Raw genomic sequence first — 115,343 nt, 5'->3', positions numbered from 1 at the left:
GGTGTGGGTCGATGTTGCCGCGCGCACCCTGATCGCCCCCGAAGACCTGCCCATTGGCGTAGCCACGGCGGCGATTGGCGGGTTGTTTTTTATTGGCCTGATGCGCCGGCGCTAAAGGGCCTACAGCTCATCCCGGTCACGGATACTCAGCGGCTCGTCCACCGCTGAGGCGTCGATCCGCAAACCGTTGGCCTGCCCCAGATGCTGTTCGGTCAACAGCCCTTCGTTCATCCAGAAGGCGTCCCGGTCCAGGATAAACAGCTTGCCGGCGGTGACCACGCTCTTTAGAAACACCGAGGGGTAAACCGTTGGGCCGGCGACCAGAACCTGGGCTTCCAGCCCAGAAAAACTGGGCTGGTATTTCAACAGCGCACCGCCCTGGCACGACAGGTACAGGGCGGCGGCCGGGCGAGATAACCCGCGCAACACCGTAATGAAATAGCTCATCAAGTCCGGTGCCACGAAATTGCGCACCAGGGCCTGGTCCTTTGGCTCACGGCTGCCCGTTACAGGCATGCTGCTGTAGAGCAGGTGAACACCCGCAACCCCATAATCGGCCGGAAAGTCCGGCATAGGGGCAGGAGGGACCGCTGGCTGGACCACTCCCCGGGGGCCGCTATAGAACAGGCGCAAAATCATCGCCAGCCCCATGCCCGGCGCCACTGGCCGGGTGGCCAGGAACGAAGCGCCCTCAGTGTCGGCCAGCACCGCAGAGAGGTATTGCTGATCCCGATAGGGCGAGAATCGGCGCTTGAGATAACGCACGGCGTCATCCTCATGGGAAAACACCGGGCCACATACCGCCGCCCACGGCTCGACAAACGCCTCGGCAACGCCAGGTTGCCAGAACTGATCGATCCGGTTGCGAGTGGTCCAGACACGCCCCTGGACCAGGGTATCCAGATGGCCGATTGCAACAAAATCACGCACATAACTGAGCACCGTCCTTTCGCCTTCCCACAACTGTTGCCGGATCTCGACCAATCGCCCCCAGCTGTCCAATTGGGCCTCACTGCCCTGGTACTGATACTGAAGCAGGGCACCGTCCTGGCACGATAGGTAAAGCGCCAGTTGCTTGTCCTTGACCCCATGCAGGGAAAACCGGATGGCGGTGTCGATATCCGTGGGGGAAAAGAAGGCCTGGCGCAGTGGGTCACTGTCAGGCGCCAGGGCTTCATTGCTCGCGCAGAGGTAGAACCCCTCCAGCCTGTAGTCCTGGGGGAACAGGCCGTGGGGAAACACTTGCCCGAAGTCGCGATAACTCTGGCGCACCAACGGCAGACTGACCATATAGCGCCCGTTTTTCTTCGACTTGAAGACGTAGCCAAACTGCAGGTTCTCCCCAGGCCGGCACTGCTCATGGGCATAACGCACCGCATCTTTTTCCTGGGCAAAAACCGGGCTGAACGCCGGGTCCGCCAGGGCATTCCTGATCATCAACGGCTCAGGCTGCGCGGCAATCAGCTCCCCGCTGATGCGCCGCGCAATGCCCCAGGTTTTGCTGCCCTCCACCACGTGTAAAGCCCCGGCAGCGCCAAGGCGGGCGACAAACGCAGCGGGGGTCGTTTCTCCCTGACGGATCTGGCGTTCGATACGGTTGTTCAACAAGTCCGCCCGTACCGGGTTCAGCGGCTGCAAGTCCATCTTCAGCTGGCCTTCCAGCGCGGTCTGGCTGCGGGTGTAACTGACCACACAGCCATCGGAGCCCAACAGGTACTCGCGGGTCAGGCTGGCATCCTGGCCCGCAAGGGCCGCTGAAATCACCCGGGTGGACAACATATTGCGATAGAGGCTCGCTTGCTCGGCCTCCAGGGCGAAAGGCAACTCGCGCACCGGGCTTGAGCGGTAACGCGCCACAAGGGTGTGGGCCGCAGGAAAACCGCCGGTGCTGACCACCTCATCAGGAAAAATCCATTTGGGGTCAAAATCTTCACGGGGCACTTTCAACGGTTCGGTCGCCACAAACAACCCATCTGGACGCTTGAGAACCAACCCGCCCATCAACCCGTTGCCCTGGAGCAGCGAGCGTACATGACGTACCGCATCATCCTGGTCGTGGAAGGCCGGGCCCAGGCGACGGCGCACAAAATTGGCATAAGGCCGCCATTGCCCGGCACCTTGAACCGCCACGCCACGACGGTCCCAGCACTGGCTGCTGTATAGCACCCGCAGGTCACCGGCGCGTGCGATCAATGAAATAAACCTGTGGGTGTCAAACGTGCCGTTACGCAGGTTCATGCCCTGGATCGTCGCGCCCTCACCGGGGCTGCCTGCCTGGAGCAACGACGAGGCTTGTGGCTGATAACGCAACAGGGCGCCATCGAGCGTAGACAAGTAGACCGGCAACACCCCAGTAGCCGAGGCACGCGGCAGATACCGGGCATCTTCTTCGGCACGCAGCAGAACATCCGGGGTGACAAAGAACTGGGTCAGCCAGGCCTCCACCGTGGACAACCCCGAAGGCAGCCATTGCTGGGAATAGAGCAGCCCCACCACCACAAAATGGCTGGCAAAGCTACCACCGTGCAGATAGCCAACCGCCCTGGAGGAGTCGCTTAACCAACGCCCACTGGAGCTGACCGGCAGCAGCTCGCTGACCACGTACTCATCGGCCTGCGGGTTCTTGAGCACATACGCCGTACACCCCTGGGCGTCCAGGTTGCGCCCATACCAACGGACATGGGCATTCAGGGCGGCCTCGTCCTGGCTACTGAAAATCGCCCCCAAGGCCGGGCTTTGCAGGTCGATATCGGCGTAATCGAAATTGGCCACCCAGTCGTCGTAGACCCTGCCTCGCGGCCCCCAGAGTGGGCTCTGGACCAGCACCTGCAGGCTGCCCGCGTCGGCCAGCCTCGTCACGATATCCACCGGCTTGAGCACACCCGCTTCCAGCCGCTCGAAATAGCCGTTTTTGCCAGGCTCACGGGTGGTATTGCTCTGGACCAGCAGCTCCCTGGCCGAACCACTGGGGGTATAGCTGATCAGGTTATTCGGCGAGCCACTCAGATAGGCAGGCAACCCGGACTCAATCACCGAACCGATCTCCTGGTCCGAGAACATCGTGGTGTGCACTTCAAGGTCAGTCAGCGTCCAGCCCAACCGCCGTTGACGCTCCCGATCAGCCGAGGACAGCGCGGCGTGGGAGGCGTAGCGCGCATACAGCTCATAACCCGCTGGCGGCACCAGCAACCCATTGCCCACGAACGGCGTCAGCAGGTCGCCGGCAAAACCATCGCCGTAGATGCTAAGGGGCTCGGTGAATACAAACCGCCCTGTTCCAGCCTTGAGGATGTAACCGCCATACGCCGTGGCCCGACGAAAGCCGATCTTTTCGTGGGCATGGCGCGCGGCATCGTCGGCGGTGAGGAACGCCGCGCTCAAGACCTGGGTGCCCGACCCCAGTGGCAACCGCTCGCTGCCGTGCACCAGCCCGAGGGTGTTCCACAAAGCGCCCTGCTGGAGCACCGACAGCTCGCCGGCACGGATCACCCGGCGTACGAACTCCCGGGGGGACAGCGTGCCGTCGAGCAAGGCGGCCTGGTTACCGTTATCGGTCACCATCTGGCCGCTGATCGTAAACAGTTCGTTTGCCGACGCGGCACTCGGCACCTGCCACTGCAGCAAGGCGTTGTCGGCAGTGCGCAGGTACAGCCTGAGCCCCAGCCCGGCGACCTGCTGGGCAAAGGTGGCCAGCGCCTGGGCCATGGCCTCCACCAGCAGCGCAGGGCTGGCGAACCGTTTGTACAGCCAGGCCTCCTGCGCCGGCAGTTGCTTCGGCTCCACGGCGGGCGCATTGCGGTAGAGCCCCACCACACGGTAGTTGGAGAGCAGTCTTGGCTGGCCATCGGCCCGCTTCGGGAACTGGCTCGCCAGGCTCGTGCCGACCGCCACAGGCAGGGTCGCGACATAGCTCGCGGTGCTCTGGTGCTTGAGCACAAACCCCTGGTACGCACCGGCCGGCAAGGCGCTGAGGTTGCTCAGCGCGATCAGCGCGGCCACTTGCCCCATGTTCGTCACGGGGGTGAAGAAGGGCTGCTCCTGCACGGTGCCGGCAGGGCTGAGCGGGCTGCCGAGTGTCCAGCCCCTGGCGACACGGCCACGAACGCCGCCCCAGACACGATTGGGCACGACCACCCGCAGGTCGCCGGCAGTGGCCAGGTTCCAGATAGCCCCTTCAAACTCATTGAACGGCTCGATCTTGCGTTCACCGAGCAGTTGCTGGAGCAGCGTTTTTTCTTCTGCCGACCCGCTGCTCACGTACTTGAGCAACGAGCCTTCGGGCCCGGACAAGTAGTGGGCCGGGGCGAAGTCGCGATTGCCGATGACAAACGCCTGGTCATCGGCCGAAAAAAAGCTGATAAACAGGCTGGCCTGCTCGGCCGAGAACTGCGCCTGCAACTGTGCCTCGCCGACGGAACCCGCCGGGTGCGAGTGATAAAACGCCTCGCAGGTGAAGGGCGATGGCGCGACAAAGTAGTCATGCTCATCGCTGGGCATGACCGTGCGAAAATCAACGTGTATGGACTCGCCAGCCATCGGTTCAGTGGCGAAATAGCGCACGCCTTGTTTCAACACCGCGCCGCCGTATTCCTTGTCACGGCGGTTGCCGATCCGGGTATGGGCCCAGCGGGCCGCATCGTCAGCCGTGACAAAGGCCGGGCTCAAGACCGGCTTGGGGATCTGGGAAAAGGCACGCCATTGCGCATCGACCGGGCCGGTCTTGTCCCAGATTTTGCCCGGGCGGATCACCGACAAATGCCCCGCCGCCGCCACACGCAGGACAAACTCGTGGGGACTCAAAGCGCCTGCAAGCAGCGCCGAATCGATCTGGTTATCCAGCACCCGGCCATCTGGCTCGACGCGAAACAGCGCGGCCTCGTCCGCCGAGAACGAACAGGTGTATTGCAGCAACGCACCATCATTGAGGCTGCGGTACAACGAAAGACGGTGCCTTGGCCCCAGCAACTGGACAGACTGGTGCCCCTGGTAAAGCTGGGTGGCCAGTTCAAGGGGGGTGAAGAAATTGCGGTACAACCACGGCTCCTGAGCGGCGAGCTGGAGGGGCACCGCCGTTCGCCCCAGGTAGACGCCAAACCAATGAAAATACTCGTGCGTGACGCGCGTGCCATCCGGCTTCAATGGAAAGAGCTGCTGGATAGATACACCGGCCAACGGTTCGACCAGCACATAGTCCTCTTTGTCGATGTGCTTGAGGATAAACACCGGCCGGGCCGGCTGGGGGCTGCGGTGCTCCAGCAAGGCCTGTACCGCCGCCACACCGGCCTGGACAGGCCCGCAGGCCGGCAACTCGTAGCTACTTGAGATAAATGCCGAAAACGGTTGCCACTGCCCAGGCACGGTGCCTATCGAACCGCCCCACAAGGAACTGGGCACCACAATCGACAGCTGGCTGACACTGAGGGTCTTCTTGATCAGACTCTCCGGCTGATTGTCGCCAGGACCGTCGACGTGATTGAAGGGCAGCCGCTGATCGAGCCAGACCCCGAAACGCCGCTCCGCCTCCGAGCCGCGAGTGACATGCTTGAGCAGCGCACCGTCAGGCCCGGACAGATACGACGCGGAAAAAAACCCACGTTCCTGAATGTTGATGGCCAGGTCAATGTCCGAAAAGAAGCTGTTCAGTGCCCTGACCTGGCGCTCGGAAAACTCAGGATTATTGGCTTTGAACTCATCGAAGAGATCGGGGTGGGAATGATAGTCGGCCACGCACCGATAGCCTTCCGGGTGCAGGTACTGCCCATTGCTGTCGACCTTCAACACCTTCCAGTGATCGAAACTATTACGCTCCCCGGCCATGGGGGCTGTGGCATAAAAATAGCCATCGGCCAGGCTCTCCAGAATCACCCCACCGTACTCGACATCCCGTCGCTCGCCGATCTGCTGGTGCGCGTAGCGGGCCGCATCATCCATGCTGACAAAGGCCGGCCCCACTGGAGGCAGCGCAACATCTGACTTCAAGCCGCCGCCAAACCAGCCGCGCTTAGGTCGTTCCATGACTTTCCCTCAAATATGCCGTGACCAGACGCTGGCCAGGGTCACGGCGATGTTCACCGTTGGCGCGAACGCGAGGGCGCTAAATAGTTATCCACCCGGCCACCCACCCTGCCCCGTTCGGGCGCACGTCACGCACCAGCCCGCCCGGCAAGCCCCCACTTGGTGCAGCCTGACCGACCGATCCAGCCCATGGCCCACAGAACAGGGCAACGCAGCCAATAGGCACAGCCTTTGCAAACGCTCCTGCAACGCCCCTATCTGCCCTCATAAAAATATTGAGTTCTGGAGACCGCACCATGAAGCGTCGCAGCTTGATCAAGGCTTTCACCCTGTCGGCATCCATTGTTGCCATGGGCCTGACCTGGACCGTCCAGGCCGCCGAGACCATCAAGGTCGGCATCCTGCACTCGCTGTCCGGGACCATGGCCATTTCCGAAACGTCCCTCAAGGACATGGCGCTGATGACCATCGACCAGATCAACGCCAAGGGCGGAGTGAACGGCAAGATGCTCGAAGCGGTGGTGGTCGACCCGGCCTCCAACTGGCCGCTGTTTGCCGAGAAGGGCCGGCAGTTGCTGACCCAGGACAAGGTCGCGGTGGTGTTCGGCTGCTGGACCTCGGTGTCGCGCAAATCGGTGCTGCCGGTGTTTGAAGAACTCAACGGCCTGCTGTTCTACCCGGTGCAATACGAAGGCGAGGAAATGTCGCCCAACGTGTTCTACACCGGCGCCGCGCCGAACCAGCAGGCGATCCCGGCGGTGGAATACCTGATGAGCGAAGAAGGCGGCAGTGCCAAGCGTTTCTTCCTGCTGGGCACCGACTACGTGTACCCGCGCACCACCAACAAGATCCTGCGCGCGTTCCTGCATTCCAAAGGCGTGGCCGACAAGGACATCGAAGAGGTCTACACCCCGTTCGGCCATAGCGATTACCAGACCATCGTGGCCAACATCAAAAAATTCTCGGCGGGCGGCAAGACCGCCGTGGTGTCCACGGTCAATGGCGACTCCAACGTGCCGTTCTACAAGGAACTGGCCAACCAGGGCCTGAAGGCGACCGAGGTGCCGGTGGTGGCGTTCTCGGTGGGCGAAGAAGAACTGCGCGGCATCGACACCCAGCCGCTGGTGGGCAACCTGGCGGCGTGGAACTACTTCCAGTCGGTACAGAACCCGGTCAACGCCAAGTTCGTCGCCGACTGGAAAGCCTATGCCAAGGCAAAAAACCTGCCGGGCGCCGACAAAGCGGTGACCAACGACCCGATGGAAGCCACCTACGTCGGCATCCATATGTGGGCGCAGGCCGTGGAGAAAGCCAAATCCACCGACGTCGACAAAGTGCGTGAAGCCCTGGCCGGCCAGACCTTCGCCGCGCCGTCGGGCTACACCCTGACCATGGACAAGACCAACCACCACCTGCACAAGCCGGTGATGATTGGCGAGATCCAGTCCGACGGCCAGTTCTCGGTGGTGTGGCAGACCGAAGGGCCGATCCGTGCCCAGCCGTGGAGCCCGTACATCCCGGGCAATGACAAGAAGCCGGATCACGCGGTGAAGAGCAACTAAACCGCACCACAGATCAAATGTGGGAGCAGGTCGAATCGCCGCTCCCACATAAACCTAGTCCGCGCATGACCAGGACATTTGTTTATGCCCACTGCCCTCCACCGCTTCCTCCTGGCCTGCCTGCTGTTGCTGCCCCTGGCCGCACACGCCGGTGATGCCGAAGACTTCCTCGCCGCCAACCCGAGCCAACAAGCCAAGCTGTTGCAGGGCTGGGCCGCCCAGCCTGACCCGGCGCGCATCGAGTTGGTCAACGCCCTGCAACAAGGCCAACTCATGGTCAACGGTGAACCCAAGACCGTGCGCCTGAACAACCGCCTGCGCGGCTTGATCAACAACGTACAAGCCAGCCAGCAGTTGCTCGCCAGCGAGCCCAAGGTGCGCCTGGCGGCTGCGCAACAACTGCAAAAAAGCGCAACCCCGGCCCAACTGAAATTCCTCGACCAGCAACTCGCCAGCGAAACCGACGACGACGTGCACAGCGCCCTGAGCCTGGCCCTGGCCAACCTGCAACTGGTCGACCCCGACCCGGCCGTGCGCCTGGCCGCCGTGCGTCTGCTGGGCAGCACTGGCGACCCACTGGCCCGCACCCGCCTGGAAGCCTTGCTGGCGCCCGGCGTCGAAACCGATGCCGGGGTGCACACCGCCGCCGAAACCAGCCTGGCCCAGGTCAAGCGCAAGTTGCTGGTGGGGGAGATCCTTGGGCAAGCCTTCAGCGGCATGTCCCTGGGCTCGATCCTGCTGCTGGCGGCCCTGGGCCTGGCGATCACCTTCGGCTTGCTCGGGGTGATCAACATGGCCCACGGCGAGATGTTGATGCTCGGTGCCTACGCCACCTACGTGGTGCAGTTGCTGATGCAGCGCTACGTGCCCCAGGCCATCGATTTTTACCCGCTGATCGCGCTGCCGGTGGCGTTTTTTGTCACCGCCGGCATTGGTATGGCGCTGGAGCGCACGGTGATCCGTCATCTCTACGGCCGGCCGCTGGAAACCCTGCTGGCCACCTGGGGCATCAGCCTGATGCTGATCCAACTGGTGCGCCTGCTGTTCGGCGCGCAGAACGTCGAAGTGGCCAACCCGACCTGGCTGTCGGGCGGGATCCAGGTGCTGCCCAACCTGGTGCTGCCGTACAACCGCATCGTCATCATCGGCTTTGCCCTGTGCGTGGTGGTGCTGACCTGGCTGCTGCTGAACAAGACCCGCCTGGGTCTCAACGTGCGCGCCGTGACGCAGAACCGCAACATGGCCGCCTGCTGCGGCGTGCCCACCGGGCGCGTAGACATGCTCGCCTTTGGCCTCGGCTCGGGCATCGCCGGCTTAGGTGGCGTGGCCCTGAGCCAGATCGGCAACGTCGGCCCGGACCTGGGCCAGAGCTACATCATCGATTCGTTCCTGGTGGTGGTGCTCGGCGGCGTCGGCCAGTTGGCCGGCAGCGTCATGGCCGCCTTTGGCCTGGGGATCGCCAACAAGATTCTTGAACCGCAGATCGGTGCCGTACTCGGCAAGATCCTGATCCTCGCGCTGATCATTCTGTTTATCCAGAAACGCCCGCAAGGACTCTTCGCACTGAAAGGACGGGTGATCGACTGATGAACCAGCCATTGATGCTTACAGCCGCGCAAAAGGCCGGCCCCAAGGTAACGATCGCGCTGGGTGTGGTGATCCTCGCCGTGCTGCTGGCGTTGCCGCTGCTGTCGCTGCTGCCTGCCGATAACGCATTGCATGTCTCGGCCTACACCCTGACGCTGGTGGGCAAGATCCTCTGCTACGCCATCGTCGCCCTGGCCCTGGACCTGGTGTGGGGCTACGCCGGCATGTTGTCCTTGGGCCACGGCCTGTTCTTTGCCCTTGGCGGCTACGCTATGGGCATGTACCTGATGCGCCAGGCCGCCGGCAGCGAGTTGCCGGCGTTCATGACCTTCCTGTCGTGGAGCGAATTGCCGTGGTATTGGCTCGGCACCCAGCACTTCCTCTGGGCCCTGTGCCTGGTGGTGTTGGCGCCGGGTTTGCTGGCGCTGGTGTTCGGCTTTTTTGCCTTCCGCTCGCGGATCAAGGGCGTGTATTTCTCGATCATGACCCAGGCCCTGACCTTTGCCGGGATGCTGTTGTTTTTCCGCAACGAGACCGGCTTTGGCGGCAATAACGGCTTTACCAACTTCCGCAGCATCCTGGGCTTTGGCATCACCGAGCCCGGCACGCGGGCGGTGCTGTTTTTGGCCACGGTGCTGCTGTTGGTGGGCAGCCTGTTTATCGGCTGGCGCCTGGCCCGGAGCAAGTTCGGCCGGGTGCTGACGGCCCTGCGCGACGCGGAGAACCGCCTGATGTTCTGCGGCTATGACCCGCGGGGCTTCAAGCTGTTTGTGTGGGTGTTGAGTGCGGTGCTGTGCGGCCTCGCCGGGGCGCTGTACGTGCCGCAGGTGGGCATCATCAACCCCAGCGAAATGTCGCCGACCAACTCCATCGAAGCCGCCGTGTGGGTGGCCCTGGGCGGGCGCGGCACCCTGATCGGCCCGCTGCTGGGTGCCGGTGTGGTCAACGGCATGAAGAGCTGGTTCACCGTGGCCTTCCCGGAGTACTGGCTGTTCTTCCTGGGGGCGCTGTTCATCATCGTCACCCTGTACCTGCCCAAGGGCATCATCGGCCTGCTGAAGAAAAGGGGCGAACAATGAGAGTCACGGCAACCGCTGAGTTCATGCTTGAACCCGTGCTTGACGCCGGCAGCAGCCGCGACGCCATCGGCCTCGGCCAGGTCGCCGGCAAGGGCCTCGATACCCGCCACGGCACGATCCTGACCCTGGAAGACATCAGCGTCAGCTTCGACGGCTTCAAGGCGCTGAACGACCTCAACCTGTACATCGGCGTCGGCGAGCTGCGCTGCATCATCGGCCCCAACGGCGCGGGCAAGACCACGCTGATGGACGTGATCACCGGCAAGACCCGCCCCAGCCACGGCAAGGCCTGGTTTGGCGAAACCCTGGACCTGACGCGCATGAGCGAGGTGCAGATCGCCCAGGCCGGCATCGGCCGCAAGTTCCAGAAGCCCACGGTGTTCGAGGCCCTGAGCGTGTTCGAGAACCTGGAGCTGGCGCACAAGACCGACAAATCGGTGTGGGCCAGCCTGCGCGCGCGCCTTGGCGGTGAGCAGAAAGACCGTATCGACGAGGTACTGGACACCATTCGCCTGACGACTTCGGTACAGCGCCCGGCCGGCCTGCTGTCCCACGGCCAGAAGCAGTTCCTGGAAATCGGCATGCTGCTGATGCAAGACCCGCAACTGTTGCTGCTCGATGAGCCGGTGGCCGGCATGACCGACGCCGAGACCGAGTTCACCGCCGAGTTGTTCAAGCGCCTGGCGGGCAAGCATTCGCTGATGGTGGTGGAGCACGACATGGGCTTTGTCGGCTCGATTGCCGACCATGTGACGGTGCTGCACCAGGGCAGCGTGCTGGCCGAAGGGTCGCTGGAGCAGGTGCAGGAAAACGAGCGGGTGATCGAGGTGTACCTCGGTCGTTGAGCCTGATGCAATCCGCTTTATGTAGGCGCTGGCTTGCCAGCGATAGCGAGGGTGACTGACACAGCGCCATCGCAGGCAAGCCAGCTCCCACAGTTGATCCGGTTCCCACAGGGGATTTGAGGAGAGTTTGAACATGCTGCAAGTCGACAAGCTGCACCAGTACTACGGCGGCAGCCACATCCTGCGCGGCCTTTCGTTCGACGTGAAAGTCGGCGAAGTCACCTGCCTGCTCGGCCGTAACGGCGTGGGCAAGACCACCCTGCTCAAATGCCTGATGGGCCTGCTGCCCGCCAAGGACGGCGCGGTGAACTGGGAAGGCAAGGCCATCACCGGGTTCAAGCCGCACCAGCGCGTGCACGCCGGTATCGCCTATGTGCCCCAGGGCCGGGAGATTTTCGGGCGGCTGACCGTGGAAGAAAATCTGTTGATGGGCCTGTCGCGCTTTCCGGGCTCTGAAGCCAAGGAAGTCCCCGCGTTTATCTACGAACTGTTCCCGGTGTTGCTGCAAATGAAGCATCGGCGCGGCGGCGACTTGTCCGGTGGTCAACAACAGCAGTTGGCGATTGGCCGTGCGCTGGCCAGCCGTCCGCGCCTGTTGATCCTCGATGAGCCCACCGAAGGCATCCAGCCCTCGGTGATCAAGGAGATCGGCGCGGTGATCAAGAAGCTCGCAGAACGCGGCGACATGGCGATTTTGCTGGTGGAGCAGTTCTACGACTTCGCCGCCGAACTGGCCGATCAATACCTGGTGATGTCGCGGGGGGAAATTGTCCAGCAGGGCCGTGGTGAAAATATGCAGGCCGACGGTGTGCGCGGCCTGGTTACCATCTAATCTGTAGCGTCCTGTTGATTAAGCCCTGGCCATGACCCTTCCTGCCCCCACCGCCCTGTTCACCCCCAGCTGGCATGCCGCGCTGGAGTTGGGCTATGCACGTTTCGGCGCCAGCACGCGCCCGGTGCTGCGCCGCCATGTGGGCCCGCTGCGGGTGCAAAAGCACCTGTACGCCGAAGGCCCGGAGGTGTGCCAGCACATCATTGTGCACCCGCCGGGCGGGATTGCTGGGGGCGATCGCCTGGAGATCAGCGCCCACCTGGCCGAAGGCGCGTGGGCGCAATTGACCAGCCCCGGCGCTGCCAAGTGGTACCGTGCCAGCGGGCCGGCCTACCAGCAGGTGGCCTTGACGGTCGAGGCCGGCGCCACCCTGGAGTGGCTGCCCCAGGAAACCATCGTGTTCAGTGCGGCCCAGGCCGAACTCAGCACCCGCATCGACCTGCACGGCGACGCCCGGCTGCTGTACTGGGACGTGGTGGCGCTGGGGCGCCCGGCCAGCGGCGAACGTTTCGACCGTGGGCACTTCCAGTCGCACCTGGATATCCGTCGCGACGGCCAGTTGCTCTGGCATGAACGCCAACGCATCGTCGGCGACGACGGCCTGCTCGACTCGCCGATTGGCCTGGATGGGCAGCCGGTGTTCGCCACGTTGCTGGTGAGCGGGGAAATCGATACCGAACTGCTTGAACAATGCCGAGCGCTGCCGCATGCAGTGCGTGGCGACCTGACCCAACTGCCGGGTTTGCTGGTGGCGCGCTGCCTGGCCGGCGAAACCCTGCTGGCGCGGGCCTGGTTGATTGATTTATGGCGGCTGTTGCGCCCGGCGTTGCTGGGGCGTGAGGCTGTGCCCCCAAGAATCTGGAACACATGAAGACTCAAGCCAGCTCCTACATTGATGAGTCTTCGGTGTTTTTTAGAATGTTTTTTATGACGGACTGCTGACCATGGACCTAACCCCAAGGGAAAAAGACAAACTGCTGATCTTCACCGCCGGCCTGGTGGCTGAACGCCGCCTGGCGCGCGGGGTGAAGCTCAATTACCCGGAAACCATCGCCTACATCTCCGCCGCCCTGCTCGAAGGCGCGCGCGACGGGCGCACCGTGGCCGACCTGATGCACTTTGGCACCACCCTGCTCAGCCGTGAACAAGTGATGGAGGGCATCCCGGAAATGATCCCGGATATCCAGGTCGAAGCCACCTTCCCCGACGGCACCAAACTGGTGACCGTCCATCAACCCATCGCCTGAGGCCCGGCCATGTCCTTGCTGATTCGTGACGCGGTGCACGGCGACCTGCCGGCGATCCGCGATATCTACAACGATGCCGTGCTCAACACCACGGCGATCTGGAACGAGCAACCGGTGGACCTGGGCAATCGCCAGGCCTGGTTCAGCGCGCGCCAGGCGCAGTTCTACCCGATCCTGGTGGCGGTGGAGGCCGAGCAGGTGGTCGGCTATGCCTCGTTTGGCGACTGGCGGCCCTTCGACGGCTTTCGCCACACCGTCGAGCATTCGCTGTACGTGCGCAACGACCAACGCGGCAAAGGCCTGGGCCCACGGCTGATGCAGACCCTGATCGAACGCGCCAGGGCCTGCGACAAACACGTGATGGTCGCCGCCATCGAAAGCGGCAACCAGGCCTCGATCCGCCTGCATGAACGCCTGGGCTTTGGCATCACCGGGCAGATGGCCCAGGTGGGCACCAAGTTTGGCCGCTGGCTGGACCTGACCTTTATGCAACTGCTGCTCAACCCCGGCGCCCAGCCGCCGGCGGTCCACAAGGAGTAACCCCGATGAATGCTGCCCAACTGCGTCGAGTCAATGCTGAAAGTTTTGCCCATTACCGCCTGGGTTTGATTGAGCTGTTGCTGGACGCGGTGAAGCATGGCGCTTCGGTAGGTTTCATGGCCGACTTCGATGATGCCCAAGCCCGTACCTATTTAAGCGGTGTGCAGGCGAGTATCGAAGAGGGCAGCCTGCTGCTTTGGGTGGTGGTGCGCGACGAGCAAGTGATCGCCAGTGTGCAATTGGCGTTGTGCCTCAAAGCCAACGGCCTCAACCGCGCCGAAGTGCAAAAACTGCTGGTGCACAGCAGCGCCCGCCGCCATGGCCTGGGCCAGCAACTGATGAGCGCTCTGGAACTCGCCGCCCGCCAGCACAAGCGCGGCCTGCTGTACCTGGACACCGAAGCCGGCTCCCCCGCCGAAGCGTTCTACCAGGCGCTGCGCTACACAAAAATCGGCGAGTTGCCGGACTACTGCCAAAGCCCGGACGGGCGCTACAGCCCGACCGCCATCTACTACAAGACCCTGGGGCAACCTGCATGATTCCTGGCCAATTCCAGATCCAGCCTGGCGAGATCGAACTCAACGTCGGTCGCCGTACCCTCAGCCTGAATGTGGCCAACCGTGGCGACCGGCCGATCCAGGTGGGTTCCCATTACCATTTTTTCGAGACCAATGACGCGCTGACCTTTGACCGCGCCCAAAGCCGCGGCATGCGCCTGAACATCCCGGCGGGCACGGCGGTGCGGTTTGAGCCGGGGCAGAGTCGCGAGGTGGAGTTGGTGGAGCTGGCAGGGTTGCGCCGGGTGTTCGGGTTTGCCGGGAAGATCATGGGTGATCTTTAGGGCCTCACTGATCGTTCCCACGCTGCGCGTGGGAACGCCGCCTGGGACGCTCTGCGTCCCGCTCTTAACGTCGTGACGCAGAGCGTCACCGGATGCATTCCCACGCAGAGCGTGGGAACGATCAAAGCGATCAATTTCTCAGGACACCCCTATGAAAATCAGCCGCCAAGCCTACGCCGACATGTACGGCCCCACCGTCGGTGACAAGGTCCGCCTGGCCGATACCGAGTTGTGGATCGAAGTGGAGCAGGACTTCACCACCTACGGCGAAGAAGTGAAGTTCGGCGGCGGCAAAGTCATTCGCGACGGCCAGGGCCAGAGCCAACTGCTGGCCGCCGAGGTGGTCGACACGGTCATCACCAACGCGCTGATCATCGACCACTGGGGCATCGTCAAGGCCGACGTCGGCCTGAAAAATGGCCGCATCTCCGGGATCGGCAAGGCCGGCAACCCGGATATCCAGCCCGGCGTGACCCTGGCCATCGGCGCCAGCACCGAAGTGATTGCCGGTGAAGGCATGATCCTCACGGCCGGCGGTATCGACACCCATGTGCACTTCATCTGCCCGCAGCAGATCGAAGAAGCGCTGACCAGTGGCGTCACCACCATGATCGGCGGCGGCACGGGGCCTGCCACCGGCACCAATGCCACCACCTGCACCTCCGGACCGTGGCACCTGGCGCGCATGCTGCAAGCGGCAGACGCGTTTCCGATGAACCTGGGCTTTACCGGCAAGGGCAACGCCAGCCTGCCCGAGCCGTTGATCGAGCAGGTCAAGGCCGGGGCGATTGGCCTGAAGCTGCATGAAGACTGGGGCACCACCCCGGCCAGTATCGACAACTGCCTGAGCGTGGCCGACGCATACGATGTACAGGTGGCGATCCACAGCGACACCCTCAACGAGTCAGGGTTTGTCGAAACCACCCTCGCCGCGCTCAAGGGCCGCACCATCCACACCTATCACACCGAAGGGGCCGGCGGCGGGCATGCGCCGGATATCATCAAGGCCTGCGGCTTGCCTAACGTGCTGCCCAGCTCCACCAACCCGACCCGGCCGTTCACCCGCAATACCATCGACGAACACCTGGACATGCTGATGGTCTGCCATCACCTCGACCCGAGTATTGCCGAGGATGTGGCCTTCGCCGAAAGCCGCATCCGCCGCGAGACCATCGCCGCCGAAGATATCCTGCACGACCTCGGCGCGTTCTCGATGATCAGCTCCGACAGCCAGGCCATGGGCCGCGTGGGCGAAGTGATCATGCGCACCTGGCAAACCGCCGACAAAATGAAGAAACAGCGCGGGCCGCTGCCCGGCGACGGCGCAGGCAACGACAACTTCCGCGCCAAGCGCTATATCGCCAAGTACACCATCAACCCGGCGATCACCCACGGTATCAGCCATGAGGTGGGCTCCATCGAAGTCGGCAAATGGGCCGACCTGGTGCTGTGGCGCCCGGCGTTCTTCGGCATCAAGCCCACGCTGATCCTCAAGGGCGGGGCGATTGCGTCCAGCCTGATGGGGGATATCAACGGCTCGATCCCCACCCCGCAACCGGTGCACTACCGCCCGATGTTCGCCAGTTTCGGCAGCGCGCTGCACGCCACCAGCCTGACGTTTATCAGCCAGGCGGCGCTGGCCGAGGGCCTGCCGCAGGCCTTGGGCCTGAAGAAGCAGATCGGGGTGGTCAAGGGGTGTCGCCAGGTGCAAAAGAGCGACCTGATCCACAACGATTACCTGCCAAGCATCGAGGTCGACCCGCAGACCTACCAGGTCAAAGCCGATGGCGAGCTGTTGTGGTGCGAGCCGGCGGACGTGCTGCCGATGGCCCAGCGTTACTTCCTGTTCTGACCGTTCATCGGCAGATACCCGCCGTGCCAGTGAAGCGAAGAGGCGTAAGGCGCTACGATGCGCCACGCTTCTTCACCGTCTTGCACTTGGGAACCTGGCTATGCGCCTATCCGAATTCATCGTGTTGCATGCCGAGCGGATCGTCGATGAATGGGAGCAGTTTGCCGAAACCCTGACCCCGGCCGCCGACACCTTGAACCGCACGCAACTGCGCGACCATGCGCACTCGATCCTGCTGGCCGCCGCACGGGACATGAACACCCGCCAGAGCGCCAGCGAACAGGCCGCCAAGGCCAAGGGCGAAGGCCCGGAAAAAACCCCGAGCCTGGACGCCGCCGCCGCCAGCCATGGCGAACTGCGCCATACCGTAGGCTTTGACCTGGTGCAGATGACCTCCGAGTTCCGCCACCTGCGCGCCTGCGTGATCCGGCTGTGGGTCGATAGCCTGGCGTCGCCGGATATGACGTATTTCCAGGACATGATCCGCTTCAACGAAGCCATCGACGAAGCCCTGGCCGAATCCACGGCGGCCTACGCCGAACAGGTCAATCGCTCGCGGGATATCTTCCTCGCCATCCTCGGCCACGATCTGCGCACACCGTTGCAGGCGGTGAAGATGTCCACCGAGATGTTGTTGCGCAAGGCCCCGTTGGACAGCCATGGCCTGGGCCTGGTGGGCAATATCCAGAAGGGTGCCCGACACATGGAGGCGATGGTCAGCGATCTATTGGGGTTTGTGCGCAGCCGGCTGGGCAGCAGCCTGCCGATCGAGCCCAAGCCGATGAACCTGGCCGACGCCGCCAGGGAGGCCATCGCCGAAGCGTGCGCGAGCCGCCCGGATTGCCAGGTTCACTTGCATCTCCAGGGCGATACCCAGGGGTTGTGGGATCGCGGGCGCATTGATCAGCTGTTGCAGAACCTGATTGGCAATGCCTTGCAGCACGGCCTCAACAGCCAGGCGGTGACCCTGAGCCTCGACGGCTCCCCTGGCAGCGTAGAACTGCGCATGCACAACTACGGCCCGCCGATTCCCCAGGAGGCGCTGGGCACCGTGTTCGACCCGCTGGTGCGCAGCACTACCGAAGAGCCGGGCAGCAACTCAACCAGCCTCGGGCTGGGATTGTTTATCGTCAGGGAAGTGGTGGAAGCCCACAGGGGTACGATTGAAGTGGCGTCCAGCGAGACGGCGGGCACCACATTTACCGTGATACTGCCGCGCCGGTATCTGGGAGCTGTCGAGCTTTAGCGAGGCTGCGATAGCGGTAGTTCAGCCAACATCAATGCCAGCAATACCGCCGCCATCGCAGCCTCGCCGGGGCTCGACAGCTCCCACAGGGTTCGCCTGCCCACCACAGGGATCGGCTAGCGGTTCCAGGTTTCCCGTGGATCAAAATTGGCCTTTTTCGCCAACTCCTGCCACAACGCCTTGACCTCCTCGTCGCTGCTTTTGGGCATCACCGCCTTGAGCTGCACAAACAGATACCCACGCTGCCCGGCCTTGTTCAGCAAACCATGGCCCTTGGCCCGCATGCGCTGGCCATTCTGGCTGCCGGCTGGCACCTTGAGGTTGATCTTGCCGGTCAGGGTCGGCACCGCGACTTCCGCGCCCAGGGCCAATTCCCACGGGGCCAGCGGTAAAGTGATCACCAGGTTTTCGCCTTCCACCTCGAACTTCGGATGCGGCGCAAAGCGGATGATCAGGTACAGGTCGCCATTGGCGCCGCCGCCAATCCCCGGCGCACCCTGGCCCTTGAGGCGGATCCGCTCGCCATCGGCCACACCGGCCGGGATCTTCACATTCAGGCTCTTGGTGGTGTTACTGACGTGCTGGCCCGCCGCATTGTATTGCGGCACCTGGAAGCTGACCGCCTTGGACTCGGTGGACAGGGTCTCTTCCAGGAACACCGGCAGTTCCATCTCCACATCCTGGCCGCGCCGACCGGGGCTGCGCCCTTGCCCGCCGCCAAAGCCGTTGCCACGGGAACCAAAGATCGAGCTGAAAAAGTCGGAAAACTCGCCGCTGTCCTGGCCACCGCCAAACCCGCCACGGCTTTGCCAGCCTGGTGGCCCCTGGAAGGGCTGGCCATGCTGGCCATAGCGGCGCAATTCGTCGTATTCGGCGCGCTTGTCGGCACTTTTCAGCGCTTCATAGGCTTCCGAGGCGTCCTTGAACTTCTCCTCCGCGTCCTTTTCCTTGCTGACGTCGGGATGATACTTACGGGCCAGCTTGCGATAAGCGGCCTTGATCTGCTTGTCATCGGCCGTCGGCTCGACACCAAGAATCTTGTAATAGTCTTTGAAATCCATGGGGGCATCACCATCCGTTATCGAGATCGCACAGTCGGGCCCTGCCTGCCGGGGCATTGCGGGGCGGTTCGAGGTGCGTCAGAAAATTATCGGCGGCTTGCAGGACACACTTGATCCTTTCGACAGCCACCAACCGTATGCACAGGAGTTGGGGGCAGCGAGCCGACCTTTCAAGGTAACAAGTCTGCTGTATTTAGCGGATAGTCGGCCTACGCATCTGCACGCGAGTGACATACACTGCGCGGCCGTTTTTTAACCGGAACCTGTTAGACATGAACAACACTTCCCCAGCCCGTGCCTGCGGCATCGACTTCGGCACGTCCAACTCCACTGTCGGCTGGATCCGCCCCGGCATGGAAACGCTTATCGCGCTGGAGGACGACAAGATCACCCTACCGTCGGTGGTGTTCTTCAACTTTGAAGAGCGCCGCCCGGTGTATGGCCGCCTGGCGCTGCACGAGTACCTGGAAGGCTACGAAGGCCGCCTGATGCGCTCGCTCAAGAGCCTGCTGGGCTCCAAGCTGATCAAGCACGACACCAGCGTGCTGGGCACGGCCATGCCGTTCAAGGACCTGCTGGGCCTGTTTATCGGCCAGCTCAAGAACCGCGCCGAAGCCACCGCCGGCCGTGAGTTCGAGGAAGTGGTACTGGGCCGCCCGGTCTTTTTCGTCGACGACGACCCAATGGCCGACAAAGAGGCCGAAGACACCCTGGTGGACGTGGCCCGCAAACTCGGTTTCAAGGAAGTCTCGTTCCAGTACGAGCCGATTGCCGCGGCCTTCGACTACGAATCCACCATTGAACAAGAAGAGTTGGTCCTGATTGTCGACATCGGCGGCGGTACGTCCGACTTCTCCCTGGTGCGCCTGTCGCCCGAGCGGCGCAAGCACGACAACCGCCACGACGACATCCTCGCCACCGGCGGCGTGCATATCGGCGGGACCGACTTCGACAAACAGCTCTCGCTGGCCGGCATGATGCCGCTGTTCGGCTACGGCAGCCGCATGAAAAGCGGCGCCTACATGCCCACCAGCCACCATATGAACCTGGCCACCTGGCACACCATCAACTCGGTGTACTCGCAAAAATCCCAGCTGGCCCTGGGCAGCATGCGCTACGACATCGAAGACACCGGCGGCATCGACCGCCTGTTCAAGTTGATCGAACAACGCGCCGGGCACTGGCTGGCCATGGAAGTGGAAGAGACCAAGATCCACCTCACCCACGACGACAGCCGCCATGTGCCGCTGGACCGGGTCGAACCGGGCCTAAGCGTGGAACTGAGCCGCGCCCTGTTCGAGTCGTCCATCGACAACCTGCTGGAGCGGGTGCGCAATAGCGTGACCCAACTGCTCGACGACGCCTCGGTGGACGTGGCCCAGGTCGATACGGTGTTCTTCACCGGCGGCTCCAGCGGCATCCCGGCCCTGCGCCAGAGTGTTTCGGCGATGCTGCCCAATGCCCGGCATGTAGAAGGCAACATCTTCGGCAGCATTGGTAGCGGGTTGGCGATCGAGGCAAGCAAGCGTTACGGCTACTGAGTATTAGCTGAAACCGCGGCGCGCTCTTTCGCGAGCAAGCCCGCTCCCACATTTGGACCGCATTCCCAAGGCGGAACTCGGTCGAAATGTGGGAGCGGGCTTGCCCGCGATAGGGCCAGCCTAGACGCCCTCAATCTTCAGACCATCCCACCCAGCTTCAACTCACTCTTCAAATACGCATAGTAAATCGGCCCTGCCACCACCCCAGGCAGGCCGAATGCCGCTTCAAACACCAGCATCGCCAACAACAACTCCCACGACTTGGCGCTGATCTGCCCACCGACAATGCGTGCATTGAGGAAGTACTCGACCTTGTGGATCACGATCAGGTAGCCCAGCGCCGCCACGGCCACCCAGATCGACAGCGACAGGGCGACGATGGTGATCAGGGTGTTGGACATCAGGTTGCCGATCACCGGCAGCAGGCCCAGCAGGAAGGTCAGGACAATCAGGGTCTTGGTCAGCGGCAGGTGGATCCCCATCAGCGGCAGCACCACCGCGAGGAAGATCCCGGTGAAGACGGTGTTGAGGGCGGCGATTTTGATTTGCGCAAAGACAATGTTGCGAAAGGCCTGGACCAGCAGGTGCAGGCGGTCGAACAGCGCGGCGGCCAGGGGTTTGCGCTTGGTCAGGTCGGGCACCCGTTGCAGGGCGATGATCGCCCCCAGGACCATGCCGATCAGCAGGGTCACGAACATATGGGCCGCGTCCTTGCCCACCAGTTGCAATTCGCTCAGGTGCTTGCTCAGCCATTCGCCGATGGCCACGCGAAACTCGGCGGCGCTGGCTGGCAGGTAGGCGTCGAGGAACGGCGGCAACTGGCCGCGTGCGCGGTCGACCACGCCCATGAATTTATCGAGGGAGGCCCCGGGGTTTTCCGCTTCGTGCAGCAAAAAGCTGATGGCGCCGGCGAAGATCAGGGCCAGTGCGCTGACGATCACAGTGCCGAGCAACGCCACTGCCAGCCAGCGCGCGCGCCGGCCTTCGATCAAGCGCTGCAGTTGTGGGGTGAGCATGTTGACCAGTTCAAAGACCAACAGGCCGGCCAACAGGCTGGGCAACAGCTTCAACGGCAGAACCAGCAACAACCCGCCGAAAATGATGATGTAGCTGGCCAGCAACAACACATGACGCTGAGAAAACGTTGGCATACAGCCTCTAAACGAACGGCGTTAAAGGATGGGCAGTCTGCCAGCCTTGGGGCAATCAAGCGAGAAGTCTGATGGCTGTGAACACCGCAAAATGTGGGGGCGGGCTTGCCCGCGATAGCGCAGGTTCAGTCAATATCTCGCGGGCTGACACACCGCAATCGCGGGCAAGCCCGCTCCCACAGGGGTATTTAAGCGGCTCAGCCTTTGAGGCAGGTGCTCATAAAGGTTTTGCGCGCATCGCCGGTCAGCGCCTTGGTTTTTGCCGACGCGTTGCAGTCCTTCATTTTTTGCTGCTGCGGGGTCAGGGTCTTGGCGTCGTTGGCGGCCGGGGCCGAGAGGCAGGTTTTCATGAAGGCCTTGCGCTCGTCGCCCTTCAAGGTCTTGGTGGAAGCTTCGGCATTGCAGCTGGTCATTTTGTTTTGCTGGGCAGTGGCCGCAAACCCTTGGGAACAGAGCAGCAGACCGATCATCAACAACGGAATACGCAACATCTTCATGGAGTTTTCTCCCTGTTACCACGCCGATGGGCGCGGCCTCCCCTGCAGTGTAGACAAAGCTTGTTACACCTTCACCTGTTACGTAGGTTCGTCCGTCGGTACTGCTCCGGTGTACAGCCGGCCTGGCGCTGGAACATCGCAATAAACGCCGAGGCAGTGCTGTAGCCCAGGTCAAACGCCACTTCCTGCACGCTGCGCGTGCTTTCCAGGGCCTCGATGGCCGCCAAAAAGCGCAGGCGCTGGCGCCACTCGCCAAAGCTCATGCCCAGTTCGCGGGCAAATTGCCGGGCCAGGGTGCGCTCGCTGACATGCACCTGCTGCGCCCACTGCGCCAACGCGCGGTTGTCCCCAGGCTCGGCCTGCATGCCTTCAAGCACGCTGAGCAGGCCGGGGCTGCTGGCATACGGCAGGAAACACTCATGCTCCGGCGCCTGGCGCAGTTGGTCCACCAGCACCTGGGCCAGGCGCACGTCGGCCTCGTTGGCCGGGATATTCACGTCGCGCTCGGCAAAATCACTGAGGATGGCCTTGAGGATGTCGCTGATGGTCAAGGTGCAGGGCTGTGCGGGCAATTGCTCGCACAAAGACGGCGCCAGGTACACCGAACGGTAGACAATCGCCTGGGCGTTGTAGGAGCTGTGCTGGGTATTGGGTGGGATCCACACCGCGTATTGCGGCGGCGACATAAACCGCTTGCCGCCCACTTCAAAGCGCATCACGCCACGGGCCGAGTAATCCAGGGAACCCCAGGCATGCTGATGGCGGGAGGCACGGCTGTCGGCGGCAAATTCCGAGTAGCGAAAATACACCGGGGCCGGCAGTACATCGAAATCGGGCAGGTTGATATAGGCTTGGGACATAGTTGTCTGGATGTAACGGCGGTTTGTCTGGATCGAAGTATAGGCTTCGATCCAGACAAAGGATAATCAAGCCTCACTAACGTTCTCGGTTCCTTGCGATGCAATACGCTTATCCCCTGCTGGCCATTTTTATCTGGGCTGGCAATACCGTGGTCAACAAACTCGCCGTGGGCTCGATATTCCCGGCCGAAATCGGCTTTTATCGCTGGTTGCTGGCGGCCATCCTGTTTACCCCGTTCATGCTCAAGCCGGTGATTGCCAACTGGGCGCTGATCCGCCCCAACCTGGGCAAGATCGCTGTACTCGGCGTGCTTGGCATGGCGGTCTACCAGAGCCTGGCGTACTACGCCGCGAGCCTGACCAGCGCCACCAACATGGGGATCATCCTGTCGCTGATGCCCTTGATGGCCCTGACCGCGGCCATTATCAGCCTGGGCCAGCGCCTGACCTTCGGCGCCCTGACCGGTGCGCTGCTGTCGTTTGCCGGGGTGGCGGTGGTGGTGTCGGCCGGCAGCCTCGGCGCGCTGCTACAACATGGGGTGAACCTGGGTGACGCGATGATGCTGGTGGCCACCCTGGCCTATGCGATCTACAGCACCCTGCTGAAAAAATGGCAACTGCGCCTGCCGCCCCTGGTGTTGCTGTATTTGCAGGTGCTGGTGGCGGTGGTGGTGCTGTTCCCGCTGTTCCTGGCCTCGGACAAGGTCGGCCTGGGCCCGTCGAATATTGGCCTGGTGGTGTACGCCTGCCTGCTGGCCTCGATGATCGCGCCGCTGGCGTGGATGCATTCGGTCAAACAGTTGGGGCCAAGCCGCACCACGCTGTTTTTCAACCTGCTGCCGTTGATCACCGCACTGATTGCCGCGGTGGTGCTCAAGGAACAGTTGGCGCTGTATCACCTGGTCGGCGGCGTGCTGACATTGGGTGGGGTGATTTTGTCGGAGCGCTGGACGACGCCGGTAAGACGTTAAAGCCCGGCCGCCTTCAACCGCTGCGCATGCTCGACAAACAGGCGAATCGGCTCGGCGCCCTTGCCCACCAGGCCCAGTGACTGGTTGACGATATCGAAATGGTCCAGCGCATAGTCATCGCCGATCACCGTGCCCAGGTGTGAGCTGTAGCGCCCGACCATGCCGTCGCACTGCCCCTTCTCCTTGACGAAGGTGCGCGCAAACAACCGGCAACTGCGGTTGGTACCGTCCAGCAGGTTGCGCCCGCGATCGGTCTTGCCCGGCTGCAGGGTGCCGGACCAGGAGTAATAGCGCACACCATTCACTTCCTCGGCGCCCTGCCCGCCCCAGGTGTCTGGCAAGCCTTGGGGGTATTGGCGATTGAACAGCGCCACGCCCTCGCAGGTCAGCGACTGATGGGACGCGTGGATATCCACCGCAAAGCGCGGGCCGCGATAGCCGGTTTCCAGAAGGCCCATCAGCATGCCCACCAGACGCAGCAGCGCGCTCATGATCCGGCCCTTGGCGCTGTCGGCCGGGTAGTGGGTGTGCAGGTAGTCTGCCAATTCCGAACCGTGGTTGGGCCCCGCCACCGAGGTCACCGAAGCCACCCATTCCGGGCGTTTGGCCGCTGCGTAACGAGCGGTGAGCGAGCCCTGGCTATGGCCGATCAGGTTGACCTTATCGGCGCCGGTCTGGCGGCGTATCTGCTCGATCTGCGCCAGCAACTGCTCGCCGCGCACCTCACTGGAGTTGAGCGGCGCCACCTGCACCGCAAACACCTGCGCCCCACCGGCACGCAAGGCCGGGACGATGCCGTACCAGTATGGGTACAGCACCAGCCGTACAAACCCGAGCATGCCCGGCACCAGGACCAGGGGATAACGTGTAGCCAATGTCTGGGCCATGGTGGCGAACATCCTTGAAGGGGCGATTGGGCTGATCCTAGACCAGCCCTATGGCAATCGATATGACACCCGGCAATATCCAATAAAACTTTCTCAACGGCCTGTAGGCCTTTTAGCAGCGCGAACTAATGTGGGAGCGGGCTTGCCCGCGAAGACGTCGGCCCAGCAAACATTGATGTTGACTGACCCACTGCTATCGCGGGCAAGCCCGCTCCCACACAAGCCCGCGCCCACATTAGGTTGTGGGTTTCTTCAGTCAGCCTTTCACCGTTTTCGGTGCCTTGCCTTCCTTCATCTGCTGCAACAGCGGCACACACTGGTTCGGTACATCACCACTCGGCGCCACCAGTGCCAGCAGGCCTGCCGCAGGTGCAACGATCACACCCAGCGCCACCATCCCCGCGCCACGCAATAACAGCGGCACGGTCTTGACCCCGGCATTGGGTTTGATAAACGGCCCGTTGACGTACAACGGCGAGCGCAGCGAGAACAGGCGGAACCCCTTGGACTCTGGGGTAATCGTCAGGTCCAGTTGTTCGCTGGCCATGTTCACGGTGCCGTCGATGTAGATGATCGCGTTCTCGGTGTCGAACACAAACAGCCGGCTGGTGGCCAGGCCGGTCTTGATGCCGAAGTCCGCCGCCGCACAGTTGATCTTCACGTCCTTGTCGCCAAACAGCTTGCCGATCACGTAGTTGCCGACATTCAACCCAGCGATTTCCATCAGGCCACGGCTAATGGCGCCGTCGTTGATGAGCATTTTCAGATTGCCATTGGCACTGCCCAAGAGCGCCGCCACCGAGTTGCCGCGCCCGGCGATATCGGCATCGCCGTTGAGCTCGCCAAAGCTGGTCTTCATCGGTTCAAAGGTGGGGAACAGTTGCTTGAGCTTGAAGTTGCGCGCCGTCAGTTTCGCCCGGCCTTCCAGCGGGGTAATGCGGCCATTGAGGCGGATCTGCGCATCGAGCTTGCCGCCCGCCACGCCGAAGCGCAGGGGTTCCAGGCTCAGTTGGCCGTCGTTGAGTACCAGGTGTGTATAAAGGTCGGTGAACGGCAGGTCGGTGCTGTGGACAATGCGCTTGCCGGTAAACTCGACATCGGCGTCCATATCGCGCCAGCGCTCGGTGCGGAACTCTTCCACCGGCAGCACCTTGGTCGCCGGTTGCTTGCTCGCCCCGCCACGGGCCTTTTGCTTGGCATTGGAGTCAGCACCGATCAGCGGCGCCAGGTCGGCCAGCAGCAGTTGGTTGGACACCAGCGCGCCACTGAGCTTGGGCCGTGGCTGGCTGGCGACGTAGGCCAGGTCGCCGTGAATATCACTGTTGCCGATCTTGCCGTTGAACTGCTCATAGCGGAACGACGCACCGCCGGCTTCATGCAGCTTGGCAATCAGGCGACCGTCGGTGGAGTAGGCCGGCGAGTCCGGTAGGGTCACGCCGGTCAGTGGGTAAAGATTGCCCAGGCTGGTGCCGGACAGTTTCAGGCGCAGGTCCAGGGCGCCGAGGTTCAGGGGGTCGGTCAGGGTGCCGGCCAGGGCGATGCGGGTATCGCCGATCTTCGCCTGGGCTTGCAGGGGGAATGGCCTGGCCGCGTCTTGCAGGGCCAGCAACCCGCCGATCTTGCCGCTGCCCGCGAGTTGCTGGCCGTGGTACTGGCCGCTGACCTTGAGGCCGAAGGCATAGTCCTGGGGTGTCGCGCCCTGCTCCAGGGCCTTTTTGGCATCGCGCTCGCCGACGATTTCGCTGAATGCGATGGGTTTGCCCAGGAGGTCGATCAGCACATCGAGGCGGGTCTTGAGGGTCTGGTCGTCGAGGGTCACGTGGCCCTTGTCAAAGCCGATGGCACCGATATCCACCACCCAGTTGGACGGTTCGGCATTCGGATCCTTGGGGTCAAAGGTGAAGGTCCAGTTGGCGCGGCCATCGGCCAGGCGCTGCAACTCGGCACTCGGTTCGGTCAGGTCGATGCGCGGGATCACCACGCGCTGGGCCAGCAAGGCCAAGGGCGAGATGCGCAATTCGACGCGTTTGAGGGTGACCATCTGCGGTTTTTTCGACCACTCGGGGTTGCCCAGGCTCAGGTCTTCGGCCACCACATGGGGCCACGGCACCCAGGCGCGCCAACCGCCTTCGTCCGGCTCGCGCTGCCAGACCACGGCCAGGTTGCCATTGATGGCAAAGGCGCGATGCAGCTCTTCGGAGACTTTGGCATTGAGTGGCGGCTTGATCCGGTTCCAGTCGAAGAACACCAGGATCAGTACGACGGCGGCGATCAGCAGAACGAAGCAAGCACTGCTCCAGGCGAGAATTTTACGAGTGCGCGTCATTGCACAGGGCTCCTGATTACGACTGCGCGTGCCACTGGCAACGCGCGCAAGGGCTAAAGCTTATATGGCTACGACTGGCAAATGGCCTGGGGGTTTAACCGCAGCGGGGAATTAGCGGTGAAAAGTACTTTTTCTGACTAATCCGACAGCTTCTTTCATCGATCGCGCACTGTTGTTACCCACGCCCGTGTCGAAAATACCCACCCCGGTGCAAAAGCGCGTGCTTGAGAGGTACGGTCTAGAGCCTCGGCGCAGAACAATCAATTCCGTTGATTATTACCATTGTGTTTATGAACTTTTATATCGAGATATCGAGAGTAGCATGAGCCCTGTACCCACTTTATCGCCCTCCCAAGGAGCAACTCATCATGAAACGCCAATTACTGCTCAGTGTTGCACTCTCTGTCCTGGCCACCAGTGCTTTTGCCCTGCCAGCAACAGAGCAAACCATCCCACAAGCCAAGGCCGACGCCTCGCACATCAGCCAGACCGTTGCCGAAGGTGGTCGTGATCGCCTGGAGCAGAAAGGCCTGGTCGAAGGTGGCTCGGACCGTCTGCAAGAGCGTAACGCCGTAGCCGAAGGCGGCCGTGATCGCCTGGAACAGAAAGGCCTGGTCGAAGGTGGTTCGGACCGTCTGCAAAAACGCGAATTTGTCGCCGAGGGCGGCCGTGATCGCCTGGAGGAGAAAGGTCTGGTTGAAGGTGGCTCGGACCGTCTGCAACAACGCGAATTTGTCGCCGAGGGCGGTTCCGACCGTCTGGCTGAAATGCATAAAGCCACGAGCTAAGCCCGTGCCGGCCCTGAAAAAAGCCCGATCCCCAGTGATCGGGCTTTGACTTTGTGTGACCCGCGCCACCTTTGTCCTGTTTCAAGTTCGACGCCGGTAAAGTTGTTTTGCTAGAGTGCGTCGCTGTCCTTGTCTACAAAGCCCACCCGCCAATGCTCCCCCGCGCCGAACAGAAGCAACAGACCCGCCTTGCCTTGATGGACGCAGCCCGCCATCTGATGGAGGGTGGCCGAGGGTTTGGCAGCCTGAGCCTGCGGGAAGTGGCCAAGAGCGCCGGCATCGTGCCCACCGGTTTTTACCGTCACTTTGCCGATATGGACCAACTGGGCCTGGTGCTCGTCAGTGAGGTCGGCCAGACCTTCCGCGCCACCATCCGCCTGGTACGCCACAACGAATTCGTCATGGGCGGCATCATCGATGCCTCGGTGCGGATCTTTCTCGATGTGGTGGCGGCCAACCGTTCACAGTTTTTATTCCTGGCCCGCGAGCAGTACGGTGGTTGCCTGGCCGTGCGCCAAGCCATCGGCGCGCTGCGCGAAGACATCACCTCGGACCTGGCGGCCGACCTGACCCTGATGCCCAAGCTCCAGCACCTGGATGCCGACGGCCTGCATGTGATGGCCGACCTGATCGTCAAGAGTGTGTTCGCCACCCTGCCCGACATCATCGACCCACCCGCCGCCGCCCTGCCGGCGCACCTCACGCCCCAGGCCAAGATCACCCAGCAACTGCGCTTTATCTTTATTGGCCTCAAGCACTGGCAAGGCCTGGGCAGCACCGAGTAGAGCAATCAACGCACCGCATGGAAACGCTTGGCGGTGGTGTAGTTCTTCTTCCAGTAGGTGTTGGCCAGGGAGTCGATGCGGATGCTCTTGCCCTGGCGCGGCGAGTGAATGAACTTACCCTCGCCGACATACAGGCCGACATGGCCGATCTGGCTGCTGCCATTGGCCTTGAAAAACACCGCATCGCCGGGTTGCAGTGCATCCGCCTTGATCGTCGCCGCCGTTGAGCGGTGCATCGCCGCCGTGGTGCGCGGGATAACAATATTGGCTTCGGTCTTGAACAGATAGACCAGCAGCCCGCTGCAATCGAACCCCTGCTCCAGCGATGTGCCCCCCGATTTATAAGGTTTGCCCAGCAACTCATGGGCGCGGTCGACCACATTGGCGATGGTCGGTTGTGGCAGGGCCTGTAACGCTGAACTGAACGGAGCCTGTGAAACGTAACGCTGGCTGAAACTGGCCGAGGCAGATGGCGTCATGCCAAAAAAACCGGCCATGACCACACATAAAAAAGACTTGAACATGATGAACGTCGCACTGGATTAAAGACGGTGCGAAATCCTAGAGAAACAACGCGTGGCGAGATGAGCGGGAAATCTATGGTGTGAGTAGGATGATTCCCAAAATGCATTACAGATAAATAACCGAAGGCAAGCACCTACAAAATATCGTGGGACGCCCGCCAAAATCGCCCAATTCAGGTGCCAGAACGATCCATGGCGCACCATAATGGGTCAAGCCTTCTCCGCGCCTGCGGCCTGTTTAGTGGCGAAACATCCTACATCCACGGTGTTTTCCTACACCACGCCTGATTGGCAAGCCCCTTGCTCTAGCCTGTTTATCGCTCATAGCTGGAAGCTTCCCGATGCTGGTGATCCACCGCCGAATTGCGCCCCAACCCATCTGGGCTGCGGAGTTGCTGCTGAACTTCGACGCCCGCAGCAAAAGCCGCCTGCGCTGTTTCAGTGCCGAGGGTGAAGACGTCGGCCTGTTTCTGGAGCGCGGCCAGCCGCCGCTGTACGACGGCGAATGCCTACAGGCTGAAGACGGACGTGTCGTACGCGTCTGCGCACGCCCTGAACAACTGCTGCACGTGACCTGCAGCAGCGCCTTTGAACTGACCCGTGCGGCCTATCACCTGGGCAACCGCCATGTGGCCCTGCAAGTGGGGGATGGCTGGCTGCGCCTGCTCGATGACTACGTGCTCAAGGCCATGCTGGAGCAGTTGGGGGCCCACACCCAAACCCTCGAAGCGCCGTTCCAGCCCGAACACGGCGCCTACGGTGGCGGTCACCATCACTCGCGCCACGGGGATGAAGACTTCAACTACCCGCCCAAACTGCATCAGTTCGGCGTGCGCCTGTGAACCCGGCCTGGGCGCTGCTGCGTCTGGCCAGTCCGCAATTGCCGATTGGCGGCTACAGCTATTCCCAGGGCCTGGAAATGGCCGTGGACAATGCCCGTGTCCGCGATGCCGACAGCGCCCGCCGCTGGATCAGCGACCAACTGCTGCTCAACCTCGCACGCTTCGAGGCGCCACTGTTGCTTGCCCATTGCCAGGCGGCTGCGGACCAGGATTGGGAACGCCTGCGCCAATGGTGTGAAGAACACCGCGCCAGCCGCGAAACCCGCGAACTGTTCCAGGAGAGCCGGCAAATGGGCTACTCCCTGCAACAACTGCTCAACGGCCTGCCGGAATTGGATGACGCGGCGCGGCGTTTTCTCGACGCCACCCACGAACCCCATCTGGCCCTGGGCTGGGCACTGGCGGCCCGTGCCTGGGCGATCAGCCCCGACGACGCCCTGGCCGCCTGGCTGTGGAGCTGGCTGGAAAACCAATTGGCGGTGCTGATGAAAACCCTGCCCCTGGGCCAGCAAGCCGCCCAACGCCTGACCAGCGAACTGCTGCCCTTGCTGCAACAGGCCCAGCAGGACGCCAGCCAGCGCGACCCTCATCACTTTGGCAGCGCCGCCTTCGGCCTGTCCCTGGCATGCATGGCCCATGAGCGCCAGTACAGCCGCCTGTTCCGTTCCTAGGAGAACCCCATGAACACACAACCTTTGCGCGTCGGCATCGGCGGCCCCGTCGGCTCCGGCAAGACCGCCCTGACCCTGGCGCTGTGCCTGGCCCTGCGCGATCGCTACAACCTGGCGGTGGTCACCAACGATATCTATACCCGCGAAGACGCCGACTTCCTGGTGCGCAACCAGGCCCTGGCGCCCGAGCGCATTATCGGTGTGGAAACCGGCGGCTGCCCGCACACGGCGATTCGCGAAGATGCCTCGATCAACCTCGAAGCGGTGGATCAACTGAACCGACGTTTTCCCGGCCTCGACCTGATCCTGGTGGAGTCCGGCGGCGACAACCTGTCGGCCACCTTCAGCCCCGAGCTGTCGGACCTGACGATCTACGTGATCGATGTGTCGGCCGGCGACAAGCTGCCGCGCAAAGGTGGGCCGGGGATCTGCAAATCGGACCTGCTGGTGATCAACAAGATCGACCTGGCGCCGCTGGTCGGCGCCTCGCTGGAACTGATGAACAGCGACACCCAGCGCATGCGTGGCGGCAAGCCGTTTGTGTTCAGTAACCAGAAAACCGGCGTTGGCCTGGAAGCAATCGTCGCCTTTATCGAACGCCAGGGCCTGCTGACCGCAGCCTGAGCCCTCTTACCAAGGAGCTGTTTATGAGCCTCAACACCCTGTTTGCCGCCGCCCTCCTGCTACTGGCCCCGACCCTGGCCCTGGCCCACCCGGGTCACGGCGACAATGGCCTGGTGGCCGGTATCAGCCATCCCCTAGGCGGGCTGGACCATTTGCTGGCGATGCTGGCCGTCGGCCTGTGGGCGGCGCAGCAACAAGGCGCGGCGCGCTGGGCGCTGCCGTGTACGTTTGTCGGCACCATGCTGCTGGGTGGCGTGCTGGGTTTTGAAGGGTTGGCCTTGCCGGCCCTGGAAAGCGGGATTGCCGCGTCGGTATTGGCCCTGGGCCTGGCGGTGGCCTTGGCGATTCGCCCACCGCTGGCGGTGGCCGTGGCCGCAACAGCCGTGTTTGCGCTGTTCCATGGCGTGGCCCATGGCCTGGAGCTGCCGGATATGACCAGCCCGTGGGCGTATGCGGCCGGGTTTGTCGGGGCGACGGCGGTGCTGCATGCGGCCGGGTATGCACTGGTGCGTTGCCTGCCGGCTGCGGCGGCGCCGCTGGTGCGGGTGGCGGGGGCGGCTTCGGCGGCGACTGGAGTCTGGTTGCTGGCAGGCTGAGTCTTGCGGCGCCTGAAGGCACTTATCGCAGGCAAGCCAGCTCCCACATTTGAATGGGTTCACACTTCAAAAATGTGGGAGCGGGCTTGCCCGCGATAGCGCTCGCACAGACACCACCGATCCCAAGCCTGCTAACATGCGCGGCAAACACCCCTGCCGTGACGACGCCAGCCGATGCCCATCGCTCCAAGCTCTGCCCTCAAACCTCAATTGAACGCGGTGCTCGCGCACTTCAACGACCTGATCGTGCCGCTCTGGCAGGGCCCGGGCTGGAATGCCGAGTTGGCGCTGCCCTATGAGGCGCTGGACGCCGACCACCGCCCTTTGCCCCCACAACGCTACCGCGCCATGGCCTGTGCCCGGCAGTTGTATGTGTTTGCCAGCCTGATCGGCGAGCCAGGCAAAGAGTTTGCGCAAGAACGCGCCGCAGCGTTGTTTCGCTCGCTGCAACGGCACTTCCACGACGCCGAACACGGTGGCTGGTTCTACAGCATCGACCCCCACGGCAATCCGCTGGACCAGCGCAAAGACCTGTATACCCACGCCTTTATCATCTTCGCCTGCGCCCATTACTGGGCCAAGGTCCGCGAGCCGTTGGTGGAGTCGGTGCTCAATGCCGCCCTGGAGGTGGTCGCCGAGCGCTTTGCCACGGGTGACGGCCTGTATGAGGCGGTACTGGAGCGCAACTGGTCGTCCCTCAAGTCCGGCCCGCTGCAGAACCCGCTGATGCATCTGGCCGAAGGCTTGCTTGCCACCCTCGCCGTGCGGGAAGACGCGGCGGTGCAACAGGCCCTGCTGGCACTGGCGACGGCCATGCAGCAGCGCTTTATCGAGCGCCAGCATGGGGTGATGATGGAAAAGCCCCTGGGCGCTGTGGATAACTGGTTCGAGCCGGGGCATCAGTTTGAATGGTTTTTCCTGCTGGAATCCTCGCCCGTACTGCGTGGCACGCCCCTGCATACGTCGCTGAGCCGGGCCTTTGCCTATGCCGAGCAAACGGGTGTGGATAACCTGAGCGGTGCGGTCAGTGGCATGTTGGCGCTGGACGGCAGCGTGCGTGACGCCACCCAGCGGATCTGGGCCCAGGCCGAGTACCTACGGGCATTGACCTTGCGCCCGGGCAGCGCGGCGGTGCTGGAGCGCCAGTTGCTGGCGTTGCAGCAACATTTTTTGCATGCCAGGGGCTGGAATGAATGCCTGGATGCCAAGGGTGAGGTGAGCCGGCGGGATATGCCGTCGACGACGCCTTACCATTTGGCGACCTGCTATCAGGGGTTGAGCGAGTTTCTCGGCTGATCTTTCTGGCCCCATCGCAGGCAAGCCAGCTCCCACACTTGAAGGGGTTCACCCATCAACAATGTGGGAGCTGGCTTGCCTGCGATAGCCTCACCTCGGTCTAACGGCCGATCAAGCAATCCACTTGCGGTCCCCAGTAAAGCTGATCGTCAACCACCGCGCCTTGTCCGCCGCGCCCAGCCCTGTGGATATCTCTTCACGCAGCCCGTCGAGCGTCGCGACCTTATCCACCGGGTAATCGGCCGGCAGCACCACATGAATCTCGATAAACCGCGCCCGCCCGTGTTTCTGCACGTAGGACACGTAGTCCTCGAAACCATGCCGGGCCTGGGCCGCGTCCATCACTTCGCGCACCTTGTCGTCCAACTGGTCCGGGGCAATCCCCAGCACATCGCGCAAGGCCGGGCGCAGGATCTTCCAGGCCGGCGCCAGCATGCTCAGGGCCAGCAGGATCAGGATCAAGGGGTCGACATACACCGCCCACTCGCCATAGCCCTGGGACTTGAGCAGCAGCGCGGCGAGGAAGCTCACCAGCAGGCCCACAGAGAGCATCGCGTCTACCAGCCAACTGATGTTGTCGAACTGGATCAGCGACGACTGCAGCGTGCGGTTGCGGTAGCGCACATAGAAGAAGTAGGCGAACTCGACCACGGTAAACACCGCCGCATAGATGATCACCAGCCCCAACTCGATCTCGCGCCCGCCATTGATAATGCCGAACACCCCGTTGAGAAATGCGTAGATGGCGATCAACAGCAGGAAACTGCCCTCGATCAGCAGCACCATGGGCTCCAGGTGCCAGTAGCCGAACTGGAAACGGTCGTTGCTTTTCTTGGCGATCAGCTTGGCCGTGATCAGCATCAGCACCTTGATAAAGGTCGCGATCAGCGAGAAAAAGCCGTCGAATAAAATGGATTGGGCGCCTGATATCACACCCGTGACAATCCCGGCGATCGCCACGGCGAACATCAGGATCGTCGATTGTTTGAGCAGTGCCTGCTCACCTCGGTTACTCACATATCCTCCTGTCAAAACCTTTAAACCGCTGGGTGCGGTGGGGTTTCCAGGAGGAGAGTGTACCTTATGCCCTGTTTTGACCGATTTGACGCCTTTGCGAGCCTTACTTGGCCCCACGCTCAATCGCAAATCCAGCCCAGGTCTGGCTCACCGGCATCAGCTCCAGGCGGTTGATGTTCACGTGCGCCGGGGTGTTCAGCACCCAGAAGATGGTGTCGGCAATGTCCTGCGGCTGGATCGGCTCGGCGCCGGCGTAGGTGGCGTCGTAACGCGCCTGGTCACCGCCAAAGCGCACCAGGGAGAACTCGCTCTCGCACAGGCCCGGCTCGATGTTGGTCACGCGCACGCCGGTGCCTTGCAGGTCGCAGCGCAGGTTCAGGGAGAACTGTTTGACGAACGCCTTGGAGCCGCCATACACGTGGCTGCCCGGGTACGGGTAGTTGCCGGCGATGGAGCCCAGGTTGACGATCCCGGCGCCACGGCCATGGGCGATCAGGCGCGGCAGCAACAGGCTGGTGGTGGTCAGCAGGCCCTTGATGTTGGTGTCGACCATGGTCTCCCAATCGTCGAGGCTGCACTTGGGCGCCGGGTCGGTGCCCACGGCCAGGCCCGCGTTGTTGATCAGCCCGCGCAGCTTGCTGAACGACGCCGGCAGGTTGGCAATCGCCTCTTCCATGCCCTTGCGGTCACGCACGTCCACCACCAGGCCATGCACCTCGGTTTGCTTGGAAAGCTCTTCGACCAGGGCATTCAAGCGCTCGGCACGCCGGCCGGTGAGCACCAGTTTCCAGCCAGCCTCGGCAAAGCGACGGGCACAGGCTTCGCCGAAACCTGAGGTGGCGCCAGTAATAAACAGCGTGTCGGACATGGTGTTCTCCTTGTGGACATCGGGAAAAATCAGCCAGCAGGATGCCCTTACGCCGCCGCCGCGGCAACCGCTATGCACACCCGCCACCCCATACCTGATCATTTTTTAACCGCTTGACGTAGAGCCTTATGAACCGTGGCTTGCAGCCATGTGCGCGCAGGTTATCCACAGCTGCGCCCACAGTCTTTGGGGGCAAGTACAAAACCCTCCAGGCCGCTGTGTACAAGGCTTTCAGGGCGATTCAAAAAGTTTTTTGCTTGACCTTGGGCGGGGCATATGTAGGCCCATGCAGGAGGACACGCCAGGAGGCATGGCTCCAGGCCAGTAAATCCGGCCCCTACACAGGTCTTTCCAGAGTTTAACCACAGACTTATCCACAGGCCTGGAGGTCATGTTTCGGTCATATACCTGTGTCTATGAACAGGTTGACAAAACTTGCGACACCTCATGAAAAAGCCCCTGATCAAAAAACAACCACCACGCTGCAAGCCACGTAAATAAAGGCTTTCAGCCAGCTACTCCCATGTTACCCACAGCCGGTTCCACAGTGGATGGGGACAAGTCATTTGCGTGACAAAACAGGGATTTGCGGCGGCTATATGTCGCGCTTTGGAGGGTGTGTGGATTTGTTTTCCACAATTTGCCGGAAGGCCTGTGGACGATGATCGTTCCCACGCTCCGCGTGGGAATGTCGCCAAGGACGCTCTGCGTCCCAAAGCGTGACGCGGAGCGTCACAGGATGCGCTCCCACGCAGAGCGTGGGAGCGATCAGCGCGGGTTAGTGCCCACCGAGGTAGGCGTTGCGCACTTCCTCGTTTTGATCGTTCCCACGCTCCGCGTGGGAATGCCGCCAAGGACGCTCTGCGTCCCAAAGCGTGATGCGCAGCGTCACAGGATGCGCTCCCACGCAGAGCGTGGGAGCGATCAGCGCGGGTTAGTGCCCACCGAGGTAGGCGTTGCGCACTTCTTCGTTCACCAGCAGTTCCTTGCCCGTACCGGTCAGGCGGATTTCGCCGTTGACCATCACATACGCCCGGTCAGACAGGCGCAACGCATGGTTGGCGTTCTGTTCCACCAGAAAGATGGTCATCCCGGTGGCCGCCAGTTCGCGCAAGGTGGCGAAGATCTGCTTCACCACGATCGGCGCCAACCCCAGGCTCGGTTCATCGAGCAGCAACAGCTTGGGCCGGCTCATCAGCGCCCGGGCGATGGCGAGCATTTGCTGCTCGCCACCGGACATGGTCATCGCCCGCTGGTTACGCCGCTCCTTGAGCCGTGGAAACAGCTCGAACATGCGCTGCATATCCTCGCTGGCGTGCTTGTCGCCAATGGGGATGGTGCCCATCAGCAGGTTTTCCTCGACGGTCATGTCAGGGAACACCCGCCGCCCTTCCGGGGACTGGGCAATGCCGTTGGAGGCGATGTAGTGGGACGACTTGTGGGTAATGTCCACGCCCTGGTAGAGGATCTGCCCGGACTCGGCCCGCGGCTGGCCGAAGATCGACATCAGCAGCGTGGACTTGCCCGCGCCGTTGGAGCCGATCAGGCTCACGGTCTCGCCCTCGTCGATGTGCAGCGAGACTTTCTTCAGGGCCTGGATCGGGCCATAAAACACATCCAGGTCCTTCATTTCGAGGATAGGCGTACTCATACCAACTCCTCTTCATCGGCGCCCAGGTAGGCCGCGATCACTTTCGGGTCGTTGCGGATCGCTTCCGGCCCGCCCTCGGCGATGACGTTGCCGTGGTCCAGCACCACAATATGGTCGGAAATACTCATCACCATGCCCATGTCATGTTCAATCAGCACCACGGTGAGGTCGTGTTCATCGCGCAGCAGGCGAATCATTGCACTGAGGGCTTCGGTTTCCTGGGGGTTGAGGCCCGCCGCCGGTTCGTCCAGGCAAATGATCTGCGGCCGGGTGCACATGGCGCGGGCGATTTCCAGGCGGCGCTGCTGGCCGTAGGACAGCTCGCCAGCCAGGCGGTTGGCGCAGTCCACCAGGTCCACCACTTCCAGCCAGTAAAAGGCGTGGTCCAGCGCATCGCTTTCTGCCTTGCGGTAGCCCTTGGTGTTGAGGATGCCCGCCAGCATGTTGCGGTTGACCCACATGTGCTGGGCCACCAGCAGGTTTTCCACCACTGACATTTCCTTGAACAGGCGAATGTTCTGGAAGGTGCGCGCCAGGCCGGCGCGGTTCACCAGGTGGGTGCCGCCGAACATCTTGTAGTACACCCGGCTGAAAAAGCTTTTGGGCGATACGAAGTCGGTAGGCTTGAAGCGCTCGCCAAGCAATTGGATCACGTTGGTCTGCTTGCCACGGATGTTGAGTTCGATCTTGCCGCCGCTGGCCGTGTAGAAGCCGGTCAGGCAGTTGAACACCGTGGTCTTGCCCGCGCCGTTGGGGCCGATCAGAGCGAAGATCGAGTTGCGTTCGACCTTGAGGCTCACATCGCTCAAGGCCTTGATGCCACCGAAGTGCATCATCAGGTGTTCCACGTTGAGGACCACTTCCTTGCTCATGGCGCCACCCCCTTGCGTGGTGTCACACCGCTGCGGCTGATCCGGATCAGGCCCCGTGGCCGCCAGATCATCATCACCACCATCAACACGCCAAACAGCAACACCCGGTACTCGGAGAAGCTGCGCAGCAACTCAGGCGCCACGGTCAGCACGAACGCGGCAATCACCACGCCCACCGTCGAGCCCATGCCGCCCAGTACCACGATGGCCAGGATCAACGCCGACTCGAAGAAGGTGAACGAAGACGGATTGACGAAGCCCTGGTAGCTGGCAAAGAACACCCCGGCCAGGCCGGCCGTCGAGGCGCCGATGGTGAAGGCCGAGAGCTTGACCAGCACATGGTTCAGGCCCATGGAGCGGCAGGCGATCTCATCCTCACGTAAAGCTTCCCAGGCGCGGCCCACCGGCATGCGGGTCAGGCGGTGCTTGATGTACAGCACGGCCAGCACCACCAGGAACAGCACGATGTAGATAAACAGGAACTTCACGTTGGGGTTGTAGGCAATGCCAAAGAACTCATGGAACGGCACCCCGCCTTCCTTGGCGCGCCGGCCAAATTCCAGGCCGAGGAAGGTCGGCGATGGCACCGGCATGCCATTGGGCCCACCGGTAAACGACAGCCAGTTATTGAGCACCAGGCGGATGATTTCACCAAAGCCCAGGGTCACGATGGCCAGGTAGTCACCGTGCATGCGTAACACCGGGAATCCGAGAATACATCCGGCCAACGCCGCCGCGATGGCCGCCAGCGGCAGCACCGTCCAGAACCCCAGCCCGAGGTACTGGTAACCCAGGGCCAGGCCATAGGCGCCGATGGCGTAGAACGCCACGTAGCCCAGGTCGAGCAGCCCGGCCAGGCCGACCACGATGTTCAGGCCCAGCCCGAGCAACACGTAGATCAGCCCGAGGATCACCACGGTCAGCAGGTACTTGTTGGCGAAAAACGGAAAGACAATGGCGATCACGATCAGCGCCGGGATGATCCAGCGCAGCCGTGACTTGTAGTCCGGCGCCAGCACATGCACCCCGGAGCCCGAGCTTTCAAAACCCTGGAGGATCTTCAAGCCCTTGGGGGTTTGCAGGAACAGGCTCATGACCAGGCGCCCGGCCATGACAATGGCCACCAGCAAGCCGACGCGGGCCGGTTCCAGGTTGAAGCTGTAGCCGTCCAGGACCACACCGACGATGGGCCCGAACACGATCAGCGAAATCAGCCCGGCAAGGACCGCATCGACCACACTTTTCTTGATATCGATAGATTTGGCAGCAGACATGTTTACACCTTCGCCACGAGCGGGCGACCAAGCAGGCCCTGGGGACGGAAAATCAGAATCACCACCAGCAGGGAGAAACTGAACACGTCTTTGTAGTCAGAGTTGATCAACCCCGAGAACAGCGACTCGGAAATCCCCAGGATGATCCCGCCCAGCATCGCCCCAGGCAGGGAGCCGATGCCGCCGAGTACCGCTGCGGTAAATGCCTTGATGCCGATAATAAAGCCGGCATAGAAGTCGAACGTGCCGTAGTTGAGGGTGATCAGCACACCGGCCAGGGCCGCCATGGCAGCACCGATGACAAACACGTAGGAGATCACGCGGTCGGTGTTGATCCCCAGGATCGAGGCCATCTTGCGGTCTTGCTGGGTCGCGCGGCACATGCGGCCGAGCTTGGTGTACTTGATGATGTAGGTCAGCAGCGCCATGCCGGCAAAGGCCGCGACCAGGATGAAGACCTTGGTGTAGGTCAACTGTACGAACCCGGTGCCGATATCGACGCGCCAGGCGCCGGCCAGCAGGGTGGGAATGCCTTGTTGCTTGGCGCCCTGGGCGATCTGCGCGTAGTTCTGCAGGATCAGCGAAATGCCGATGGCGCTGATCAGCGGGGCCAGGCGCGTGGAGTTACGCAACGGTTTGTAGGCGACACGCTCGATGACCCAACCATAGACGCCGGTGACGACGACGGTGAACACCAGGGTGCCAAGAATGAGCAGCGGGAAGGATTCGAGGCCGAAGTAAGCCAGCAGTGCCAGACTGATCGCCGCGAGGTAAGCGGAAATCATATAAACCTCGCCGTGGGCGAAGTTGATCATGCCAATGATGCCATAGACCATTGTGTAGCCGATGGCGATCAGGCCGTAGACCGACCCGAGGGTCAGGCCGTTGACCAGTTGCTGCAGGAAAATACCATCCATAACGCAATCTCACGCGGTGAGAACCTGCACACCCTTGGGCGTGCGGCCCTTCTGGAGGAAAAGACAGATTGGGTGCCGGACGCAATGGCCCGGGCAACCGCGATCCAGTGTGGGAGCTGGCTTGCCGGCGATAGCGGTCTCACATTCAACACAGGTGCTGGCTGTCAGTCCGTCATCGCGGGCAAGCCCGGCTCCCACAAGGGGTCGGTGGTGGCTGGTTGATTACTTCTGCTTTTCCAACTGGTGGTATTTGCCGTTCTTGTCCCACTGGTAAACCACGTAGTCGGAGACTTTCAGGTCACCCTTGGCATCCCATTCCTTCTTGCCCATCACGGTTTGCACCGGGTTGGCCTTGAGCCACTTGGCCGCGTCTTCGCCCTTGTTGGACTTGGCGCCGTTGAAGCCGGCCGCCAGGGCCTGGATCGAGGCGTAGGCGTACAGGGTGTAGCCTTCCGGCTCGGTGCCATTTTTGCGGAACTCTTCCACCACGGCCTTGCTGTCTGGCAGCAGGCGCGGGTCGGCGCCGAAGGTCATGTAGACGCCATCGACATACTGCGCACCGCCGGCGGTCGCCACCAGTTCGTCGGTCACCACACCATCGTCGGACATGAACTTGACGTCATTGAGGCCGGCTTCACGGATCTGGCGTACCAGTGGACCGGCTTCCGGGTGCAGGCCGCCGAAGTACACAACGTCGGCCCCCAGCGAACGGATCTTGGTGACCAGGGCGCTGAAGTCTTTCTCGCCACGGGTCAGGCCTTCTTCCAGCACCGGCTTGACGCCGCGCTTGGTCAACTGGGTTGCGGTGGCATCGGCCAGGCCTTTGCCGTAGGTGTCCTTGTCGTTGATGACCGCGACTTTCTTGCCCTTGAGCACATCGACGATGTAGTCGCCGGCCACGATGCCCTGCTGGTCGTCACGCCCGCACATGCGGAACATGGCGCCCAGGCCACGCTCGGTCACTTGTGGGTTGGTAGAGCCTGGAGTGATGGCGATGATGCCCGCTTCGTCGTACACCTCGGAGGCTGGAATGGTGTTCGATGAGCAGAAGTGCCCGACCACACCGATCACTTTGTCCTGGTCAGCCAGGCGGTTGGCCACGGCCACGGCCTGCTTGGGTTCGCACGCATCGTCGCCTTTTACTAGCGTGATCTGCTCGCCGTTGATCCCGCCCGCCTTGTTGATCACATCGGCTGCCGCCTGGGCACCCTTCATGTACTGCTCACCGAAGGCCGCGTTGGCACCGGTCATGGGACCTGCCACGCCAATCTTCACATCAGCCTGAACAAACGTAGAAACACCCAGCGCGGCAGCTACCGCGAGGGCCAGGAAACCTTTCTTGTAAAACGTCTGGGACATGAGTGGTGCTCCGAGTTTTTTATTGAATGGGCACTGCAATTTCACTGCAAACTTTCACTTGAAACCTTCACTGGAAAGCTGAGAGCAAGCGGCGTGCCATTGCGTTTTTATATTTCAAAAAGACACGGTGTCATTGTTATTACAGGCGTTTCGGGGCCTTTTTGCCGGGACGTGCAACCCTCTGCAATGCAGAGGTGCAACCTGAGACCCGAAAGAGTGAAACCCGCCCATTGGACTGATGTCAGCCAGCCATCAAGCGCCCCTTCAGGCATCTGTAACCACGGGCGTAACGGAAGTGCACATTTACAGTGCGCCACTGCTACGACTCGCACCAATACAGATTAGTAGCCGGCTAAGAAAATGCCGGCTTTTGAGGGGTATTTCGCTGATCAGATGACAATTCGCAGGCATTGGCCGGCGTGATACAGGGAAAACCCGGCTTCATACAGGCAACTGCGCAGGCCCGCCCCGGCCAGCGGCTGCATGGGGGCGAATGGAATCGGCAGGGCCTGGGGATTGTGGTGACACAGGTAGTCGGCAAACGCCTTGCCCACCACCGTCCCGGTGGTCACGCCGCGCCCGTTGTAGCCGGTGACGGCCACCAAACCGGGCGCCGGCTCGAACAGGCGCATCAGGTGGTCCGGGGTGAAGGCGATGCAGCCGGTCCAGGTGTATTCCCAGTCCACCGCCTTGAGGAACGGGAAATAGTGTTGCTGTACGCGATCGGCCCAGGCCTTGAGGAACCAGGTGGGTTTCTGGCTGCCGTTGCCCAGGCTGCCCAGCAATAACCGCCCCTCGGCATCGCGGCGGATGCTGCTCAGCACCTGGCGGGTATCCCAGGAGCCCTGGCCGCCCGGCAGGATCTGTTGCGCGGCAGCATCGCTCAAGGGCGCGGAGGCCACCTGATAGTAATAACCGGGGAAAAAATTGCGCCGCAGCTCGGTCCATTCACCTTCGGTGTAGGCGTTGGAAGCAATCACCACTTGGGCCGCCTGCACCGCGCCCTGGGCCGTTTGCACAGACCAGTACTGGCCCTGGCGCTCCAGTTGGGTCACCGGCGAATGATCGAACAACTGCCCGCCCAGGCCCACCGCGGCATTGGCCAGGCCACTGGTGTAGGCCATCGGGTTCAAGGTGCCGGCACGCCGGTCGAGCAAGGCGGCGGCAATCTTTTGGGTGCCGGTGGCCTGCGCGCACGCGGCACCGGTCAGCAGCTCCACGGGCGCGCCACGGCGCTTCCATTGTTCCTCGCGGCTGCGCAGGTCGGCTTCGCCACGGGCGTTGTGCGCCATGTGCAACGTGCCCTCGCGGCGCAGCTGGCAATCAATCTGGTACTGGTCGATCAGGCTAAACACCAGGGACGGCGCTGCGCCAAGCATACGGTTGAGCTGGCTGCCCACCGCCGTGCCAAAACCCGCTTCGATCTCGTCCGGGGGGATCCACATCCCGGCGTTGACCAGGCCAACGTTACGCCCCGAGCCACCATGGCCGGTGCGATGGGCCTCCAGCACGCACACGCTTTTACCTTGCTCCAGCAGATGGATGGCCGCTGACAAACCGGTGATACCGGCGCCGATCACGCACACATCGGCTTTTACTTCGCCCGTGAGCGCGGCGCGATCCGGCCGGCCAGGGGTCAGGTGTTCCCACAAACACGCTTCGCGTAATGGCATTGCCAGACTCCGGGATGAGACCTAACAAACAATTGTTGAACTGCAAACCCGATCAACTGTGGGGCTTGCCTGCGATAGCGGTATTGGATTCGCCATCGCCATCGCAGGCAAGCCAGCTCCCACATTGACCGCATTTCGGCTGGAGGCTCAGTCGAAGGTAATGCCCTGGGCCAACGGCAGTTCCAGCGAATAGTTCACGGTATTGGTCTGCCGACGCATATACCCGCGCCACGCGTCCGAACCCGATTCACGCCCGCCGCCGGTTTCTTTCTCGCCGCCAAACGCGCCGCCAATCTCCGCGCCACTCGGCCCGATGTTGACGTTGGCGATCCCGCAATCACTGCCCACCGCCGACATGAACTGCTCGGCCTCGCGCACATCGGTGGTAAAGATGCACGACGACAGGCCTTGCGGCACGGCGTTGTTCAAACGCAGCGCCTCGGTGAAGTCCTTGTAGCCCACCACATACAGAATCGGCGCAAACGTCTCGCTGCACACCACATCGCTCTGCTCGGGCATTTCCACAATGGCCGGCGACACGTAGTAAGCATTGGGGAACTGCTCCTGCAACTGACGCTTGCCGCCAAACACCTTGCCGCCTTCGCTCAAGGCCTGCTCCAGGGCGTCTTGCATGTTTTCAAAGCTGTGTTTGTCGATCAGCGGGCCGACCAGGTTGCCTTGCAGCGGGTGACCGATGCGCACCTTGGCATAGGCAGCCTTGAGCCGCGTGACGATGTCTTCCTTGACCGACTCGTGGGCGATCAGCCGGCGCAAGGTGGTGCAGCGCTGGCCAGCCGTGCCGACCGCGCTGAACAGGATGGCGCGCACGGCCATGTCCAGGTCGGCGCTGGGGCCGAGGATCATCGCGTTATTGCCGCCCAACTCCAGAATGCTGCGGGCAAACCGTGCGGCAACCTTGGGCGCCACTTCGCGGCCCATGCGCGTGCTGCCGGTGGCGCTGATCAGCGCCACGCGCGGGTCGTCCACCAGGGCGGCGCCGGCATCGCGCCCACCGATGACCACCTGGCTGAGATAGGGCGGCGCGTCGCTGAAGTTCTTCGCTACCCGCTCGAACAAAGCCTGGCAGGCCAGGGCGGTGAGCGGGGTCTTTTCCGAGGGTTTCCAGATCACCGCATTGCCGCACACCAGGGCCAGCGCGGTGTTCCACGCCCACACCGCCACCGGGAAGTTGAAGGCGCTGATCACGCCCACCACGCCCAGCGGGTGCCAGGTTTCACGCATATGGTGGCCAGGGCGCTCGGAGGCGATGGTCAAACCGTACAGTTGGCGCGACAGGCCCACGGCGAAATCGCAGATATCGATCATTTCCTGCACTTCACCCAGGCCTTCCTGGGTGATCTTGCCGGCTTCCCACGACACCAGCTCGCCCAGGTCGGCCTTGTACTTGCGCAGCAGGTCGCCGAACTGGCGCACCAGTTCACCGCGACGGGGTGCCGGCACCTTGCGCCAGGCGTCGAATGCATGCTCGGCGCGACTGACCTGCTGTTCGACCTCGGCCGCGCCTTCCCAGTGCACACTGGCAATGCGGCTGCCATCGATAGGCGAATGCACAGGCTGTTTCCCCGCCTGATACAACGCCGGGTCTACACCGAGACGATCAAGCAATGCAGCAACCATGGGTCACTCCTTCAATCCAGCAAGAAAAAATTGCGCCGCGCCCCGCACGACGATCCAGGCCTTATTTGTAGCTGGCCCCAGGCTTGCCAACAAACGACGATTAGGCGAGATATCATTCCGTTTATTCATGCAAACCCCAAAGAGGCGTGCCGTGCTCAATAAAAGACATTTGCCCTCGATCACCGCCCTGCAATGCTTCGAGGCCGTGACCCGCCACCTGAGCTTCACCCGCGCCGCCGAGGAGCTGAACCTCACCCAGAGCGCCGTCAGCAAGCAGGTCGCGCAATTGGAAGAGTTGCTGCAGCACCTGCTGTTTCGCCGGGTACGCCGGCGCTTGCAGATGACCCCGGCAGGCGACCTGTACCTGGTGGAAGTGCGCAAGATCCTGAGCCAGGTGGAGATGTCGACCCACTACCTGCGCTCCTACGGCGGCGAGACCGAAGTACTGCGCGTATCGACGCCCTACACCTTTGGCGCGCGCTGGCTGGTGCCACGGCTCAAGGGCTGGCGCCTGCGCCACCCGCAGATCCACCTGGACCTGTGCAACGAGCAGACGCCGGACGAGCTGCTGCAAGGCAAGGCCGACCTGGCCTTCTACTTCGGCACAGGCGCAAGACCCGGCACCGAAAGCCTGAAGCTGTTCAGCGAGGAACTGGTGCCGGTATGCGCCCCCGACAGCCTGCCGGCCCAGCCCTTGCGCGACCCCACACAACTGAGCGAACTGGTGCTGTTGCAAAATGCCTCGCGCCCCCAGGGCTGGCACGACTGGTTCGCCAGCCTCGGCTACCAGACCGAGCACAGCTATCATGGGCCGCGCTTTGACACCTTCTATATGTGCATCCGCGCCGCCCAGGTGGGCTGTGGCGTGGCGCTGTTGCCGCGTTTTCTGGTGGAAGAAGAGCTGGCCGACGGCAAGCTGGTGATCCCCTGGCAGCACGCACTGCCCAGCCAGGATGCGTACTACCTGGCGTACCCGGAGCATTCGGCCGAAGTACCCAAGGTGCGGGACTTTGTGAAGTGGATGCTGGAGCAGGCTGTTTAACGCCTGGAATACCGCCATCGCAGGCAAGCCAGCTCCCACATTTGGCATGCATTCTCCTGTGGGAGCTGGCTTGCCTGGGATGACGCCAGAGGCCACGACAAAAAAACCTCTGGCAAAACAACACAGGTCTATGCGCCACTAGCGCCATTCTTGTTTGGAGATTCCCGTTATGAGCGAGAGTGTGTTTGCCGATCGCATCGTGCAGAACCTGCTCGACACCGACTTCTACAAGCTGACCATGATGCAGGCGGTGCTGCACAACTACCCCAACGTGGAAGTTGAATGGGAATTCCGTTGCCGTAACAGCGAAGACCTGCGCCCCTATCTGGCAGAAATCCGCTACCAGATCGAGCGCCTGGCCGAGTTGAGCCTGAGCCCCGACCAGCTGGGCTTCCTGGAACGCATCAGCTTTATGAAGCCGGACTTCCTGCGCTTCCTCGGCCTGTTCCGCTTCAACCTGCGCTATGTGCAGACCGGCATCGAGAACGGCGAGTTGTTTATCCGCCTGCGTGGCCCGTGGCTGCATGTGATCCTGTTTGAAGTGCCGCTGCTGGCCATCGTCAGCGAAGTGCGCAACCGCTATCGCTACCAGAGCATCATCCTGGAGCAGGCCCGCGAGCAGCTGTATCGCAAGTTCGACTGGCTGACCGCCAACGCCAGCAGCGACGAGCTGGCTGAGTTGCAGGTCGCGGACTTCGGCACCCGCCGGCGTTTCTCCTACCGCGTGCAGGAGGAAGTGGTGAATGTGCTCAAGCATGACTTCCCCGGGCGTTTCGTCGGCACCAGCAACGTGCACCTGGCCCGCGAGCTGGACATGAAGCCTTTGGGCACCATGGCCCACGAATGGATCATGGCCCACCAGCAACTGGGCCCGCGGCTGATCGACAGCCAGATCGCCGCCCTCGACTGCTGGGTCCGCGAGTACCGGGGCCTCTTGGGGATCGCCCTGACCGACTGCATCACCACCGATGCCTTCCTCAGCGATTTCGATCTGTACTTCGCCAAGCTGTTCGATGGCCTGCGCCATGACTCCGGCGACCCGGTGCAGTGGGCCGAAAAAGCCATCGCCCATTACCACAAGCTGGGCATCGAACCGATGAGCAAGACCCTGGTGTTCTCCGACAGCCTGACGCTGCCCAAGGCCCTGGAGATTTTCCGCGCGCTGCGGGGGCGGATCAATGTCAGCTTTGGCATCGGCACCAACCTGACCTGTGACATTCCGGGTGTGGAACCGATGAGCATCGTGCTTAAAATGACTGCCTGCAATGGCCAGCCCGTGGCGAAGATCTCTGATGAAGCGGGCAAGACCCACTGCACAGATCCGAATTTCGTCGCCTATCTGCGCCACGTTTTCAAAGTACCTGCCATCTCTAGCGAGGAGTGAATCATGCAAGCCGTACAGCGTGAGATTGCCCAACAGCTCAAGGTCCAACCACCGTTCCAGGACCACGCCGCCCTTGAAGCCGAAGTGGCCAGGCGGATTACCTTTATCCAGGACTGCCTGCTCAACTCGGGGCTCAAGAGCCTGGTGCTGGGCATCAGCGGCGGCGTCGACTCCCTGACCGCCGGCCTCTTGGCCCAACGGGCAATGAAAGAGCTGCGTGCCCGCACAGGCGATGAGGCCTACCGTTTTATTGCGGTGCGCCTGCCTTACCAGACCCAGTTCGACGAACACGATGCCCAGGCCAGCGTCGACTTTATCAACCCCGACGAGCGCCACACGGTCAATATCGGCCCGGCGGTCAAGGCCCTGGCCAATGAAGTGGCGGCCTTTGAAGGCAAGGCGGCGATGTCCCGCGATTTTGTGCTGGGCAATACCAAGGCGCGGATGCGCATGGTCGCGCAATACACCATCGCTGGCGCGGCGAGCGGCCTGGTGATCGGCACCGACCATGCGGCGGAAGCGGTGATGGGCTTTTTCACCAAGTTTGGGGATGGCGCCTGCGACCTGGCACCGTTGAGCGGGCTGGTGAAAAACCAGGTACGCGCGATTGCGCGGTACTTTGGTGCGCCGGAGTCGCTGGTGGAGAAGATCCCGACGGCCGACCTGGAAGACCTGTCACCGGGCAAGCCGGATGAAGCGTCCCATGGCGTGACCTATACCGAGATCGATGCATTCCTGCACGGCGAAGCGGTGCGCGAGGAAGCGTTCAGGATTATCTGCGAGACCTATCGCAAGACTGGGCACAAGCGGGTGATGCCGTTTGCGCCTTGAGGTAGGCCTGGTGGTTGTGTATTGATTGTCAGGCCGCTATCGCGGGCAAGCCCGCTCCCACAGTTTGATTTGTGAACTTATTCAAATGTGGGAGCTGGCTTGCCTGCGATGAACGATCACGCGGTCTGCGGCCTTACTTCAGAGTCACAGTGCCTTTCATCATCGAGATGTGGCCTGGGAACGAGCAGAAGAACATGTACTTGCCGTCAGCCTTGAGCTTGGACACGTCGAAAGTCACCGAGTCGGTCTCGCCGGCGCCGATAATCTTGGTATGGGCGATGATGCGGGCGTCGTCTTTTTTCAGATAATCGTTGTCGATACCGGCGGCCATGCCCTCGGTTGCAACCGGCTGCATATCGGCTTCGGTGGTCAGTACCCAGTTATGGCCCATGACGTTCTTTGGCAGCTTGCCGGAGTGTTTCAGCTCAACGGTGAACGTCTTGCAGCTCTTATCGATTTCAATGGCCTTGGTGTCGAAGGACATTTGGTCGGTGGAGTCGACAGTGACCTTGCACTCTGCAGCAAGCAACTGGCCGCTAGCCAGAGTCAGCAGGGAAACAGCAACGATTTTGGCAAACATGTGAATCTCCAAGGCAGGGTTTAGAAAACGCATAGGCGACAAGGTTGCCTGAGGCAGGCAGATGTTCCAATGATTTGAATCAACAAATTGTATACAACTTTAGGCTATCAGACTGATCGACAGAATCAACCGGCCAAAGTGCCGCACGCTGCTTATGATCGGCTCATCACCCCCCTTCTGGAGTCCGAGCCATGCACCTCAATAGCCTGTTATGCAGCCTGCTTGCCGCTTACGCCTGTGGCGCCAGTGGTACTTACGAAACGGTTAATCTGGACTAACGTTTAAGCAGCAGAGGCGATTCTGAAACCCGATTAACCCTTGGGGCACGTTTAAAGGCAGAATACCCGCCGCTCAACCTCACCTTCGACCCCAGAGGATCGCCCATGGCAAAACCTAATTACTCCTTCGCCAAACGTCAAAGAGACTTGGCCAAGGAACAGAAGAAAGAGGAAAAGCTGCAACGCAAGAAAGCTGCGGCCGACGAAGAAGCAGGCGCACTGAACCCGGATGCCGAAGGTGAAGTGGTGACTGACGATACCCAAACACCGAAAGACCAGGCACCCGAGGCCTGAGCAACAAGCCCAATGAATACCTGACCTGTGGCAAACGCGCGCCACATACAGCGCGTTCGCCACGGGTGCATTGGCCCTACCGCATCGGTTATTCCAGCGGCATCACCGTCACCCGCACTTCCGGGTCATGGCTGCCCCCTCCCAGGATCACCCCGCGCAACGGCGAGACATCGGAAAAATCCCGGCCCCAGGCCAGGGTGATGTGCTCCAGCGCCGGCTGCACATTGTTGGTCGGATCAAAATCCACCCAGCCCGACAGCGGGCAAAACACCGAGACCCATGCGTGCGACGCATCGGCGCCGATCAGCCGTGGCTGGCCGGGTGGCGGCTGGGTCAGCAGGTAACCACTGATATAGCGCGCCGCCAGGCCCCGTGAGCGCAGGCAGGCGAGCATCAGATGGGCAAAGTCCTGGCACACCCCCCTTCGGCGCTCCAGCACCTCCACCAGCGGCGTGGCGACCTGGGTGGCTTCGGCATCGAAAGTGAACTCGCTGAAAATCTTCTCCATCAACGCCTGCACCCCCAGCAACAGCGGGCGGCCAGCGGGAAAGCAGCTCTCGGAGAACGCGACGAAGTTTTTCTTCAAATGCACGTAGGGCGACTCGAAACGATAGCGGCACGCCTCGACCGCCTGCGCCGACAACGGCTGGCCACTGTAGCTCAGGCTGTTGCGGGTCTGGTCCCAGGGCGGTGACTGGCTGAAGTCCAGCACGGGCCGGGCCAGCACTTCTACGGTCAACCCGGCGTTGACCAGCAGTTCGTCATGGGGTCGCTCGAATGCCAGCCGGGTGATCGGGTTGCCAAACACGTCCAGCTCATCGCGGCGCGCCGTCGGCTCGGGGCTGATCTCCAGTTGCCGCGAGGTGCAGCGCTGCCAGGCACACGGGCGCGGCCACAAGTGCGCCAGTTGCTGGGCCAGGGACACCGGGCTGTCGTAGTGGTAATGGGTATCGTGGAAAATCTGGTAGCGCGCGCTCATCACACAGACACCGTTTGCTGGCTGACATCATCCACATGGGCAAAATGGCGCAGGGCCAGGCGATCGGAGACCTGCCCGCTCTCATCGGCGACCGCCTGCAACAGGTCCGCCAGGCCATCGAGGGCCGCGCGCACGCTGGCATCGCCAAACAACGGGTTTTCCAGGCAGCCCAGGTCAAAGCGCGACAGGCGCTCCACCAGCGGCGCCAGCCCGGTCTCGCGGGGCACGCCGAAGTCATCGTTGAGGCGGCACAGGGTGCGGCTCACCAGCTTGAGCTGGAACAGCACCGCATGGGGGTTCTGTTCATCCAGCAGCAACAGGTCCAGCACCGGAATCAATTGCGGCACCGCCAGGTAGCGCGAACGGTAGGTGATACTGCTGTTGCCCAGCTCCAGCAACCACTCCAGCCCCGCCTGGTCGAACACCGCCACACCGCGCAGGAAGGCCGCGAGGCTGCTGCTGAGAAACTGCAGGCGCTCGATGCGCCGGCCCATCATCAAAAAGCGCCAGCCTTCGTCGCGGGTCATGTCGTCGAGGGCAAAGCCGGACAAGGCCGCCAGGGACATCACCAGGCGGTTGAGGAAGTCCAGCAATTGGCCAAAGTCCGGGGCCTCGCTTTCCAGCTCCAGGGCTTCGCGCTGCAACTCCACCAGGGCCTGCCAGTTCTCCCGGGACAGCTTGCCGCGCACCTGGGACGCCGCCCACTGCAAACGCTGCAGGTTGGCGCGCAGGCTTGACGGCCAGTCATCACCGAGCAGGGCCTGCAGCAACCGCTCGGGCAACTCACCCTCCTCCGGCAGCAGGCGCAGGCTTTCCCCCAGCTCCACGGCGGCCTGCAAGGCCAGCGGGTCGTCACCATCGACATAGCGGGCGAGCACGATGCGCAGCCAGCGCGCACTGTTATCGCAGCGCTCGCAGTAACGGCCGAACCAGAACAGGTTCTCCACCACCCGCGAAGGCAAGTACGGATCGCGGCGCACCAGGTCATGGGTGCCGATCACCCGTTGCGCGCGCCATTGCTCGCCACCGGGGGCACGCTCGCCCAGCACCCAGGTGTCCTTGCTCGCCCCACCCCGCTGCATCGACACCACTTCGGCGTCCGCCTGCGCCGCCACGCGGGTCAGGCCGCCCGGCAGCACCCGGTAGCCGTCTTCGCTGGCTACCGCATACATGCGCATGCCGATGGCGCGATGTTGCAAATGATCATCCACGGTGTGCCAGACCGGCGCCTGGGACAGTTGCGCCAGCTCCTGGGCCACGTAGGCGTATGGACGCGCCTGCATGCGTACGGCCAGGGCCTGGCGCTGTTCGTCGTTCAGGTCGCGGCCAAACACCGGGGCAAAACTTTGCGAGGGGAACGCCGGCTTGATCAGCAGCTCCGGTAGTTTTTCCAGGGCTTCGGCCAGTACTGGGGCCTCGCCGCACCACCAGGTGGCGATGGACGGCAGGATCAGTGCTTCGCCAAACAAAAATTGATTGATCTTCGGCAGGAAACCCAACAGCCCAGGGGACTCCAGCACACCGGCGCCCAGGGCATTGGCCACCAGCACATTGCCCTGGCGCACCGCGCCCAGCAGGCCGGGCACGCCCAGGGCCGAGTCGGTGCGCAGTTCCAGGGGGTCGCAGAAGTCATCGTCCAGCCGGCGCATGATCGCGTGCACGCGGCGCAGGCCGCTGAGGGTTTTCAGGTACACAGTGCTGTCGCGCACGGTCAGGTCACCGCCCTCTACCAGGGGGTAGCCAAGCTGGCGGGCCAGGTACAGGTGCTCGAAATAGCTTTCATTGAAGCGCCCCGGGGTCAGCAGCACGATCAGCGGCGGCTGGTCATCGCCGGGGGCCTGGCGGGCCAGGGTTTCCTGCAGGGTGCGGAAGAACCCGGTGAGGTGCTGCACCTGCAAGTCGCGATACAAATCCGGGAAGGCACGGGAAACGATGGTGCGGTTTTCCAGGGCATACCCGGCGCCGGACGGGGCCTGGGTACGGTCCGCCGTGACCCACCAGCGGCCATCCGGGGTGCGCGCCAGGTCCACCGCGTATAGGTGCAGGAACACCCCATCGGGCGGCTGGATACCCTGGCACGGCCACAGGAAGTTGTTATGCCCAAACACCAGCTCTGCCGGCAGCAAGCCTTCGGCAATCAGGCGTTGCGGGCCATACAGGTCGGCCAGCACCGCATTGAGCAACCGGGCGCGCTGGGCAATGCCCGCCGACAACTGCGCCCACTCATCCGCTGCCAGCACATGGGGCAGCAAGTCCAGCTCCCAGGGGCGGTCGGCGCCCTTGGGGTCGGCGTAGACGTTGTAGGTCACGCCGTTTTCCTGGATCTGCCGGGTCAGCAGGGCCTGGCGCTGGGCCAGTTGCGCCGGGGTGCTGCGTTGCAGATGGTCGAGCAAACGCCGCCAATGGGCGCGCACTGCACCGCTGTCATCCAGCAGTTCGTGATAAGTGCCCGCAGTCAGCGGGTAACGGTCGAGCAAGTCGGACATGGAACGCTCGGCAGGGGCAAGGGAAGTCAGATTAACCTAACAAACACTGCAAATCCTCTGTGGAAACTGGCCGTGTGTGGGAGCGGGCTTGCTCGCGATAGCAGTGCGTCAGCCAATGCCTGTACTGGCTGATACTCCGTCATCGCGGGCAGGCCCGCTCCCACATAAGCCCGCTCCTAGTAGGTGGAGTTGTGTTTAGTCATTTTTATTGGCGAAGCGCCGCAGATCCAGGGTCATCGGCAGTTCATCGTTGATCACCAGCGCCGGCACCGGCAATTTGCCCGGGCTGTGGCCCAAACGGAAGAACCGCGCCATGCGCCGGCTCTCCGCTTCGTTGGCATTGACCGGCAAGCTGTCGTAATTGCGCCCGCCCGGATGGGCCACGTGGTACTGGCAACCGCCCAGGGAGCGCTGCATCCAGGTATCCAGCAGATCAAAGACCAACGGCGCATGCACGGCGATGGTCGGCTGCAGGCAATTGGCCGGTTGCCAGGCGCGATAGCGCACACCCGCGACGAACTCGCCCACCCGGCCGGTGGCATGCAGCGGTACGGCCACGCCATTGCAGGTCAGCACATAGCGCTGCGGCGGCAGGCCGCTGAGCTTGACCTGCAAGCGTTCAAGGGAGGAATCCACATAGCGCACCGTGCCCCCCGCCGCGCCCTCTTCGCCCAGCACATGCCAGGGCTCCAGGGCCTGGCGCAACTCCAGCTCGATACCGCTGACGGCATAGTCGCCAACCTTGGGAAAACGGAATTCCAGGTGCGCCGCAAACCACTCGGCGCGCAGCGGGTAACCGGCGGCGTTGAGCTCGACGATCACGTCGGCAAAGTCTTGCTCGATAAAATGCGGCAGCAGGAAGCGGTCGTGCAGTTCCGTGCCCCAGCGCGCCAGCTTTGGCGGTGCATAAGGCTCGCGCCAGAAGCGCGCCACCAGGGCGCGCAGCAGCAACTGTTGGGTCAGGCTCATGCGCGCATGGGGCGGCATTTCAAAGGCGCGCAGTTCCAGCAGGCCCAGGCGCCCGGTGGCGCCATCCGGCGAGTAGAGCTTGTCGATGCAGAATTCGGCGCGGTGGGTATTGCCGGTGACGTCGATCAGCAGGTTGCGCAGCAAGCGGTCCACCCGCCATGGCGGGCATTCCTCGCCCGGCGCGGGCATCTGCGCGAAGGCGATTTCCAGCTCATACAGCGCGTCGTTGCGCGCCTCATCCACCCGTGGTGCCTGGGAGGTCGGGCCGATAAACAGCCCGGAAAACAGGTACGACAACGACGGATGGTTATGCCAGTAGCTGATCAGGCTGCGCAGCAGGTCCGGGCGGCGCAGGAACGGCGAGTCCTTGGGCGTGGCCCCACCCAACACGAAGTGGTTGCCGCCGCCGGTGCCGGTGTGGCGCCCGTCGATCATGAACTTTTCAGTGGTCAGGCGGGTTTGCCGGGCCTCTTCATAGAGGAACTCGGTGCGTTCCACCAGTTCGTCCCAGGTGGCGGACGGCTGCACGTTGACCTCGATCACGCCAGGGTCTGGCGTCACACGGAAGTTGCTCAGGCGTGGGTCACTCGGCGGCTCGTAACCTTCCAGCAGCACCGGGCAATGCAGTTCCTGGGCGGTGGCCTCGATGGCGCTCACCAACTCCAGGTAATCCTCGACCCGCTCCAGGGGCGGCATGAACAGGTAGAGCCGCCCTCCCCGCGCTTCAGCGCACAAGGCGGTACGGGTCAGCCAGTCGGCAGACTCGTCGATCTTGGGCACACGCTCATCGCTGGGCGCAGGCTCGCCAAGGCCTGGCGTGGTGATGGCCAGCGCCGGCAGATCCTGATTGGGATCGGTCGGATGCACAAAGGGGTAATCTGCCGCCGTCACCCAGGGCTGCGAGGCCAGGGGCAGGCGATAGCCCAGTGGCGAATCACCCGGCACCAGCCGGCAGTGGGTGTCGCGCAGGTACCAACGGCCACTCTGCCAGCGGTCGTTGGCCGCCGTGCGCGCCAGGGGCAGCACATGGCCGATAACTGTATCCAAGCCCTGGCTGAACACCTTGCGCAGGCGTTCGCGCTCCAGTTCATCGTCCAGGCGCGAATCCAGGGCGCTGACATTCTGCGGCAAGGCACCTTCGCGCCACAGGTAGTAGAAATTGTCCTCGAAGGCCGGGAACACAAAGCGCGCCGGCAACTGCAGGCGCTCGGCAATGCTCGCCAGGAAACGCCCGGCCATCACCTCATCAGTGCCGTAGTCCTGCTGCTCATCGGCGATCAGTGCGTCGTTGTGCCAGACCGGCACACCATCGCGACGCCAATGGCAGTTGAGGGACCAGCGCGGCAGTTGCTCGCCCGGGTACCACTTGCCCTGGCCGAAATGCACCAGGCCCTTGGGCGCATAGTGCTTGCGCATGCGCTGGAACAGCTCGGCAGACAGCCGGCGCTTGTCCGGGCCCAGGGCCGCGGTGTTCCACTCGGCACCGTCGGGGTCGTCGATGGACACAAACGTCGGCTCGCCGCCCATGGTCAGGCGCACATCGTCCTTGAGCAGGTCACCATCGATCTGCCGGCCCAGGGCCTGGATCGCCAGCCATTGTTCTTCGGTGTAGGGCTTGGTGACGCGCGGCGCTTCCCAGATGCGCTCCACCGACATCTCGTGGGTAAATTCGCACTCGCACGGCTGCACCAGCCCACTGATCGGAGCGGCAGACGATGGATCGGGACTACAGGCCAGCGGGATATGGCCTTCACCGGCGAACAGGCCGGAGGTGGCATCCAGGCCGATCCAGCCGGCGCCGGGCAAATACACTTCGCACCAGGCATGCAGGTCGGTGAAATCCACTTCGGTGCCGGACGGACCGTCGAGGGCCTTGACGTCGGCGGTCAGCTGGATCAAGTAGCCGGAGACAAAGCGCGCCGCCAACCCCAGGTTGCGCAGCAATTGCACCAGCAGCCAGGCCGAGTCACGGCAGGAACCGGAGGCGTTTTCCAGGGTGCACTCCGGGGTTTGTACGCCGGGCTCCATACGGATCAGGTAGCCGATATCGGCCGCTAGGCGCTGGTTGAGGCCAACCAGGAAATCCACGGCCGGTAGCGGCGTACGGTCAATACCGGCCAGGTACGCAGCGAATTTTGGCGTCAGCGGCAGGGTTTCCAGGTACGGCGCCAGCTCACGCTGCTCGTCGGCGGCGTAGCGCAAGGGGATTTTTTCGGCGTAGGGCTCAAGGAAAAAGTCGAACGGATTGAACACTGCCATCTCGGCCACCAGGTCGACTTCGATGCGCAACTCGTCGGTCTTTTCCGGGAACACCAGGCGCGCCAGGTAATTGCCCTGGGGGTCTTGCTGCCAATTGATGAAATGCTGCTCGGGCAGCACCTTCAACGCGTAGGACAGGATCCGCGTGCGGCTATGGGCCGCCGGGCGCAGACGCACAATCTGCGGGCCAAGCTCCACAGCGCGGTCGTAGCGGTAATGCGTAACGTGGTGCAACGCGACATGAATCGACACGGCGGCCTCCTGCAAGCCAGGGCATGGAAACAAAGCGCGCAAGACTTATGCCAGAGCAGCGGTCATTGCGCTTTATCGAGGGACCCGGTGCAGTACAGCACCAAAACGGCGCGAGAGTGACCGCCGTGGTGCGAGGGTTGCACATATTTGTGGCGCCCGTGCGGGGCACAGTGGTGAATCTACCCAATCAGCGCTTTTTGCGCGTTGCGATGACGGCTTGGCGCAGGTGGCGTATTTCGAGCAGCCGCTGGCGCATTTCGCGATGGCGCTTGCTATTGAGCAGCAGCAAGCCCAGCAGCGGGAACAGTACGGTGGAGCCATAAACCAGGCCATTGACGTCGTATTGAATCATCGGCAACACGAACAGCAGACAACTGCCCAGGTATCCCGCCACCAGCCTCGTAGCCCAAGAGTACCCACGCGCAATCATCACATTGCCAAACACCAGCACTGCCACCAGCACCAGGATCGCGCCCCCCGTATAGCTGGACTTGAGCGCAGGATCAACGCCGCGTAAATACGTCACGCCCGCCATGGACATCGCAGCCGACCCGGAAAAGATCGCCATGAAGATGGTGCCCATGAATACGGGGAAATAACGGGCCAGGAAACGGCCCATGTCGGGAAAGCCGCTCACTGCGTTAACTCCTCGTACAGGCCGCTCGCGTTGAGGCAGGGCTAGTGAACATAAACAATCAAAGGTTTTTGTACTTTGCAGTCGCAGCCTGGCGCAGATGGCGCAGCTCGACGAGTTTCTGTCGCATTTCCCGATGACGCTGACTATTGAGCAACAGCAAGCCCAGCAATGGAAACAATAAGCTCAAGCTATAGATCAATGGATGCTGCTGATCACTGATCGCGGGCAACACACCCAGGAAGCACAACCCCAGGAGCACCGCCAGCGGCCGCACCCATTGCGGACGCCCGCGAGCAATCATGAAATTGCAGTGCACCACCACCAAGGTGAGCGCGATGCCACCCAGGAACGAGTACTTTGCATTGTCCTCCATGGGAAGGTCCTGAAAATAGCTGTCGAAAAACAACGGAACTGCAAATACCAACGTAAAAATGGACGCGAATATCCCCCCCATAAAGACCGGGAAATACCGCGACAGAAAACTACGAATGCTGGGAATCTCATTCATTGCTCGATCTCTTCGTACAGGCCTACAGCAACAGTCCGAACATTCCCCGAAATCGCACTGCCGGTAAACCGACCGCAGCACCCAAGGCATCCTTAATTTACGTGACTGTTGCATGCTTGACTTCGGTAGGCGCGAAACGCTTGGGTAGTTCAGGGCTAGTGAATCTGCACAATCACCGTTTTTTGTACTTTGCAGTCGCAGCCTGGCGCAGATGGCGCAGCTCGACGAGTTTCTGTCGCATTTCCCGATGACGCTGACTATTGAGCAACAGCAACCCCGCCAACGGAAACAGCAGCCCTATTACATACGCTGCCATATGTGGCCGATAGCTATAGGTTGGCAACACGACCAGCAAACATACAACGTAGAAGGCAGCGATGACCCAAGCTCCCCACTCTCGCCCTCTGATCATGACGAAATGGCTGAATGCCAAGAACAAGCCTAAGAAGACTGCGGCCAGAAAAGAATAACGCGCCCGTTCTGGGTCACTGCGAAAAAATGTACTGGATGCCAATGAAATAGCGGCAGAGAGAGAGAAGCAGGCAAGAAAGAATGCGCATATAAACGTTGGAAAATATTGCGCTAAAAAAGCTCTCAATGAAGCTTGGCGATCCATCACTCAAGCTCCTCATATAGGCCAACTGCAATCGTTCGGATATTGCCTGATATAGCGCTCCCGGTAAAACCAATGGCAGCCCCGAGGGAATCTCTGATCTGCGTCAACGTAGCGTGATTAATCTCGCTCGCTGAATAGCGCTTGGCCAGCTCACCGGAGCGCTGGCGCAGTTTCAAGAGCTTATTGCTCAGGCTTGGATCTTTCAGGCTCAGCAACTCTTTGGTGAGTGCCTTGCGTTGCTGGCGGGTCAACCCCTTGGACAACTCGTACCAACTTCTGCCAGTGGTCACCTTTCGAGCCTGCAGCAGCCGAAGAGTGGTCAGAGTAGAGGCGCCGGCCCCCAGCAGTGACGCGGCGTCCAATACCGGCATTGCATAGCGATACCAGTCCTCGCTATCCATATCGTCGTTGGCTGCCGGGTCATTGAGTTCGTTGATAGTTCTCATACCCCCGACGACACATTGCGCAGTACTGGCCGCTGCAGCCGTCGCACCGATGCCTGCCACCACCAGGCTCGCGCCACCAGTGAAAGGCACGGCGACTGTACCGCTGAACACAACAATCCAACCGAGGATTGCGCCCGCACAAGACAGGGTCGTATTGACTGCTTCGCCCACCAACCGGGACTCACGCGGGTTGTTAGCCACCTGATTGGCAAACTGCGCCGGCGAAATATACTTCTGCGCCTCACGCAAAATAATGCGCTTGGGCTTGATGCTGCAAATGGGCTTGAACTCGCGCAGGGTAATGACATTGAAGTCAGCATCGATATACACCACCCCCGCGCCGACGATGCCGGGGTCGGCGTCGATGGCGGCGAACAGGCGGGGCAGGTTGATCTGGCTTTCGATGCGCTGGCGCGCCATGAACTGGGAGCGGTTGGAGTCCATGCCGATGTTGAGCAGGGGGTTGCTCATGGGGAGTGCTCTTCCTTGAAAATGATAGCGACCTGACTGGCCTCATCGCGGGCAAGCCCGGCTCCCACCTTGATCAGCTTCGTTGCGAATGTGGGAGCTGGCTTGCCTGCGATGGCGATTCAACGGGCGCCACCTTAACAAACAGGCTAACCACCCGCTAGAAAGCAAAACGCCAGCACGAGGCTGGCGTTTTGCAGGTTCAGGCTAGGCTCAACGCGGTACGACCGGCTTGCGCGCAGGCTTCTTGCCTTTGCCCTTGGCCGCGTCGGTGCGTTCTTTAGCCGCCTGTTTGTTGCGCGCCATGGCCGCGGCCTTGGCTTGTTCGCGCTTGTCCCACGGGTTGCTGCCGTCGCTGCCACGGGGTGGCAGGCCGGTGTGCTGGGTGAGGATCTTGGTGGTGGTTTCCTTGGCGACCTTATGGCTGCCCACCGGCGTCGAGTTCTTGCGACGGGCGCTCTGGTAGCTGTCGGTGGACGGCTGGTGCAGCGGGATCAATTGGTCCTTGCCCGGCCCGATCAGGTCGGCGCGGCCCATGCGCGTCAGGGCTTCACGCAGCATCGGCCAGCCTTTGGGGTCGTGGTAGCGCAGGAACGCCTTGTGCAGGCGCCGCTGATCTTCGCTCTTGACGATGGTCACCGCGTCACTCTTGTAGGTGACCTTGCGCAGCGGGTTCTTGCCCGAGTGGTACATCGCGGTGGCGGTGGCCATGGGCGAGGGGTAGAACGCCTGCACCTGGTCGGCCCGGAAGCCATTGCCCTTGAGCCACAGGGCCAGGTTCATCATGTCTTCATCGGTGGTGCCCGGGTGGGCGGCGATGAAGTACGGGATCAGGTACTGCTCCTTGCCCGCTTCCTTGGTGTACTTCTCGAACATGCGCTTGAACTTGTCATAGCTGCCAATGCCCGGTTTCATCATCTGGTTGAGCGGACCTTCCTCGGTGTGTTCCGGGGCGATCTTCAGGTAGCCACCGACGTGGTGGGTCACCAGTTCCTTGACATATTCCGGCGACTCCACGGCCAGGTCGTAGCGCAGGCCGGAAGCAATCAAAATCTTCTTCACACCCGGCAACGCACGGGCACTGCGGTACAGCTGGATCAACGACGAGTGGTCGGTGTTCAGGTTCGGGCAGATCCCCGGGAACACGCAGGACGGCTTGCGGCACGCGGATTCGATTTCCGGGCTCTTGCAGGCGATGCGGTACATGTTCGCGGTCGGCCCGCCGAGGTCGGAAATCACCCCGGTAAAGCCCGGGACTTTGTCGCGGATCTCTTCGATCTCGCGAATGATCGACTCTTCGGAACGGTTCTGGATGATCCGGCCTTCGTGCTCGGTGATCGAGCAGAAGGTGCAGCCGCCAAAGCAGCCACGCATGATGTTCACCGAGAAGCGGATCATGTCGTAGGCCGGGATTTTTTCCTTGCCGTACACCGGGTGCGGGACACGGGCGTAAGGCATGCCGAATACGTAGTCCATTTCTTCGGTGGTCATGGGAATGGGCGGTGGGTTGAACCACACGTCCACTTCGCCATGCTTCTGCACCAGGGCACGGGCGTTGCCGGGGTTGGTTTCCAGGTGCAGCACACGGTTGGCGTGGGCATACAGCACCGCGTCGCCACGCACCTTCTCTACCGATGGCAGGCGGATCACGGTCTTGTCGCGGGTCATGCGCGGGCTGGCGAGGATCTGTACGACCTTGGCTTCTTCCGGGTCATCCACCGGGCCTTTCTCTTGCTCGATGGCGCAGGCCTGGGTGTCCTGGGTGTTCACGTAGGGGTTGATGATCTTGTCGACCTTGCCCGGGCGGTCGATACGGGTGGAGTCCACTTCGTACCAGCCGGCGGGCGTGTCACGGCGAATGAACGCGGTGCCGCGCACGTCGGTGATGTCTTCGATCTTGTGGCCCCACGACAGGCGCTGGGCAACTTCGACAATCGCCCGCTCGGCGTTGCCGTACAGCAGGATATCGGCAGTGGCGTCGATCAGGATCGAGTTACGCACCCGGTCCTGCCAGTAGTCGTAGTGGGCGATGCGGCGCAGGGAGGCCTCGATGCCACCGAGCACGATCGGCACGTTCTTGTAGGCTTCCTTGCAGCGCTGGCTGTACACCAGGCTCGCCCGGTCCGGGCGCTTGCCGGCCATGCCGCCGGGGGTGTAGGCGTCGTCGGAACGGATTTTCTTGTCGGCGGTGTAGCGGTTGATCATCGAGTCCATGTTGCCGGCCGCGACGCCGAAGAACAGGTTCGGCTCGCCGAGCTTCATGAAGTCGTCTTTGGACTGCCAGTTGGGCTGGGCAATGATCCCGACGCGGAAGCCCTGGGACTCCAGCAGCCGGCCGATGATTGCCATGCCGAACGACGGATGGTCCACGTAGGCATCACCGGTGACGATGATGATGTCGCATGAATCCCAGCCAAGCTGATCCATCTCCTCCCTGCTCATGGGCAGGAATGGCGCGGGGCCGAAACATTCGGCCCAGTACTTGGGATAGTCAAATAACGGCTTGGCTGTTTGCATGACGGTGACCGGTGTTGAGATGAAAAATCGCGGGCGCGGAATATAGCACAAATTTTGACCAATTCCGACGGCAATGGTCGGCTTTTACCGCGCGGGTCTGAATGGCGGATCCGTCGTGCATTTTTTCGCCGGCCAGGGGCTATTGCGCTAACCCATTATCAAAAAAACCATCGGTAGGCTGGGGTCGATCAACCACAGCCCATCATGGTGCGATCAATGAACACCCGCTCCTCTCAACAGCCACCACAAGCACCGCCCGCCTCGCCGCTGCTTCCCCATCGAACCCTCATCAAGCAACAACTGCCTGCCTGGCTGATCCAGGCGCCTTCTTCATTGCGCGAGGCGTTTCGCGCGAGCATGACCGCCAGCAATCAAGCCAGGCACGACCTCAAGGCGTTGCTGGACGAGCTGCAAAGTCCCGAGGACTTCGCCCGCCCTCTGCTGCGCGCGTCTCTGCAGTCCTGGTTTTTCGGTTTTATCACGGATGAGAACGCCCTTTTGGTACGCGAATGGAAAAATCATCATTTGCTCGGTTTGATCAAAACCCACGCCAAGACCACACGCCAGACACTGCTCGAGGCGGCCCTGCAGAATTTTGAAGCGGCCGAAGCCGAGCCCGGCGGGATGGAAGACGGCACCGCCCTGCACAACATGACAAACGCCGGCGAGGTCTTGACCAGCGCCTCCCCTGCGGCGTTCGCACGCTTGTGTCGAGAACTGGACCTGGGCGCAAAGTACCTCACGCATATCAGCAGCATTCTGGAACCCTCTGCGGGCAGCGCACGTACCGCCGCCCAGGTGCTCAGGATATTCCGTGCCCAGGCACAGCACGCCATGGGGGTTGCCTTGCATATCGCCTACATGCGCCGGCAGATAAGCCCCCGGCAACACCTGCAACTGCATAGCCTGCAACGCTCGGCCAATCACCTGGACATAAAGTACAGCCACCTGACCCTTGATAACGTGGTGCTGCCCAGTGTCCTGGTGATTGAGGCATCGCTCATCGACCTCCCCTACATCCTGTACGTCCCAGATGACCCCGTGGCCCCCCTCAGCCCACACCGTACCTGGGAGGACCTCCAGCAGCACCTCGCCGAACGGCTGTTGAATCCTGCCTACCAGGCATTCTTCAAGCAACTTGTCCCGTTACAGCAGCAAGCCAGCCTGCTGAGCGTGACGCCGGCTTATACCAGCACACATGAATTGGTCAGGGCCACCGCGGTCTACCGCGCCACGCTCGAGGCCTCGGTCAGCCTGACGCCCATCCAGGGGGACCTGTTCCTGGCCATCGCCCGCCAACGCATTGCCCAGATCAAGAGCGACGCCAGCACGCTGGTTGTCTCCACGGCCGAGGCCGACATGGTCAGCCGGCAAAAACGCTTGCAGAGCTGGATCGAGGCCGGGGAGTTTCTGTTGTTTTTCGCCGCCTCATTTATTCCAATCGTGGGGCAAGCCCTGCTGGTCGTCAGCGCTGCCCAAGTGATAGGAACGGTGTATGAGGGCTTTGCGGCCTGGAGCCGCGGCGACAGCGATGAGGCCTTGAATGATTTGCTGGACCTGGTGGACACCCTTGCACAGGCCGCTGTCACCGCGGGCGCCATCAAGACGGCAGGCTTCACGGCCAACCTGGTAAAGGTCAGGGTCCGCAACAAGGGTTGGCGCCTATGGCACAGCGATCTAACACCTTACCGCCACCCCAAGCCGCTGCCCGCACACGTGAGCGCAAACAAGCAAGGCCTGTTCCGGCACGAGCAACAGCACTACCTGAAGCTGGATGATCATGTTCACTCGGTTCAACGCTCGCCGGACGGCACACAATGGGAGCTGTCCCACCCCAACGACCCGGACGCCTATCGACCGCCGCTGCTGAGCAATGGGGTGGGTGGCTGGCGCCAGGCCCACGAATCGCCCCGGGATTGGGACGACCTTAAACTGATCAAACGCCTGGGACCCGAGGCCGCCAATATCAGGCAACCGGACGTCGAGCCCATCCTGCTGCTCAGTGGTGTGGACCATTCGAGCCTGCGCCAAATCCACCAGGATATGGAGCCCCCTGCGCCCTTATTGCGTGACACGGTCAAGCACTTCGATCTGGAACAGGAGATCAATGATTTCAATCTGGCACGGGCCGAAGGTAAATCGGTCACAGCCCATTCGCCGTTGATTCAATTCCACCTGCTCAGCAGGCTGCCCGAGTGGCCCGCCGACCACGCCTTGAAAATCGTCGATGGCCAACAACAGACCCTGTTGAGCCATGGGAGCGGTCCCACTGAAATAAAGATCAGCGCGGCGAGGTTCAAAAAGGGCGAGCTGCTGCATGCCGTGGAGGAGCAAATGGCACAAGCGTCATTTAACGAGCTGTTGCCCACACCATCCATCGACGCGCTGACCAAAACCGAAAACCTGGCCCTGCGCCTGCAAAGCGAAGGCATGCAGCAAAAGCAACGGCTGCTGGCCCTACTCAGCGAGCCCGGCGAGCGCGCCGTCACGCCCACGGAACACAACATTCGCGCAATCATGCCGCAACTGTCCAAGAGCCATCTTGAGGCCATGGAGTCGACGCTGACTGAGCAAGAAAAACAGCGCCTGCAACAGGAAAAAAGCCTGACTGCCTCCCAACGCTGGGAGGCGCAACAGTACATTCAGACACAGCAAGCAACGCGTTCACAGGAAGCGCTTTTCCTCGACGGCATCAGTGACCGCCATAGCGTGCCGCTGACGCTATACAACCTGGAGCAGTTACCCTCATGGCCGGACGCATTGCGGATCGAGATTTATGCACAGCGCCAAGACGGCCCGCTGCTGGGTCGCATCGGCCCAGCACAGGCCAGTCACCGCCATGTCTTGATCCGCCTGGGCGAGCAGTACTCAAGCCTTGATGCCCAAGGTTCCCCCCAGGCGCCCCCCAGCCACCTGGCCGATGCCCTTGAAAGTACGCTGGCGGCCCCCGAACGCCGGGCCATCCTGGACGCATCGGGCACCGCAACCCTCAAGCAGGCCATCCAGAAACTCAGTCTGTCGCGCCTGACCCAGCTCCCCACCATCCGGGCCATGCCTCCCCTGGGCACACTAGCGGAGACTGCCGGGCGGCCTCTGGATCCGCTATTCGCCGACCCCAACCCTCCGGCCGGGCTGACGCTGCGTGAGGACGGCACCTACCAATCGCCTCCTCAGCCCGACGCAAGCTACCGCTATTACATACAGGACAACCACAAATACTATCCCCTGCGATACGACCCCCTGGGCTGGCGGCTGGCGGATGCCCGCAATCGCTTCCGGGCCTATCAACCCTACCTGCGCCAAAAGCCCCAGGCCGGCTGGGAAATCGATCCGGCCAAAGGTACGTTGCTGGGAGGGGACGAGGAGGCGCTCAAGCTCCATGAGATGGAGTCCAGTGACGAATTTGAGCCGGCACACTCTTCCAGCGAGTATGAGTCGGCCGAAGAGGGCGTTGTGACAACACGATACACCGCACAGGAACTGGCCCATATGCGCACAGGGCAAGGCTATCAGTTCAGCCAGAACTATCGACGCCTCTATGACCGGGCCAACAATGGTCGATACCCGTTGCGCGACGAAGACGGCCTGCCCCTGCGCATCCGGCAAATACAGTCACAAAGCAAATCGCTGACGTCCGAAGCCATATTTGACAGTCGGCTGATCCGGCCCTACTTCCAGTGGGAAGGCTACGAACAGGTGGCACGGCTGTATGAAGACAACCTGGAGGTCACCCCCTTTACGGCGGCCCATCAAAAATTTGCGCAAGAAGCCGCACTCATCGGCGAGGCCACCGTCATTACGCGGCGACCGATCAAGCGAGGGGCGGCACTGGGTGTCTATGGCGGGGAAATACTGCCGCTCTATATTGCAATAGCTCGACAAGACCCCTACCTGCTGCCCGTCAAGAACATCAGGCCGACCACGCCCCATGCCTACAACACGCAACCCATATTGTCGGGTGACAACGTGCTTTCGAGGATCAATACCATTTTCGAGTACGACGCAGGGCTGCCGATCAGGCAGGCCCGCAGCGGCTATAACGTAGAAGCATCACAGTTTCGTGTCGAAGTCGAAACCGCCAGCGGGGCACGCGAACCCATGATACTCACCGCATTTTTTGCCAGCGATCACATACCGGCCGGCGCGGAACTGCGCTGGAACTACCTCTACAATGAAATAACCATCAGGCGATTGTTCCCCAGGCCTGAAAGCCGCTGATTACTCATCGTCGTCGAAGTTGTAGCTACCCGGCGCCAGGTTCTCGAACCGCGTGTACTTACCGATAAACGCCAGGCGGATAAAGCCGATCGGCCCGTTCCGCTGCTTGCCGATGATGATTTCGGCAATGCCCTTGTGCTCGGTTTCCGGGTGATACACCTCGTCGCGGTACACGAACATGATCACGTCGGCGTCCTGCTCGATGGCTCCGGATTCCCGCAAGTCGGAGTTCACCGGGCGCTTGTTGGGACGTTGTTCCAGGGAACGGTTGAGCTGGGACAGCGCCACCACCGGGCAGTTGAACTCCTTGGCCAGGGCTTTGAGGGACCGGGAGATTTCGGAAATCTCGTTGGTCCGGTTGTCGCCGCTGGAGCCGGGGATCTGCATCAACTGCAGGTAGTCGATCATGATCAGGGCGATATCGCCGTGTTCACGCACCAGGCGCCGAGTACGCGCTCGCATCTCGGACGGGCTGATACCGGCGGTGTCGTCGATAAACAGCTTGCGGTCGTTGAGCAGGTTGACCGCCGAGGTCAGGCGCGGCCAGTCGTCGTCTTCCAGGCGACCGGCACGCACCTTGGTCTGGTCAATCCGGCCGAGCGACGAGAGCATACGCATGATCAGCGATTCGCCTGGCATCTCCAGGGAGTACACCAGCACGGCCTTGTCGCTGCGCAACACGGCGTTTTCCACCAGGTTCATCGCAAAGGTGGTCTTACCCATGGATGGACGGCCGGCGACGATGATCAGGTCGGACGGCTGCAGGCCGCTGGTCTTCTCGTCGAGGTCGGTGTAGCCGGTGGAAATACCGGTGATGGCATTGTCAGTGTTGAACAAGGTGTCGATACGGTCGATGGCCTTGGTCAACAGGTCGTTGACGCTGACCGGGCCGCCGGTTTTCGGGCGGGCTTCGGCGATCTGGAAGATCTGGCGCTCGGCTTCGTCGAGGATCTCGGCGGCGGTACGGCCTTCGGGGTTGAAGGCGCTGTCGGCGATTTCGGTGCTGATGCCGATCAATTGGCGCAGGGTCGCCCGCTCGCGAACAATCTGGGCATAGGCTTTGATGTTGGCGACGGACGGCGTGTTTTTCGCCAGCTCGCCCAGGTAGCCCAGGCCGCCGACTTGTGAGGTCTGGCCTTCCTTGTCCAATTGTTCGGCCAGGGTCACCACGTCGATCGGTGAGTTCTGGTCGGCCAGCTTGGCAATGGCGCGGAAGATCAGGCGGTGGTCATGCCGATAGAAATCACCGTCCGAGACTTGATCGAGCACGCGTTCCCAGGCGTTGTTGTCCAGCATCAAGCCACCGAGCACGGCCTGTTCGGCCTCGATGGAATGCGGCGGCACCTTCAGGGCAGCGGTTTGCAGATCGTATTGCTCAGGAGCTGAAATATCGTTCATGGCCACTTGAAATTAGGGGTGTGTAGAAAAACAAAAGGCACGACCTGTAAACAGGATCGTGCCCGATGTTAACTGGCTGACACGCGAGGTGCCAGTCAGTTAGGTGCTTCTTAAGCTGCTACCACGACAACGCGTACGGTGGCTTCAACTTCAGCGTGCAGGTGCACGGCTACGTCGAATTCGCCTACGTTGCGGATGGTGCCGTTCGGCAGACGAACTTCGCTCTTCTGCACTTCAACGCCGGAGGCGGTCAGTGCGTCAGCGATGTCGTGAGTACCGATCGAACCGAACAGCTTGCCTTCGTCGCCAGCGGTGGCAGTGATAGTCACTTCCAGCTCGGCCAGTTGGGCAGCACGGGTTTCAGCCGAAGCTTTCTTGTCTGCTGCGGCTTTTTCCAGCTCAGCGCGACGCTCTTCAAACGCAGCCAGGTTGGCAGCGGTTGCAGCGGTGGCTTTGCCGTATGGCAGCAGGTAGTTACGACCGTAGCCGGCCTTAACGTTTACTTTGTCGCCCAGGTTGCCCAGGTTGGCGACTTTTTCCAGAAGGATCAGTTGCATGTGAAAATCCTCTAACTTTTAACCTTCACCGTTCGCGTTATCGGCGTCTTTCGGCGCCAGACGACCGCGAAAATCAATCAGGCCGTCGACAATGGCCAAGACCACGAGTAACGGATAGATCAGTTGCATAAACAGCAACAGCGTCACGTACAACCCCACCAGCCAGAACTTGGCCAGGCGCTTTTGCGCCACCAGCCCGTGCATCAGGGCCAGCCCGGCAATCACCAGCGGTACGCTGCACAACGGCGTCAACATGGCCATTTGCGGACCGAAGTTCGGCCCTACAAGCATGCACGCCAGCAGCAACATCGCTGGGCCTGCGGGGATTCTGATACTGCGAAACTCGCGACCAAAACCACCCGGGTTATACAACAACGCCTGCCAGTAGCGCCCAAGAATCAGGCTCAGCACACTGACGATCTGCAACAGTGCCGCTATCAGGCCGGTAAGGACCGGAGCAATCAGTGTGGCCATGCGCGCTCGCTCATCTACCGACAACTGCTGGTAGAGATCCCCGAGGGCCAATGGCAGGATTTTTACCAACTCCTGCGACAGCGCCTCGATTTGCGGGCGGAAAGCCGCGCCAAGCACCACTGAATACACCACTCCCAAAGCCACGCTGACCAGCAGCGTACGGACCCAGGACTCACTTGCGCGCAGAACCAACGCAAGGCTCGAAGACCCCAGCAGTACCAGAAGTACCCGTGGATCGTCGAATTGCAGCCACCAGATCAAGGCCGGCAGCAATCCCAGGGCAAGGACGCCCAGGGCGTCCTTCAAACCGCGCCGCAGCAGCACAAGGCTTCCCGCGGCAGCACCCAACCAATACAACAGCGGCAATGCAGCACATCCAGCCACTACCAGAGTGGCCTGCACACGACCGCGCATGATGAACTCAGCTAAGGCGCGCATGCATTCAATCCCTTACTACTTGTCGACTGCCCGGTCTCAGCGGCCGTGGCTGTCGGTGTAGGCCAGCAGGGCCAGGAAGCGGGCGCGCTTGATAGCGGTGGCCAGCTGACGCTGATAACGAGCTTTGGTACCGGTGATACGGCTTGGAACAATTTTGCCGGTCTCGGATACGTAGGCTTTCAGAGTGTTGAGATCTTTGTAGTCGATCTCCTTCACTTCTTCAGCGGTGAAGCGGCAAAACTTACGACGACGGAAGAAACGTGCCATTTGATAGGCTCCTTAATAAGGTCCGTGGATTACTCGTCAGCGTTATCGCTGTTGTCGCTGTCATCACTATCAGCGCTTTCAGCGCCTTCGTGCTCAGGACGGTCGCGACGCTCACGGCGCTCACTGCGGTTTTCTTCAGCCTTGAGCATCTCGGATTGGCCGGTAACGGCTTCTTCGCGACGGATGACCAGGTTACGGATCACTGCATCGTTGTAGCGGAAGTTGTCTTCCAGCTCGGCCAGGGCCTTACCAGTGCACTCAACGTTCAGCATCACGTAGTGAGCCTTGTGAACATTGTTGATTGCGTAGGCCAGTTGACGACGGCCCCAATCTTCCAGACGGTGGATTTTGCCGCCGTCTTCTTCGATCAGCTTGGTGTAACGCTCTACCATGCCGCCGACTTGCTCGCTTTGATCCGGGTGGACCAAAAAGATGATTTCGTAATGACGCATGAATGCTCCTTACGGGTTGTAGCCTGCCGCTCAAAAACGGTCAGACAAGGAGTGAATGACACTTAGGAATCTTGCCGCAGGGAGGCACATCGGTGCCCGCCAGGAAGGCAAGGGGCGCAATTGTAGAGAAGGGGGAGAACGGGCGCAAGGCAATTGGTGATTATTTGACCAAAAACCAATGTGGGAACAGGCTTGTGTAGGAGCTGGCTTGCCTGCGATAGCATCACCTCAGTACAGCTGATGTACCGAGGTGTCTGCATCGCAGGCAAGCCAGCTCCTACACAAGCCCGCTCCCACATCTGGACCTGCGCCAGACCTGATTACTTCTTGGTCTTGGCCTTGGCACCGCGCTGGCGCTGGGCCTCGAACAGGCACACACCGGTCGCCACGGATACGTTGAGGCTGCTGACGCTACCGGCCATCGGCAAATGCACCAGGTAGTCGCAATGCTCACGGGTCAGGCGACGCATGCCCTTGCCTTCGGCACCCATGATCAGGATGGTCGGGCCAGTGAGGTCCTGGTCATAGATGCTGACCTCGGCCTCCCCCGCCGTGCCCACGACCCACAAGCCGCGCTGCTGGAGTTTCTCCAGGGTACGCGCCAGGTTGGTCACGGCCACCAGCGGAATCACTTCCGCCGCGCCGCAGGCGACTTTACGCACAACCGGCGTCAACGTGGCCGACTTGTCTTTAGGCACGATCACCGCTAGCGCACCGGCGGCATCCGCCGAACGCAGGCAGGCGCCGAGGTTGTGCGGGTCGGTCACGCCGTCCAGCACCAGCAACAGCGGCGCACCTTCGGTGCGGTCGAGCAGCTCGTCGAGCATGGCCTCGCCCCAGACCTGGCTCGGGCTCACGTCCGCGACCACGCCCTGGTGCACGCCTTCGACCCACACGTCCATTTCGCGACGCTCGGCCTGGCCGATGGCAACCTTGTTCTGGTTGGCCAGCTCCACCAGCGCCTGAACGCGTGGCTCACTGCGGCCTTCGGCCAGCCACACCTGCTTGACGCGCTTGGGATGGTGACGCAGCAACGCTTCTACGGCATGTACGCCGTAGATTTTTTCCAGACTCATGACTTGGCCTTAGGTTTGCGCGACCCGCCGCTCTTGGCAGGGGCCGAACCCGCTTTGGGCGGGCCTTTACGGTGTTTACTCGGTTTGCTCGACGGCTTGTCGGCGGCCTGGGACTTTCCCCCAGACGCCGCTTTACCACCGCTTTTGGCTTCGTTGAGCAACTGCTGCTTCAACTCGCGGCTCTTGCGCAGCTCGGCGTTTTTCGCCGCCGCATCACTGGGGCGGTAGGCGTCGCTGACCTTTTCCTTGGTCGACGAGCGACGAGCAGGCTTGGCGGCTGGCTCGGCGGCAGCGGCAGCTTTCGCCGGAGCACCTTTCTTCGCCGGCGCTGCTGTTTCGGCACCGCGCTTTTTACGGCCAATCGGCGCTTCGAGGGTTTTTTCGGCCATCTCGAAGTCGATCTTGCGCTCGTCGAGGTCGACGCGCATGACCCGCACTTCCACGGTATCGCCCAAACGGAAGCTACGACCGGTGCGCTCGCCCGCCAGGCGGTGATGCACAGGGTCGAAGTGGTAGTAGTCACCCGGCAAGGCGGTGACGTGCACCAGGCCTTCGACGTAGATATCGGTCAACTCGACGAACAGACCAAAGCCGGTCACAGCAGTGATCACGCCCGGGAACGACTCGCCCACGCGGTCTTTCATGAACTCGCACTTGAGCCAGTTCACCACATCGCGGGTGGCTTCGTCGGCACGGCGCTCGCTCATGGAGCACTGCTCGCCCAACTGCTCCAGGGCCGCTTCGTCGTACGGGTAGATCCGTGCCTTCGGAATGCTCATGGCACCGGCGCGCTTGACGTGCGGGGTGTTCTGCTTGGAATGGATCACGCTGCGGATGGCGCGGTGCGTGAGCAGGTCCGGGTAACGGCGGATCGGCGAGGTGAAGTGGGTATACGCCTCGTAATTCAGGCCGAAGTGGCCCTGGTTGTCGGCGCTGTACACCGCCTGGCTGAGGGAGCGCAGCATCACGGTCTGGATCAGGTGGAAGTCTGGACGGTCCTTGATACTGGCCAGCAGTGCCTGGTAATCCTTGGGCGACGGGCCATCCTTGCCTTTGTGCAGGGACAGGCCAAGTTCGCCAAGGAAGGCGCGCAGTTTTTCCAGGCGCTCCGGCGGCGGACCATCGTGGACCCGGTACAACGCAGGAATCTCGTGCTTTTTCAGGAACTCGGCGGTGGCCACGTTGGCCGCCAGCATGCATTCCTCGATCAGCTTGTGCGCGTCATTACGGGTAGTCGGGGTGATTTCGGCGATTTTGCGCTCGGAACCGAAGATGATCCGGGTTTCCTGGGTTTCAAAATCGATCGCGCCACGCACATGACGCGCGCCCAGCAGCACCTTGTACAGCGAGTAGAGCTGCTTGAGGTGCGGCACGACGTCGGCATACTGGCTGCGCAAAGCCTTGGCTTCGCTGGTTTTCGGCGTTTCCAGGATGGTGCTGACCTTGTTGTAGGTCAGGCGCGCCTGGGAGTGGATCACCGCTTCATAGAACTGGTAGTCGGTCATTTCGCCGGTTTTCGAGATAGTCATCTCGCACACCATGGCCAAACGGTCGACTTTCGGGTTCAGGGAGCACAGGCCGTTGGACAGCTGCTCAGGCAGCATCGGGATCACGCGCTCAGGGAAGTACACGGAGTTGCCGCGCACCTGGGCTTCGTTATCCAGGGCCGAACCGATCTTCACGTAGCTGGAGACGTCGGCAATCGCGACGAACAACTTCCAGCCGCCGGAGAACAGCCGCAGCTTGCCGGGCTTGGCTTCGCAGTAGACCGCATCGTCGAAGTCGCGGGCATCTTCGCCGTCAATGGTAACGAACGGCAGATGACGCAGGTCGATGCGTTTCTCTTTGTCTTTTTCTTCGACTTCCGGCTTGAGCTTGGCGGCTTCTTTGAGCACCGCCTCAGGCCAGACGTGGGGAATATCGTAGGTGCGCAGCGCCACATCGATTTCCATGCCCGGCGCCATATAGTTGCCGACCACTTCGACGATATCGCCCTGTGGCTGGAAGCGTGGGGTTGGCCAGTGAGTGATTTTCACCTCGACGAACTGCCCGACCTTGGCGGCGCCATTGCGGCCCGGAGTCACCAGCACTTCCTGCTGGACCTTCGGGTTGTCCGGGATCACGAAGCCGATGCCGCCTTCTTCAAAGTAGCGACCGACGATGGACTCGTGGGCACGGGACACCACTTCGACGATCACGCCTTCGCGCCGACCGCGACGGTCCAGGCCGGACACGCGCGCCAGGGCACGGTCGCCATCGAACACCAGGCGCATTTGCGCCGGGCTCATGAACAGGTCATCGCTGCCATCGTCAGGGATCAGGAAGCCGAAACCGTCACGGTGACCGGCAATGCGGCCAAGGATCAGGTCGAGCTTGTCCACCGGTGCGTAAGTGCCGCGGCGGGTGTAGATCAACTGTGCATCGCGCTCCATGGCGCGCAGGCGGCGGCGCAGCGCTTCGAGTTGGTCTTCGGTGGTCAGACCGAATTCTTCAACCAGCTGCTCGCGGCTAGCAGGCGAACCCCGATCGGCGAGATGCGCCAGGATCAGTTCGCGGCTAGGAATAGGGTTTTCATATTTTTCCGCTTCACGAGCGGCCTCGGGATCGAGGGACTGCCAATCGGCCATTAGAGAGTTTTCACCTTGTCTATATGTGGGTTAGTTTGGCATACGCGTATTGAAACGGGAAATTTCCAGCAATAACTCGTCGGGAAATGCGTTTTATGGTCCCGGGAAACCACCTTGCGCGACCGCCCGCGAAATTTTCCAGGCTTTTTTGATGACGGGGGTTTACAGCTCAAAAGTCACTCCGTATAGTGCGCGCCATCGACGACGGCAACGTTGAAGATACTGCCCAGATGGTGAAATTGGTAGACACGCCAGCTTCAGGTGCTGGTGACCGCAAGGTCGTGGAAGTTCGAGTCTTCTTCTGGGCACCAATTCAAAACTTGAGGTTTGCGCCTTGAGTCTCACAAAAACCCGCGAAAGCGGGTTTTTGCGTTACAGGCCTTTGATTCTTAACCGAAAAATTGATTTATAAAATCAAATCAGGGGTTTACAGATCAAAAAGCCCGCCGTATAGTTCGCCCCATCAACAGCGGCAACGTTGCTTGATAATGCCCAGGTGGTGAAATTGGTAGACACGCCAGCTTCAGGTGCTGGTGATCGCAAGGTCGTGGAAGTTCGAGTCTTCTCCTGGGCACCAAATTCAGATCAAACCCGCGAAAGCGGGTTTTTTCGTTTCTGGGGTTTAAAAACTCCCACTGCATTGCTCCCCTGTCCGCACTTGAGAAGTTTTATCGTTTATCCTTGCAATGATTTGTTGCACTCAAGTGAGGAAAACCCCGGATGATGATCCGCGATACCCGTCTCAAGACATCCCTTCTGCGTGGCCTGACCATCACTCTGCTCGGCCTGACCCTGCTCTCTCCCGCCGCCTACGCCGCCGACAAGTTTGAACTGACCCTGTACAACGGCCAGCACAAGGAAGTCGGCGACGAACTCGCCAAGGCCTTCGAAGCCAAGACCGGCATTCATGTGAATGTGCGCAAGGGCAGCAGCAACCAACTGGCCAGCCAGGTCGTCGAAGAGGGTGAGCGCTCCCCCGCCGACGTGATCTACACCGAAGAATCCCCACCGCTCAACAAGCTCGGCGAACAAGGCCTGCTGGCCACTATCGACGCCAGCACCCTGGATGTCTTGCCCAAGGAATACGTAGCTGCCAACGGCGCCTGGATGGGCGTGACCGCCCGCACGCGGGTCGTGGCCTTCAACCCGAAATTGATCAAGGAAGAAGAACTGCCCAAGTCGGTACTGGATTTCGCCAACCCCGAGTGGCAGGGCAAAGTGGGCTTCGTCCCCACCAGCGGCGCCTTCCAGGAACAGGCCGTGGCAATCATCAAATTGCATGGTCGCGAGGCCGCCGAAGAATGGCTGACCGGGCTGCGCGCCTTCGGCAAGGTCTACAGCAACAATATGGTGGCCCTCAAGGCTGTGGAAAACGGCGAAGTGGCGACGGTGCTGGTGAACAACTACTACTGGTTTGCCCTGAAAAAGGAAAAAACCAACCTGGATTCGCAACTGCACTACTTCACCGATGGCGATGCCGGCGGCCTGATCACCGTATCGGCGGCGGCCGCCCTCAAATCCAGCAAGCACCCCCAAGAAGCCCAGCAATTGCTGGCATTCATGGCCAGCGAAGAAGGCCAGCGGGTGATCACCAACACCTCCGCCGAGTACCCGCTGCGCAAGGGCATGCAATCCAATCGCGGCCTCAAGCCGTTCAGCGAGCTGCAACCACCAAAAGTCACTCCCGCCGACCTGGGCAATGCCGAAGAAGCCCTGGAGCTGGAACGTGACGTTGGCTTGAACTGATGACCCCATCGCAATCCGCCCCCGCCTTGCGCGGGGGTTTTAGCCCCCGGCGCAAACGCCCGTCGATCTGGCTGCTGCTACCAGTCTTGTTGCTGGTGGGCCTGAGCCTGCTGCCCTTGGTGTACGTGGGCCTCAAGGCTTGGCAAGCTGGCTGGGCCGAAGCGGTGCACCTGCTGTGGCGCCCATATGTGTTCGGCCTGCTGCGCAACACGTTGGCCCTGATGGTCGGCGTGACCGTGGCCTGCGCGGTGATTGGCCTGTCCCTGGCCTGGCTGCTGGAACGCAGCAACCTGCCGGGCCGGCGCATCTGGGGAGTGATCCTGTGCCTGCCGTTTGCCGTACCGGCGTTTGTCAGCAGCTTTACCTGGGTGTCGCTGAGCGCCCAGTTTGAAGGCCTGGGCGGGGCAATCCTGGTGATGACCCTGTCCAAGTACCCCCTGGTGTTCCTGCCGGTGGCGGCGACCCTGCGCAACCTGGATCCGTCCCTGGAAGAGTCGGCCCGCACCCTGGGGCTCAATCGCTGGGGCGTGTTCTTTCGCATCACCTTGCCGCTGCTGTGGCCGTCGCTACTGGCCGGCGCGCTGTTGATCGCCTTGCATATGCTGGTGGAGTTCGGCGCCTTGTCGATCATTGGCCTGCAAACCTTTACTACGGCGATCTACCAACAGTTCGAGCTGGAATTCAGCAATGCCAACGCGGCGATGCTGTCTGCGGTGCTGCTGGTGATGTGCCTGACCCTGCTATGGCTGGAGTTGCGCGTGCGCGGCAAGGGCCGGCATGTGCGCACCGGGCAAGGCGCGGCGCGGCATGCCGAGCAGGTTCGACTGGGCAAATGGGCGCCATTGGGCCAGCTGTATTGCTTGATGCTCGCGATCATTGGCAGTGGCATTCCATTGGGGATGCTCGGTTACTGGCTGGCCGTGGGCTCTTCGGCGGCCTTCCCGGTAGCTGAAATCAGCGAGGCGCTGCTGTCCTCCCTGGCCCTGTCCCTGGGCGGCGCCGCACTCTGCCTGGCGCTGGCTGTGCCGGTGGGCCTTTTGGTGGTGCGCTACAAGGGCCAACTGGCACTGTGGGCCGAACGCCTGCCCTACCTGCTGCACGCCCTGCCCGGCCTGGTGATTGCCCTGACCCTGGTGTACTTCGCCTTGCATTACGTACCGGCGTTGTATCAGACCTCGGCGCTGCTGCTGATTGCCTATGCGCTGTTGTTCCTGCCCCTGGCCCAGGCGCCGATCCGTACCGCGCTGAACAAGGCCGCGCCGCAGCTGGAAGAGGCGGCGCGCACCCTGGGCGCATCGTCGTTCAGCGCGTTTTGCCGGGTGACCCTGCCGATTATCTTCCCGGCATTAGGGGCGGCGTTTGCCTTGGTGTTTCTCGATGCGATGAAGGAGTTGACCGCGACTTTGCTGCTCAGCCCGACGGGGCTTAATACCTTGGCCACGGCAGTCTGGGCACACACCTCGAATGTGGAATTTGCAGCGGCGGCGCCTTATGCGGCGTTGTTGATTCTGGTATCGGGGTTGCCGGTGTATCTGCTGACGACGCGGATGTATCTGAGTCGCTGAAATCGCTATCGCGGGCAAGCCCGCTCCCACACGGGAACGCGATCACCTGTGGGAGCGGGCTTGCCCGCGATAAGGCCCAAGCAGCCAACCTTAAGCCCGGAATTGCCCCAGGCTGGCCTTCAACTGCGCCGCCAACCCATCCAGTACCTTGCCGCTGGCCGTAGTCTCCACCACCGCCTGTGCCGCCCGCTCGGCCTGGGCATGGATCACCTCGACCCGTCCCCGTACCGCGTGCGCACCCAGGGCCTGATGCTCGGCAGCCCGGGTCGCCAGGCCAATCGCCGTATGCACCTGCTCCACCGAGTCTTGCACCGTTTGTTGCAAACGCACACTTTCGCGCAGCACCAGCAGCCCCTCACTGGCCTGGCGGCCGGCCTTGCCGATGGTTTCTACCGCCTCACGCGCACCTTGCTGCAACGCCACGATATGCGCCTGGATATCGCCGGTGGAGCTTTGAGTCTTGCTGGCCAGCGCCCGCACTTCGTCCGCTACCACCGCAAAGCCCCGTCCGGTTTCACCGGCACGCGCGGCTTCGATGGCCGCATTCAGGGCCAGCAAGTTGGTTTGCTCGGCAATGCCGTGGATCACCGTCAGCACCACTTCAATCTGCTCGCTTTGCTGGGCCAGGCGCTCGATCACCTTGGAGCCGGCCTGCACCTGCCCGGCCAGCGCCTCGATCAAACTGCCGACCTCAGCTGAAGTACGCGAATTCTCATCGGTGGCCTGGCGGATCTCCACCACCTGCTGCAACGCAGCCTGCATGGCCTGGCTTTCGGCCTGGGCCTCGTCGGCCATTTGCGACAGCGCCCGCAGGCTCTCGGCCACTTCATCGCGCTGCAAGCCCGCCGCCGCATCGGCACCGGCATTGCGCAAGGTCATCGCGCCGATTTCCACACCCGTACGCTGGGCCACATCGCCCGCCTCGCGCACGATGGGCTGCAACTTATCCACAAACCGATTGACCGCCGAAGCCATGGCGCCGATTTCATCCTGGCTGTTGATCTGCACACGCTTGGTCAGGTCACCCTCGCCAGCGGCCAAGTCATCCATGGCCGCGATCAGCAACTTCAGGCGATTGACCACCCGCCGCCCCAGCACCACGGCAATCAGCAACAGCACGCCCAGGCCCACCACCGCCAGGCCCAGGCCGATACGCCAGCGCAGGGCCTGCGCAGCCTCTTGCACGGCACTGGAGGTGTTAGCCGTCATTTCGGTGGCCGTGGCCTGCGCCGACTGCAGCCGTGCGCCCATGGCCGCCGCACTGTCCGCCGCCGCGCCCTTGAGGCTGTCGCCCACCAATTGCCCACCGCTGGCGATCAATGCGGCAAAGCGCTGGTCCAGGGCCGCCAGGTCCGCCTCGACCGCCGCGGTGGAAACCCCCATGAGCACCTTGCCGATCTCCACGCCATTGGGGCTGATGGAGGCTTCGACGTAGTACACCGACGGGTCGTTTTTCGCGGCATTCAACACTTTATCCAGCGCACGGTCGCCCTGGCCTTTTTCCAGGAGCGCCTTGTTGATCGGGTTTTCCCGGTTCAGATAACGGGTCAGGTGCTGGCCAGTGGCATCGTCATACACCACAAACAGCACATTGGGGTTGCGCTGGGCACGCCGGGCAAACTCCGACAACGCCGGAACATCGCTGTCCCACATCGCGCGCGGGGCAACCGAGGCCAGTAACTGCGCCATGTCATTGGCGGAGTCCTTCAGGTCTTTTTCCAGGGTCTCACGCAGTTGCTGCTGCTCTTGCTTCAGGCGCGCAGAAAGGCCTGCGGTCAGGCGGTCACTGGTACTGGCCGACAGGCTGTCCAGGCCGGAGGTCACTTCCTTGCCGGCCTGGGTCAATTCGCCCGACAGCTTCTGGCTGTCCACGCCCAGGCGCTTGCCCAAATCGGCCTCCAGGGCCGTGACGGTGCTCCGGGTCAGAGCGACCGCCACCAGCACTTGCACCAAAAGAGCGATACCAAGGGTAACGAACACCGGCCGCAACAGCCGGCTTTGTAACAATGAGAGAACGGCAGACATCGGGAATCCCTCCACCACGGGTGCCATTAAATTGATAGCACCGCGAAAGAGAGAAATATAGCAAGGGTCGTGCCGTGCGCACCGCAGAAACGACAAAGGGCCCCCAATGGGGCCCTTTGCTTTTTACATCAACAGCTTATTAAGCGAACGGATGACGCAGAACGATGGTCTCGTTGCGGTCCGGGCCCGTCGAAATAATGTCGATCGGCGCGCCGATCAACTCTTCAACGCGCTTGATGTAGGCACGGGCGTTAGCTGGCAGTTCTTCCAGGGTTTTGGCACCCACGGTCGATTCGGTCCAGCCCGGCACTTCTTCGTACACAGGCTGCAGGCCCACGTAGCTGTCAGCGTCGGTCGGGGCAACCTCATTACCTTCTGCATCCTTGTAGCCGATGCAGATGTTGATGGTTTGCAGGCCGTCGAGTACGTCCAGCTTGGTCAGGCAGATGCCCGAGATGCTGTTCACATCGATAGCGCGACGCAGGATAACCGCGTCGAACCAGCCACAACGACGGGCACGCCCGGTAGTGGCGCCGAACTCATGGCCTTGCTTGGCCAGGTGCGCGCCGACATCGTCGAACAGTTCAGTCGGGAAAGGCCCCGAACCTACGCGCGTGGTGTAGGCCTTGGTGATGCCCAGGATGTAGTCCAGGAACATCGGGCCAACGCCCGAACCCGTCGCCACGCCACCAGCAGTGGTGTTGGAGCTGGTCACGTACGGGTAGGTGCCGTGGTCGATGTCCAGCAACGAACCCTGGGCGCCTTCAAACATGATGTCTTTACCGGCGCGACGCAGGTCGTGCAGCTCGGCCGTCACGTCGAGCATCAGCGGCTTGAGCAGTTCAGCGTACTCTTTGCACTCGGCCAGGGTCTTGTCGAATTCAATGGCTGGCTCTTTGTAGTAACCAACCAGCATGAAGTTGTGGTAATCCACCAGTTCACGCAGCTTGTCTTCAAAGCGCGGCATGTTGAGCAGGTCGCCCACACGCAGGCCACGACGTGCAACCTTGTCTTCGTAGGCCGGGCCGATGCCGCGACCGGTAGTACCGATCTTCAGCTCGCCACGGGCCTTTTCACGGGCCTGGTCCAGCGCAACGTGGAAGGACAGGATCAGCGGGCAGGACGGGCTGATACGCAGGCGCTCGCGCACCGGTACGCCTTTCTCTTCCAGCTTGGTGATCTCGCGCAGCAGGGCGTCAGGTGCAACCACCACGCCGTTGCCGATCAGGCACTGCACGCCTTCGCGCAGCACGCCCGACGGGATCAGGTGCAAGACGGTTTTTTCGCCATCGATGACCAGGGTGTGGCCAGCGTTGTGGCCACCTTGGTAGCGCACTACGGCGGCAGCATGTTCGGTCAGCAGATCAACGATCTTGCCTTTGCCCTCATCACCCCATTGGGTGCCCAGGACTACGACATTCTTACCCATAACACTTGTCCTCATTCACGCAAACTTGGTGCCGGCGTTGGCCGGCAGGAAAACTCAAGAAGCCAGTGGCGATACTTGCCAAAGCCCGTTCTGCTGAATCAATTGCCGGTCGCAGTCCGCTTCACGGGCGGCGGCCAATGGCTGCCCAGGCAAGGCCTGGACGACACGCTGACCCTCACTGCGCAACTGGCAGACCTGCTGCCAGAGTGCCGCGTCCGTACTGTCTGGCATCCAGATACCGCCAGACGGTAGCTCGACTTCAGCACGCCCCAGGGTCACCAGGGTTTTCAAATCGGTAGAAAAGCCAGTCGCCGGACGGGCACGACCGAAGTCGGCGCCGATATCGTCATAACGACCGCCCTGGGCAATGGCTTGGCCAACGCCCGGAACAAACACCGCGAACACCACACCGGTGTGGTAGTGGTAGCCGCGCAGCTCACCCAGGTCGAAATACAACGGCAGTTGCGGGAAGCGCGCCGACAACTGCTCGGCAATCGCCAGCACATCGTCCAGGGCCGCCAGCACCGGGGCCGGCGCGTTGGCCAGGCGCTCGCGGGCGGCAGTCAGCACTTCGCGACCACCACACAGGCCCACCAGCGCACGCAACATGCCGGCCAGGTCGGCAGGCACGCCTTCGGTCAGGGCGATCACTTCGTCGATGGCCTTGCGCTGCAGGGCATCGAACAACTGCTGCTCCACTTCGCCGGACAAACCGGCCGCACGGGCCAGGCCACGGTAGATACCGACGTGCCCCAGGTCCATGTGCACATCCGGCACATCCGCCAGTTGCAGCATCGCCAGCATCAGGCTGATGACTTCGACGTCGCTGCTCGGGCTTGCATCGCCATACAACTCGGCGCCCAGCTGGATCGGGCTACGGGACGATGACAAGGCGCGCGGCTGCGCGTGCAGCACACTGCCGGCATAGCACAGGCGGCTCGGCCCTTCACGGCGCAGGGTATGCGCATCGATGCGCGCCACTTGCGGCGTGATATCGGCGCGAAAACCCATTTGCCGGCCCGATTGCGGGTCGATGACCTTGAAGGTGCGCAGATCCAGGTCCTGGCCCGCGCCGGTCAGCAGGGATTCCAGGTACTCGATATGGGGAGTCACGACAAACTCGTAACCCCAGCTCTGGAACAGATCCAACACCTGGCGGCGCGCGATTTCAATGCGCGCAGCCTCTGGTGGCAGTACTTCTTCGATGCCATCTGGCAGCAGCCAGCGGTCTACCGTTGCCATTACGCCATTCCCCTATGACCCGGCCTGCCCTTGGGCGAGCCTTGAGTGAAGCAGAAAATCCCCGGCCCCTGCATAAACCACGCGCAAGAGCGACGTGACGAATGGCCTGTAAACGGCCTCGTCGGGCACTTTCCTCGAAAAACCTGTCACGCCTGCAGCGCACAACAACAATCAAACATGCAGACGCAAAAAAGCCGGGAATTTCCCGGCTGCCGCATCATACACCCGTTTTCCGAAAGGATCACCCCGCCGAGCGTTTTAGCCGCCCGACGGAGTGGTTCCAGACAGTCAGCGGGTTACTTGGACTTTTCCAGGTAGCGGAAGAAATCGCTACTTGGGTCCAGCACCATGACGTCGGTTTTGTTCGCAAAGCTTTCACGGTAGGCGCGCAGGCTACGGTAGAACGCGTAGAACTCCTGGTCCTGGCCATAAGCCTTGGCGTAGATCGCCGCGGCTTGAGCATCACCATCACCGCGGGCCTCTTCAGACTCACGATAGGCTTCTGCCAACAGTACGCGACGCTGACGGTCGGCATCCGCACGGATACCTTCAGCCAGTTCGTTACCCTTGGCACGGTGCTCACGCGCCTCACGCTCACGCTCGGTGCTCATGCGCTCGAACACGCTGCGGTTCACTTCCTTGGGCAGGTCGATAGCCTTGACCCGGACATCGACCACTTCGATACCCAGCTCTTTTTCCGCCATGGTGTTCAACGAACGGGTGATGTCAGCCATCAGCGCATCACGTTCACCGGATACCACCTCATGCAGGGTGCGCTTACCAAACTGGTCACGCAGGCCCGATTCCAGACGACGGGACAAACGCTCGTCGGCAATCTGCTTGAGGCCGGAAGTCGCGGTGTAGAAGCGCTCGGCATCCTTGACGCGCCACTTGGCGTAGGCGTCAACCATCACGGCTTTCTTTTCCAGGGTCAGGAAACGCTGTGTCGGTGCATCCAGGGTCATCAGGCGGGCGTCGAACTTGCGCACCTGGTTGACGTAGGGGACTTTCACATGCAAGCCCGGCTGGACATCCGCCTGGACCACACGCCCGAATTGCAGCAACACCGCACGCTCGGTCTGAGCCACGATGTAGAAGCAGTTCCAGGCAGCGATGACCACGACGACACCCACAATCAGGGCGGTCAGCGATTTATTGCTCATCAACGACTCTCCCTGGAACGTGTTTGCTGTTGCTGCAAGTCAGCGGCCGCACGGGCGCTCGCTTCGTTGGCAGCGGCAGTCGAACTGGCGGAAGACGAAGTACTGCCGGCACTACGACCACCTTCGATCATCTTGTCCAGCGGCAGGTACAGCAGGTTGTTCTGCCCACCCTTGTTGCCGGTCACGAGAACCTTGCTGGTGTTGCTGAAGACTTCCTGCATGGTGTCCAGGTACAGACGCTCGCGGGTGACTTCCGGTGCCTTGCGGTACTCGGCCACCAGCTTGGTGAAGCGGTCGGCCTCACCCTTGGCGCGGGACACGACTTCGTCGCGGTAACCGTTGGCATCTTCAAGGATGCGCTGGGCCTGACCACGGGCTTCCGGCACGACGCCGTTGGCGTAGGTTTCAGCCTGGTTGCGCGAACGCTGTTCGTCTTCACGGGCGCGGATCACGTCATCGAAGGCTTCCTGCACTTCACGCGGTGCCGCTGCGCTCTGTACGTTGACCTGGGTCACGGTGATACCGGTGCGATAAGTATCGAGGAACCGTTGCAGGCGCTCCTTGATCTCGCTGGCCATCAGTTCACGGCCTTCGGTCAGCACCTGGTCCATCGCAGTGGAACCCACTACGTGGCGCAGGGCGCTTTCGGTCGCATGCTGCAAGCTGACTTCCGGCTGGTCGACGTTAAGCACGAAGTCCTGCAGGTTGCTGATCTTGTACTGCACGGTCAGCGGCACTTCGACGATGTTCTCGTCTTCGGTCAGCATCTGGCCCTGCTTGGTGTAGGCACGCTCACGCGTGACGTTCTCCATGTACTTCTTGTCGATCGGCGGGAAGTAGATATTCAAGCCGGGGCCGACAGTCTCGTAGTACTTGCCGAAGCGCAGCACCACGGCTTGCTCCTGCTCGTCCACCACATAGACCGCGCTGTACAGCCAGACAGCCGCCAGCGCCACGAGGCCCAGGCCCAGCAGGCCGTAGCCGCCGCCCTTGCTCGTGCGGCCGCCGTCGTCACCACCACGTTTTTTTCCACCACCGAACAACCCATTCAGGCTTTCCTGCAGCTTTCGGAAGGCCTCGTCGAGATCTGGTGGCCCCTTGCGGTCGCCATTATTGCGGCGTTTACCACCCCAAGGATCCTGATTATTCGAGTTGCCACCCGGCTCATTCCAAGCCATAGCGCTCTCCATCTGATAAAGCAAAGACGCACCCACGGCGCGCCGACCAATGCTACAGAATGCCTGCCACAGCGGCACAACCGCTTTCTCAGGCTTTTATTGCAAAGTGTGTTGTTCGAGGAACTCCATCGGCACAACGCCCTCACGGCTCACCAGCCGATTGAGCTCCGAACGGGGCAAACGAACCGCCAGCAGGCTGACACCTTCTTCGTCGTGTTCTTCTTTCTGTACCGCGCCCAGCTCAAAGAACTGAGCACGCAGTCGAGCAAAACGCTGCGGCAAGCGCAAGGTGCCGACGAACAAATCGCCACCGAGCAACTCGGCAATCGCCTGCTCAAGCAGTTCCAGGCCGCTACCGTCCCGCGCCGACAGCCAGACCCGCTGGGGCCTGCCATTCTCGTCGCGCTGGATTTGCGGCTCGACGCCTTCAAGCAAATCGAGTTTGTTATAGACCTCGAGGATCGGCAAGTCCTGGGCACCAATCTCACCCAGTACGACCATGACCTGCTCGATCTGCAACATCCGGTCAGGCTCGGCCGCATCGATGACGTGCAGCAGCAGGTCGGAGTTGCTCGACTCTTCCAGCGTAGACCGGAATGCCTCGACCAGCTTGTGCGGCAAGTGGCGGATAAAGCCCACGGTATCGGCCAGCACAATCGGCCCCAGGTCGTCGAGTTCCAGACGGCGCAAGGTCGGGTCAAGGGTGGCAAACAGCTGGTCCGCCGCGTACACGTCCGACTGCGTCACGTTGTTGAACAACGTGGATTTGCCGGCGTTGGTATAGCCCACCAGGGACACGGTAGGGATATCTGCACGCGAACGGCCACGTCGCGATTGCTCGCGCTGGCTGCGTACTTTTTCCAGGCGGCCCTTGATCTGGCGCAGGCGCACCCGCAACAGGCGCCGGTCGGTTTCAAGCTGGGTTTCACCCGGGCCACGCATGCCGATACCGCCACCCTGGCGTTCAAGGTGCGTCCAGCCGCGAACCAGGCGGGTGCTCATGTGGTCAAGCTGGGCCAGTTCGACCTGGAGCTTGCCTTCATGGGTACGGGCGCGCTGGGCGAAAATATCGAGAATCAGACCGGTGCGGTCAATCACGCGACACTCGAAGACTCGTTCGAGGTTACGTTCCTGACTGGGCGTGAGGATGTGATTGAAGATCACCAGATCGGCTTCTTCGGCATGGACCAGGTCGCGTAGTTCCTCGACCTTGCCGCTGCCAATCAGAAATTTGGCGGTTGGCCGATGACGCGGCACGTTAAAAAACGCGACGGTCTCGGCGCCGGCCGAATTTGCCAGCTCCTGAAACTCCTGCGGATCTTCGCGCGCCTCAGGGTCCTGTCCATCCAAGTGAACGAGGATCACTCGCTCACCACCACCGTGGCGCTCAAAGAACAAAGGAGACTCCTATCAGGCGTTACCTGGCTCAGCGTCACCCTGTTCGGATTCGGTTGCGCTAGGCAGACGAATTGGACGAACCGGCACTACTGTCGAGATAGCGTGCTTGTAGACCATCTGGCTGACGGTGTTTTTCAGCAGGATGACGAACTGGTCGAAAGACTCGATCGTACCTTGCAGCTTGATGCCGTTGACCAGATAGATGGAAACCCCAACTTTCTCTTTACGTAAAGTATTCAAGTAAGGGTCTTGTAGCGAATGCCCTTTTGACATGTGCCGCACTCCTTTAAGGATCAATAATAAAAAATCGGAAAAATAAATAGTTTGTAACCGTCACACCCCCAAGGATAGACGGCAATTGCAAGGACTCAGCTCAATATGGAGACCGTTCCCAAGTATTTCAAGGCGCGTGACAGATTGTCGCAATCCAGACTGTCCAGCCAATGCAAGTCAGTCCAGCTGCGCAGCCAAGTGAACTGGCGCTTCGCCAATTGGCGCGTGGCAATAATGCCGCGCTCCTGCATTTCGGCTGACGTCAGCTTGCCATCCAGATGATCCCAGACTTGGCGGTAGCCTACAGCACGTATCGAAGGCAATCCCGGATGCAGATCACCTCTTGAACGCAGTGCTACGACCTCCTCCACGAATCCCTGTTCCAACATAATTGTGAATCTTTGTGCAATTCGTTCATGCAACACCTGGCGATTCGCCGGAGCGATGGCCAGATTGGCGACAGTATAGGGCAATTGTCCCGATCCAGAGGTGCCTGCATCAGTACTTTGCGCAGATTGTCTGAGGCGATGGGCCGTCATCGTCTGGCCACTCACCCGCCAGACTTCCAGGGCCCGGCTCAGGCGCTGGGGGTCGTTGGGGTGAATACGTGCGGCAGACACCGGGTCAATCGCCGCCAACTGCTCGTGCAGGGCCTGCCAGCCAAGGCGCGCAGCCTCTTCTTCGATCTCGGCGCGCACCTGTGGATCGGCCGGCGGCATCTCTGCCAGGCCTTCCTGCAACGCCTTGTAATAGAGCATCGTGCCGCCCACCAGCAGCGGGATCTTGCCCCGTGCGGTGATCTGCGCCATGGCGGCGAGGGCATCGGTACGGAAATCCGCCGCCGAGTAGCTTTGCGACGGATCGATAATGTCGATCAGACGATGGGGATGGGCGGCCAACAGTTCTTTGGACGGCTTGGCCGTGCCAATGTCCATGCCCCGGTAAACCAGGGCCGAATCGACGCTGATCAGCTCACAAGGCAAGACCTTGGTCAGCTCGATTGCCAGGTCGGTCTTGCCAGCGGCCGTCGGGCCCATCAGGAAGATGGCGGGAGGTAGGGCGCTCATCAGCGGCCGCGCAGGAATAGTTTGTCCAGATCATCCAGGCCCATCTGGGTCCAGGTCGGTCGGCCATGGTTGCACTGGCCACTGCGCTCGGTGTTTTCCATGTCCCGCAGCAGGCCGTTCATTTCCGGCAGGGCCAGGCGCCGGTTGGCGCGGATCGCGCCGTGGCAGGCCATGGTGCCGAGCAGTTCGTTGATATGCGCCTGGATCCGGTCACTGGTGCCGTATTCCATCAGGTCCGCCAGCACGTCAGCCACCAGCCGGTTGGCCTCGGCCTGCTTGAGCAAGGCGGGAATCTGCCGGATGGCCAGGGTTTCCGGGCCCAGGCGCTGCAATTCAAAACCCAGTTTCTGGAACACCGCCAGGTGCTCCTCGGCGCAATCGGCTTCGCGCTGGCTCACCGCCAGGGACTCCGGCACCAGCAATGGCTGGCCGCTCAGGCCTTCGCTGGCCATGGCGATCTTCAGGCGCTCGTACATGATCCGCTCATGGGCCGCGTGCATGTCCACCAGCACCAGGCCATGGGCGTTTTCTGCGAGGATATAGATGCCCTTGAGCTGGGCCAGGGCATACCCCAGGGGCGGGATATCGCCGCCACCTTCCGGCAGCGCCACTGCACCCGGCTCGGCACCGGGCAGCGGCGCAAAGAATTCACGATAGGCCGCCTGGGCCTCGGCCACCGGCACCGCTGATTGCGGTCGCGGGGTGTATTGATACTGATAGCCCGCCCCCGCGCCGGAACCCGGCGCCGGGTAACTTGGCTGGGCTTGCGGCGATTGCAGCAGGTTGGCCGCCAGGCTCATTTCGCCCTGGGGCCCGAACTCGCCGGCCTCCGGCCCTGTAGGGCGGACGATGGCGGTGACAATCGGCGCCGCCAGTTGATCATCCGGGCGCACATCGCCCAGGGCGCGGTGCAAGGTGCCATACAGGAAATCGTGGACCATGCGCCCATCACGGAAGCGCACCTCGTGCTTGGTCGGATGCACGTTGACATCGACCACCGCCGGGTCCACTTCAAAGAACAGTACAAAGGTCGGATGCCGGCCATTGAACAGCACGTCGCGATAGGCCTGGCGCACCGCATGGGCCACCAGTTTGTCGCGCACTGCCCGGCCATTCACAAAGAAATACTGCAAGTCGGCCTGGCTGCGGGAGAACGTCGGCAAACCGACCCAGCCCCACAAATGCAGGCCGTTACGCTCGATTTCAATCGGCAGCGCCTGCTCCAGGAACCCCGCGCCACAGATCGCCGACACACGTCGGGCGCGGGCGGCATCGTCGTTGGCCTCGTGCAGGCTGAGGATGGTCTTGCCGTTGTGGCGCAGATGGAAAGCCACGTCGAAACGGGCCAGGGCCAGGCGCTTGATGACTTCTTGCAGGTGATCGAATTCGGTTTTTTCGGCCTTGAGGAATTTGCGCCGTGCCGGGGTATTGAAGAACAGGTCGCGCACTTCCACCGAGGTGCCCACCGGATGGGCCGCCGGCTGGACCCGAGGCGCCATGTCGCGGCCCTCGGTCTCGACCTGCCAGGCCTGTTCGGCGCCACGGGTGCGGGAAGTCAGGGTCAGGCGCGCCACGGAGCTGATCGACGCCAGCGCCTCACCGCGAAAGCCCAGACTCATCACCCGCTCAAGGTCTTCCAGGTCACGGATCTTGCTGGTGGCATGGCGCGCCAGCGCCAGCGGCAGGTCATCGGAGGAAATCCCGCTGCCGTCGTCGCGCACCCGTAGCAGCTTGACCCCACCCTGCTCCACATCCACGTCAATGCGCCTGGCGCCGGAGTCGAGGCTGTTTTCCAGCAGTTCCTTGATCACCGAGGCCGGGCGCTCGACCACCTCGCCCGCCGCGATCTGGTTGGCCAGCCGCGGGCTGAGCAGTTCGATGCGCGAGGCGCTGTTCAATACCGATTCGCTCATTGCTGTGCTGCCAATTCAGTGCCGGGGATGGTCAACACCTGGCCGACTTTCAGTTCATCGGTCTTCAGGCTGTTGGCGCTGCGCAATGCAGCGGCCGACACCTGAAAGCGTACAGCCAGCATGGCCAGGGTGTCGCCAGGCTGCACCCGGTGATCACGCGGGCCCTGGGCGATCTTCCCGGAATCGCGCAGCCAGGCGATATAGGTGCCCGGTGGCGGGTTCTGCTGGAAGAACTGGCGCACGCCGGAACTGATGGAGCGCGCCAGCGCCTGCTGGTGGCTGGCGCTGGCCAGTTTGTTGGCTTCGTTGGCGTTGGAGATAAAGCCGGTTTCCACCAGGATCGACGGGATATCCGGCGACTTGAGCACCATAAACCCAGCCTGCTCCACCCGCTGCTTGTGCAGCGGCGTGACCCGGCCCATGTTGCTCAACACCTTCTGCCCGACGTTAAGGCTGGAGGTCAGCGAGGCGGTCATCGACAAGTCCAGCAATACACCGGCGAGCATGCGGTCTTTGTCGTCCAAAGACACGTTGCCGGCGCCGCCGATCAAGTCGGAACGGTTTTCGCTGTCGGCCAGCCAGCGCGCGGTCTCGGACGTGGCGCCGCGATCCGACAGGGCAAACACCGAAGCACCGAAGGCCGCCTTCGATGGTGCGGCGTCGGCGTGGATCGACACGAACAGGTCGGCGCCCTTCTTGCGCGCGATTTCAGTACGCCCACGCAATGGGATGAAGTAGTCGCCGGTACGGGTCAGTTCGGCACGATAGCCTTTCATCCCGTTGATCTGGCGCTGCAGCTCCCGGGCGATGGCCAGGACCACGTCTTTTTCGTGCTGGCCACGGGAGCCCGAAGCGCCCGGGTCTTCACCGCCGTGGCCGGCGTCGATCACGACGATGACGTCACGCTTGCCGGCCGGCGCTGGCGGCAGTGGTGGCAACTTGACCTGGGGCTGCGCAGGGTTGACCGGCACCGCCGGTGTGGTAGCAACGGCAGGGGTCGGCGCCGGGGCTGGCGCAGCGTCGGCCGGGTTGTCAAAGAGGTCGACCACCAGGCGGTTGCCATACTGGGCGTTCGGCGCGAGGGAAAAGCTCTTGGGCGTAACGACCTTCTTCAGGTCGATGACCACCCGCAGGTCGGTCGGCGTGCGCTGGGCCGAGCGCATGGCGGTAATCGGCGTGTTGGCGGTGGAGACCTTCAGGGGCGCGGCCAGGGTCGCACCGTTGATGTCGATCACCAGGCGATCAGGCGCCGTCAGGGTAAAGACACTGTGCTGGACCGGGCCAGACAGGTCGAACACCAGTCGCGTGTTATCCGGCGCTCGCCACAGGCGCACACTTTTTACCTGTGAAGCGGCCAGAGCATTGACAGTCATTGCCGCAAGCAACACCCCCACGACAGCAACCAACGCGCGAAAGCGCATACCTAACCCACCCATTATTAGAATTCCAAAGCCAAAGCGGCACACCAGGACTCACTGCGTGCGCTCTGGGACAACAATTTCAACTGACGTCCATGGTTATGCGGGGTAATGGTAATGGTCAGGTCGGGCTTTGGCAAAAAGCCTGTGCCCTTGTCCGGCCACTCGATCAGGCATAAGGCGTCGCCATCGAAGTAATCGCGGATGCCCATGTACTCCAATTCCTCGGGATCCACCAGGCGATACAGGTCGAAATGGAACGCTCGCACGTCACCGATCTCGTAAGGCTCTACCAGGGTGAACGTCGGACTTTTCACCGCGCCGGCGTGCCCAAGCCCGCGAATGATGCCGCGTGACAGCGTGGTTTTGCCGGCGCCCAGGTCACCCTGCAGGAAAATCAGGCCCACGCCCTGGGTAATCTCCGCAATGCGTTTGCCAAAAGCCACCATGGCCTCTTCATCCGCGATAAACAGCGTTACTTCAGACACGGTGACTGCTCCTCCAACAACTGACGAATGGCCGGAATCAGATCGCTGGCCGCCAAGCCGCGACCCAAGGCGCCCTGGCGCTCGCCCGCCATGGCGTGCAACCACACCGCCAGGCTGGCGGCCTCGAACGCCGGCATACCCTGGGCCAGCAGCGCGCCGAGCAAACCTGCGAGCACATCGCCCAGGCCCGCCGAGGCCATGGCCGGATGCCCCTGGTCACAACGCGCTACCCGCCCATCCGGGCTGGCAATCAAGCTCCCCGCGCCCTTGAGTACCGTGACGGCGTTGAATTTCTGGCTCAGCGCGCGCGCTACCTTAAGCCGGTCGGCCTGAACCGCGGCTGTCGAGATGCCCATCAGCCGCGCCGCCTCCCCCGGGTGCGGCGTGATCACGCAATCGGCCGGCAACGTGACATGGCCGGCGGCCAGCAGGTTCAGGGCATCAGCATCCCAGACCTGGGGTTGCCGGGCATTGGCCGCCACCGACAGCAGGCTCTTGCCCCAGGCCATGTCGCCCAGGCCCGGGCCGATCACGATCACCGAGACTTTTTCCAACAAGCCCATCAACTGATTGGCCGAATGCACGCCCCGCGCCATGACTTCCGGCAAACGGGTCAAGGCGGCCGGCACATGTTCGCTGCGGGTCGCCAGGGACACCAGGCCAGCACCACTGCGCAGCGCACTTTCGGCACTCAGCAGCGCCGCGCCGCCAAAGCCATGGTCGCCGCCGATCACCAGTACATGACCAAACCGGCCCTTATGGGCCCCTGGAGAACGCGCAGCCAGTTGCGGCAAATAGCCGGGCAACAGGGGCTGAACGTCGGTTATTTCGTGTTTTGTCTGCGGCATGCGTCTTCAAGCTCCGATGTCTGGCAGAATTATACGCATCTAACCTGCGGTTTCTCTCGTCTCATGCCTGCTATTACCACCGATCTGCCCGCCCTCGCCCAATCGATCAAAGACTGGGGCCGCGAGCTGGGCTTTCAGCAAGTCGGCATCAGCGGCCTGGACCTGGCCGAGCATGAACAGCACCTGCAGCGCTGGCTCGACGCGGGCTATCACGGCGAGATGGACTACATGGGCGCCCATGGCAGCAAACGCTCGCACCCGGACGAACTGGTGCCCGGCACCTTGCGCGTGGTGTCCCTGCGCATGGATTACCTGCCCGGCGACACGCACATGGCGCAACGGCTGGCCCAACCCGAAAAAGCCTACATCTCCCGTTATGCCCTGGGCCGCGACTACCACAAGCTGATCCGCAAGCGCGTGCAGCAACTGGCCGACCGCATCCAGGCGCAGATCGGCCCGTTTGGTTTCCGCGCCTTTGTCGACAGCGCCCCGGTGCTGGAAAAAGCCATCGCCGAACAGGCCGGTCTAGGCTGGATCGGCAAAAACACCCTGGTCCTCAACCGCAAGGCCGGCAGCTACTTCTTCCTCAGCGAGTTGTTTGTCGACCTGCCGCTGCCCGTCGACCCGCCCCACAGCACCGAACATTGCGGGCGCTGCACCGCCTGCCTGGACATCTGCCCGACCAATGCCTTCGTCGGGCCTTATGTACTGGATGCCCGGCGCTGCATTTCCTACCTGACCATCGAACTCAAGAGCGCGATCCCCGAGGATCTGCGACCGCTGATTGGCAACCGGGTGTTCGGCTGCGATGACTGTCAGATCGTTTGCCCGTGGAATCGTTTCGCCAGATCTTCAGCCGAAAGCGATTTCAAACCGCGCCATAATCTGGATAACGCCGAACTGGCCGAGTTATTTATGTGGGATGAGGATAAATTCCTCAGCAACACCGAAGGCTCGCCCCTGCGCCGCGCCGGTTATGAGCGCTGGCTGCGCAACCTGGCCGTGGGCCTGGGCAACGCGCCCTCCAGCATTCCAGTGCTGGAAGCCTTGAAGGCGCGGCGGGACTACCCCTCCGAACTGGTCCGCGAACATGTGGAATGGGCGCTGAACCAGCACGCAACACGCTAGTGTTCGTCGTTGTAGACGAACTTGGGCATTTCCCAATGAAAGCGGATCGCCAGCAGGCGCAATAGAAAGCCGCTGAACAGGGTGAGCAGGATCGCCTGCTCGCTGGGCAGTTCCAGATAGAGACACAGCATGTAGCACCAGGCGGCGAGGAACGACACGCTGGCATACAGTTCGCGGCGGAAGATCAGCGGGATATCGTTACAGAAGATATCCCGCAGGATCCCGCCAAACACCCCGGTGATCACCCCGCTGACCGAGGCCACCAGCATGCCGTGGCCCATTTCCAGGGCCGTCATGCAGCCGATCAGGGTGAAGGCCACCAGGCCTACGGCATCCAGCGCCAGGAACAGCGAGCGCAGATGGCGCATCAAGGGCGCGATAAAGATCGTGACCAATGCCGCGACAGAGGTCAGCACCAGGTATTCCGGGTGTTTGACCCAGGTCAGCGGGTAGTGGCCAAGCAACACATCGCGCACCGAACCGCCACCCAGCGCCGTCACGCAGGCGATCAACACCACGCCAAACCAATCCATGCCGCGCCGGCCGGCGGACAGGGCGCCGGTCATGGCTTCGGCGGTGATGGCGATGAGGTAGAGCATCAACAGCATGATGGCGATCCTTGCAAAGAGGCGCGCAGTCTAATCATTTGGCGGGGGCACCAAAAGGGGGCGCTCGGCGAAAGACCGAGCATGCCCACACTTGGAATGCGATCAAATGTGTGGCTTGCCTACGATAGCGGTAGGTCAGTCGAGACATCCTTGCTTGATCCACCGCCATCGCGGGCAAGCCCTAATGCCAGTCAGTTAAGCCTTTTTGTAGGAGCGAGCTTGCTCGCGAAGAACTTGAGAGCGCCGCGGTTACCTAGCAAACACGCGTTATCGTTGACGTCCTTCGCGAGCAAGCTCGCTCCTACAGAAAGCAGAATCCGCTTAACTGACTGGCATTAGGGCAAGCCCGCTCCCACAGGGGATTTGGGCAGGGCCACACAGCAACTGTGGGAGCGGGCTTGCCCGCAATGGCACCGGCCCTGGCGCCACGAACTCAAGCCTTGATGAAATGCTTGCGGTAATGCTGCAACTCGGCAATCGACTCGCGGATATCATCCAGTGCCAGGTGGGTACTGCCCTTGTGGAAGCTGTCTTTAACCTCCGGTGCCCAGCGCGCGGCCAGTTCTTTCAAGGTCGACACATCCAGGTTGCGGTAGTGGAAGTAGCTTTCCAGCTCCTTCATATGGGTATAAAGGAAGCGGCGGTCCTGGCAGATACTGTTGCCACAGATCGGCGACTTGCCCTTGGGCACCCACTGCTCCAGGAAGGCAATCGTCTGGGCCTGCGCCTCGGCCATGCTGATGCGGCTGTCGCGCACGCGCTGGGTCAGGCCCGAGTTGCCGTGGGTGCGGGTGTTCCACTCGTCCATGGTGGCCAGCACCGCGTCGCTGTGGTGGATGGCGATCACCGGACCTTCGGCCAAGGTGTTGAGGTTGCTGTCGGTGACAATGGTCGCCATCTCGATGATGACGTCGGTGTCAGGGTTCAGACCGGTCATTTCCAGATCGATCCAAATCAGGTTCTGTGGGTTTTGCATGTCGTGGTTCCTTGGCACCTTGGCGTAGCTGCGCAGTTTAGCAGGCCGGGCGTGCTAGACTCGCGACCGTTTTATCCAACCTTATGCATTATCGACACGGAACACCAATGGCCAAACGCCAGCTCAACCGCCGCCAAAACTGGCGCATCGAAAAGATCCAGGGTGAACGCGCTGCCCGCGCCGCCAAACGTGAATCCTCTGCCGTGGAAGCGCTGGAGGGTGGCGACCTGGGCCCCGAGCAAACGGGCCTGGTGATCGCGCACTTTGGGGTGCAGGTCGAAGTCGAAGCCCTGGAAGGCGAGCTGGCCGGTGCAGTGTTCCGCTGCCACCTGCGCGCCAACCTGCCGGCGCTGGTCACCGGCGACAAGGTGGTGTGGCGCGCCGGCAACCAGGGCATCGGGGTGATTGTCGCGCAACTGCCGCGCACCACCGAACTGCGTCGCCCGGACAGCCGTGGCCAACTCAAGCCGGTGGCGGCCAACGTCGACATGATTGTCATCGTCTTCGCGCCATTGCCCGAGCCCCACGCCAACCTGATCGACCGCTACCTGGTGGCCGCCGAACACGCCGGCATCCGCCCGCTGTTGCTGCTGAACAAATTCGACCTGATCGACGAACAGAACGCCCCGGCGCTCAATGCCTTGCTCGCGGTGTATCGGCAGTTGGGCTACCCGGTGCTGGAAGTCTCGGCGCACCATGGCAATGGCATGGAGCAGCTGCAACAGCAGTTGGACGGGCGCATCAGCGTGTTCGTCGGCCAGTCGGGCGTGGGCAAGTCGTCGCTGGTCAACAGCCTGTTGCCGGAAGTCGAGACCCGCGTCGGCCCGTTGTCGGAACTGTCCGGCCAGGGTACGCACACCACCACCACCGCGCGCCTGTTCCACTTCCCGGGCGGTGGCGAACTGATCGACTCCCCCGGCATCCGTGAATTCGGCCTGGGCCACGTCAGCCGTGCCGATGTAGAAGCGGGGTTCATCGAGTTCAACGACCTGATCGGCACCTGCCGCTTCCGCGACTGCAAGCATGACCGCGAGCCAGGCTGCGCCTTGCTCAAGGCCCTGGAAGACGGGCGCGTGCAGCAGCAGCGGATGAACAGCTATCGCTCGATCATCGCCAGCTTGCCGGAGAGCAGCTACTGAGTGGCCATGCCTTGATACACATAAAGTGCAGCCTGCAACCCCCTACTCCATTGATTTAATAGGGGCCGGCATCAAGAATTCAGGACAACTGGGTGGCTCGTCGACACAAGCCAGCTTGAATTCGGAATTCCTGATGCCCATAATCACTCCGTTACCGGCGAAAGTCGGCAGGAGTCTGGATCCTTCCCGGAGTTGATCCAGCGGCGCAGAAGGGGCGAAGCAAGCTCCACTGCGTGTCGAATGAAGCCGCCTTCGGGCGGCTTTGCTTTTTACGGGACATTCGATTGACTCTCTACTATCACCCCAAACAAGGCGATATTCTTCTCTGCGATTTCACACGAGGCTTTGTCGCCCCTGAAATGCTGAAGATCCGCAAAGTCGTGGTGATATCCCCTACTGCCACCCACAATCGCAAGCTCTGCACTGTGGTACCTATTTCCTCTACCGCCCCCACAGTCCAGCATGACGGGCACCACCTACTGCACCTCAATCCACTTCAATCCGATGGCTACAAAGAGCTGTGGGTAAAGTGCGACATGATTTATACCGTGAGTTTCGAGCGCCTCGACAAACTCCATAGAAAGACCCGCTCCAAAGGTCGGGAGTACTTCGTACCCCGCCTGCAGACCGATGATATGAAAGGTGTGATCAGTGGCGTCAAAGCTTACCTCCCACTCTGAGCCTAAATAGGAAACGCCCCGACAGATCGGGGCGTTTTCATTGAGACGGTACGCTTACGACCCTATCGCAGGCACCGTAGGATCCTTCACCCCACCCTCATCAAACAGATTCAGCTTCTGCCGCAACTCATGGGCCGGCAACGGCTGCTGCTCTGGCGGTAACGCGTTCGGGTCCACCGGTACTTCACCCGGCGCGCCATCGCCCTGGGTCGGCACCGGCGGCGTGGCGCCCTGCTCACCCTCAATGGCGCGCTGGGCCTTTTTGGTCAGCACCACAATATCGATGCGCCGGTTGATCGGGTTGAACGGGTCCTGGGCATCAAACAGCTGCGATGAAGCAAACCCCACCACGCGCGCCACCTGGGTATCGGGATAGCTGCCGGCCACCAGGGCACGGCGGGCGGCGTTGGCGCGGTTGGCAGACAGCTCCCAGTTACCGAAATCACCCAGGCCCGAATATGGCTTGGCATCGGTGTGGCCGCTGACGCTGATCTTGTTCGGCACCGCCTTGATGGTGTCGGCCATGGCCAGCAGGATATCTTCAAAGTAAGGCTTCAGGCGCGCACTGCCAGAGTCGAACATCGGTCGATTGGCAGCATCCATGATCTGGATACGCAAGCCGTCTGCGCTGATCTCGAAGTGGATCTGATCCTTGAATTTTTGCAGTTGCGGGTTCTCATCGACCTTGTTCTGCAATTCTTGCAGCAACAACTCCAGGCGCTCCTGCTCGACCTGCTCGGCCATGCTCTCGACGGTCTGGCGCTCGATCGGGATATTTTCCTGAGGCGCTTCGGTCTGCACCTCCGGGTTGATGGTGCGCTCGGGGGCCAACTCTGGCGAGCCGCCCAGGTCAATCACAAACGGCGTGCCGCTCTCGGAAAAGCCGATGGGATCCTTGAAATAGCCGGCAATGGCGATCTTTTGTTCCGGCGTCGCGGTGGACATCAGCCACAGCACCAAAAAGAACGCCATCATCGCCGTCGCAAAGTCGGCGAAGGCAATTTTCCAGGCGCCGCCGTGGTGCCCGGCAGCGAAGCGCTTGACGCGCTTGATGATGATTGGCTGGTTGTTTTCCATGGCTTAGCGACCGCGAACTGCTTGTTCCAGCTCGGCAAAGCTTGGACGGTGCTTCGGGTACAGGACCTTGCGCCCGAACTCAACCGCCAGGGACGGTGGCATGCCAGAGGCCGATGCCACCAGGGAAGCCTTGATCGCCTCGTAGACGTTCAGCTCTTCCTTGGCATCGTGGGCCAGGGAGGTGGCGAGCGGTCCAAAGAAGCCATAAGCCGCGAGAATACCGAAGAAGGTCCCCACCAAGGCGGCACCGACGTGCATGCCGATCGCCGCCTGGTCGCCTTCGCCCAGGGAGGCCATCGTCACCACGATACCCAGCACCGCCGCGACAATACCGAAACCGGGCATGCCGTCGGCGATACCGGTCACCGCATGGGCGGGGTGTTCGAGTTCTTCCTTGAGGCTGAACAGCTCCATGTCGAACAGGCCTTCGAGTTCATGCGGGGCCATGTTGCCGGAGGACATGATGCGCAGGTAGTCACAGACGTATGCGGTCATGCGGTCGTCCTTGAGCACGGTCGGGTACTTGGCGAAGATCGGGCTCGCCGCAGCGTCCTCGATATCGGCCTCGATGGCCATCATGCCTTCGCGGCGGCTCTTGTTGAGGATCTCGTAGACCAGGCCCAGCACTTCCAGGTAGAAGGTGTGGGAAAAGCGCGAGCTGAACATGCCCAGCGACTTTTTGACCACGTGCATGGTCATGTAGCCTGGGTTAGCCTGCAGGAAAGCGCCAAACGCCGCACCACCGATGATCAGCACTTCAAAGGGCTGGATCAGCGCAGCAATTTTACCGTGGGACAGAACATATCCGCCGAGCACACTTGCGATGACGACGATGATGCCGATAATTTTAGCCATAGGGGATGAGTACTTGCGCCGTCGGGTTCATGGACATATTCGGAAGATCTAAAAACTCTTCTTCTACTTATCGGCAAAACTGCGCCAGACTATAGCCCGTTAAGGCGAAAAGCCAGTTCGGCCCACTCCGGGCGTGTTGACCGCAAGTGATGATCGCGCCCCAATCATGGCAAACGAAACGACCGTTCCAACCTCCACACCCAACTCCCTGGCCGGCTGGATCAAGCGCCTGGACGGGGTTCACCTGCCCGTCCCGCAAGCGAGCCATGTTGCCGTGTGCAGGGCGATCGGCGACAGCCGCCGTTCGTTGCGAGATATTGCAGAGCTGATGCAAGACAGCCCGGCGCTGGTTTTGAGCGTTATGCGCGAAGCCAACAACCAGGCCCACGGCAGCCTGGCAGAACCTGCAGAAAACCTTGAAGTGGCGATCAACCGCCTCGGCTTGAAGCGCACCGAAGAACTGCTCGCGCGCCTGCCGTCAGTGCCGCTCAATGAAATCCCCGTGGCCCTGCGCCAACTGCAATTGATCAGCCAGCATGCCTCGCAACAGGCCAACGGCCTGTTCGCCAGCCGCCTGGCGCGGCTGTGGCAGGATATTCATTGGGGCAGCCTGCTGTTTCTCTCGCCGCTGTGGCCGATGGCCGTGGCCTACCCAAAGCTTTTGGAGGAATGGGAACTGCGGGTGATCCACAAGGGCCAATCGGCACGCAAGGTCGAACAGGAACTGTTCGGCGTGCGCCTGCTGGAGCTGTGCCTGGGGCTGACCGAGACTTGGCGCCTGCCGATCTGGGTGTCCCAGGGCTACCAACTGCTGCTCAAGGAACAACGCTTGCTGGTCAAGGCCCTGCACATCGCCCGCGATGAAGCGCCCTTGAGCCAGCAGCAAAAGCTCGATGACGACCCAACGCTGCGCCGCTGGCTGAACCAGCCGGCCAACACCGTGCTGCTGGCCAATGGCATGGCACTGGCGGCCCAGGAGTCCTGGACCTGCCCGCACACCCAGCGCTGGCAGTACCTCACCGCGCTGTATCTGCAACAACCGCTGGCCGACGTGCAGCAACAGGTGCACCAACAGGCCGTCATCAGCGCCCGCCATACCTTGACCGCCGGCCTCTGGCACCCGGCGTTGGCGCTGATCTGGCCGTGGCATGTGCAACGGGTGCACCGCGGCCTGCTGCCAGCACCGCCACCGACGGCCGAAGCCCTTGCGGTGTGGCGCAAGCGTTGCAGCGAGCTGTTGCTGGAACCCAGCCGCTTCGCCAATGCCATGCACCTGACCACTTGCGCCAAGGAGGCCCTGGTGGCCAGTGGCATGCAGCGTGTGATGCTGCTGATGGCGGACAAAGCGCTGGCCACTTTACGCGTACATCAGGTCGATGGCCTGCCCAGGGACGCCGCCAACCTGAGCCTTGAGGCCGCCCACAGCACGCTGCTGCAACGCTTGCTGGAAAAATCTGCGCAAGTGCGCCTGACCCCGGACAACCACGCGCAATTTGCGGCGCTGCTGCCCGCTTCATTGCAGCGCCTGTTCGTCGGCGAGCACCTGCTGTTGCGCTCCCTGAGCTGTAACGGCCGGGTGGTGATGCTGATGATTGCCGACCAGGGTGGCGGGCCGTTCTCCGAAACCACTGTGCAGGCCTTCGGCAAAACCGCCCAATGCATCGAGAAAGCCCTGCACTGCTTTACCAACCGCACCGCCTGATGCTTGTGTTACAATCGCCTTCTTTATATCGCCCAACCGCGTGCCCGGGAGACCTCATATGCCTGACTTTTCTGGCTTGCCGCTGGTAATCGAACCCAGCGACCTGCTTGGCCGCCTCGCCGCCGAGCCGTTGATTCTGGTAGACCTCACCAGCGCCGCCCGTTATGCCCAGGGGCATATCCCCGGCGCGCACTTCGTTGACCCCAAGCGCACCCAACTGGGCCAACCTCCGGCACCGGGGCTGCTGCCGGCCAAGGCCGACCTGGAGAAGCTGTTCGGCGAACTGGGCCACACCCCGGACGCCACCTACGTGGTGTACGACGACGAAGGCGGCGGCTGGGCCGGGCGGTTTATCTGGTTGCTCGACGTGATCGGCCACAAAAAATATCACTACCTTGATGGCGGCCTGCTGGCATGGCTGGATGAACAGCACCCCGTGTCCACCGAGGCCACCGCAGCCGTCGGCGGCCCAGCCAGCCTGACCCTGCACGACGAGCCCACCGCCACCCGCGAGTACCTGCAAAGCCGCCTCGGCGCTGCCGACCTGGGCATCTGGGATGCCCGTGGCCCGCTGGAGTACAGCGGCGAAAAAGTCCTCGCCGCCAAGGGCGGGCACATTCCCGGCGCAGTCAACTTTGAATGGACCGCCGGCATGGACAAGGCACGCAACCTGCGGATCCGCCGCGACATGCCGCAGATCCTCGAAGACCTGGGCCTGACCAAAGACAAAGAAATCATTACCCACTGCCAGACTCACCACCGTTCTGGCTTCACCTACCTGGTGGCCAAGGCGCTCGGTTATCCGCGAGTCAAAGGTTATGCCGGTTCCTGGGGCGAATGGGGCAACCACCCCGACACCCCCGTCGAGATTTAAGGTTTAAGGACAGTTCATGAAAAAGCGTTTGTTTATCCTCAGCCAGCACCTGCTGCCCCATCACCTGCTGTCGCGCCTGGCCGGCTGCATTGCCGAATGCCGCGTGCGCTGGTTCAAGAATGCCTTCACCACCTGGTTCGCCAAGCGCTACCAGGTGGATATGTCCCAGGCCCTGGTGGAGGATGTGACAGCTTACGAGCACTTCAACGCCTTCTTCACCCGTGCCCTGAAAGACGGCGCGCGCCCACTGGACCCAACCCCGGGCGCGGTGTTGAGCCCGGCAGACGGCGCCGTCAGCCAGCTCGGCCCGATCGAGCACGGTCGTGTGTTCCAGGCCAAGGGCCACAGTTTCAGTGTGCTGGAATTGCTCGGTGGCGACGCCGCCGTTGCCGCACCGTTCATGGGCGGCGACTTTGCCACCATCTACCTGTCGCCGAAGGACTACCACCGCGTGCACATGCCACTGGCCGGCACCCTGCGGGAAATGGTCTATGTGCCTGGGCGGATTTTCTCGGTCAACCAGACCACCGCCGAAAACGTGCCGGAGCTGTTTGCGCGTAACGAGCGTGTTGTCTGCCTGTTCGATACCGAACGCGGCCCGATGGCCGTGGTATTGGTGGGCGCGATGATTGTGGCGTCGATTGAAACCGTATGGGCCGGGCTGGTGACGCCGCCCAAGCGCGAGCTGAAAACCGTACGCTACGACGAAGCCGCCCGTGCACCGATCTTTCTGGAAAAAGGTGCGGAACTGGGGCGCTTCAAGCTGGGTTCGACGGCTATCGTGCTGTTTGGGCCGGATCAGGTGAAGTGGGATGAAGAACTGGTGGCGGGAACGCCAGTGCAGATGGGCCAGGGTATCGCGCTGCCAAAAGCCTGATCCCCCAAAAACCTGAAGCTGGAACCCAATCAATGTGGGAGCTGGCTTGCCTGCGATAGCGATGGTGAATCCAACACCGCTATCGCAGGCAAGCCAGCTCCCACATTTTTAAACGCATTTCAACACTAGGGTCGGATTGTTACAGCTGGCCGTCGCGGTCGCGAAAGCCCAACAGATACAACACACCGTCCAGCCCCAAGGTCGAAATCGCCTGCTTGGCCGACTGCTTGACCAGCGGCTTGGCACGGAACGCCACGCCCAGCCCGGCGATAGCCAGCATCGGCAAGTCATTGGCGCCGTCGCCGACCGCAATGGTTTGCTCCAGACGCAAGCCTTCCTTGTGCGCCAACTCCCGTAGCAGATCAGCTTTGCGCTGCGCATCGACAATCGGCTCGACCGCCACGCCCGTCACCTTGCCATCCACCACTTCCAGCTCGTTGGCGAATACATAGTCGATGCCCAGCTTGGCCTGCAATTGCTTGGCAAAGTAGGTAAAGCCGCCCGAGAGGATCGCGGTCTTGTAGCCCAGGCGCTTGAGCTCGGCGAACAGGGTCTCGGCACCTTCGGTCAAGCGCAGGGAGGCGCCGATGGCGTCGAGGACGCTGACGTCCAGGCCCTTGAGCAGCGCCAGGCGCTCCTTGAAGCTGGCGCGAAAGTCCAACTCACCCGACATCGCGCGCTCGGTGATCGCAGAAACTTGCTCGCCAACGCCCGCAGCCTTGGCCAACTCATCGATGACTTCGGCTTCGATCAGGGTCGAGTCCATGTCGAATACCGCCAGGCGCCGGTTACGGCGGAACAACGAGTCTTCCTGGAAGGCGATATCCACGTTCAGTTCCTGGGCCACGCTGAGGAACTCGGCGCGCAAGGCCTGGGGATCGGCCGGTTCACCGCGCACAGAGAACTCGATGCAGCCCTTGCCCTGGTCCGCCGGCATGTCCAGCGGCATACGGCCCGACAAACGGTCGATATGATCGATATTCAGGCCATATTGCGCAGTGATCGAGCTGACCCGCTGCAATTGTTCAGCAGTCACCCGGCGCGTCAATAGCGTGACGATATGGCGCTTTTTACCTTGGCCAGCGACCCAATGCTGGTAATCCTCCTCGGAAACCGGGGTGAAACGTACCTGCTGATCCAGCTTATAGGCCGTAAACAGGATGTCCTTGAGCACGGACGAGGCCTGTTCGGTACTCGGGATCTCGACCAGGATGCCAAACGACAAGGTGTCGTGGATCACGGCCTGGCCAATATCGAGGATGGTCACGCCACCCTGGGCCAGGACACCGGTAATGGCTGCGGTAAGACCCGGACGATCTTCGCCGGTGATGTTAATCAGGACAATTTCGCGCAAAGCGCACCCCCGAGCTGGAAAAAAACCGCATTCTACCCACTTTCAGTGACCATCGGGCACAGCCAGCGCTTTGCCGGTCTTGGGCCTGTCGCTATACTGCGCGTCAACTTCACGGACCAAGAGCCGAGCGCAAGTGAACCGGCCCACGCCAGTAAAAACCGATAACTTCTTCCTGCTGATCTTCCGGGCACTGCGCCATCGCCGTGTACCGATCGCATTACGCATTGCCAGCCATAACGTGATCCTGGTCGCCCTGGCCCTGGTGATCTACGCCTGCGTGATGGGTTTGCAGTTCAAACAGGCCATGCACGAGCAAGCCGACGCCCTGGGCGAGAGTTTGACGACCCAGACCGCCACCTCGGCGACCGAGCTGTTGGTGTCCAATGACATTCTCAGCCTCAACGTGCTGCTCAATAACCTGACCAAGAACCCGCTGGTGGCCCACGCCGCCATCTACAGCGTGGACAACCGGATCATGGCCGAAGCCGGGCAACGCCCGAAAAACGGCCTGCTGGGTGAGGCCGAAGGCCTGTACCAGAGCAATATCACGTTTCAGGATGTGAAGGCCGGCCAATTGCGCATCAGCCTGGACATGCAACAGTTCCAGCAGCCGATGACCATCAGCCTGCAAAGCATGGGCATCCTCAGCGCGATCCTGCTGGCCTTGGCCCTGGCCTTGAGCCTGCGCCTGGGCCGGCATATCTCCACGCCCCTGATGCAACTGCGTATCTGGCTGCGCGACATCGACGAACACACCCCGGCCACCGACCGCCAGGATGAGATCGGCGACCTTGCCCGCCAGTTGCACACCAGCTTTGCCCCGGAGCCGGTCGTGCCCGAAGCCAAGCCTGAGCCTGAATTCGACGACACCGACTACGACGACGAACCCGAGTTCGAGGTGCGCAACCTGCGCGACCCGGGTTTCGACGAGCCAGCACCGGTGGCGGGCCTCAAGCCCGTAGCGCGCACAGCCATCAAGGCCGACGAAGACAGCCTGGACGATGACGACCCGTTTGCCGACCTGCGTGACGAGTCGGCGCCAAGCCCGGTGGTCGCGCCCAAGCCTGCCGCAGTTCACAACAGCCAGCCCCAGCACAGCGCGGTATTGGCCGTGCAACTGGGCGCCCAGGAGCAATTGCGCCGCCTGCCACGGGCCCGCCTGACCGAGCTGCTGGAACGCTATCGCGACTGCCTCGACCAGGCAGCCTCGCTGTACCAGAGCGAGCTGCACACCCTCAACGATGGCAGCACGCTGATGCTGTTCCACAGCGAAGATAGCGGCGAAGACTACCTGACCAATGCCATTTGCTGCGGTGAGCTGCTGCGCGCCCTGGGCCATGCCTTGCAGATCGAAGTCGCCGACAGCGGCATCACCCTGCAACTGCAACTGGGCCTGACCTTGGGCGACGATCTGTATGGCATGAGCCAGATCGACCTGCTGCTCACCGAAAACGCCCAGGACGCCCTGGCCTTGTCGCAACACAGCCGCAACCTGTTGCTGGTGGAGCGCAAGATCAGCGACGACGCCTTGATCCGCCAACGCGCACGCATCCGCCCGATTGCCAGCCCGGAAGGCGCGTGCTGTGTAGAGCGGTTGATGGAGCCTTACCCGTCGATGCTGGAGCGCCAGTTGGCGCGGATGCATGAGACCCGGAACAAGCCCTAAACAACACGGCGGGCTTGTGTGGGAGCGGGCTTGTCGGGTCGCCGCATCGCCGCGATGGCGGCGAATCAGTCAACCAAGATGTCGACTGACACACCCCTATCGCGGGCAAGCCCGCTCCCACATTTGATCTGCGCCAAACAAAAAGGCCCGCTTACTCAGCGGGCCTTTTATTTGGCTACGATCCAGGTCAGAACCTGAACACTTCCATGTCCGTGCGAATCGGCGAAGCCATCGGGATCTTCGGCTTTTCCGGGGCCGCCGGCTTGGCCGGCGCCGGGGCCTGCTTGCGGGGGGCCTCGGCAATCGGTGGCTGGTTGGCCAACGGCTTGAGGGCTACCGACAACTGTTCTGCCAAACGCTGCAACAACACACCCTGGGCCTGGACCTGGGACGCAGTGCTGCCGGCATGTTGCTCCTGCAGATGCACGATGCGGTTGTCCCGCACCTGGCCGCGGCGGTCGATCAAGCGCCATTGCGCGTCCAGGATGGCCGGCTGCGAAGCCCCGGAGTCCAGACGCGTGATAGTCAGCAACACCTGCACATCGGGGGAGAAGCTGGTAGGCGCTGGCGACAGCACCACACGCTGGCTGTCCAGATGGCCGGCCACCTGGCGCAGCATCAACTGGTTGATATCCGACGACAGGCTACCGGCCCAACGGCCGTCGATGGAGCCTTGCAGGCTGCCATCGTCCTGGCGTTGCAGCAGGGTTTCGCGTTGCAGGTAATCGGCAACCACGACTGGCCCGAGCAAGACGGCCATGCCAGCACTTTGCGCTGGCTGCGCCGGATTCCCGCTATCTAGCTGGTACAGCGACACCGGTTGGTGCGTCGTGCAACCCGCCAACCCCAAAAGGCCAGCGAGCATCAGAAATAAAGGAAGGCGTGGAGCAGTCATCATCCCATCCAGGTGGCTGCCACAAGGCAAACCACAATGTAATACTAAAAATAACCTATACGCGCTCAGCCACGCCGGCGCTGGAAAGGCCATATCATCCGTGAATATGCGCCATGACTCCAGCGCGAAAGCGCCGATCTACACGTTAAATCGTAGATCGGGCGCTCTATATCGCCTTAAGCGGGTGTCTCTACCAACAATGCATCCACCCGCTGGAAGCCACGGGGCAATTTGTTCCCGCGTCGTCCACGCTCGCCCTTGTAATGCTCAAGGTCGTCAGGACGCAGCGACAGCGTGCGTTTGCCAGCCTGTAGCACCAGGGTCGAGCCCTCCGGGATCACGGCGATGTCGGTCACGTACTCTTCACGACTGGCCACCCGTTCCCCGGGAATCCCAATGATCTTGTTGCCCTTGCCCTTGCCCAGTTGCGGCAGGTCGCTGATCTTGAACACCAGCAAGCGCCCTTCGGTGGTCACCGAGGCCAGCCAATTGCCCTCGCGGTCCTCGACCGGACGCGGCAGGATCACCTTGGCGTTGTTCGGCAGGCTCAGCAACGCCTTGCCCGCCTTGTTCTTGGCCTGCAAGTCCTCGCCCTTGACCACAAACCCGTAGCCGGCGTCGGAGGCGATGACGTACAGCGAGTCATCATCGGGCAGCAAGACACATTCAAAACTCGCCCCTGGCGGCGGTGTCAGGCGGCCGGTCAGCGGTTCGCCCTGGCCCCGCGCAGACGGCAGGGTATGGGCCGGCACCGAATAACTACGCCCGGTGGAGTCGATAAACACCGCAAACTGGTTGGAACGCCCGGCCGCGGCGGTCTTGAACCCATCGCCGGCTTTGTACGACAAGCCAGTGGCATCGATATCATGCCCCTTGGCGGAGCGAACCCAACCCTTTTCCGACAGAACGACGGTAATTTTCTCGTTGGGCAACAGCTCGGTTTCTGTCAGGGCCTTGGCTTCGGTGCGCTCGACAATCGGCGAACGGCGGTCGTCGCCATAGGTCTCGGCATCTTTGATCAGTTCGCTGCGTACCAGCTTCTTGAGCTTGGCTTCGCTGCCCAGCAGGGCTTGCAGCTTGGCTTGCTCCTTGAGCAACGCGTCCTGTTCGTCGCGCAGCTTCATCTCTTCCAGGCGGGCCAACTGGCGCAGGCGGGTATCGAGGATGTAGTCGGCCTGGATCTCGCTCAGTTCGAAACGCGCGATCAACTCGGCTTTCGGGTGCTCGGCGGTACGGATGATGTGGATCACTTCATCCAGGTTGAGGTAGGCGATCAGCAAGCCGTCCAACAGGTGCAGGCGGCGCTCGACCTTGTCCAGGCGGAACTGCAGGCGGCGGCGCACGGTATTGACCCGGAACTCCAACCACTCCACCAGCAGGTTGCGCAGGTTTTTCAGCTGCGGCTTGCCATCCAGGCCGATGATGTTGACGTTGACCCGGTAGCTGGACTCCAGCTCGGTGCTGGCAAACAGATGCTGCATCAGCACTTCGTGATCGACCCGGCTATTGGTCGGGATAATCACGATGCGGCAAGGGTTCTCATGGTCGGACTCATCACGCAGGTCCGCCACTTGCGGCAGCTTCGAGGGCTTGGCCTGCATCAGCGCGGCAATCTGTTCCAGCACCTTGGCGCCGGAGACCTGGTGCGGCAAGGCGGTGACGATGATGTCGCCATCTTCGATGTGGTACACCGCGCGCATGCGCACCGAGCCCTTGCCGGTCTCGTACATCTTCAGCAGGTCAGCACGCGGGGTGATGATTTCTGCTTCGGTCGGGTAGTCCGGGCCCTGGATATGCTCGCACAGTTGCTCAACGGTGGCCTTGGGCTCATCGAGCAGGCGCACGCAGGCGGTGGCCACTTCACGCAGGTTGTGCGGCGGCACGTCGGTGGCCATGCCCACGGCGATGCCGGTGGTGCCGTTGAGCAGGATATTGGGCAGGCGCGCCGGCAATACCAGTGGCTCGTCGAGGGTGCCGTCGAAGTTCGGGCCCCAGTCTGCCGTGCCCTGGCCCAACTCGCTGAGCAGCACTTCGGAGTAGCGCGACAGCCGCGCCTCGGTGTAACGCATGGCGGCGAAGGACTTGGGATCATCCGGCGCACCCCAGTTGCCCTGGCCATCGACCAGGGTATAGCGGTAGCTGAACGGCTGGGCCATCAGCACCATGGCTTCGTAGCACGCCGAGTCGCCGTGGGGGTGGAACTTGCCGAGCACGTCACCGACGGTACGCGCCGACTTCTTGTGCTTGGAGTCCGTGTCCAGGCCCAACTCACTCATGGCGTAGATAATGCGCCGCTGTACCGGTTTCAGGCCGTCGCCGATATGCGGCAAGGCACGGTCCATGATCACGTACATGGAGTAGTTGAGGTAGGCATTTTCGGTGAAGTCAGCCAGCGACCGGCGCTCTACGCCGTCTAAGCTGTCTGCAAGGATGTCACTCATGCGGGCCTCATCATTGTCTGGTCTGGCGCAGCAGCAAGGTGCCGCCACGCTGGGTAAATTCAAGTTGTTTCAATGCACTCATGCCCAACAGCACTTGCTCGCCACCCAGGCCCGGCGCCACCAGGGCGCGCACATCCTGCAGGACGATATCCCCCAACTGCAGGCGGTCGAGGTGGGTGCGGTAGCCCTGGCTACGGCCGTTGGCGGTGCTCAAGGTCACCGGCAAACCGCGCTTGAGCCCCAGGCGTTCGGCCAACTCGGCCGGCACCGCCACGTCGGTGGCGCCGGTGTCGAGCATGAACTCCACCGGCTGGCCGTTGATCTGGCCAGTGGCGACAAAATGCCCCTGGCCGTTGCCGACCAGTTTCACTTCGATATAACCCTCGTGTTGCTGTGAGACGACCACGGCATTGGGGTTTTCCTGCCGCGCCTCCCATTGCCCGAAAAACCGCGTGGCCAGAAACAGCCCCGCGCCCCAGGCCACGAACATCAACACCCGCCCGGCACGCTTGCCCGGTGGTTGTGCGCTCATGGCTGGGCACCCCAGCCACCGGCCGGGGCGGCGAAACGATAGACCATCGGGCGTTTTTCACCATCGGCCCGGGCGCCGAAATTATTGTCGATGCCAATCCAGGCCCCCTCGGCATCAATCAGCAAAGCTTCCGCCAGGCCGTAGCTCTGGGGGTAACGTCGATGCGGCACCAGGGCGTCATCGGCGTAGGACCAGCACTGCTCGATCTTGGCCGTCACGCTGTCGCGCCGGCAAATCTGGAACACGTTGCGCTCCATGGTAAACAGCTTGCCATTGAACAACGCCAGGTCGGAAAAGTCCTTGGACACCGCCTTGGCCCCCGGAAACTGCGCCGGCTGCATTTCCTGGCCGGCCTCGCTCAGCAGCACGCACGGACCATCACAGTCCCACACGCTTTGCCCGCGCTTGATCGAGATCAGCCCACGCCGCTCACGCTCGGCCGCCAGCCAGATCTGATTGCCCTCGGGGTTGATCGCCAAGCCCTCAAATAACGCATTGAAGTGCAGCAACAGGCCACTGGCCCGGGCCTCGCGGACCATGCCGGGGGCGATCTTCAACCACTGCGGTGCACCCGTGGCCGGCACTTGCAGCACCGCCGCATGGGCTTCGCTGACGATATAGCGATTACCCGCAGCGTCACAGCTGATGCCTTCAAAGTCCAGGTCGCCGCCACGAATCACCGACGCCGCCGTGGTGCGCGCACGCAAGCCCCAGGGCAGGCCCGATTCGGGCACCGGCGGCACGTCGAGCTTTACCGCCTCGGCCTGCCAGGTATCGGCGCGGGTATCGAGGCGGTAGATCTGGTCGTCGTCGCGATCAGAGACGGTCCACAACTCTTTGCCGCACAAGGCCAGGCCCGACAGATTGCCGCCGCGCATGCCGTCTACCGGATGTTCGGACAGCAATTTGAGCTCGACCGCGGGCTGGGCAACCACTGGGGTCGCTGCCAACCCGCTCAACAACAGAATCGCCAGGGCGAAACCGCTGCGCATCAGCCCAAGACCTCGGCCAGGTTGCCTTTGGACTCCAGCCAGGCCTTGCGGTCGCCGGCGCGCTTCTTGGCCAGCAACATGTCCATCATTTCCGAGGTGGCGGCGTAGTCTTCCAGGGTCAACTGCACCAGGCGCCGGGTGTTCGGGTCCATGGTGGTTTCGCGCAGTTGCGGCGGGTTCATTTCACCCAGGCCCTTGAATCGGGTGACTTGTGGTTTGCCGCGTTTTTTCTCGGCCACCAGGCGGTCGAGGATGCCGTCGCGCTCGGCTTCGTCCAGGGCGTAGTAGATTTCTTTGCCCAGGTCGATACGGTACAGCGGCGGCATGGCCACGTAGACGTGACCGGCATCCACCAGCGGGCGGAAATGCTGGACGAACAGGGCGCAAAGCAACGTGGCGATGTGCAGGCCGTCGGAGTCGGCGTCGGCGAGGATGCAGATCTTGCCGTAGCGCAACTGGCTCATGTCCTCGGCGCCCGGATCGACGCCAATGGCCACGGCGATGTTGTGCACTTCCTGGCTGGCCAGCACTTCGCTGCCATCGACTTCCCAGGTATTGAGGATCTTGCCGCGCAGCGGCAGGATCGCCTGGAATTCCTTGTCCCGCGCCTGCTTGGCCGAACCGCCGGCAGAATCGCCTTCGACCAGGAACAGTTCGGAGCGCATCGGGTCCTGGCCGGCGCAGTCCGCCAGCTTGCCCGGCAGTGCCGGGCCCTGAGTGATGCGCTTGCGCTCGACCTTTTTACTGGCCTTGAGGCGCCGCCCGGCGTTGTTGATCGCCAGTTCCGCCAGGGCCAGGCCCAGTTCCGGGTGCTCGTTGAGCCACAGGCTGAACGCGTCCTTGACCACGCCCGAGACAAACGCCGCCGCCTCGCGGGACGACAGGCGCTCCTTGGTCTGGCCGGAGAATTGCGGCTCCTGCATCTTCATCGACAGCACAAAGGCGATGCGTTCCCAGACGTCTTCCGGCGCCAGCTTCACCCCACGCGGCAACAGGCTGCGGTATTCGCAGAATTCGCGCATGGCATCCAGCAAGCCCTGGCGCAGACCATTGACGTGGGTCCCGCCCTGGGCGGTGGGGATCAGGTTGACGTAGCTTTCCTGCACACTGTCGCCGCCCTCGGGCAACCACAGCAAGGCCCAGTCCACGGCCTCCTTGTTACCGGCCAGGCTGCCGCAGAACGGCTCGTTGGGCAGGCGCTCGAACTCGCTGACCGAGTCTTCGAGGTAGGAGCGCAGGCCGTCTTCGTAGTGCCACTCGACCTTTTCGCCGGTGCCTTTGTCTTCAAAGCTGACCAGCAAACCCGGGCACAACACGGCCTTGGCCTTGAGTACGTGCTTGAGGCGGCTGATGGAGAACTTGGGGGAGTCGAAATATTTCGGGTCCGGCGCAAAGTACACACTGGTGCCGGTGTTGCGCTTGCCGACCGTGCCGACCACTTCCAGCTCGGTGGCCTTGTAGCCATCGGCGAAGGTCATCTGGTATTCGTTGCCATCGCGCTTGACCTTGACCCGCACCTGCGTGGACAGGGCGTTGACCACGGAAATACCCACACCGTGCAAGCCGCCGGAAAACTGGTAGTTCTTGTTGGAGAACTTGCCGCCGGCGTGGAGCTTGGTGAGGATCAGCTCGACACCCGACACGCCCTCTTCGGGGTGGATGTCCACCGGCATGCCGCGCCCGTCGTCGGACACTTCCAGGGAGTGGTCGGCGTGCAGGATGACCTGGACCGACTTGGCGTGCCCGGCCAAGGCTTCGTCGACGCTGTTGTCGATGACTTCCTGGGCAAGGTGGTTCGGCCGACTGGTGTCGGTGTACATGCCGGGGCGTTTGCGCACCGGGTCGAGGCCCGAGAGGACTTCGATGGCGTCGGCGTTATAAGAGCTAGCGCTGGGAGTGGCCATAGGGTCTCGTCGTGAGTCGTTCGATTAAAAAGTAACCTGCGGTTTCACAATGCGGTGAAATCGAAGGATTGGTACTGATCTGCGCCAATGCCGGCAAAACTCAACAGCGCCGGCAATTGTTGGCCAAAGCCCTGGTAACTGTGGTCGCCACCGGCCTGGATACGCAAGGCGCAGGCCCGGTAATACTGCTCGGCGAGGCGATAATCCAGTGTTTCGTCCCCGGTCTGCAACCACACCTGATAACGCTGGGCATCCTGGGGCGCTGCAACCTCAAGCGCAGCCAGGGCCGCGACGTGATCGAGGGTCAGTTCCCAGGTTTCACCGGTGTAGAGGTTCTGCTGAGGGCCCAGGTAACCGTCGAACATGCGATGGGGGCTGACCGCCGGGTTGACCAGCAGGGCCTTGAGGCCATGGCGTTCGGCAAGATGGGTTGCATAGTAGCCGCCGAGTGAGCTGCCGACCAGCAGCGGCCGCCCCAGCTCGCTGATCGCCTGCTCCAGCTGGGCAATCGCCTGGCGTGGGTGGTGATGCAAGGCCGGCACCCGCAGTTGGCCAGCCAGACCGAGGCTGTCCATCACGCCCATCAGTTGGCTGGCCTTGGTCGAGGCCGGCGCACTGTTGAAACCGTGGATATACAAGATCGAAGCGGACATGCCGGGCTCTCCGTGCGTTATCAGCCAAAGGGGCGCAGTTTACAGGGAACGGGGGGGTTGTGGGTGCAGCCCATCGCCGCTGGCGGTACTATCGGTTGCGCCGCGTTGATGAGCCGCCAGGCAGGAAAACCGCATGCAACTTGAATGGCTTGAGGATTTTATCGAACTGGCCCGCACCCGCAGCCTGTCGCGGGCCGCCGAAAATCGCTGTGTCACGCACCCGGCGTTCGGCCGACGGATCCGGGCGCTGGAGGAATGGGTCGGCACGCCATTGATCGAGCGCAAACAGCCCCTGTCACTGACGCCTTGCGGCGTGCTGTTCCTGGATGCCGCCACGCAATCCCTGCAATTGCTGAACACCGTCAGGGCGCAATTCAAAGGCAGCCCCCTGAGCCGCGACGAGCCTGTACGGATCGCCACCGGCCGGACCCTGGCCAGTGATTTTTTCCCGGACTGGTACGAGTCACTGCACCAGCGCCTGGGCAACTTTGCGGTGTCATTGGTCACCAGCGGGGCGCAAGAAGCGATCAGCAAGTTGGCCGCCGGCGACGTCGACCTGCTGTTGAGCTTTTCCAGCCCATTGACCCAGACGCTGTTGGACCCGGAGCGTTTCGACTCCCGGGTACTGGCCCGTGAGGAACTGCTGCCGGTCAGCGCGCCGGACGCCAAAGGTCAAGCGCGGCAGCAGATATCCGCCAACCACAGCGCCCTGAGCATCCCCTGGCTGGCCTTCTCGCCCTCCCTGGCCCTACGCGGCGTGCTGGCCCAACACCTTGAGCAGCTGCCCCAGCACCTGGCATTGCGCATGGTCTACCAGGCTGATTCCTATGACGCCATTCTGGAAATGGCCAAGCGCGGCAGAGGCCTGGCGTGGCTGCCGCGCATGGTGGTCAAGGCTGCGCTGGCCTGCGGCGAGCTGGTGATTGCAGGCGGCCCCGAGTTTCACGTCGGCTTCGACGTCTCGCTGCATCGCCTGCGCACCAACCAGAGCGAAATGGTCATGAGGATCTGGGAAGGCCTGTGACGCGGTCGTTGCCTCAACGTCAAGATGCGTAAAACCCAACGCCTACCGGCCCCGTGCCAAAACAGCTCAAACCTGTGCCGAAACGGCAATTGCCGTTCATGCGCACTTGATTCACTTTCATCCGGGCTTTCACCCATAACAATTAATGCCTTCGATCTCGCCAGGCCGCGCTGCGGTGCGGCGAATCCGAATGCCAACAGTGAAACAGACCTGGTGCACACTCATGACAGTCCCATCATCCGCCCTATCATCGGCACAGGCTCCAACCCAGCGAGGCCCATGGAAAGAGATCATCGCTGCCAGTGTCGGCAACGCGTTGGAGTTTTATGATTTATTGATCTACGGCTACTTCGCGGTGGTCATCGGCAAACTGTTTTTCCCGTCGGATAACGAAACCACTTCATTGTTGCTGGCCGTAGGTTCGTTCGGCATTTCCTTCCTGATGCGCCCGCTGGGCGCCATTGTGCTCGGCGCCTACACCGACAGGGCCGGGCGAAAGGCTTCGTTAACGATGTCGATCATGATCATGCTGATCGGCACCGCAATAATTACCTTCGCCCCGACCTACGAGCAGATCGGCCTGGCCGCGCCGCTGTTGATCATCGTTGCGCGCATGCTCCAGGGGTTTTCTACGGGCGGTGAGTTTGGAGCGGCGACTGCGTTTATGGTCGAGCACGCCGATGCCAAGCGCCGGGGGTTCTTTGCCAGCTGGCAGTTGTCGACCCAGGGACTGGCGACGGTTTTGGCCGCGGGTGTCAGTGCACTCCTCAGCTATGTGCTGTCGGACGTGCAGTTGAACGACTGGGGGTGGCGTGTGGCATTCGGCTTCGGCCTGCTGATCGGGCCCGTGGGCTTCTATATTCGTACGCAAATCGATGAAACCCCGGACTTCAAGAAAAGCGCCGCCAGCACAGCGCTCAAGACACCGCTGCGAGACGTGCTGGTCAAAGGGCACGTCAGCCTGTTGCTGGCTATCGGCGTGGTGGCCGGAGCAACCGCCTTCAACTATGTACACAAGCTGTACATGCCGATCTATGCCTTTAAACAACTGAATATCACGGCCACTTCGTCGTATCTCGGCGCCCTGATGACCGGCATCACGCTGATGCTCATGGCCCCGGTATTTGGCGGTTTATCCGATCGCCACGGACGGTTTCGGGTACTGACCATCGCCTTGCTGATTACCGGGCTGTCGTCTTATCCGATGTTCGCACTGCTCAATGCCTTCCCCAGTTTTTCTACATTGCTGGTCGTGCAAGCGCTTGTCGGGTTGTTGATCGCCGCCTGCCTGGGACCGATCCCGGCGATGCTGGCCGATATCTTCCCCACCAGCATTCGCGGGACCGGCCTGGCGCTGAGCTACAACTTTTCCGTCACCCTGTTTGGTGGTTTCGCACCGTTGATCGTGACCTGGATGATCGACGCCAGCGGCAGCAAGCTGGCCCCCAGTTTTTATGTGATGACGACCATTTTGATCAGCGTACTGGCGATTGTCTGCCTGGGCCGACGCATGCGCGGCACCCAGCCAAGCGCCAATTAAGCCAATGCTTGCTGCTTGTCGCGCCCTAATCCCGCGCGACAAGTGCCCCCACCGGTCAGTTGGAGACTGAAATGAAAACCCTTGAGCAGGTTCGTGCAGCACTCAAACCCTACCCCGTGGAAGTCCGGTTCCCTGACCTGAGCCAATGGAAAACCGGCAACGCTGGAATCGACTATATCCACAGCTTCGACAGCGGCAAGCCAGGGCCCCATGTGCTGATCATGGCGCTGACCCATGGCAATGAAGTCAGCGGAGCAATCGCGGTGGACACCCTGTTGCGCAGCGGGGTGCGACCGCGCCAGGGGCGATTGTCGCTGGGGTTCGCCAATATAGCGGCCTATCAACGCTTCGACCCACAGGACATCGATGCGGCCCGCTTTATTGACGAGGACATGAACCGCGTCTGGCTGCCCGCAACCCTCGACGGCCCGCGCGACTCCGCCGAATTGCGCCGCGCACGGGAGTTGCGACCGCTGATCGACAATGTGGACTTGCTGCTCGATATCCACTCAATGCACGAAGAATCCCCGCCGCTGATGATGTGCGGCGCCTGCGCCAAAGGCCTGGCGTTCGCCCAATCATTAGGTGTACCGGCAACCATCGTCGCGGACGCCGGCCATGCCAACGGCCAGCGCATGCGGGACTACGGCGGGGTTGGCGATGCCGCCAGCCACAAAAATGCGCTGCTGATCGAGACCGGCCAGCATTTTTCAAAAAAAAGCGAATACGTCGCCCTCGATGTGGCGGCACGTTTCCTGATCGCGACTGAAACAGTCGCCGAAACCAACGTGTCGAGGTTTCTGCGCCAGGAAAACCCCGCACCCCAGCAATGCCTGCAAGTCACCGAGCCCGTCATCGCCCACGGTATGGACTTCCGTTTCACCGATGACTTCCGTGGCCTGGAACGGATCACTCACGCAGGAACGGTGATCGCCCGGGACGCTCAGCGCGAAATTGTCACGCCGTACGACAACTGCGTGCTGATCCAGCCTTCGCTGCGGCATCTGGGGCCAGGCATTACAGTGGTGAGGTTAGCGCGGGACTACCCTCAATAGATCAGTAGCCATTGCTACCGTAATCGACGGTGAATACAAACCCCTGGACCCGCTCCACGCCGGTTTCCAACCGGCCATCGGCATGCAAACGCAGCCAGCGATAGCCGGGGGCCTGTTCGCTGACCTGGAAATCCTCACTGCCCGGGGCGAACTGGATGCAGGTCGACGGCGACGCCAACAGGCGCACGCCCTGGCGCTCCCGGTCGATTTCCTGGTGCACATGCCCCCACAGCACCGCCCGCACCTGGGGAAAGCGGTCGAGCACGGCAAACAGCGCCTCGGGATTGCGCAGGCCAATCGGCTCCATCCAGGCGCAACCAATGGACACCGGGTGATGGTGGAAGCACACCAGGTGATGACGGCCCGGTGCTTCGCTCAAGGCCTGGGCCAAGCGTTGCAATTGCACATCCGCCAGATAACCCGGCACCGAGCCCGGCACGGCGGAGTCCAGCAAAATGACCCGCCAGTTGCCCACATCCACCACCGGCTCCAGCAGCGCGCTGCCCATGGTCGCCTGGGCCATGACCTGTGGTTCATCGTGATTGCCCGGAATCCAGCGCGCCGGGGCGCCGATCTGCTGGCTCAGGTCGCGAAACTGCTGGTAGGACTCAAGTGTGCCGTCCTGGGACAGGTCGCCGGTGGCCAGCAGCAAATCAATCTGCGGCTGCTGGGCCAGGACCAGGTCAATCACCCGTTGCAGGCTGTCGCGGGTATTCATGCCCAGCAGCGTGCCGCCGGCCTCGGCAAACAGGTGGCTGTCGGACAGTTGCACCAGCAACACCGGCACATCAGGGTTCACGGTGGATACGCTCGGCAAGGCGTTCTCCCAGGGCAATCACGAAAAAGGGACAATGGGCGCAATTATGCTGGGGCAGGACACAAAGAGGAAACCCGTGAAGCGCACGCCGTTCACCTCTAGCGCACGACTTCAAACTCATGGCCCAGGGCCAGGCAATGGCTCAACCATTCGCCGAGGAACACATTGAGCTGGGCTTTCTCATCGGGCTGGTGCATGAACACATTGGGGTAAGGATAGATGCTGCGAAAGCGCCGCGCATGTTCGGCGCTGACCACTTCGGCCATCCGCGCATCGTGGTACACCTGCACTTCCAGCTGCGGCACCGGCAGCCATGGCAGGCTGTGCTCCTGGCGCACGCGCAGGGTGCTGGTGTACGGGCAGGTGAGGATGACTTCCAGGTTCAGCACGCCGAGCATCTGGTCGCCGTGGGT

At 61.9% G+C, this 115,343-nt stretch carries 97 protein-coding genes, 2 tRNA genes and 2 pseudogenes (2 of these 101 cut by a window edge); 41 read left to right on the top strand and 60 right to left on the bottom strand.

What is annotated here, in order from left to right; genetic code table 11:
- A protein-coding gene (locus tag AO268_RS24950) for a FecCD family ABC transporter permease (RefSeq protein ID WP_099170163.1) crosses the window boundary here: on the top strand, positions 1-115 show its 3' end. Its footprint begins 896 nt before the window's first position; 115 of the gene's 1,011 nt are visible here — the last part of the coding sequence; its start codon lies beyond the left edge, outside the window; the stop codon is at positions 113-115.
- A 5-nt stretch (positions 116-120) separates the two neighbouring features.
- Here the strand turns inward: AO268_RS24950 and AO268_RS24945 are convergent, their stop codons facing one another.
- A complete protein-coding gene (locus AO268_RS24945; RefSeq protein WP_099170162.1) occupies positions 121-6,015 on the bottom strand; it encodes a DUF4329 domain-containing protein in 5,895 nt (1,964 codons plus the stop codon).
- A 296-nt stretch (positions 6,016-6,311) separates the two neighbouring features.
- On the opposite strand from AO268_RS24945, the gene urtA reads away from it, so the two are divergent.
- The 12 genes from urtA to AO268_RS24885 all read left to right on the top strand — a co-directional run bounded on the left by urtA (position 6,312) and on the right by AO268_RS24885 (position 17,646).
- Positions 6,312-7,577: an urea ABC transporter substrate-binding protein gene (urtA, locus tag AO268_RS24940; protein ID WP_099170161.1), complete on the top strand. Its 1,266-nt coding sequence runs from the start codon at positions 6,312-6,314 to the stop codon at positions 7,575-7,577.
- A gap of 84 nt (positions 7,578-7,661) precedes the next feature.
- Positions 7,662-9,164, top strand: coding sequence for an urea ABC transporter permease subunit UrtB (urtB, locus tag AO268_RS24935; protein ID WP_099170160.1), 1,503 nt, complete (start codon positions 7,662-7,664; stop codon positions 9,162-9,164).
- A complete protein-coding gene (gene urtC / locus AO268_RS24930) occupies positions 9,164-10,243 on the top strand; it encodes an urea ABC transporter permease subunit UrtC (RefSeq protein WP_076961523.1) in 1,080 nt (359 codons plus the stop codon). The genes urtB and urtC overlap by 1 nt, the downstream gene beginning before the upstream one ends.
- A complete protein-coding gene (urtD, locus tag AO268_RS24925) occupies positions 10,240-11,088 on the top strand; it encodes an urea ABC transporter ATP-binding protein UrtD (RefSeq protein WP_099170159.1) in 849 nt (282 codons plus the stop codon). The genes urtC and urtD overlap by 4 nt, the downstream gene beginning before the upstream one ends.
- 133 nt (positions 11,089-11,221) lie before the next feature.
- A complete protein-coding gene (gene urtE / locus AO268_RS24920) occupies positions 11,222-11,920 on the top strand; it encodes an urea ABC transporter ATP-binding subunit UrtE (RefSeq protein ID WP_099170158.1) in 699 nt (232 codons plus the stop codon).
- 31 nt (positions 11,921-11,951) lie between these two features.
- Positions 11,952-12,791, top strand: a complete 840-nt coding sequence (locus AO268_RS24915; RefSeq protein WP_099170157.1) for an urease accessory protein UreD — start codon at positions 11,952-11,954, stop codon at positions 12,789-12,791.
- Positions 12,792-12,864: 73 nt separating this feature from the next.
- Positions 12,865-13,167, top strand: coding sequence for an urease subunit gamma (locus AO268_RS24910; protein ID WP_032862374.1), 303 nt, complete (start codon positions 12,865-12,867; stop codon positions 13,165-13,167).
- A 9-nt stretch (positions 13,168-13,176) separates the two neighbouring features.
- On the top strand, positions 13,177-13,707 hold the full coding sequence (locus AO268_RS24905) for a GNAT family N-acetyltransferase (RefSeq protein WP_099170156.1): 531 nt from the start codon (positions 13,177-13,179) through the stop codon (positions 13,705-13,707).
- A gap of 5 nt (positions 13,708-13,712) precedes the next feature.
- Positions 13,713-14,246 carry a GNAT family N-acetyltransferase gene (locus AO268_RS24900; protein WP_099170155.1) on the top strand — a complete coding sequence of 178 codons (534 nt, stop codon included), beginning with the start codon at positions 13,713-13,715 and terminating at the stop codon, positions 14,244-14,246.
- Positions 14,243-14,548, top strand: a complete 306-nt coding sequence (locus AO268_RS24895) for an urease subunit beta (RefSeq protein ID WP_076961529.1) — start codon at positions 14,243-14,245, stop codon at positions 14,546-14,548. Before AO268_RS24900 ends, AO268_RS24895 begins: the two co-directional genes overlap by 4 nt.
- A 151-nt stretch (positions 14,549-14,699) precedes the next feature.
- Positions 14,700-16,400 carry an urease subunit alpha gene (ureC, locus tag AO268_RS24890; protein ID WP_099170154.1) on the top strand — a complete coding sequence of 567 codons (1,701 nt, stop codon included), beginning with the start codon at positions 14,700-14,702 and terminating at the stop codon, positions 16,398-16,400.
- 100 nt (positions 16,401-16,500) lie between these two features.
- On the top strand, positions 16,501-17,646 hold the full coding sequence (locus tag AO268_RS24885; protein WP_099170153.1) for a sensor histidine kinase: 1,146 nt from the start codon (positions 16,501-16,503) through the stop codon (positions 17,644-17,646).
- A 116-nt stretch (positions 17,647-17,762) separates the two neighbouring features.
- Here the strand turns inward: AO268_RS24885 and AO268_RS24880 are convergent, their stop codons facing one another.
- Positions 17,763-18,707 (bottom strand): DnaJ C-terminal domain-containing protein, encoded by a 945-nt coding sequence (locus tag AO268_RS24880; RefSeq protein ID WP_099170152.1) that lies wholly within the window; start codon positions 18,705-18,707, stop codon positions 17,763-17,765.
- 272 nt (positions 18,708-18,979) lie between these two features.
- On the opposite strand from AO268_RS24880, the gene AO268_RS24870 reads away from it, so the two are divergent.
- On the top strand, positions 18,980-20,248 hold the full coding sequence (locus AO268_RS24870) for an Hsp70 family protein (RefSeq protein WP_099170150.1): 1,269 nt from the start codon (positions 18,980-18,982) through the stop codon (positions 20,246-20,248).
- A gap of 137 nt (positions 20,249-20,385) precedes the next feature.
- On the opposite strand, the gene AO268_RS24865 is transcribed toward AO268_RS24870, so the two are convergent.
- The 3 genes from AO268_RS24865 to AO268_RS24855 all read right to left on the bottom strand — a co-directional run bounded on the left by AO268_RS24865 (position 20,386) and on the right by AO268_RS24855 (position 22,756).
- Positions 20,386-21,399 carry an AI-2E family transporter gene (locus AO268_RS24865; RefSeq protein WP_076961535.1) on the bottom strand — a complete coding sequence of 338 codons (1,014 nt, stop codon included), beginning with the start codon at positions 21,397-21,399 and terminating at the stop codon, positions 20,386-20,388.
- 197 nt (positions 21,400-21,596) lie between these two features.
- Complete coding sequence (locus AO268_RS24860) at positions 21,597-21,896, bottom strand: PsiF family protein (protein WP_076961536.1); 300 nt, start codon at positions 21,894-21,896, stop codon at positions 21,597-21,599.
- Between the two features lie 71 nt (positions 21,897-21,967).
- Positions 21,968-22,756, bottom strand: a complete 789-nt coding sequence (locus AO268_RS24855; RefSeq protein WP_099170149.1) for an AraC family transcriptional regulator — start codon at positions 22,754-22,756, stop codon at positions 21,968-21,970.
- Positions 22,757-22,854: 98 nt separating this feature from the next.
- Between AO268_RS24855 and AO268_RS24850 the strand changes: the two genes are divergently transcribed.
- A complete protein-coding gene (locus AO268_RS24850; RefSeq protein WP_076961538.1) occupies positions 22,855-23,727 on the top strand; it encodes a DMT family transporter in 873 nt (290 codons plus the stop codon).
- Here the strand turns inward: AO268_RS24850 and AO268_RS24845 are convergent.
- Positions 23,724-24,614: an esterase/lipase family protein gene (locus tag AO268_RS24845; RefSeq protein WP_099170148.1), complete on the bottom strand. Its 891-nt coding sequence runs from the start codon at positions 24,612-24,614 to the stop codon at positions 23,724-23,726. The genes AO268_RS24850 and AO268_RS24845 overlap by 4 nt on opposite strands.
- A gap of 256 nt (positions 24,615-24,870) precedes the next feature.
- Positions 24,871-26,940, bottom strand: coding sequence for an AsmA family protein (locus tag AO268_RS24835; RefSeq protein WP_099170147.1), 2,070 nt, complete (start codon positions 26,938-26,940; stop codon positions 24,871-24,873).
- A 368-nt stretch (positions 26,941-27,308) separates the two neighbouring features.
- Here AO268_RS24835 and AO268_RS24830 point away from each other — a divergent pair, with 368 nt between their 5' ends.
- Positions 27,309-27,728, top strand: coding sequence for a hypothetical protein (locus AO268_RS24830; RefSeq protein ID WP_076961540.1), 420 nt, complete (start codon positions 27,309-27,311; stop codon positions 27,726-27,728).
- 152 nt (positions 27,729-27,880) lie between these two features.
- A complete protein-coding gene (locus AO268_RS24825; protein ID WP_076961541.1) occupies positions 27,881-28,513 on the top strand; it encodes a TetR family transcriptional regulator in 633 nt (210 codons plus the stop codon).
- A gap of 5 nt (positions 28,514-28,518) precedes the next feature.
- Here the strand turns inward: AO268_RS24825 and AO268_RS24820 are convergent, their stop codons facing one another.
- Positions 28,519-29,037: a C40 family peptidase gene (locus tag AO268_RS24820; RefSeq protein WP_099170146.1), complete on the bottom strand. Its 519-nt coding sequence runs from the start codon at positions 29,035-29,037 to the stop codon at positions 28,519-28,521.
- 341 nt (positions 29,038-29,378) lie between these two features.
- On the opposite strand from AO268_RS24820, the gene ureE reads away from it, so the two are divergent.
- From ureE to AO268_RS24795, 5 genes are all read left to right on the top strand, one after another.
- Positions 29,379-29,879 (top strand): urease accessory protein UreE, encoded by a 501-nt coding sequence (gene ureE / locus AO268_RS24815; protein ID WP_076961543.1) that lies wholly within the window; start codon positions 29,379-29,381, stop codon positions 29,877-29,879.
- The gene (locus tag AO268_RS24810; RefSeq protein ID WP_099170145.1) at positions 29,876-30,550 is read left to right on the top strand and encodes an urease accessory protein UreF; all 675 of its coding nucleotides are present in this window, start codon (positions 29,876-29,878) and stop codon (positions 30,548-30,550) included. Before ureE ends, AO268_RS24810 begins: the two co-directional genes overlap by 4 nt.
- Before the next feature lie 9 nt (positions 30,551-30,559).
- The gene (gene ureG, locus AO268_RS24805) at positions 30,560-31,174 is read left to right on the top strand and encodes an urease accessory protein UreG (protein ID WP_076961545.1); all 615 of its coding nucleotides are present in this window, start codon (positions 30,560-30,562) and stop codon (positions 31,172-31,174) included.
- Positions 31,175-31,197: 23 nt separating this feature from the next.
- Positions 31,198-31,770, top strand: coding sequence for a HupE/UreJ family protein (locus tag AO268_RS24800; RefSeq protein WP_099170144.1), 573 nt, complete (start codon positions 31,198-31,200; stop codon positions 31,768-31,770).
- A gap of 174 nt (positions 31,771-31,944) precedes the next feature.
- Complete coding sequence (locus tag AO268_RS24795; RefSeq protein WP_076961547.1) at positions 31,945-33,066, top strand: AGE family epimerase/isomerase; 1,122 nt, start codon at positions 31,945-31,947, stop codon at positions 33,064-33,066.
- A gap of 111 nt (positions 33,067-33,177) precedes the next feature.
- Here the strand turns inward: AO268_RS24795 and AO268_RS24790 are convergent, their stop codons facing one another.
- From AO268_RS24790 to amaB, 9 genes are all read right to left on the bottom strand, one after another.
- Positions 33,178-34,083 (bottom strand): cation diffusion facilitator family transporter, encoded by a 906-nt coding sequence (locus AO268_RS24790; RefSeq protein WP_099170143.1) that lies wholly within the window; start codon positions 34,081-34,083, stop codon positions 33,178-33,180.
- A gap of 103 nt (positions 34,084-34,186) precedes the next feature.
- Positions 34,187-34,951: an SDR family oxidoreductase gene (locus AO268_RS24785; protein ID WP_076961549.1), complete on the bottom strand. Its 765-nt coding sequence runs from the start codon at positions 34,949-34,951 to the stop codon at positions 34,187-34,189.
- 934 nt (positions 34,952-35,885) lie between these two features.
- Positions 35,886-36,602, bottom strand: a complete 717-nt coding sequence (locus AO268_RS24775; protein ID WP_057437450.1) for an ABC transporter ATP-binding protein — start codon at positions 36,600-36,602, stop codon at positions 35,886-35,888.
- Positions 36,599-37,474 (bottom strand): ABC transporter ATP-binding protein, encoded by an 876-nt coding sequence (locus tag AO268_RS24770; protein ID WP_029300504.1) that lies wholly within the window; start codon positions 37,472-37,474, stop codon positions 36,599-36,601. Before AO268_RS24770 ends, AO268_RS24775 begins: the two co-directional genes overlap by 4 nt.
- On the bottom strand, positions 37,471-38,748 hold the full coding sequence (livM, locus tag AO268_RS24765) for a high-affinity branched-chain amino acid ABC transporter permease LivM (RefSeq protein WP_057958171.1): 1,278 nt from the start codon (positions 38,746-38,748) through the stop codon (positions 37,471-37,473). Before livM ends, AO268_RS24770 begins: the two co-directional genes overlap by 4 nt.
- A gap of 2 nt (positions 38,749-38,750) precedes the next feature.
- Complete coding sequence (locus AO268_RS24760; protein WP_057437447.1) at positions 38,751-39,665, bottom strand: ABC transporter permease subunit; 915 nt, start codon at positions 39,663-39,665, stop codon at positions 38,751-38,753.
- Positions 39,666-39,887: 222 nt separating this feature from the next.
- Positions 39,888-41,024: a branched-chain amino acid ABC transporter substrate-binding protein gene (locus tag AO268_RS24750; RefSeq protein WP_099170142.1), complete on the bottom strand. Its 1,137-nt coding sequence runs from the start codon at positions 41,022-41,024 to the stop codon at positions 39,888-39,890.
- A 389-nt stretch (positions 41,025-41,413) separates the two neighbouring features.
- Positions 41,414-42,697, bottom strand: a complete 1,284-nt coding sequence (gene amaA / locus AO268_RS24745; protein WP_076961552.1) for an L-pipecolate oxidase — start codon at positions 42,695-42,697, stop codon at positions 41,414-41,416.
- A 147-nt stretch (positions 42,698-42,844) separates the two neighbouring features.
- A complete protein-coding gene (gene amaB, locus AO268_RS24740; RefSeq protein WP_099170141.1) occupies positions 42,845-44,335 on the bottom strand; it encodes an L-piperidine-6-carboxylate dehydrogenase in 1,491 nt (496 codons plus the stop codon).
- Positions 44,336-44,486: 151 nt separating this feature from the next.
- Here amaB and AO268_RS24735 point away from each other — a divergent pair, with 151 nt between their 5' ends.
- The 3 genes from AO268_RS24735 (at position 44,487) to nadE (ending at position 47,592) form a co-directional block, all read left to right on the top strand.
- On the top strand, positions 44,487-45,377 hold the full coding sequence (locus tag AO268_RS24735) for a LysR family transcriptional regulator (RefSeq protein WP_099170140.1): 891 nt from the start codon (positions 44,487-44,489) through the stop codon (positions 45,375-45,377).
- A 169-nt stretch (positions 45,378-45,546) separates the two neighbouring features.
- Entirely contained in the window at positions 45,547-46,761 is a 1,215-nt protein-coding gene (gene pncB, locus AO268_RS24730; RefSeq protein WP_076961555.1) for a nicotinate phosphoribosyltransferase, read from the top strand.
- Positions 46,762-46,764: 3 nt separating this feature from the next.
- On the top strand, positions 46,765-47,592 hold the full coding sequence (gene nadE / locus AO268_RS24725) for an ammonia-dependent NAD(+) synthetase (protein ID WP_099170139.1): 828 nt from the start codon (positions 46,765-46,767) through the stop codon (positions 47,590-47,592).
- Positions 47,593-47,725: 133 nt separating this feature from the next.
- Here nadE and azu read toward each other — a convergent pair whose 3' ends face one another.
- Entirely contained in the window at positions 47,726-48,172 is a 447-nt protein-coding gene (gene azu, locus AO268_RS24720; protein ID WP_076961557.1) for an azurin, read from the bottom strand.
- Positions 48,173-48,555: 383 nt separating this feature from the next.
- Between azu and AO268_RS24715 the strand changes: the two genes are divergently transcribed.
- The gene (locus tag AO268_RS24715; protein ID WP_099170138.1) at positions 48,556-48,744 is read left to right on the top strand and encodes a hypothetical protein; all 189 of its coding nucleotides are present in this window, start codon (positions 48,556-48,558) and stop codon (positions 48,742-48,744) included.
- An 88-nt stretch (positions 48,745-48,832) separates the two neighbouring features.
- Here AO268_RS24715 and AO268_RS24710 read toward each other — a convergent pair whose 3' ends face one another.
- The 9 genes and pseudogenes from AO268_RS24710 to AO268_RS24670 form a co-directional block, all read right to left on the bottom strand.
- Positions 48,833-49,723: a transglutaminase family protein gene (locus tag AO268_RS24710; protein ID WP_099170137.1), complete on the bottom strand. Its 891-nt coding sequence runs from the start codon at positions 49,721-49,723 to the stop codon at positions 48,833-48,835.
- A complete protein-coding gene (locus tag AO268_RS24705) occupies positions 49,723-52,209 on the bottom strand; it encodes a circularly permuted type 2 ATP-grasp protein (RefSeq protein WP_099170136.1) in 2,487 nt (828 codons plus the stop codon). The genes AO268_RS24710 and AO268_RS24705 overlap by 1 nt, the downstream gene beginning before the upstream one ends.
- Before the next feature lie 195 nt (positions 52,210-52,404).
- On the bottom strand, positions 52,405-55,689 hold the full coding sequence (locus AO268_RS24700; RefSeq protein WP_099170135.1) for a transglutaminase family protein: 3,285 nt from the start codon (positions 55,687-55,689) through the stop codon (positions 52,405-52,407).
- Positions 55,690-55,876: 187 nt separating this feature from the next.
- Positions 55,877-56,326, bottom strand: a complete 450-nt coding sequence (locus AO268_RS24695) for a hypothetical protein (RefSeq protein WP_083743035.1) — start codon at positions 56,324-56,326, stop codon at positions 55,877-55,879.
- A 58-nt stretch (positions 56,327-56,384) separates the two neighbouring features.
- A complete protein-coding gene (locus AO268_RS24690) occupies positions 56,385-56,834 on the bottom strand; it encodes a hypothetical protein (protein WP_099170134.1) in 450 nt (149 codons plus the stop codon).
- A pseudogene (locus tag AO268_RS33325) lies at positions 56,831-56,991 on the bottom strand (NAD synthetase); the annotation flags it as partial. The pseudogene AO268_RS33325 and the gene AO268_RS24690, both read right to left, overlap by 4 nt.
- Positions 56,992-57,006: 15 nt before the next feature.
- A complete protein-coding gene (locus tag AO268_RS24680) occupies positions 57,007-57,450 on the bottom strand; it encodes a hypothetical protein (protein WP_099170133.1) in 444 nt (147 codons plus the stop codon).
- A complete protein-coding gene (locus tag AO268_RS24675; RefSeq protein ID WP_076961563.1) occupies positions 57,450-58,367 on the bottom strand; it encodes an NAD synthetase in 918 nt (305 codons plus the stop codon). The genes AO268_RS24680 and AO268_RS24675 overlap by 1 nt, the downstream gene beginning before the upstream one ends.
- A 210-nt stretch (positions 58,368-58,577) precedes the next feature.
- On the bottom strand, positions 58,578-60,881 hold the full coding sequence (locus AO268_RS24670; protein WP_076961564.1) for a YgiQ family radical SAM protein: 2,304 nt from the start codon (positions 60,879-60,881) through the stop codon (positions 58,578-58,580).
- A gap of 216 nt (positions 60,882-61,097) precedes the next feature.
- Between AO268_RS24670 and AO268_RS24665 the strand changes: the two genes are divergently transcribed.
- The gene (locus tag AO268_RS24665) at positions 61,098-65,099 is read left to right on the top strand and encodes a dermonecrotic toxin domain-containing protein (protein ID WP_257154452.1); all 4,002 of its coding nucleotides are present in this window, start codon (positions 61,098-61,100) and stop codon (positions 65,097-65,099) included.
- On the opposite strand, the gene dnaB is transcribed toward AO268_RS24665, so the two are convergent.
- The 7 genes from dnaB to rnr form a co-directional block, all read right to left on the bottom strand.
- On the bottom strand, positions 65,100-66,497 hold the full coding sequence (gene dnaB, locus AO268_RS24660) for a replicative DNA helicase (RefSeq protein WP_017138451.1): 1,398 nt from the start codon (positions 66,495-66,497) through the stop codon (positions 65,100-65,102).
- A gap of 110 nt (positions 66,498-66,607) precedes the next feature.
- Complete coding sequence (rplI, locus tag AO268_RS24655) at positions 66,608-67,054, bottom strand: 50S ribosomal protein L9 (protein WP_003171376.1); 447 nt, start codon at positions 67,052-67,054, stop codon at positions 66,608-66,610.
- An 18-nt stretch (positions 67,055-67,072) separates the two neighbouring features.
- Positions 67,073-67,966 carry a hypothetical protein gene (locus tag AO268_RS24650; RefSeq protein WP_057437422.1) on the bottom strand — a complete coding sequence of 298 codons (894 nt, stop codon included), beginning with the start codon at positions 67,964-67,966 and terminating at the stop codon, positions 67,073-67,075.
- Positions 67,967-68,002: 36 nt separating this feature from the next.
- Positions 68,003-68,233 carry a 30S ribosomal protein S18 gene (rpsR, locus tag AO268_RS24645; RefSeq protein WP_003171373.1) on the bottom strand — a complete coding sequence of 77 codons (231 nt, stop codon included), beginning with the start codon at positions 68,231-68,233 and terminating at the stop codon, positions 68,003-68,005.
- A 29-nt stretch (positions 68,234-68,262) separates the two neighbouring features.
- A complete protein-coding gene (gene rpsF, locus AO268_RS24640; protein ID WP_003217491.1) occupies positions 68,263-68,685 on the bottom strand; it encodes a 30S ribosomal protein S6 in 423 nt (140 codons plus the stop codon).
- A gap of 320 nt (positions 68,686-69,005) precedes the next feature.
- Positions 69,006-69,761 (bottom strand): 23S rRNA (guanosine(2251)-2'-O)-methyltransferase RlmB, encoded by a 756-nt coding sequence (rlmB, locus tag AO268_RS24630; RefSeq protein WP_032862039.1) that lies wholly within the window; start codon positions 69,759-69,761, stop codon positions 69,006-69,008.
- Positions 69,758-72,388, bottom strand: a complete 2,631-nt coding sequence (gene rnr / locus AO268_RS24625; RefSeq protein WP_076961568.1) for a ribonuclease R — start codon at positions 72,386-72,388, stop codon at positions 69,758-69,760. Before rnr ends, rlmB begins: the two co-directional genes overlap by 4 nt.
- A gap of 224 nt (positions 72,389-72,612) precedes the next feature.
- On the opposite strand from rnr, the gene AO268_RS24620 reads away from it, so the two are divergent.
- The 4 genes from AO268_RS24620 (at position 72,613) to AO268_RS24605 (ending at position 75,699) form a co-directional block, all read left to right on the top strand.
- A tRNA-Leu gene (locus AO268_RS24620) sits at positions 72,613-72,699 on the top strand.
- Positions 72,700-72,878: 179 nt separating this feature from the next.
- Positions 72,879-72,965 (top strand) — tRNA-Leu (locus AO268_RS24615).
- A 143-nt stretch (positions 72,966-73,108) separates the two neighbouring features.
- Entirely contained in the window at positions 73,109-74,134 is a 1,026-nt protein-coding gene (locus AO268_RS24610) for an iron ABC transporter substrate-binding protein (RefSeq protein ID WP_099170130.1), read from the top strand.
- The gene (locus AO268_RS24605) at positions 74,134-75,699 is read left to right on the top strand and encodes an ABC transporter permease (RefSeq protein WP_099170129.1); all 1,566 of its coding nucleotides are present in this window, start codon (positions 74,134-74,136) and stop codon (positions 75,697-75,699) included. Before AO268_RS24610 ends, AO268_RS24605 begins: the two co-directional genes overlap by 1 nt.
- A 90-nt stretch (positions 75,700-75,789) precedes the next feature.
- Here the strand turns inward: AO268_RS24605 and AO268_RS34045 are convergent, their stop codons facing one another.
- The 13 genes and pseudogenes from AO268_RS34045 to AO268_RS24545 form a co-directional block, all read right to left on the bottom strand.
- Positions 75,790-76,494 carry a methyl-accepting chemotaxis protein gene (locus tag AO268_RS34045; RefSeq protein ID WP_413469639.1) on the bottom strand — a complete coding sequence of 235 codons (705 nt, stop codon included), beginning with the start codon at positions 76,492-76,494 and terminating at the stop codon, positions 75,790-75,792.
- 201 nt (positions 76,495-76,695) lie between these two features.
- Positions 76,696-76,749: pseudogene (locus AO268_RS34040) on the bottom strand (hypothetical protein); the annotation flags it as partial.
- A 1,114-nt stretch (positions 76,750-77,863) separates the two neighbouring features.
- Positions 77,864-79,153 carry an adenylosuccinate synthase gene (locus AO268_RS24595; RefSeq protein WP_076961572.1) on the bottom strand — a complete coding sequence of 430 codons (1,290 nt, stop codon included), beginning with the start codon at positions 79,151-79,153 and terminating at the stop codon, positions 77,864-77,866.
- A 54-nt stretch (positions 79,154-79,207) separates the two neighbouring features.
- Positions 79,208-80,395: an ATP phosphoribosyltransferase regulatory subunit gene (locus AO268_RS24590; RefSeq protein WP_099170127.1), complete on the bottom strand. Its 1,188-nt coding sequence runs from the start codon at positions 80,393-80,395 to the stop codon at positions 79,208-79,210.
- 296 nt (positions 80,396-80,691) lie between these two features.
- A complete protein-coding gene (hflC, locus tag AO268_RS24585) occupies positions 80,692-81,558 on the bottom strand; it encodes a protease modulator HflC (protein WP_010213607.1) in 867 nt (288 codons plus the stop codon).
- Positions 81,558-82,736, bottom strand: coding sequence for an FtsH protease activity modulator HflK (gene hflK / locus AO268_RS24580; protein ID WP_076961574.1), 1,179 nt, complete (start codon positions 82,734-82,736; stop codon positions 81,558-81,560). Before hflK ends, hflC begins: the two co-directional genes overlap by 1 nt.
- A 96-nt stretch (positions 82,737-82,832) precedes the next feature.
- Complete coding sequence (hflX, locus tag AO268_RS24575) at positions 82,833-84,134, bottom strand: ribosome rescue GTPase HflX (protein WP_076961575.1); 1,302 nt, start codon at positions 84,132-84,134, stop codon at positions 82,833-82,835.
- Between the two features lie 12 nt (positions 84,135-84,146).
- A complete protein-coding gene (hfq, locus tag AO268_RS24570) occupies positions 84,147-84,407 on the bottom strand; it encodes an RNA chaperone Hfq (protein ID WP_010221594.1) in 261 nt (86 codons plus the stop codon).
- A 95-nt stretch (positions 84,408-84,502) separates the two neighbouring features.
- The gene (gene miaA / locus AO268_RS24565) at positions 84,503-85,474 is read right to left on the bottom strand and encodes a tRNA (adenosine(37)-N6)-dimethylallyltransferase MiaA (RefSeq protein WP_099170126.1); all 972 of its coding nucleotides are present in this window, start codon (positions 85,472-85,474) and stop codon (positions 84,503-84,505) included.
- A complete protein-coding gene (gene mutL, locus AO268_RS24560) occupies positions 85,474-87,372 on the bottom strand; it encodes a DNA mismatch repair endonuclease MutL (protein ID WP_169900876.1) in 1,899 nt (632 codons plus the stop codon). Before mutL ends, miaA begins: the two co-directional genes overlap by 1 nt.
- A gap of 11 nt (positions 87,373-87,383) precedes the next feature.
- Entirely contained in the window at positions 87,384-88,808 is a 1,425-nt protein-coding gene (locus AO268_RS24555) for an N-acetylmuramoyl-L-alanine amidase (protein ID WP_076961625.1), read from the bottom strand.
- Positions 88,809-88,825: 17 nt separating this feature from the next.
- Positions 88,826-89,293 (bottom strand): tRNA (adenosine(37)-N6)-threonylcarbamoyltransferase complex ATPase subunit type 1 TsaE, encoded by a 468-nt coding sequence (tsaE, locus tag AO268_RS24550; protein WP_099170124.1) that lies wholly within the window; start codon positions 89,291-89,293, stop codon positions 88,826-88,828.
- The gene (locus AO268_RS24545) at positions 89,281-90,141 is read right to left on the bottom strand and encodes an NAD(P)H-hydrate dehydratase (protein WP_076961579.1); all 861 of its coding nucleotides are present in this window, start codon (positions 90,139-90,141) and stop codon (positions 89,281-89,283) included. Before AO268_RS24545 ends, tsaE begins: the two co-directional genes overlap by 13 nt.
- Before the next feature lie 63 nt (positions 90,142-90,204).
- On the opposite strand from AO268_RS24545, the gene queG reads away from it, so the two are divergent.
- A complete protein-coding gene (gene queG, locus AO268_RS24540) occupies positions 90,205-91,269 on the top strand; it encodes a tRNA epoxyqueuosine(34) reductase QueG (RefSeq protein WP_099170123.1) in 1,065 nt (354 codons plus the stop codon).
- Here the strand turns inward: queG and AO268_RS24535 are convergent.
- Both AO268_RS24535 and orn read right to left on the bottom strand, forming a co-directional pair.
- Positions 91,266-91,880 (bottom strand): trimeric intracellular cation channel family protein, encoded by a 615-nt coding sequence (locus tag AO268_RS24535; RefSeq protein ID WP_169863991.1) that lies wholly within the window; start codon positions 91,878-91,880, stop codon positions 91,266-91,268. The genes queG and AO268_RS24535 overlap by 4 nt on opposite strands.
- Before the next feature lie 430 nt (positions 91,881-92,310).
- Complete coding sequence (gene orn / locus AO268_RS24530) at positions 92,311-92,853, bottom strand: oligoribonuclease (RefSeq protein WP_076961582.1); 543 nt, start codon at positions 92,851-92,853, stop codon at positions 92,311-92,313.
- Between the two features lie 107 nt (positions 92,854-92,960).
- On the opposite strand from orn, the gene rsgA reads away from it, so the two are divergent.
- Together rsgA and AO268_RS24520 are read left to right on the top strand one after the other, a co-directional pair.
- Positions 92,961-93,992: a small ribosomal subunit biogenesis GTPase RsgA gene (gene rsgA, locus AO268_RS24525; protein WP_099170122.1), complete on the top strand. Its 1,032-nt coding sequence runs from the start codon at positions 92,961-92,963 to the stop codon at positions 93,990-93,992.
- A 284-nt stretch (positions 93,993-94,276) separates the two neighbouring features.
- A complete protein-coding gene (locus tag AO268_RS24520) occupies positions 94,277-94,672 on the top strand; it encodes a type II toxin-antitoxin system PemK/MazF family toxin (RefSeq protein ID WP_076961626.1) in 396 nt (131 codons plus the stop codon).
- A gap of 54 nt (positions 94,673-94,726) precedes the next feature.
- Here the strand turns inward: AO268_RS24520 and motB are convergent, their stop codons facing one another.
- Positions 94,727-95,749, bottom strand: a complete 1,023-nt coding sequence (gene motB / locus AO268_RS24515; RefSeq protein WP_099170121.1) for a flagellar motor protein MotB — start codon at positions 95,747-95,749, stop codon at positions 94,727-94,729.
- Positions 95,750-95,752: 3 nt separating this feature from the next.
- Positions 95,753-96,604 (bottom strand): flagellar motor stator protein MotA, encoded by an 852-nt coding sequence (gene motA / locus AO268_RS24510; protein ID WP_076961585.1) that lies wholly within the window; start codon positions 96,602-96,604, stop codon positions 95,753-95,755.
- A gap of 166 nt (positions 96,605-96,770) precedes the next feature.
- Between motA and AO268_RS24505 the strand changes: the two genes are divergently transcribed.
- The 3 genes from AO268_RS24505 to asd are packed head-to-tail and all read left to right on the top strand — an operon-like array spanning position 96,771 to position 100,057.
- On the top strand, positions 96,771-98,306 hold the full coding sequence (locus AO268_RS24505) for an HDOD domain-containing protein (protein ID WP_099170120.1): 1,536 nt from the start codon (positions 96,771-96,773) through the stop codon (positions 98,304-98,306).
- A gap of 58 nt (positions 98,307-98,364) precedes the next feature.
- Positions 98,365-99,180, top strand: coding sequence for a thiosulfate sulfurtransferase (gene rhdA, locus AO268_RS24500; RefSeq protein ID WP_099170119.1), 816 nt, complete (start codon positions 98,365-98,367; stop codon positions 99,178-99,180).
- A gap of 16 nt (positions 99,181-99,196) precedes the next feature.
- Entirely contained in the window at positions 99,197-100,057 is an 861-nt protein-coding gene (gene asd / locus AO268_RS24495; RefSeq protein ID WP_076961588.1) for an archaetidylserine decarboxylase, read from the top strand.
- Positions 100,058-100,196: 139 nt separating this feature from the next.
- Here the strand turns inward: asd and serB are convergent, their stop codons facing one another.
- Entirely contained in the window at positions 100,197-101,411 is a 1,215-nt protein-coding gene (gene serB, locus AO268_RS24490; RefSeq protein WP_076961589.1) for a phosphoserine phosphatase SerB, read from the bottom strand.
- Positions 101,412-101,544: 133 nt separating this feature from the next.
- On the opposite strand from serB, the gene AO268_RS24485 reads away from it, so the two are divergent.
- Complete coding sequence (locus AO268_RS24485) at positions 101,545-103,077, top strand: AhpA/YtjB family protein (protein ID WP_076961590.1); 1,533 nt, start codon at positions 101,545-101,547, stop codon at positions 103,075-103,077.
- A gap of 187 nt (positions 103,078-103,264) precedes the next feature.
- Here the strand turns inward: AO268_RS24485 and AO268_RS24480 are convergent, their stop codons facing one another.
- The 6 genes from AO268_RS24480 to AO268_RS24455 form a co-directional block, all read right to left on the bottom strand.
- Entirely contained in the window at positions 103,265-103,972 is a 708-nt protein-coding gene (locus AO268_RS24480) for a PqiC family protein (protein WP_029299146.1), read from the bottom strand.
- 176 nt (positions 103,973-104,148) lie between these two features.
- Positions 104,149-106,413 carry a DNA topoisomerase IV subunit A gene (gene parC, locus AO268_RS24475; protein ID WP_099170118.1) on the bottom strand — a complete coding sequence of 755 codons (2,265 nt, stop codon included), beginning with the start codon at positions 106,411-106,413 and terminating at the stop codon, positions 104,149-104,151.
- Between the two features lie 10 nt (positions 106,414-106,423).
- Positions 106,424-106,945: a retropepsin-like aspartic protease family protein gene (locus AO268_RS24470; protein ID WP_076961592.1), complete on the bottom strand. Its 522-nt coding sequence runs from the start codon at positions 106,943-106,945 to the stop codon at positions 106,424-106,426.
- Positions 106,942-107,937 carry an esterase-like activity of phytase family protein gene (locus tag AO268_RS24465; RefSeq protein WP_099170117.1) on the bottom strand — a complete coding sequence of 332 codons (996 nt, stop codon included), beginning with the start codon at positions 107,935-107,937 and terminating at the stop codon, positions 106,942-106,944. The genes AO268_RS24470 and AO268_RS24465 overlap by 4 nt, the downstream gene beginning before the upstream one ends.
- A complete protein-coding gene (gene parE / locus AO268_RS24460; RefSeq protein ID WP_076961594.1) occupies positions 107,937-109,841 on the bottom strand; it encodes a DNA topoisomerase IV subunit B in 1,905 nt (634 codons plus the stop codon). Before parE ends, AO268_RS24465 begins: the two co-directional genes overlap by 1 nt.
- A gap of 44 nt (positions 109,842-109,885) precedes the next feature.
- Complete coding sequence (locus AO268_RS24455; protein WP_099170116.1) at positions 109,886-110,494, bottom strand: YqiA/YcfP family alpha/beta fold hydrolase; 609 nt, start codon at positions 110,492-110,494, stop codon at positions 109,886-109,888.
- Between the two features lie 133 nt (positions 110,495-110,627).
- On the opposite strand from AO268_RS24455, the gene AO268_RS24450 reads away from it, so the two are divergent.
- The 3 genes from AO268_RS24450 to AO268_RS24440 all read left to right on the top strand — a co-directional run bounded on the left by AO268_RS24450 (position 110,628) and on the right by AO268_RS24440 (position 114,113).
- Positions 110,628-111,518 carry a LysR family transcriptional regulator gene (locus tag AO268_RS24450; protein ID WP_099170115.1) on the top strand — a complete coding sequence of 297 codons (891 nt, stop codon included), beginning with the start codon at positions 110,628-110,630 and terminating at the stop codon, positions 111,516-111,518.
- A gap of 223 nt (positions 111,519-111,741) precedes the next feature.
- The gene (locus AO268_RS24445) at positions 111,742-113,058 is read left to right on the top strand and encodes an MFS transporter (RefSeq protein ID WP_099170114.1); all 1,317 of its coding nucleotides are present in this window, start codon (positions 111,742-111,744) and stop codon (positions 113,056-113,058) included.
- A 71-nt stretch (positions 113,059-113,129) separates the two neighbouring features.
- The gene (locus AO268_RS24440; RefSeq protein WP_099170113.1) at positions 113,130-114,113 is read left to right on the top strand and encodes a M14 family metallopeptidase; all 984 of its coding nucleotides are present in this window, start codon (positions 113,130-113,132) and stop codon (positions 114,111-114,113) included.
- Position 114,114: 1 nt separating this feature from the next.
- Here AO268_RS24440 and cpdA read toward each other — a convergent pair whose 3' ends face one another.
- Positions 114,115-114,930, bottom strand: a complete 816-nt coding sequence (cpdA, locus tag AO268_RS24435; RefSeq protein ID WP_076961599.1) for a 3',5'-cyclic-AMP phosphodiesterase — start codon at positions 114,928-114,930, stop codon at positions 114,115-114,117.
- A 98-nt stretch (positions 114,931-115,028) separates the two neighbouring features.
- On the bottom strand, positions 115,029-115,343 hold the 3' portion of the coding sequence (locus AO268_RS24430; protein ID WP_076961600.1) for a DUF1249 domain-containing protein. It continues 135 nt past the right edge of the window; only the last 315 of its 450 coding nucleotides appear in the window; its start codon lies beyond the right edge, outside the window — the gene reads right to left on this strand; its stop codon occupies positions 115,029-115,031.

Source organism: Pseudomonas sp. ICMP 8385, assembly GCF_002699915.1.
In the GTDB taxonomy this organism is placed as follows: domain Bacteria; phylum Pseudomonadota; class Gammaproteobacteria; order Pseudomonadales; family Pseudomonadaceae; genus Aquipseudomonas; species Aquipseudomonas gessardii.
The sequence above is the reverse complement of the archived record's forward strand: the minus strand, read 5'-3'. Positions and strand labels throughout refer to the sequence as shown.

What these genes read in the sequence shown, in the direction of transcription:
- AO268_RS24870 (WP_099170150.1), top strand. Translation starts at nt 18,980, where the DNA reads ATGAACAACACTTCCCCAGCCCGTGCCTGCGGCATCGACTTCGGCACG.
- AO268_RS24775 (WP_057437450.1), bottom strand. Translation starts at nt 36,602, where the DNA reads ATGAGTACGCCTATCCTCGAAATGAAGGACCTGGATGTGTTTTATGGC.
- AO268_RS24650 (WP_057437422.1), bottom strand. Translation starts at nt 67,966, where the DNA reads ATGCGCGCCTTAGCTGAGTTCATCATGCGCGGTCGTGTGCAGGCCACT.
- miaA (WP_099170126.1), bottom strand. Translation starts at nt 85,474, where the DNA reads ATGAGCGCCCTACCTCCCGCCATCTTCCTGATGGGCCCGACGGCCGCT.
- amaA (WP_076961552.1), bottom strand. Translation starts at nt 42,697, where the DNA reads ATGCCATTACGCGAAGCGTGTTTGTGGGAACACCTGACCCCTGGCCGG.
- AO268_RS24470 (WP_076961592.1), bottom strand. Translation starts at nt 106,945, where the DNA reads ATGAGCGCACAACCACCGGGCAAGCGTGCCGGGCGGGTGTTGATGTTC.
- motA (WP_076961585.1), bottom strand. Translation starts at nt 96,604, where the DNA reads ATGGCTAAAATTATCGGCATCATCGTCGTCATCGCAAGTGTGCTCGGC.
- urtE (WP_099170158.1), top strand. Translation starts at nt 11,222, where the DNA reads ATGCTGCAAGTCGACAAGCTGCACCAGTACTACGGCGGCAGCCACATC.
- AO268_RS24825 (WP_076961541.1), top strand. Translation starts at nt 27,881, where the DNA reads ATGCTCCCCCGCGCCGAACAGAAGCAACAGACCCGCCTTGCCTTGATG.
- AO268_RS24480 (WP_029299146.1), bottom strand. Translation starts at nt 103,972, where the DNA reads ATGACTGCTCCACGCCTTCCTTTATTTCTGATGCTCGCTGGCCTTTTG.
- hflC (WP_010213607.1), bottom strand. Translation starts at nt 81,558, where the DNA reads ATGAGCAATAAATCGCTGACCGCCCTGATTGTGGGTGTCGTCGTGGTC.
- ureE (WP_076961543.1), top strand. Translation starts at nt 29,379, where the DNA reads ATGCTGGTGATCCACCGCCGAATTGCGCCCCAACCCATCTGGGCTGCG.
- urtD (WP_099170159.1), top strand. Translation starts at nt 10,240, where the DNA reads ATGAGAGTCACGGCAACCGCTGAGTTCATGCTTGAACCCGTGCTTGAC.
- AO268_RS24555 (WP_076961625.1), bottom strand. Translation starts at nt 88,808, where the DNA reads ATGCGCTTTCGCGCGTTGGTTGCTGTCGTGGGGGTGTTGCTTGCGGCA.
- rsgA (WP_099170122.1), top strand. Translation starts at nt 92,961, where the DNA reads ATGGCCAAACGCCAGCTCAACCGCCGCCAAAACTGGCGCATCGAAAAG.
- parE (WP_076961594.1), bottom strand. Translation starts at nt 109,841, where the DNA reads ATGGCCACTCCCAGCGCTAGCTCTTATAACGCCGACGCCATCGAAGTC.
- AO268_RS24505 (WP_099170120.1), top strand. Translation starts at nt 96,771, where the DNA reads ATGGCAAACGAAACGACCGTTCCAACCTCCACACCCAACTCCCTGGCC.
- rpsR (WP_003171373.1), bottom strand. Translation starts at nt 68,233, where the DNA reads ATGGCACGTTTCTTCCGTCGTCGTAAGTTTTGCCGCTTCACCGCTGAA.
- AO268_RS24545 (WP_076961579.1), bottom strand. Translation starts at nt 90,141, where the DNA reads ATGCCGCAGACAAAACACGAAATAACCGACGTTCAGCCCCTGTTGCCC.
- nadE (WP_099170139.1), top strand. Translation starts at nt 46,765, where the DNA reads ATGCAAGCCGTACAGCGTGAGATTGCCCAACAGCTCAAGGTCCAACCA.
- AO268_RS24785 (WP_076961549.1), bottom strand. Translation starts at nt 34,951, where the DNA reads ATGTCCGACACGCTGTTTATTACTGGCGCCACCTCAGGTTTCGGCGAA.
- rlmB (WP_032862039.1), bottom strand. Translation starts at nt 69,761, where the DNA reads ATGAGTCTGGAAAAAATCTACGGCGTACATGCCGTAGAAGCGTTGCTG.
- AO268_RS24850 (WP_076961538.1), top strand. Translation starts at nt 22,855, where the DNA reads ATGCAATACGCTTATCCCCTGCTGGCCATTTTTATCTGGGCTGGCAAT.
- AO268_RS24455 (WP_099170116.1), bottom strand. Translation starts at nt 110,494, where the DNA reads ATGTCCGCTTCGATCTTGTATATCCACGGTTTCAACAGTGCGCCGGCC.
- AO268_RS24705 (WP_099170136.1), bottom strand. Translation starts at nt 52,209, where the DNA reads ATGTCCGACTTGCTCGACCGTTACCCGCTGACTGCGGGCACTTATCAC.
- AO268_RS24440 (WP_099170113.1), top strand. Translation starts at nt 113,130, where the DNA reads ATGAAAACCCTTGAGCAGGTTCGTGCAGCACTCAAACCCTACCCCGTG.
- AO268_RS24445 (WP_099170114.1), top strand. Translation starts at nt 111,742, where the DNA reads ATGACAGTCCCATCATCCGCCCTATCATCGGCACAGGCTCCAACCCAG.
- amaB (WP_099170141.1), bottom strand. Translation starts at nt 44,335, where the DNA reads ATGGTTGCTGCATTGCTTGATCGTCTCGGTGTAGACCCGGCGTTGTAT.
- AO268_RS24860 (WP_076961536.1), bottom strand. Translation starts at nt 21,896, where the DNA reads ATGAAGATGTTGCGTATTCCGTTGTTGATGATCGGTCTGCTGCTCTGT.
- pncB (WP_076961555.1), top strand. Translation starts at nt 45,547, where the DNA reads ATGAGCGAGAGTGTGTTTGCCGATCGCATCGTGCAGAACCTGCTCGAC.
- urtC (WP_076961523.1), top strand. Translation starts at nt 9,164, where the DNA reads ATGAACCAGCCATTGATGCTTACAGCCGCGCAAAAGGCCGGCCCCAAG.
- rpsF (WP_003217491.1), bottom strand. Translation starts at nt 68,685, where the DNA reads ATGCGTCATTACGAAATCATCTTTTTGGTCCACCCGGATCAAAGCGAG.
- asd (WP_076961588.1), top strand. Translation starts at nt 99,197, where the DNA reads ATGAAAAAGCGTTTGTTTATCCTCAGCCAGCACCTGCTGCCCCATCAC.
- AO268_RS24845 (WP_099170148.1), bottom strand. Translation starts at nt 24,614, where the DNA reads ATGGCCCAGACATTGGCTACACGTTATCCCCTGGTCCTGGTGCCGGGC.
- AO268_RS24690 (WP_099170134.1), bottom strand. Translation starts at nt 56,834, where the DNA reads ATGAATGAGATTCCCAGCATTCGTAGTTTTCTGTCGCGGTATTTCCCG.
- AO268_RS24680 (WP_099170133.1), bottom strand. Translation starts at nt 57,450, where the DNA reads ATGGATCGCCAAGCTTCATTGAGAGCTTTTTTAGCGCAATATTTTCCA.
- rhdA (WP_099170119.1), top strand. Translation starts at nt 98,365, where the DNA reads ATGCCTGACTTTTCTGGCTTGCCGCTGGTAATCGAACCCAGCGACCTG.
- AO268_RS24910 (WP_032862374.1), top strand. Translation starts at nt 12,865, where the DNA reads ATGGACCTAACCCCAAGGGAAAAAGACAAACTGCTGATCTTCACCGCC.
- ureG (WP_076961545.1), top strand. Translation starts at nt 30,560, where the DNA reads ATGAACACACAACCTTTGCGCGTCGGCATCGGCGGCCCCGTCGGCTCC.
- azu (WP_076961557.1), bottom strand. Translation starts at nt 48,172, where the DNA reads ATGTTTGCCAAAATCGTTGCTGTTTCCCTGCTGACTCTGGCTAGCGGC.
- parC (WP_099170118.1), bottom strand. Translation starts at nt 106,413, where the DNA reads ATGAGTGACATCCTTGCAGACAGCTTAGACGGCGTAGAGCGCCGGTCG.
- AO268_RS24465 (WP_099170117.1), bottom strand. Translation starts at nt 107,937, where the DNA reads ATGCGCAGCGGTTTCGCCCTGGCGATTCTGTTGTTGAGCGGGTTGGCA.
- AO268_RS24865 (WP_076961535.1), bottom strand. Translation starts at nt 21,399, where the DNA reads ATGCCAACGTTTTCTCAGCGTCATGTGTTGTTGCTGGCCAGCTACATC.
- AO268_RS24590 (WP_099170127.1), bottom strand. Translation starts at nt 80,395, where the DNA reads ATGGCAACGGTAGACCGCTGGCTGCTGCCAGATGGCATCGAAGAAGTA.
- AO268_RS24715 (WP_099170138.1), top strand. Translation starts at nt 48,556, where the DNA reads ATGGCAAAACCTAATTACTCCTTCGCCAAACGTCAAAGAGACTTGGCC.
- rplI (WP_003171376.1), bottom strand. Translation starts at nt 67,054, where the DNA reads ATGCAACTGATCCTTCTGGAAAAAGTCGCCAACCTGGGCAACCTGGGC.
- AO268_RS24885 (WP_099170153.1), top strand. Translation starts at nt 16,501, where the DNA reads ATGCGCCTATCCGAATTCATCGTGTTGCATGCCGAGCGGATCGTCGAT.
- AO268_RS24880 (WP_099170152.1), bottom strand. Translation starts at nt 18,707, where the DNA reads ATGGATTTCAAAGACTATTACAAGATTCTTGGTGTCGAGCCGACGGCC.
- dnaB (WP_017138451.1), bottom strand. Translation starts at nt 66,497, where the DNA reads ATGAACGATATTTCAGCTCCTGAGCAATACGATCTGCAAACCGCTGCC.
- livM (WP_057958171.1), bottom strand. Translation starts at nt 38,748, where the DNA reads ATGTCTGCTGCCAAATCTATCGATATCAAGAAAAGTGTGGTCGATGCG.
- queG (WP_099170123.1), top strand. Translation starts at nt 90,205, where the DNA reads ATGCCTGCTATTACCACCGATCTGCCCGCCCTCGCCCAATCGATCAAA.
- AO268_RS24895 (WP_076961529.1), top strand. Translation starts at nt 14,243, where the DNA reads ATGATTCCTGGCCAATTCCAGATCCAGCCTGGCGAGATCGAACTCAAC.
- AO268_RS24830 (WP_076961540.1), top strand. Translation starts at nt 27,309, where the DNA reads ATGAAACGCCAATTACTGCTCAGTGTTGCACTCTCTGTCCTGGCCACC.
- hfq (WP_010221594.1), bottom strand. Translation starts at nt 84,407, where the DNA reads ATGTCAAAAGGGCATTCGCTACAAGACCCTTACTTGAATACTTTACGT.
- AO268_RS24800 (WP_099170144.1), top strand. Translation starts at nt 31,198, where the DNA reads ATGAGCCTCAACACCCTGTTTGCCGCCGCCCTCCTGCTACTGGCCCCG.
- AO268_RS24450 (WP_099170115.1), top strand. Translation starts at nt 110,628, where the DNA reads ATGCAACTTGAATGGCTTGAGGATTTTATCGAACTGGCCCGCACCCGC.
- AO268_RS24835 (WP_099170147.1), bottom strand. Translation starts at nt 26,940, where the DNA reads ATGACGCGCACTCGTAAAATTCTCGCCTGGAGCAGTGCTTGCTTCGTT.
- orn (WP_076961582.1), bottom strand. Translation starts at nt 92,853, where the DNA reads ATGCAAAACCCACAGAACCTGATTTGGATCGATCTGGAAATGACCGGT.
- AO268_RS24855 (WP_099170149.1), bottom strand. Translation starts at nt 22,756, where the DNA reads ATGTCCCAAGCCTATATCAACCTGCCCGATTTCGATGTACTGCCGGCC.
- AO268_RS24915 (WP_099170157.1), top strand. Translation starts at nt 11,952, where the DNA reads ATGACCCTTCCTGCCCCCACCGCCCTGTTCACCCCCAGCTGGCATGCC.
- AO268_RS34045 (WP_413469639.1), bottom strand. Translation starts at nt 76,494, where the DNA reads ATGGCCGACGAGGCCCAGGCCGAAAGCCAGGCCATGCAGGCTGCGTTG.
- AO268_RS24670 (WP_076961564.1), bottom strand. Translation starts at nt 60,881, where the DNA reads ATGCAAACAGCCAAGCCGTTATTTGACTATCCCAAGTACTGGGCCGAA.
- motB (WP_099170121.1), bottom strand. Translation starts at nt 95,749, where the DNA reads ATGGAAAACAACCAGCCAATCATCATCAAGCGCGTCAAGCGCTTCGCT.
- AO268_RS24710 (WP_099170137.1), bottom strand. Translation starts at nt 49,723, where the DNA reads ATGAGCGCGCGCTACCAGATTTTCCACGATACCCATTACCACTACGAC.
- AO268_RS24905 (WP_099170156.1), top strand. Translation starts at nt 13,177, where the DNA reads ATGTCCTTGCTGATTCGTGACGCGGTGCACGGCGACCTGCCGGCGATC.
- AO268_RS24770 (WP_029300504.1), bottom strand. Translation starts at nt 37,474, where the DNA reads ATGAGCAAGGAAGTGGTCCTCAACGTGGAACACCTGATGATGCACTTC.
- AO268_RS24795 (WP_076961547.1), top strand. Translation starts at nt 31,945, where the DNA reads ATGCCCATCGCTCCAAGCTCTGCCCTCAAACCTCAATTGAACGCGGTG.
- AO268_RS24605 (WP_099170129.1), top strand. Translation starts at nt 74,134, where the DNA reads ATGACCCCATCGCAATCCGCCCCCGCCTTGCGCGGGGGTTTTAGCCCC.
- AO268_RS24675 (WP_076961563.1), bottom strand. Translation starts at nt 58,367, where the DNA reads ATGAGCAACCCCCTGCTCAACATCGGCATGGACTCCAACCGCTCCCAG.
- hflK (WP_076961574.1), bottom strand. Translation starts at nt 82,736, where the DNA reads ATGGCTTGGAATGAGCCGGGTGGCAACTCGAATAATCAGGATCCTTGG.
- AO268_RS24820 (WP_099170146.1), bottom strand. Translation starts at nt 29,037, where the DNA reads ATGTTCAAGTCTTTTTTATGTGTGGTCATGGCCGGTTTTTTTGGCATG.
- AO268_RS24665 (WP_257154452.1), top strand. Translation starts at nt 61,098, where the DNA reads ATGAACACCCGCTCCTCTCAACAGCCACCACAAGCACCGCCCGCCTCG.
- rnr (WP_076961568.1), bottom strand. Translation starts at nt 72,388, where the DNA reads ATGGCCGATTGGCAGTCCCTCGATCCCGAGGCCGCTCGTGAAGCGGAA.
- AO268_RS24610 (WP_099170130.1), top strand. Translation starts at nt 73,109, where the DNA reads ATGATGATCCGCGATACCCGTCTCAAGACATCCCTTCTGCGTGGCCTG.
- AO268_RS24750 (WP_099170142.1), bottom strand. Translation starts at nt 41,024, where the DNA reads ATGTCCCAGACGTTTTACAAGAAAGGTTTCCTGGCCCTCGCGGTAGCT.
- ureC (WP_099170154.1), top strand. Translation starts at nt 14,700, where the DNA reads ATGAAAATCAGCCGCCAAGCCTACGCCGACATGTACGGCCCCACCGTC.
- AO268_RS24900 (WP_099170155.1), top strand. Translation starts at nt 13,713, where the DNA reads ATGAATGCTGCCCAACTGCGTCGAGTCAATGCTGAAAGTTTTGCCCAT.
- AO268_RS24760 (WP_057437447.1), bottom strand. Translation starts at nt 39,665, where the DNA reads ATGGATGGTATTTTCCTGCAGCAACTGGTCAACGGCCTGACCCTCGGG.
- urtB (WP_099170160.1), top strand. Translation starts at nt 7,662, where the DNA reads ATGCCCACTGCCCTCCACCGCTTCCTCCTGGCCTGCCTGCTGTTGCTG.
- AO268_RS24945 (WP_099170162.1), bottom strand. Translation starts at nt 6,015, where the DNA reads ATGGAACGACCTAAGCGCGGCTGGTTTGGCGGCGGCTTGAAGTCAGAT.
- AO268_RS24595 (WP_076961572.1), bottom strand. Translation starts at nt 79,153, where the DNA reads ATGGGTAAGAATGTCGTAGTCCTGGGCACCCAATGGGGTGATGAGGGC.
- urtA (WP_099170161.1), top strand. Translation starts at nt 6,312, where the DNA reads ATGAAGCGTCGCAGCTTGATCAAGGCTTTCACCCTGTCGGCATCCATT.